Origin of the sequence: Klebsiella sp. CB_Kp196 (assembly GCF_040061575.1) — a bacterium.
Classification (GTDB): domain Bacteria; phylum Pseudomonadota; class Gammaproteobacteria; order Enterobacterales; family Enterobacteriaceae; genus Klebsiella; species Klebsiella michiganensis.
On record NZ_JBEAFH010000001.1, the window covers coordinates 113640 to 223091 of the forward strand.

At 52.5% G+C, this 109452-nt stretch carries 106 protein-coding genes, 7 tRNA genes and 1 pseudogene (1 of these 114 cut by a window edge); 60 read left to right on the plus strand and 54 right to left on the minus strand.

Going from position 1 to position 109452, the window contains the following annotated elements; translation table 11 throughout:
• The 3 genes in view from ABLU87_RS00535 to aspS are tightly spaced (at most 30 nt apart) and all read right to left on the minus strand, a layout consistent with a single transcriptional unit that may run on beyond the window.
• A protein-coding gene (locus ABLU87_RS00535; protein ID WP_004122063.1) for a YebC/PmpR family DNA-binding transcriptional regulator crosses the window boundary here: on the minus strand, window positions 1-667 show its 5' portion. Its footprint begins 74 nt before the window's first position; the window shows 667 of its 741 coding nt (coding positions 1-667); it begins with the start codon at window positions 665-667; its stop codon lies beyond the left edge, outside the window.
• A 30-nt stretch (window positions 668-697) separates the two neighbouring features.
• On the minus strand, window positions 698-1141 hold the full coding sequence (nudB, locus tag ABLU87_RS00540) for a dihydroneopterin triphosphate diphosphatase (protein ID WP_004852138.1): 444 nt from the start codon (window positions 1139-1141) through the stop codon (window positions 698-700).
• A gap of 1 nt (window position 1142) precedes the next feature.
• Window positions 1143-2930: an aspartate--tRNA ligase gene (gene aspS, locus ABLU87_RS00545; RefSeq protein ID WP_122117377.1), complete on the minus strand. Its 1788-nt coding sequence runs from the start codon at window positions 2928-2930 to the stop codon at window positions 1143-1145.
• 268 nt (window positions 2931-3198) lie between these two features.
• On the opposite strand from aspS, the gene ABLU87_RS00550 reads away from it, so the two are divergent.
• From ABLU87_RS00550 to cmoB, 5 genes are read left to right on the plus strand one after another with little or no spacing between them, the layout of a single operon-like run.
• Window positions 3199-3765, plus strand: coding sequence for a hydrolase (locus tag ABLU87_RS00550; protein ID WP_049082802.1), 567 nt, complete (start codon window positions 3199-3201; stop codon window positions 3763-3765).
• A complete protein-coding gene (locus tag ABLU87_RS00555) occupies window positions 3762-4580 on the plus strand; it encodes a DUF72 domain-containing protein (RefSeq protein WP_064375494.1) in 819 nt (272 codons plus the stop codon). Before ABLU87_RS00550 ends, ABLU87_RS00555 begins: the two co-directional genes overlap by 4 nt.
• Window positions 4581-4633: 53 nt before the next feature.
• A complete protein-coding gene (locus ABLU87_RS00560; RefSeq protein ID WP_025106117.1) occupies window positions 4634-5029 on the plus strand; it encodes an MAPEG family protein in 396 nt (131 codons plus the stop codon).
• 39 nt (window positions 5030-5068) lie between these two features.
• The gene (gene cmoA, locus ABLU87_RS00565; protein ID WP_009652021.1) at window positions 5069-5812 is read left to right on the plus strand and encodes a carboxy-S-adenosyl-L-methionine synthase CmoA; all 744 of its coding nucleotides are present in this window, start codon (window positions 5069-5071) and stop codon (window positions 5810-5812) included.
• Complete coding sequence (gene cmoB / locus ABLU87_RS00570) at window positions 5809-6831, plus strand: tRNA 5-methoxyuridine(34)/uridine 5-oxyacetic acid(34) synthase CmoB (RefSeq protein ID WP_004852151.1); 1023 nt, start codon at window positions 5809-5811, stop codon at window positions 6829-6831. Before cmoA ends, cmoB begins: the two co-directional genes overlap by 4 nt.
• A gap of 223 nt (window positions 6832-7054) precedes the next feature.
• Here cmoB and cutC read toward each other — a convergent pair whose 3' ends face one another.
• Together cutC and ABLU87_RS00580 are read right to left on the minus strand one after the other, a co-directional pair.
• Window positions 7055-7798 carry a copper homeostasis protein CutC gene (gene cutC / locus ABLU87_RS00575; RefSeq protein WP_049069085.1) on the minus strand — a complete coding sequence of 248 codons (744 nt, stop codon included), beginning with the start codon at window positions 7796-7798 and terminating at the stop codon, window positions 7055-7057.
• A gap of 76 nt (window positions 7799-7874) precedes the next feature.
• Window positions 7875-8444, minus strand: a complete 570-nt coding sequence (locus ABLU87_RS00580) for a VOC family protein (protein WP_049069086.1) — start codon at window positions 8442-8444, stop codon at window positions 7875-7877.
• Between the two features lie 229 nt (window positions 8445-8673).
• Here ABLU87_RS00580 and argS point away from each other — a divergent pair, with 229 nt between their 5' ends.
• On the plus strand, window positions 8674-10407 hold the full coding sequence (gene argS, locus ABLU87_RS00585) for an arginine--tRNA ligase (RefSeq protein WP_025106115.1): 1734 nt from the start codon (window positions 8674-8676) through the stop codon (window positions 10405-10407).
• Window positions 10408-10527: 120 nt separating this feature from the next.
• Here argS and ABLU87_RS00590 read toward each other — a convergent pair whose 3' ends face one another.
• Window positions 10528-11667, minus strand: a complete 1140-nt coding sequence (locus ABLU87_RS00590; RefSeq protein ID WP_064358181.1) for a glycoside hydrolase family 105 protein — start codon at window positions 11665-11667, stop codon at window positions 10528-10530.
• 4 nt (window positions 11668-11671) lie between these two features.
• Window positions 11672-13255: an MFS transporter gene (locus ABLU87_RS00595; protein ID WP_122117376.1), complete on the minus strand. Its 1584-nt coding sequence runs from the start codon at window positions 13253-13255 to the stop codon at window positions 11672-11674.
• Window positions 13256-13330: 75 nt separating this feature from the next.
• Here ABLU87_RS00595 and ABLU87_RS00600 point away from each other — a divergent pair, with 75 nt between their 5' ends.
• Both ABLU87_RS00600 and uspC read left to right on the plus strand, forming a co-directional pair.
• Window positions 13331-13489 (plus strand): hypothetical protein, encoded by a 159-nt coding sequence (locus ABLU87_RS00600; RefSeq protein ID WP_157835615.1) that lies wholly within the window; start codon window positions 13331-13333, stop codon window positions 13487-13489.
• Between the two features lie 129 nt (window positions 13490-13618).
• Window positions 13619-14047, plus strand: a complete 429-nt coding sequence (uspC, locus tag ABLU87_RS00605; RefSeq protein ID WP_004852164.1) for a universal stress protein UspC — start codon at window positions 13619-13621, stop codon at window positions 14045-14047.
• A 26-nt stretch (window positions 14048-14073) separates the two neighbouring features.
• Here the strand turns inward: uspC and otsA are convergent, their stop codons facing one another.
• From otsA to ABLU87_RS00635, 6 genes are all read right to left on the minus strand, one after another.
• Entirely contained in the window at window positions 14074-15498 is a 1425-nt protein-coding gene (gene otsA, locus ABLU87_RS00610; RefSeq protein WP_196941978.1) for an alpha,alpha-trehalose-phosphate synthase, read from the minus strand.
• On the minus strand, window positions 15473-16276 hold the full coding sequence (gene otsB, locus ABLU87_RS00615) for a trehalose-phosphatase (protein WP_196941979.1): 804 nt from the start codon (window positions 16274-16276) through the stop codon (window positions 15473-15475). Before otsB ends, otsA begins: the two co-directional genes overlap by 26 nt.
• Before the next feature lie 158 nt (window positions 16277-16434).
• Window positions 16435-17415 carry an L-arabinose ABC transporter permease AraH gene (gene araH, locus ABLU87_RS00620; protein WP_049082497.1) on the minus strand — a complete coding sequence of 327 codons (981 nt, stop codon included), beginning with the start codon at window positions 17413-17415 and terminating at the stop codon, window positions 16435-16437.
• Between the two features lie 14 nt (window positions 17416-17429).
• A complete protein-coding gene (gene araG, locus ABLU87_RS00625) occupies window positions 17430-18944 on the minus strand; it encodes an L-arabinose ABC transporter ATP-binding protein AraG (RefSeq protein WP_122117789.1) in 1515 nt (504 codons plus the stop codon).
• 62 nt (window positions 18945-19006) lie between these two features.
• Window positions 19007-19987: an arabinose ABC transporter substrate-binding protein gene (locus tag ABLU87_RS00630; RefSeq protein WP_048260984.1), complete on the minus strand. Its 981-nt coding sequence runs from the start codon at window positions 19985-19987 to the stop codon at window positions 19007-19009.
• A gap of 288 nt (window positions 19988-20275) precedes the next feature.
• The gene (locus tag ABLU87_RS00635; RefSeq protein ID WP_032693589.1) at window positions 20276-20833 is read right to left on the minus strand and encodes a DJ-1/PfpI family protein; all 558 of its coding nucleotides are present in this window, start codon (window positions 20831-20833) and stop codon (window positions 20276-20278) included.
• Between the two features lie 499 nt (window positions 20834-21332).
• Here ABLU87_RS00635 and ABLU87_RS00640 point away from each other — a divergent pair, with 499 nt between their 5' ends.
• Window positions 21333-21836 (plus strand): non-heme ferritin-like protein, encoded by a 504-nt coding sequence (locus ABLU87_RS00640; protein WP_048260981.1) that lies wholly within the window; start codon window positions 21333-21335, stop codon window positions 21834-21836.
• 324 nt (window positions 21837-22160) lie between these two features.
• A complete protein-coding gene (locus ABLU87_RS00645) occupies window positions 22161-23672 on the plus strand; it encodes an MFS transporter (protein WP_025106110.1) in 1512 nt (503 codons plus the stop codon).
• A 46-nt stretch (window positions 23673-23718) separates the two neighbouring features.
• On the opposite strand, the gene ABLU87_RS00650 is transcribed toward ABLU87_RS00645, so the two are convergent.
• A complete protein-coding gene (locus tag ABLU87_RS00650; protein WP_004103438.1) occupies window positions 23719-23970 on the minus strand; it encodes a DUF2766 family protein in 252 nt (83 codons plus the stop codon).
• Window positions 23971-24049: 79 nt separating this feature from the next.
• Window positions 24050-24133 (minus strand): stress response protein AzuC, encoded by an 84-nt coding sequence (gene azuC / locus ABLU87_RS00655; RefSeq protein ID WP_014229869.1) that lies wholly within the window; start codon window positions 24131-24133, stop codon window positions 24050-24052.
• A 207-nt stretch (window positions 24134-24340) separates the two neighbouring features.
• Between azuC and ABLU87_RS00660 the strand changes: the two genes are divergently transcribed.
• Window positions 24341-25762 (plus strand): MFS transporter, encoded by a 1422-nt coding sequence (locus ABLU87_RS00660; RefSeq protein WP_122117790.1) that lies wholly within the window; start codon window positions 24341-24343, stop codon window positions 25760-25762.
• A 52-nt stretch (window positions 25763-25814) separates the two neighbouring features.
• On the opposite strand, the gene ABLU87_RS00665 is transcribed toward ABLU87_RS00660, so the two are convergent.
• On the minus strand, window positions 25815-26453 hold the full coding sequence (locus tag ABLU87_RS00665; protein ID WP_014229871.1) for an RpiB/LacA/LacB family sugar-phosphate isomerase: 639 nt from the start codon (window positions 26451-26453) through the stop codon (window positions 25815-25817).
• Between the two features lie 424 nt (window positions 26454-26877).
• On the opposite strand from ABLU87_RS00665, the gene ftnA reads away from it, so the two are divergent.
• On the plus strand, window positions 26878-27375 hold the full coding sequence (gene ftnA / locus ABLU87_RS00670; protein WP_004852185.1) for a non-heme ferritin: 498 nt from the start codon (window positions 26878-26880) through the stop codon (window positions 27373-27375).
• A 42-nt stretch (window positions 27376-27417) separates the two neighbouring features.
• Here ftnA and ABLU87_RS00675 read toward each other — a convergent pair whose 3' ends face one another.
• On the minus strand, window positions 27418-27657 hold the full coding sequence (locus ABLU87_RS00675; protein ID WP_004852186.1) for a YecH family metal-binding protein: 240 nt from the start codon (window positions 27655-27657) through the stop codon (window positions 27418-27420).
• Between the two features lie 194 nt (window positions 27658-27851).
• Between ABLU87_RS00675 and tyrP the strand changes: the two genes are divergently transcribed.
• Entirely contained in the window at window positions 27852-29063 is a 1212-nt protein-coding gene (gene tyrP / locus ABLU87_RS00680) for a tyrosine transporter TyrP (protein ID WP_048260977.1), read from the plus strand.
• A 28-nt stretch (window positions 29064-29091) separates the two neighbouring features.
• Here tyrP and ABLU87_RS00685 read toward each other — a convergent pair whose 3' ends face one another.
• From ABLU87_RS00685 to uvrY, 8 genes are all read right to left on the minus strand, one after another.
• Complete coding sequence (locus ABLU87_RS00685) at window positions 29092-29760, minus strand: YecA family protein (RefSeq protein WP_014229873.1); 669 nt, start codon at window positions 29758-29760, stop codon at window positions 29092-29094.
• Window positions 29761-29826: 66 nt separating this feature from the next.
• On the minus strand, window positions 29827-30714 hold the full coding sequence (locus ABLU87_RS00690; protein WP_122117834.1) for a dihydrodipicolinate synthase family protein: 888 nt from the start codon (window positions 30712-30714) through the stop codon (window positions 29827-29829).
• A 196-nt stretch (window positions 30715-30910) separates the two neighbouring features.
• A tRNA-Leu gene (locus tag ABLU87_RS00695) sits at window positions 30911-30997 on the minus strand.
• 13 nt (window positions 30998-31010) lie between these two features.
• Window positions 31011-31084, minus strand: a tRNA-Cys gene (locus ABLU87_RS00700).
• Window positions 31085-31122: 38 nt separating this feature from the next.
• A tRNA-Gly gene (locus ABLU87_RS00705) sits at window positions 31123-31198 on the minus strand.
• A 151-nt stretch (window positions 31199-31349) separates the two neighbouring features.
• Window positions 31350-31898 (minus strand): CDP-diacylglycerol--glycerol-3-phosphate 3-phosphatidyltransferase, encoded by a 549-nt coding sequence (pgsA, locus tag ABLU87_RS00710; RefSeq protein ID WP_004122100.1) that lies wholly within the window; start codon window positions 31896-31898, stop codon window positions 31350-31352.
• 57 nt (window positions 31899-31955) lie between these two features.
• On the minus strand, window positions 31956-33788 hold the full coding sequence (gene uvrC / locus ABLU87_RS00715; protein ID WP_004852196.1) for an excinuclease ABC subunit UvrC: 1833 nt from the start codon (window positions 33786-33788) through the stop codon (window positions 31956-31958).
• Entirely contained in the window at window positions 33785-34441 is a 657-nt protein-coding gene (uvrY, locus tag ABLU87_RS00720; RefSeq protein WP_004122102.1) for a UvrY/SirA/GacA family response regulator transcription factor, read from the minus strand. The genes uvrC and uvrY overlap by 4 nt, the downstream gene beginning before the upstream one ends.
• A gap of 463 nt (window positions 34442-34904) precedes the next feature.
• Between uvrY and ABLU87_RS00725 the strand changes: the two genes are divergently transcribed.
• Window positions 34905-35129 (plus strand): DUF2594 family protein, encoded by a 225-nt coding sequence (locus ABLU87_RS00725; protein ID WP_004122104.1) that lies wholly within the window; start codon window positions 34905-34907, stop codon window positions 35127-35129.
• 67 nt (window positions 35130-35196) lie between these two features.
• On the opposite strand, the gene sdiA is transcribed toward ABLU87_RS00725, so the two are convergent.
• From sdiA to tcyJ, 5 genes are all read right to left on the minus strand, one after another.
• The gene (gene sdiA / locus ABLU87_RS00730) at window positions 35197-35919 is read right to left on the minus strand and encodes a transcriptional regulator SdiA (RefSeq protein ID WP_014229875.1); all 723 of its coding nucleotides are present in this window, start codon (window positions 35917-35919) and stop codon (window positions 35197-35199) included.
• A 301-nt stretch (window positions 35920-36220) separates the two neighbouring features.
• Window positions 36221-36973 carry an L-cystine ABC transporter ATP-binding protein TcyN gene (tcyN, locus tag ABLU87_RS00735; protein ID WP_004852203.1) on the minus strand — a complete coding sequence of 251 codons (753 nt, stop codon included), beginning with the start codon at window positions 36971-36973 and terminating at the stop codon, window positions 36221-36223.
• The gene (gene tcyL / locus ABLU87_RS00740; RefSeq protein ID WP_004103458.1) at window positions 36970-37638 is read right to left on the minus strand and encodes a cystine ABC transporter permease; all 669 of its coding nucleotides are present in this window, start codon (window positions 37636-37638) and stop codon (window positions 36970-36972) included. Before tcyL ends, tcyN begins: the two co-directional genes overlap by 4 nt.
• 15 nt (window positions 37639-37653) lie before the next feature.
• Complete coding sequence (gene dcyD, locus ABLU87_RS00745) at window positions 37654-38640, minus strand: D-cysteine desulfhydrase (RefSeq protein ID WP_025106106.1); 987 nt, start codon at window positions 38638-38640, stop codon at window positions 37654-37656.
• A 95-nt stretch (window positions 38641-38735) separates the two neighbouring features.
• Window positions 38736-39536, minus strand: coding sequence for a cystine ABC transporter substrate-binding protein (gene tcyJ, locus ABLU87_RS00750; protein ID WP_014229877.1), 801 nt, complete (start codon window positions 39534-39536; stop codon window positions 38736-38738).
• A 201-nt stretch (window positions 39537-39737) separates the two neighbouring features.
• Here tcyJ and amyA point away from each other — a divergent pair, with 201 nt between their 5' ends.
• Window positions 39738-41225, plus strand: coding sequence for an alpha-amylase (amyA, locus tag ABLU87_RS00755; RefSeq protein WP_122117926.1), 1488 nt, complete (start codon window positions 39738-39740; stop codon window positions 41223-41225).
• 49 nt (window positions 41226-41274) lie between these two features.
• On the opposite strand, the gene yedD is transcribed toward amyA, so the two are convergent.
• Window positions 41275-41691 (minus strand): lipoprotein YedD, encoded by a 417-nt coding sequence (gene yedD / locus ABLU87_RS00760; RefSeq protein WP_161505342.1) that lies wholly within the window; start codon window positions 41689-41691, stop codon window positions 41275-41277.
• A gap of 456 nt (window positions 41692-42147) precedes the next feature.
• Here yedD and rcsA point away from each other — a divergent pair, with 456 nt between their 5' ends.
• Window positions 42148-42771 (plus strand): transcriptional regulator RcsA, encoded by a 624-nt coding sequence (gene rcsA / locus ABLU87_RS00765; RefSeq protein ID WP_025106103.1) that lies wholly within the window; start codon window positions 42148-42150, stop codon window positions 42769-42771.
• A gap of 41 nt (window positions 42772-42812) precedes the next feature.
• Here the strand turns inward: rcsA and dsrB are convergent, their stop codons facing one another.
• Window positions 42813-43001, minus strand: coding sequence for a protein DsrB (dsrB, locus tag ABLU87_RS00770; protein ID WP_004136599.1), 189 nt, complete (start codon window positions 42999-43001; stop codon window positions 42813-42815).
• Between the two features lie 132 nt (window positions 43002-43133).
• Between dsrB and yodD the strand changes: the two genes are divergently transcribed.
• Window positions 43134-43349 (plus strand): YodD family peroxide/acid resistance protein, encoded by a 216-nt coding sequence (gene yodD, locus ABLU87_RS00775; protein WP_014229881.1) that lies wholly within the window; start codon window positions 43134-43136, stop codon window positions 43347-43349.
• 329 nt (window positions 43350-43678) lie between these two features.
• Here the strand turns inward: yodD and dgcQ are convergent, their stop codons facing one another.
• The 3 genes from dgcQ to ABLU87_RS00790 all read right to left on the minus strand — a co-directional run bounded on the left by dgcQ (window position 43679) and on the right by ABLU87_RS00790 (window position 46620).
• Window positions 43679-45346 carry a cellulose biosynthesis regulator diguanylate cyclase DgcQ gene (gene dgcQ, locus ABLU87_RS00780; protein WP_122117833.1) on the minus strand — a complete coding sequence of 556 codons (1668 nt, stop codon included), beginning with the start codon at window positions 45344-45346 and terminating at the stop codon, window positions 43679-43681.
• Window positions 45347-45453: 107 nt separating this feature from the next.
• On the minus strand, window positions 45454-45633 hold the full coding sequence (locus ABLU87_RS00785; protein ID WP_109241205.1) for a DUF2158 domain-containing protein: 180 nt from the start codon (window positions 45631-45633) through the stop codon (window positions 45454-45456).
• A gap of 75 nt (window positions 45634-45708) precedes the next feature.
• Window positions 45709-46620: a DUF808 domain-containing protein gene (locus tag ABLU87_RS00790; RefSeq protein ID WP_004852222.1), complete on the minus strand. Its 912-nt coding sequence runs from the start codon at window positions 46618-46620 to the stop codon at window positions 45709-45711.
• A 183-nt stretch (window positions 46621-46803) separates the two neighbouring features.
• On the opposite strand from ABLU87_RS00790, the gene yedA reads away from it, so the two are divergent.
• Window positions 46804-47715 carry a drug/metabolite exporter YedA gene (yedA, locus tag ABLU87_RS00795; RefSeq protein ID WP_009652574.1) on the plus strand — a complete coding sequence of 304 codons (912 nt, stop codon included), beginning with the start codon at window positions 46804-46806 and terminating at the stop codon, window positions 47713-47715.
• On the opposite strand, the gene ABLU87_RS00800 is transcribed toward yedA, so the two are convergent.
• The 4 genes from ABLU87_RS00800 to drpB are packed head-to-tail and all read right to left on the minus strand — an operon-like array spanning window position 47690 to window position 50674.
• Entirely contained in the window at window positions 47690-48184 is a 495-nt protein-coding gene (locus ABLU87_RS00800) for a very short patch repair endonuclease (protein WP_025106100.1), read from the minus strand. The genes yedA and ABLU87_RS00800 overlap by 26 nt on opposite strands.
• Window positions 48165-49598, minus strand: a complete 1434-nt coding sequence (locus tag ABLU87_RS00805) for a DNA cytosine methyltransferase (RefSeq protein WP_025106099.1) — start codon at window positions 49596-49598, stop codon at window positions 48165-48167. Before ABLU87_RS00805 ends, ABLU87_RS00800 begins: the two co-directional genes overlap by 20 nt.
• A 56-nt stretch (window positions 49599-49654) precedes the next feature.
• Entirely contained in the window at window positions 49655-50350 is a 696-nt protein-coding gene (locus tag ABLU87_RS00810; RefSeq protein ID WP_014229888.1) for a phosphohydrolase, read from the minus strand.
• Window positions 50351-50392: 42 nt separating this feature from the next.
• Window positions 50393-50674, minus strand: a complete 282-nt coding sequence (drpB, locus tag ABLU87_RS00815) for a cell division protein DrpB (protein ID WP_004852229.1) — start codon at window positions 50672-50674, stop codon at window positions 50393-50395.
• A gap of 627 nt (window positions 50675-51301) precedes the next feature.
• Here drpB and ABLU87_RS00820 point away from each other — a divergent pair.
• The 6 genes from ABLU87_RS00820 to ABLU87_RS00845 all read left to right on the plus strand — a co-directional run bounded on the left by ABLU87_RS00820 (window position 51302) and on the right by ABLU87_RS00845 (window position 57544).
• Window positions 51302-52372, plus strand: coding sequence for a porin (locus ABLU87_RS00820; RefSeq protein WP_025106098.1), 1071 nt, complete (start codon window positions 51302-51304; stop codon window positions 52370-52372).
• 645 nt (window positions 52373-53017) lie between these two features.
• Window positions 53018-53407: a GtrA family protein gene (locus ABLU87_RS00825; protein WP_049082128.1), complete on the plus strand. Its 390-nt coding sequence runs from the start codon at window positions 53018-53020 to the stop codon at window positions 53405-53407.
• Window positions 53404-54396 (plus strand): glycosyltransferase family 2 protein, encoded by a 993-nt coding sequence (locus ABLU87_RS00830; RefSeq protein WP_047723436.1) that lies wholly within the window; start codon window positions 53404-53406, stop codon window positions 54394-54396. The genes ABLU87_RS00825 and ABLU87_RS00830 overlap by 4 nt, the downstream gene beginning before the upstream one ends.
• Window positions 54393-55850 (plus strand): glucosyltransferase domain-containing protein, encoded by a 1458-nt coding sequence (locus ABLU87_RS00835; protein ID WP_348865897.1) that lies wholly within the window; start codon window positions 54393-54395, stop codon window positions 55848-55850. Before ABLU87_RS00830 ends, ABLU87_RS00835 begins: the two co-directional genes overlap by 4 nt.
• Window positions 55851-56064: 214 nt before the next feature.
• Window positions 56065-57164, plus strand: a protein-coding gene (locus ABLU87_RS00840) for an IS3 family transposase (RefSeq protein ID WP_128335078.1) whose coding sequence is annotated in 2 segments (ribosomal slippage) — window positions 56065-56320 and window positions 56320-57164 — 1101 coding nt in all. Because the reading frame shifts where the segments join, the coding sequence is not laid out codon by codon here.
• Window positions 57165-57217: 53 nt separating this feature from the next.
• Complete coding sequence (locus ABLU87_RS00845; protein WP_224294151.1) at window positions 57218-57544, plus strand: hypothetical protein; 327 nt, start codon at window positions 57218-57220, stop codon at window positions 57542-57544.
• A 39-nt stretch (window positions 57545-57583) separates the two neighbouring features.
• Here ABLU87_RS00845 and ABLU87_RS00850 read toward each other — a convergent pair whose 3' ends face one another.
• The 3 genes from ABLU87_RS00850 to ABLU87_RS00860 form a co-directional block, all read right to left on the minus strand.
• Window positions 57584-58117 carry a hypothetical protein gene (locus tag ABLU87_RS00850; RefSeq protein WP_348865898.1) on the minus strand — a complete coding sequence of 178 codons (534 nt, stop codon included), beginning with the start codon at window positions 58115-58117 and terminating at the stop codon, window positions 57584-57586.
• Window positions 58114-59388 carry an ATP-binding protein gene (locus ABLU87_RS00855; RefSeq protein WP_224266631.1) on the minus strand — a complete coding sequence of 425 codons (1275 nt, stop codon included), beginning with the start codon at window positions 59386-59388 and terminating at the stop codon, window positions 58114-58116. The genes ABLU87_RS00850 and ABLU87_RS00855 overlap by 4 nt, the downstream gene beginning before the upstream one ends.
• A 230-nt stretch (window positions 59389-59618) precedes the next feature.
• A tRNA-Ser gene (locus ABLU87_RS00860) sits at window positions 59619-59708 on the minus strand.
• A gap of 90 nt (window positions 59709-59798) precedes the next feature.
• Here ABLU87_RS00860 and mtfA point away from each other — a divergent pair.
• A complete protein-coding gene (gene mtfA, locus ABLU87_RS00865) occupies window positions 59799-60599 on the plus strand; it encodes a DgsA anti-repressor MtfA (RefSeq protein ID WP_161505340.1) in 801 nt (266 codons plus the stop codon).
• Between the two features lie 100 nt (window positions 60600-60699).
• A tRNA-Asn gene (locus tag ABLU87_RS00870) sits at window positions 60700-60775 on the plus strand.
• A 200-nt stretch (window positions 60776-60975) separates the two neighbouring features.
• On the opposite strand, the gene ABLU87_RS00875 is transcribed toward ABLU87_RS00870, so the two are convergent.
• A complete protein-coding gene (locus ABLU87_RS00875; RefSeq protein WP_048260954.1) occupies window positions 60976-61935 on the minus strand; it encodes a zinc-binding alcohol dehydrogenase family protein in 960 nt (319 codons plus the stop codon).
• Between the two features lie 42 nt (window positions 61936-61977).
• Window positions 61978-62373: a RidA family protein gene (locus tag ABLU87_RS00880; RefSeq protein WP_047723433.1), complete on the minus strand. Its 396-nt coding sequence runs from the start codon at window positions 62371-62373 to the stop codon at window positions 61978-61980.
• Between the two features lie 140 nt (window positions 62374-62513).
• Between ABLU87_RS00880 and ABLU87_RS00885 the strand changes: the two genes are divergently transcribed.
• Entirely contained in the window at window positions 62514-63434 is a 921-nt protein-coding gene (locus ABLU87_RS00885) for a LysR family transcriptional regulator (RefSeq protein ID WP_128335064.1), read from the plus strand.
• A gap of 59 nt (window positions 63435-63493) precedes the next feature.
• Here ABLU87_RS00885 and ABLU87_RS00890 read toward each other — a convergent pair whose 3' ends face one another.
• On the minus strand, window positions 63494-64396 hold the full coding sequence (locus ABLU87_RS00890; RefSeq protein ID WP_029946881.1) for a LysR family transcriptional regulator: 903 nt from the start codon (window positions 64394-64396) through the stop codon (window positions 63494-63496).
• A gap of 127 nt (window positions 64397-64523) precedes the next feature.
• On the opposite strand from ABLU87_RS00890, the gene ABLU87_RS00895 reads away from it, so the two are divergent.
• Entirely contained in the window at window positions 64524-64931 is a 408-nt protein-coding gene (locus ABLU87_RS00895; protein WP_049070312.1) for a cupin domain-containing protein, read from the plus strand.
• A 73-nt stretch (window positions 64932-65004) separates the two neighbouring features.
• Here the strand turns inward: ABLU87_RS00895 and ABLU87_RS00900 are convergent, their stop codons facing one another.
• From ABLU87_RS00900 to ABLU87_RS00910, 3 genes are all read right to left on the minus strand, one after another.
• A complete protein-coding gene (locus ABLU87_RS00900) occupies window positions 65005-65934 on the minus strand; it encodes an alpha/beta hydrolase-fold protein (RefSeq protein WP_128335063.1) in 930 nt (309 codons plus the stop codon).
• A 188-nt stretch (window positions 65935-66122) separates the two neighbouring features.
• Window positions 66123-68810 (minus strand): cation-transporting P-type ATPase, encoded by a 2688-nt coding sequence (locus tag ABLU87_RS00905; protein WP_014838863.1) that lies wholly within the window; start codon window positions 68808-68810, stop codon window positions 66123-66125.
• A gap of 50 nt (window positions 68811-68860) precedes the next feature.
• A complete protein-coding gene (locus ABLU87_RS00910) occupies window positions 68861-69292 on the minus strand; it encodes a universal stress protein (RefSeq protein WP_047723422.1) in 432 nt (143 codons plus the stop codon).
• A 533-nt stretch (window positions 69293-69825) separates the two neighbouring features.
• Between ABLU87_RS00910 and ABLU87_RS00915 the strand changes: the two genes are divergently transcribed.
• Genes ABLU87_RS00915 through ABLU87_RS00925 form a run of 3 tightly spaced genes read left to right on the plus strand, consistent with a single transcriptional unit; the run spans window position 69826 to window position 74935 of the window.
• Window positions 69826-70911 (plus strand): efflux RND transporter periplasmic adaptor subunit, encoded by a 1086-nt coding sequence (locus ABLU87_RS00915; protein ID WP_064375759.1) that lies wholly within the window; start codon window positions 69826-69828, stop codon window positions 70909-70911.
• A complete protein-coding gene (locus ABLU87_RS00920; RefSeq protein ID WP_049083413.1) occupies window positions 70911-73973 on the plus strand; it encodes an efflux RND transporter permease subunit in 3063 nt (1020 codons plus the stop codon). The genes ABLU87_RS00915 and ABLU87_RS00920 overlap by 1 nt, the downstream gene beginning before the upstream one ends.
• Before the next feature lie 38 nt (window positions 73974-74011).
• Window positions 74012-74935, plus strand: a complete 924-nt coding sequence (locus tag ABLU87_RS00925) for an acyltransferase family protein (RefSeq protein WP_160741211.1) — start codon at window positions 74012-74014, stop codon at window positions 74933-74935.
• A 34-nt stretch (window positions 74936-74969) separates the two neighbouring features.
• Here the strand turns inward: ABLU87_RS00925 and pagP are convergent, their stop codons facing one another.
• On the minus strand, window positions 74970-75545 hold the full coding sequence (pagP, locus tag ABLU87_RS00930) for a lipid IV(A) palmitoyltransferase PagP (RefSeq protein WP_025106074.1): 576 nt from the start codon (window positions 75543-75545) through the stop codon (window positions 74970-74972).
• Between the two features lie 226 nt (window positions 75546-75771).
• Between pagP and ABLU87_RS00935 the strand changes: the two genes are divergently transcribed.
• Window positions 75772-76704 (plus strand): nucleoside recognition domain-containing protein, encoded by a 933-nt coding sequence (locus ABLU87_RS00935; RefSeq protein ID WP_014229906.1) that lies wholly within the window; start codon window positions 75772-75774, stop codon window positions 76702-76704.
• On the opposite strand, the gene ABLU87_RS00940 is transcribed toward ABLU87_RS00935, so the two are convergent.
• Window positions 76696-78231 carry an alpha/beta fold hydrolase gene (locus ABLU87_RS00940; RefSeq protein ID WP_164879265.1) on the minus strand — a complete coding sequence of 512 codons (1536 nt, stop codon included), beginning with the start codon at window positions 78229-78231 and terminating at the stop codon, window positions 76696-76698. The genes ABLU87_RS00935 and ABLU87_RS00940 overlap by 9 nt on opposite strands.
• A 175-nt stretch (window positions 78232-78406) precedes the next feature.
• On the opposite strand from ABLU87_RS00940, the gene ABLU87_RS00945 reads away from it, so the two are divergent.
• Both ABLU87_RS00945 and ABLU87_RS00950 read left to right on the plus strand, forming a co-directional pair.
• Window positions 78407-78664: a histidine kinase gene (locus ABLU87_RS00945; protein WP_014229908.1), complete on the plus strand. Its 258-nt coding sequence runs from the start codon at window positions 78407-78409 to the stop codon at window positions 78662-78664.
• A gap of 132 nt (window positions 78665-78796) precedes the next feature.
• On the plus strand, window positions 78797-80251 hold the full coding sequence (locus ABLU87_RS00950) for an AMP nucleosidase (protein WP_014229909.1): 1455 nt from the start codon (window positions 78797-78799) through the stop codon (window positions 80249-80251).
• 760 nt (window positions 80252-81011) lie between these two features.
• Here ABLU87_RS00950 and ABLU87_RS00955 read toward each other — a convergent pair.
• Both ABLU87_RS00955 and ABLU87_RS00960 read right to left on the minus strand, forming a co-directional pair.
• A tRNA-Asn gene (locus ABLU87_RS00955) sits at window positions 81012-81087 on the minus strand.
• Between the two features lie 125 nt (window positions 81088-81212).
• The gene (locus tag ABLU87_RS00960; RefSeq protein WP_128334953.1) at window positions 81213-82670 is read right to left on the minus strand and encodes an EmmdR/YeeO family multidrug/toxin efflux MATE transporter; all 1458 of its coding nucleotides are present in this window, start codon (window positions 82668-82670) and stop codon (window positions 81213-81215) included.
• 194 nt (window positions 82671-82864) lie between these two features.
• On the opposite strand from ABLU87_RS00960, the gene ABLU87_RS00965 reads away from it, so the two are divergent.
• Both ABLU87_RS00965 and ABLU87_RS00970 read left to right on the plus strand, forming a co-directional pair.
• Window positions 82865-82940: transfer RNA gene (locus ABLU87_RS00965), tRNA-Asn, on the plus strand.
• Between the two features lie 161 nt (window positions 82941-83101).
• Window positions 83102-84355, plus strand: a complete 1254-nt coding sequence (locus ABLU87_RS00970; RefSeq protein ID WP_201158923.1) for an integrase arm-type DNA-binding domain-containing protein — start codon at window positions 83102-83104, stop codon at window positions 84353-84355.
• Between the two features lie 251 nt (window positions 84356-84606).
• On the opposite strand, the gene ABLU87_RS00975 is transcribed toward ABLU87_RS00970, so the two are convergent.
• Window positions 84607-85455, minus strand: coding sequence for a helix-turn-helix transcriptional regulator (locus ABLU87_RS00975; protein ID WP_201158922.1), 849 nt, complete (start codon window positions 85453-85455; stop codon window positions 84607-84609).
• 148 nt (window positions 85456-85603) lie between these two features.
• On the opposite strand from ABLU87_RS00975, the gene hemA reads away from it, so the two are divergent.
• From hemA to mobC, 24 genes are all read left to right on the plus strand, one after another.
• Complete coding sequence (gene hemA / locus ABLU87_RS00980) at window positions 85604-86836, plus strand: 5-aminolevulinate synthase (RefSeq protein ID WP_201158921.1); 1233 nt, start codon at window positions 85604-85606, stop codon at window positions 86834-86836.
• Window positions 86836-87345, plus strand: coding sequence for a GNAT family N-acetyltransferase (locus tag ABLU87_RS00985; RefSeq protein WP_227636491.1), 510 nt, complete (start codon window positions 86836-86838; stop codon window positions 87343-87345). The genes hemA and ABLU87_RS00985 overlap by 1 nt, the downstream gene beginning before the upstream one ends.
• The gene (locus ABLU87_RS00990; RefSeq protein WP_348865899.1) at window positions 87342-88412 is read left to right on the plus strand and encodes a Gfo/Idh/MocA family oxidoreductase; all 1071 of its coding nucleotides are present in this window, start codon (window positions 87342-87344) and stop codon (window positions 88410-88412) included. Before ABLU87_RS00985 ends, ABLU87_RS00990 begins: the two co-directional genes overlap by 4 nt.
• A 24-nt stretch (window positions 88413-88436) precedes the next feature.
• Window positions 88437-90290, plus strand: a complete 1854-nt coding sequence (asnB, locus tag ABLU87_RS00995; RefSeq protein WP_201158919.1) for an asparagine synthase (glutamine-hydrolyzing) — start codon at window positions 88437-88439, stop codon at window positions 90288-90290.
• Window positions 90291-90345: 55 nt separating this feature from the next.
• The gene (locus ABLU87_RS01000; RefSeq protein WP_201158918.1) at window positions 90346-91524 is read left to right on the plus strand and encodes an MFS transporter; all 1179 of its coding nucleotides are present in this window, start codon (window positions 90346-90348) and stop codon (window positions 91522-91524) included.
• 401 nt (window positions 91525-91925) lie between these two features.
• Complete coding sequence (locus ABLU87_RS01005) at window positions 91926-92843, plus strand: hypothetical protein (RefSeq protein ID WP_201158917.1); 918 nt, start codon at window positions 91926-91928, stop codon at window positions 92841-92843.
• Window positions 92844-92986: 143 nt separating this feature from the next.
• Window positions 92987-93172: an AlpA family transcriptional regulator gene (locus ABLU87_RS01010; RefSeq protein WP_201158916.1), complete on the plus strand. Its 186-nt coding sequence runs from the start codon at window positions 92987-92989 to the stop codon at window positions 93170-93172.
• Window positions 93173-93197: 25 nt separating this feature from the next.
• Window positions 93198-93785 (plus strand): DUF2857 domain-containing protein, encoded by a 588-nt coding sequence (locus tag ABLU87_RS01015; RefSeq protein ID WP_348865900.1) that lies wholly within the window; start codon window positions 93198-93200, stop codon window positions 93783-93785.
• Complete coding sequence (locus tag ABLU87_RS01020; protein WP_038807496.1) at window positions 93775-93984, plus strand: TraR/DksA family transcriptional regulator; 210 nt, start codon at window positions 93775-93777, stop codon at window positions 93982-93984. The genes ABLU87_RS01015 and ABLU87_RS01020 overlap by 11 nt, the downstream gene beginning before the upstream one ends.
• A 392-nt stretch (window positions 93985-94376) precedes the next feature.
• Window positions 94377-94595: a hypothetical protein gene (locus ABLU87_RS01025; protein ID WP_047727043.1), complete on the plus strand. Its 219-nt coding sequence runs from the start codon at window positions 94377-94379 to the stop codon at window positions 94593-94595.
• 72 nt (window positions 94596-94667) lie between these two features.
• Entirely contained in the window at window positions 94668-95312 is a 645-nt protein-coding gene (locus tag ABLU87_RS01030; protein ID WP_201158914.1) for a lytic transglycosylase domain-containing protein, read from the plus strand.
• Complete coding sequence (locus tag ABLU87_RS01035) at window positions 95309-95587, plus strand: TrbC/VirB2 family protein (RefSeq protein WP_201158913.1); 279 nt, start codon at window positions 95309-95311, stop codon at window positions 95585-95587. Before ABLU87_RS01030 ends, ABLU87_RS01035 begins: the two co-directional genes overlap by 4 nt.
• Window positions 95588-95598: 11 nt before the next feature.
• Complete coding sequence (locus ABLU87_RS01040) at window positions 95599-98346, plus strand: VirB3 family type IV secretion system protein (protein WP_201158912.1); 2748 nt, start codon at window positions 95599-95601, stop codon at window positions 98344-98346.
• Window positions 98347-98368: 22 nt separating this feature from the next.
• A complete protein-coding gene (locus ABLU87_RS01045; protein ID WP_201158911.1) occupies window positions 98369-99097 on the plus strand; it encodes a type IV secretion system protein in 729 nt (242 codons plus the stop codon).
• Window positions 99098-99108: 11 nt separating this feature from the next.
• Window positions 99109-99384 (plus strand): EexN family lipoprotein, encoded by a 276-nt coding sequence (locus tag ABLU87_RS01050; RefSeq protein WP_044173375.1) that lies wholly within the window; start codon window positions 99109-99111, stop codon window positions 99382-99384.
• Window positions 99385-99455: 71 nt separating this feature from the next.
• On the plus strand, window positions 99456-100490 hold the full coding sequence (locus tag ABLU87_RS01055; protein WP_201158910.1) for a type IV secretion system protein: 1035 nt from the start codon (window positions 99456-99458) through the stop codon (window positions 100488-100490).
• An 89-nt stretch (window positions 100491-100579) separates the two neighbouring features.
• Window positions 100580-100720, plus strand: coding sequence for a hypothetical protein (locus tag ABLU87_RS01060; protein WP_201158909.1), 141 nt, complete (start codon window positions 100580-100582; stop codon window positions 100718-100720).
• Window positions 100713-101396, plus strand: a complete 684-nt coding sequence (locus ABLU87_RS01065) for a type IV secretion system protein (protein ID WP_201158908.1) — start codon at window positions 100713-100715, stop codon at window positions 101394-101396. The genes ABLU87_RS01060 and ABLU87_RS01065 overlap by 8 nt, the downstream gene beginning before the upstream one ends.
• Window positions 101396-102283 carry a P-type conjugative transfer protein VirB9 gene (gene virB9 / locus ABLU87_RS01070; RefSeq protein WP_201158907.1) on the plus strand — a complete coding sequence of 296 codons (888 nt, stop codon included), beginning with the start codon at window positions 101396-101398 and terminating at the stop codon, window positions 102281-102283. The genes ABLU87_RS01065 and virB9 overlap by 1 nt, the downstream gene beginning before the upstream one ends.
• Window positions 102280-103587 carry a TrbI/VirB10 family protein gene (locus ABLU87_RS01075; RefSeq protein ID WP_201158906.1) on the plus strand — a complete coding sequence of 436 codons (1308 nt, stop codon included), beginning with the start codon at window positions 102280-102282 and terminating at the stop codon, window positions 103585-103587. The genes virB9 and ABLU87_RS01075 overlap by 4 nt, the downstream gene beginning before the upstream one ends.
• Window positions 103577-104596 (plus strand): P-type DNA transfer ATPase VirB11, encoded by a 1020-nt coding sequence (gene virB11 / locus ABLU87_RS01080; protein WP_201158905.1) that lies wholly within the window; start codon window positions 103577-103579, stop codon window positions 104594-104596. Before ABLU87_RS01075 ends, virB11 begins: the two co-directional genes overlap by 11 nt.
• A 61-nt stretch (window positions 104597-104657) precedes the next feature.
• The gene (locus ABLU87_RS01085) at window positions 104658-104960 is read left to right on the plus strand and encodes a TrbM/KikA/MpfK family conjugal transfer protein (RefSeq protein ID WP_201158904.1); all 303 of its coding nucleotides are present in this window, start codon (window positions 104658-104660) and stop codon (window positions 104958-104960) included.
• 698 nt (window positions 104961-105658) lie between these two features.
• Window positions 105659-107518 carry a TraM recognition domain-containing protein gene (locus ABLU87_RS01090; RefSeq protein ID WP_201158903.1) on the plus strand — a complete coding sequence of 620 codons (1860 nt, stop codon included), beginning with the start codon at window positions 105659-105661 and terminating at the stop codon, window positions 107516-107518.
• Between the two features lie 9 nt (window positions 107519-107527).
• Entirely contained in the window at window positions 107528-108274 is a 747-nt protein-coding gene (mobC, locus tag ABLU87_RS01095) for a MobC family replication-relaxation protein (protein WP_201158902.1), read from the plus strand.
• A 60-nt stretch (window positions 108275-108334) separates the two neighbouring features.
• On the opposite strand, the pseudogene ABLU87_RS01100 reads toward mobC, so the two are convergent.
• Window positions 108335-109452, minus strand: a pseudogene (locus ABLU87_RS01100) (DEAD/DEAH box helicase); the annotation flags it as partial.

Here is a 109452-nt window from a genome sequence, read left to right on the forward strand (position 1 = left end):
GCATATCGATCAGACGCAGCAGTTTCGGCGCAGTTTCCGCGTCCATATCCGCTTTGGTTGACGGGATCATCGAGACTTCAGCGGCGTCCGCTTTCAGGCCGGCGGCTTCCAGCGCATCGCGTACCGCGCCCATCTCTTCCCAGGCGGTATAAACGTCAATCGCGCCATCGTCATAGGTCACAACGTCTTCCGCGCCCGCTTCCAGCGCCGCTTCCATGATCGCATCTTCGTCGCCTTTCTCGAAGGAGATAACGCCTTTTTTGCTGAACAGGTAGGAAACGGAACCGTCGGTCCCCAGGTTACCGCCGGTTTTGGTGAAGGCATGACGTACTTCCGCCACGGTACGGTTGCGGTTGTCGGACAGACATTCAACCATTACCGCCGTGCCGCCAGGACCGTAACCTTCATAGATGATGGTTTCCATGTTCGCATCATCATCGCCGCCGACGCCGCGCGCGATAGCGCGGTTCAGGGTGTCGCGGGTCATGTTGTTGCTCAGCGCTTTGTCGATTGCCGCGCGCAGACGCGGGTTAGAGCCCGCATCGCCGCCGCCCAGACGCGCGGCGGTGACCAGCTCGCGAATAATTTTCGTAAAGATCTTACCGCGCTTGGCATCCTGTGCCGCTTTGCGGTGCTTGGTGTTGGCCCATTTACTATGACCTGCCATAAAAAACTCTCCAAAAAAAAGCGCGCCCTTTCAGGCGGCGTTAATTACAAATTCTTCAATCGCCTGCCGGTTGCTCCAGGACTTGGTCAACGTAGCGGCTTCCGCCGCGTCAACCCAGCGATAGTCCAGATGTTCTGTAAAGACAATCTGGCGTTCATGGGGGAGCGCAAGACGGAACCAAAACTCCGTATTGCGCTCAACGCCCGGCGCATAGCGATGACGTAAATGAGAAAATATCTCGAATTCTACCGTACGCTGACAATCAACCAAAGCCAGCTGCTCGCAGGCAACATCGATGGCGACCTCTTCCATAACTTCTCGCGCGGCAGCCTGCGGCGCGGTTTCTCCCTCTTCCAGGCTGCCGGTAACCGACTGCCAGAACGCGGGATCGTCGCGCCGCTGCAACATCAGCACCCGCTTCGTATCTTCGGCGTAAATTACCACCAGTACGGAAACGGGGAGCTTGAATGACATCTTACTTATTCTCCAGAGACTCTTTTGCCTCTTTCACCACCACCTGAATACCGAGTTCGCTCAGCGATGCCGGGTTAGCGAAGCTTGGCGCTTCGGTCATCAGGCAAGCGGCTGCGGTCGTTTTCGGGAAGGCGATAACGTCACGGATATTATCGGTACCGGTCAGCAGCATGGTCAAACGGTCGAGGCCAAAAGCCAGGCCCGCGTGCGGCGGGGTACCGTATTTCAGCGCGTCCAGCAGGAAGCCAAACTTCTCGCGCTGCTCCTGCTCGTTAATGCCCAGGATGCCGAACACGGTCTGCTGCATCTCACCGCTGTGAATACGCACGGAACCGCCGCCCACTTCATAGCCGTTGATGACCATATCGTAGGCGTTGGCCACCGCGTCTTCCGGCGCGGCTTTCAGCTCGGCGGCGGACATGTCTTTCGGCGAGGTGAACGGATGGTGCATCGCGGTCAGGCCGCCTTCGCCGTCGTCTTCAAACATCGGGAAGTCGATAACCCACAGCGGCGCCCATTTGTCTTCGTCGGTCAGGTTCAGGTCTTTGCCCAGCTTCAGACGCAGCGCGCCCAGCGCGTCGGCGACCACTTTTTTGTTATCCGCGCCGAAGAAGATCATATCGCCATCCTGCGCGCCGGTGCGCTCAAGGATCGCTTCAACGATGTCGGCGTTAAGGAATTTAGCCACCGGGCTGTTGATGCCTTCAAGGCCTTTCGCCCGCTCGGTTACTTTAATATAGGCCAGCCCTTTCGCGCCGTAGATCTGGACAAACTTACCGTATTCGTCGATTTGCTTACGGGTCAGCGCAGCGCCGCCCGGTACGCGCAGCGCGGCAACGCGCCCTTTGGCGTCGTTAGCCGGGCCGGCGAAGACGGCGAATTCCACCGCTTTCACCAGATCGGCGACGTCCACCAGCTCCATCGGGTTACGCAGGTCTGGTTTGTCAGAACCGTAGCGGCGCTCGGCTTCGGCGAAGGTCATGATCGGGAAATCGCCCAGATCCACGCCCTTCACTTCCTGCCACAGGTTGCGCACCAGCGCTTCCATGACTTCGCGCACCTGCCCGGCGGTCATGAAGGAGGTTTCCACATCGATCTGGGTAAATTCCGGCTGACGGTCGGCACGCAGGTCTTCGTCGCGGAAGCATTTAACGATCTGATAGTAGCGGTCAAAACCGGACATCATCAGCAGCTGCTTGAACAGCTGTGGAGACTGCGGCAGCGCGTAGAATTTCCCTTTATGCACGCGGGATGGGACCAGGTAGTCGCGCGCGCCTTCCGGCGTGGCTTTGGTCAGCATCGGCGTTTCGATGTCGAGGAAACCGTGGTCATCCATAAAGCGGCGCACCAGGCTGGTGATTTTCGCACGGGTCTTCAGGCGCTGCGCCATTTCCGGACGACGCAGGTCCAGGTAGCGATATTTCAGACGCGCTTCTTCGGTATTGACGTGGTTGGAGTCCAGCGGCAGCGCTTCAGCGCGGTTGATAATCGTCAGATCCGATGCCAGCACTTCGATGGCGCCGGTGGCCATATCGCTATTGATGTTTTTTTCGTCACGCGCGCGCACGGTACCGGTGACCTGGATGCAGAACTCATTACGCAGTTCAGAGGCCAGCTTTAATGCGTCGGCACGATCCGGATCGAAAAACACCTGTACGATGCCTTCGCGGTCACGCATATCGATAAAGATAAGGCTACCGAGATCACGACGACGGTTGACCCAACCACACAGAGTCACTTGCTGCCCTACGTGGGACAGACGAAGCTGCCCGCAATATTCTGTACGCATGAGATATCCCTTAACTTAGCCGCAGGCGGATTGTTGCCTGTCTTGCAGGCGACGAGGTCGCAGCTTTAGCTGATGTCACAACTGAATGAAAAAAGGCGGCTATTATACTGGAAATTATGGCGCACGATAAGCCCGGCGCAGCGCGCAGCGTTGCTTTGCTGCGCGCTTATTGCTTGTACTCACAAAAATTAACAAAATTTGTTACCCTCGGGCGAGATCGGCAACGGTATTGTAGCGACCTGACAACAGAAGAAGATACGGGGATATCATGTTAGAACTCAATGCAAAAAAAACCGCGCTGGTGGTTATAGACCTGCAGGAAGGCATTTTACCGTTTGCCGGCGGCCCGCATCGGGCTGACGACGTGGTTGAGCGCGCCGCGAGTCTGGCCAAAAAGTGCCGCCAGCAGGGTTCCCCGGTGGTCATGGTTCGCGTTGGCTGGTCGGCGGATTTCGCCGAAGCGCTGAAGCAGCCGGTCGATGCCCAGGCAGGCGCCCATACGCTACCGGAAAACTGGTGGTTCTATCCGCTGGCGCTGGGAAAACAGGAGAGCGACATCGAAGTCACCAAACGCCAGTGGGGAGCCTTTTACGGCACCGACCTGGAGCTGCAGCTTCGCCGTCGCGGTATCGATACGATTATCCTGTGCGGTATCTCAACCAATATCGGCGTCGAATCGACGGCGCGCAACGCCTGGGAGCTGGGCTTCAATCTGATTCTCGTTGAAGACGCCTGCAGCGCAGCAACGGCTGAACAGCATCAGGGCAGCATGACGCACATCTTCCCGCGTATTGCCCGCGTGCGCAGTACCGAGGAGGTACTTGCCGCGTTATGATCTATATTGGGCTTCCCCAATGGGCGCACCCGAAGTGGGTGCGCCTGGGTATCACCAGCCTTGAAGAGTATGCCCGCCATTTTAACTGCGTGGAGGGCAACACGACCCTGTACGCTTTACCAAAAGCTGAGATTGTCAGCCGCTGGTATGAACAAACCCACGATGATTTTCGCTTTTGCTTCAAGTTTCCGGCCACCATTTCGCACCAGGCATCGCTGCGCAACTGCGACGACTTAAGCCACGAGTTTTTCACCCGCCTGGCGCCGCTGTCATCGCGCATTGGCCAATACTGGCTGCAGCTGCCGGCCACGTTCGGCCCTCGGGATCTTCCCGCGCTCTGGCAGTTCCTTGACAGCCTGCCGCGCGAATTCAGCTACGGCGTTGAGGTAAGGCATCCGGAGTTTTTCGCCAAAGAGGAAGCGGAACAGCAGCTCAATCGCGGGCTGCATCAGCGAAACGTCAACCGCGTGATCCTGGATAGCCGTCCGGTTCATAGCGCCGTCGCCCGCAGCCCGGCGATGCTCGACGCGCAAAGAAAGAAGCCAAAAGTTCCCGTCCATGCGCTGGTGACGGCCCACCATCCGATGGTGCGTTTTATCGGCAGCGATGACATGGCGCAAAATCGTGAGCTGTTTAGCGTGTGGTTACGCACGCTGCCAAAATGGGCGCAGACAACCACGCCGTACCTGTTCCTCCATACCCCGGATATCGCCCAGACGCCGGAACTGGTCGACACCCTGTGGAGCGATCTGCGCGCCGCCCTACCGGAAATAGGGGCGGCACCTTCAATTCCGCAGCAAACCTCTCTTTTCTGATATCCTGCTATCCTCAATTGAGCCACCGGAAGCGATAAAAGGGAGTTTTGAGTATGGTCAGCGCGCTGTATGCGGTTTTAGGTGCGTTATTGCTTATTAAGTTTTCCTGGGACGTTGTACGACTGAGGACGCAATATCGCGTTGGCTACGGCGACGGCGGTTTTAGCGAACTGCAGGTTGCTATACGCGTGCACGGGAACGCGGTGGAATATATTCCCATTGGCCTGATTCTGCTGCTGTTTATGGAAATGAACGGCGCGCAGACCTGGATGGTCCACGTCTGCGGTATTTTACTGATCGCCGGGCGCCTGATGCACTCCTATGGCTTTCATCATCGTCTTTACCGCTGGCGTCGTTCCGGCATGAGCGCGACGTGGTGTTCGTTGTTGCTGATGGTGCTGGCGAACTTCTGGTATATGCCCTGGGAGTTGGTTTTCTCCGTCCGTTAGCGCACAATACGCCGTTTTCGATTTTTCGGGTTTAACGTTATGTCTCACCGCGATACGCTTTTTTCCGCGCCGATTGCCAGCCTCGGCGACTGGACCTTTGATGAACGGGTTGCTGAAGTCTTCCCGGATATGATCCAGCGCTCTGTTCCCGGCTATTCCAATATCATTTCCATGATCGGCATGCTGGCGGAACGTTTCGTTCAGCCGGATACCCAGGTTTACGATCTCGGCTGCTCGCTTGGCGCAGCCACGCTGTCCGTGCGCCGCAATATTGCGCATGCCGGCTGCAAAATCATCGCCGTTGATAATTCGCCGGCCATGGTCGAACGCTGCCGTCGCCATATTGACGCCTATAAGGCGCCGACGCCGGTCGAAGTGATTGAAGGCGATATTCGCCACGTCACGATAGAAAACGCATCGATGGTGGTGCTGAACTTCACCATCCAGTTTCTCGAACCGGGCGAACGCCAGGCCATTCTTGATAAGGTCTATCAGGGGCTCAATCCGGGCGGCGCGCTGGTGCTGTCGGAAAAATTCAGCTTCGAAGATGACAACGTCGGCGAACTGCTGTTCAACATGCATCACGATTTCAAACGCGCCAACGGCTATAGCGAGCTGGAAATCAGCCAAAAGCGCAGCATGCTGGAAAACGTGATGCTCACCGATTCCGTGGAAACCCACAAAGCGCGCCTGCGCAAGGCCGGTTTCGAACATGCCGAACTGTGGTTCCAGTGCTTTAACTTCGGATCGTTAATCGCCGTAAAATCCGGGGACCAGGCATGATTGATTTCAGCAACTTTTATCAGTTGATTGCCAAAAGCCCGCTGTCGCACTGGCTGGAGACGCTGCCCGCTCAGGTGGCGGCCTGGCAGCGTGACGCGCTGCACGGGAAATACCGGGAATGGGAGCGGGCCGTCGAGTTTCTGCCCGAGTTTTCGCCCTACCGACTGGATCTGCTGCATAGCGTCACCGCGGAGAGCGAAACGCCACTGGGCGACGGCCAGCGTCTGCGGATTGAAAACCTGCTGAAGAATCTGATGCCGTGGCGTAAAGGCCCCTGGTCGCTTTACGGCGTGAATATCGACACCGAATGGCGTTCCGACTGGAAGTGGGAACGCGTACTGCCGCACCTTTCCGACCTCACCGGACGTACCATCCTTGATGTCGGCTGCGGCAGCGGATACCACATGTGGCGTATGATTGGCGCCGGGGCTCGTCTGGCGGTGGGCATCGATCCCACCCAGCTGTTCCTTTGCCAGTTTGAAGCGGTGCGAAAACTGTTGGGCAACGATCAGCGCGCGCATCTGCTGCCGCTGGGCATTGAGCAGCTTCCGGCGCTGAACGCCTTTGATACCGTCTTTTCGATGGGCGTGCTGTACCACCGCCGCTCCCCGCTCGATCACCTGTGGCAGCTCAAAGATCAGCTGGTTCCCGGCGGCGAACTGGTGCTGGAGACGCTGGTCGTCGAGGGCGACGAAAATACCGTGCTGGTGCCGGGCGATCGCTATGCGCAGATGCGCAACGTCTACTTTATCCCTTCTGCCGCCGCGCTAAAGCAGTGGCTGGAGAAATGCGGATTTATCGATGTACGCATCGTCGACGCGTGCGTGACGTCCACCGAAGAGCAGCGCCGCACCGAGTGGATGACCACCGAGTCTCTGGCCGACTTCCTCGATCCGCAGGATAGCAGCAAAACCCGCGAAGGCTACCCTGCCCCGCTGCGCGCGGTGCTTATTGCCACCAAACCGGAAACAGAACAGTCGCTGGCGGCGAAAAAGCGGGCCGACAAGCAGCCTGGCTAACGCGTTTTCAGGATAAAAAAAGGCCCCTGTTTAATGGGCAGGGGCCTGGTACGGGCAATCATCATATTGGGCGACATGATGTGCAGCAAAAAACGGTTTATCCCCGTCATACTTCAAGTTGCATGTGCGTTGGCTTTCCTCGCTCACCCCAGTCACTTACTTGAGTAAGCTCCTGTGGATCCCCTGCGTCGCCGCCTTCTCGCAACTCGAATTATTTAGGGTCTTAATCTCTCTGTGCGGAAATAATCTTCTTCATTTCCGCTACCGCTTCGCCATTGACGGCGTAGCGTAAGTATTCATCTGCTTCGGCATCCGTAGACATCGACAGTCCTGGATTGCGAAAGCGCATCGGGGACGGTAACCACTGGCCTGCCGAGGTATGCACCTCTTTTACCCCTGCCTGCAAAAATAGCGGCAGGTTGGCGGCGCGGACGCCTGCACCGGCCATAATAATAGGAGTATCGCTTTGGGAAATAAGTTCCCTGATTAATGAAATTCCTTTTTCGGCTGAAGACTGCTGGCCCGAAGTCAGGATACGCTGAACGCCGAGTTCAGCCAGCTCAGCGCTGGCCTGGCGCGGGTCGGCGCACATATCAAAGGCCCGATGAAAGGTGACGGCCAGGGTTCCCGCCGCCGCCATTATTTTTTTCATTCGCGCCCTATCCACCCGACCGTCGGCGTCCAGAACGCCGATCACCATGCCGGGAAAACCGAGATCCTTCACCGCGGCCACATCATCAAGCATCGCGGCAAATTCGCCGGCGGTATAGCAAAAATCACCGCCGCGCGGGCGAATAATTGGATGAACGGGAATGGTCACCGCTTCACGCACCGATTTCAGTACCCCCAGCGAAGGCGTCAGCCCTCCCTCCTGCGGCGCGGCGCATAGCTCGATGCGATCGGCGCCCCGGCGCTGGGCCTCCAGCGCGCACTCCATGCTGTAACAACAGACTTCCAGTAAGGTCATTCTTCTCTCCGTCGATAGGGCAGGCACTACAGAATGTCACGATTTCTTCCGGCAGACGCCGCGTCGCTTCACACTGTTATCGTTCAGCGTGTTCGCTGGCGACAATTTGCTCAATCGACCACGGGTGAAATTTGATCGTCACTTTGCCATCCGTTACCGCAAGGGTCGGATTCGGTAAACGCTCACGCTCTCCTTTCGGCGCGCTGGTCTTCACAAAAATGCCCGGCTGGCCCAGCCCTTCATCGGAAAGCAGCGCCAGCGCGCGGGTATTGAGCGTTTCAGGATCGCCCGCCAGAACGATTTCAATATGCTCCCAGCCTTCATGCGGATAGCGTTTTTCGCCCGGCCACGGCAGTTCAACGATGCTAAAACGCCAGTGCGCCACGACCACCGGCTCATCCAGCCTGAACAAGCAGATGGGTCGACCGTTAATGACATTTTCCGACAGCAGAGTAGCGCATTGTTCAAAGCCGCGACGCCAGCGCTCCGCCGTAGCGTTCTGGTGACAGCGCAGGGAAATATGGTCGGCGTCATGGGGCGTAATATCGAGACCGAGCCGGTGAGCAAGCGCATTCAGCGCCTCGGTAAAGCGCGGCAGGTCCGCGGAAATATCGTTCAGTTCATCTATCTGCTGCCAGTTCGCCATCGTAAGCCTCGGTACTCGCTAAAAAGCGCTAATCTATCGCGTTTTCCGCGACCGACCAACCGGCAATCGCCGGCAGCGTCCCGCGAACGGTTATTCGTTGAGCGCGAGGCTCAGCAACCTCCGCGCGGTGCTGACGCGTGGGTGCAAATGCAGTATACTCCTGCCCTAATTTGTCCACATTCCCGCGCCGCCCCATCAGGGTGACGGCGTGTTAACGTAAGGTGTTTCGGTGAATATTCAGGCTCTTCTCTCAGAAAAAGTCAGTCAGGCCCTGATCGCGGCAGGCGCGTCTGCCGATTGCGAACCTCAGGTCCGCCAGTCAGCAAAAGTCCAGTTCGGCGACTATCAGGCCAACGGCGTGATGGCCGTTGCCAAAAAACTGGGCATGGCGCCGCGACAACTTGCAGAGCAGGTACTGTCTCATCTCGATCTGAGCGGGATTGCAAATAAGGTAGAGATCGCCGGCCCTGGCTTTATTAATATTTTCCTCGATCCGGCCTTCCTCGCGGAAAACGTCAGCAGCGCGCTGAAATCGGAACGTCTGGGCGTGGCTCAGCCGCAGGCGCAGACGGTGGTCGTTGATTACTCCGCGCCGAACGTGGCGAAAGAGATGCACGTAGGCCATCTGCGCTCCACCATTATTGGCGACGCCGCGGTGCGTACGCTGGAGTTTCTCGGCCATAAAGTGATCCGCGCTAACCACGTGGGCGACTGGGGCACCCAGTTCGGCATGCTCATCGCGTACCTGGAAAAACAGCAGCAGGAAAACGCCGGTGAAATGGCGCTGGCCGACCTCGAAGGTTTCTATCGCGAAGCGAAAAAACACTACGATGAAGATGAAGCCTTCGCCGAGCGCGCGCGCAGCTATGTCGTTAAGCTGCAGGGCGGCGACGAGTACTTCCGCGAAATGTGGCGCAAGCTGGTCGACATCACCATGTCGCAAAACCAGTTAACCTATAACCGCCTCAACGTTACCCTGACCCGCGACGACGTGATGGGTGAAAGCCTCTATAACCCGATGCTGCCGGGTATCGTTGCCGATCTGAAAGCCAAAGGTCTGGCGGTAGAAAGCGAAGGCGCGACCGTAGTGTTCCTTGATGAGTACAAAAACAAGGAAGGCGAACCGATGGGCGTTATCATCCAGAAGAAGGATGGCGGCTATCTCTACACCACCACCGATATCGCCTGCGCAAAATACCGCTACGAAAATTTGCATGCTGACCGCGTGCTTTACTACATCGACTCTCGCCAGCACCAGCACCTGATGCAGGCGTGGACCATCGTGCGTAAAGCCGGCTACGTGCCGGATTCCGTCCCGCTGGAGCACCACATGTTCGGCATGATGCTCGGCAAAGATGGCAAACCGTTTAAAACCCGCGCCGGCGGTACCGTGAAGCTCGCCGACCTGCTGGACGAAGCGCTGGAGCGCGCACGCCGTCTGGTGGCGGAGAAAAACCCGGAGATGCCCGCCGATGAGCTGGAAAAACTGGCGAACGCGGTCGGGATCGGCGCGGTGAAATATGCCGACTTGTCTAAAAACCGCACCACCGACTACATCTTTGACTGGGACAACATGCTGGCCTTTGAGGGCAATACCGCGCCTTATATGCAGTATGCCTATACCCGCGTGCTCTCCGTGTTCCGCAAAGCGGATATCGATGAAAGCGCGCTGGCGGCGGCGCCGGTGGTCATCACCGAAGAGCGCGAAGCCCAACTGGCGGCCCGTCTGCTGCAGTTTGAAGAAACCCTGACGGTCGTCGCGCGTGAAGGCACGCCGCACGTGATGTGTTCTTACCTGTACGATCTGGCGGGTCTGTTCTCCGGCTTCTACGAGCACTGCCCGATCCTGAGCGCCGAAAGCGAAGAGACGCGCAACAGCCGCCTGAAGCTGGCGCTGCTGACGGCGAAAACGCTGAAGCTGGGTCTGGATACCCTGGGTATCGAAACCGTAGAACGGATGTAAAACCAAACCCGGCGAAAGCCGGGTTTGTTTTATAACGCCTGATGGCGCCACGCTCATCAGACCTGCCGCATCATTGTAGCCCCGGTAAGCGTAAGCGCCACCGGGGAAATTCCGCCCTTCTCAGAAATACTTCCGCAGATACTCCGTCAGGCACAGGATCGCCATCGCCTGGCCATACGGCATCGACGTCAGCGGAATGTCGCGATAAAAATCCAGATCCGAACCCATGCCGGTACCGAACGACGTTTGCAGCAGCTCCCCTTGCGCTGAGATATTCTGTACGATGCCGCGAATCGCTTTTTCCGCAACCTCCGCATACGCCTGGCTCACGTAGCGCTTGCGCACCGCTTTGAGGATCCCATAAGCAAAACCGGCGGTCGCCGACGCTTCCAGATAGGAGTCAGGATCGTCAAGCAGCGTATGCCACAGGCCGCTATCGTCCTGACAGCGGGCCAGCGCCGCAATCTGCGCATTCAGCACCTGCACCAGATAACGCCGTACCGCGCTGTTCTCGGGTAAATCCACCAGCTCCAGGAAATCCGGAATAACGATAGTCAGCCAGCTATTGCCGCGCGCCCAGCGAGCGTGGGCGAAATTATGCCGCCCCTCATAGCTCCAGCCGTGAAACCACAGGCCGGTCTCACGGTCCATCAGATTCTGCACGTGCAGCAGAAACTGATATACCGCCTCCTCTACGTATTGCGGACGATTAAGCAGCTTGCCGATTTTCGCCAGCGGCAGAACCGTCATCATCAGCGTGTCGTCCCACATCTGCTGATGATTCTCTTCCGCCAGGGTGATGTGCTGCATGCCGCCAGACTCAGTGCGCGGCATTTCGTTCATCGCCCACTCCGCCCAGCTATCGAGCCAGGGCAGATACGCGGGGTTGCCCGTCTCTTCGTAGCGGTAAGCCAGGGTGAGAAACGGCGCCATGGTGTTGACGTTTTTGGTGGTCGCGCCTTCGGCAAAGCGGTCGGCAAACCAGCCATCAATAATGTCGCGCATCGCCGTATCGCCGGTCTGCTGGTAATACTGATAAATACCGTACAGGCCGACGCCGTGAGTCCACTCCCAGCCGTTCCACCCTTTGGTGTCGATAACGCGTCCGTCGTCCAGCCGCAGTAAAAATTGCCCGCTTTCGTCCTTAATGTTGACCAGATTGTGCGTCACCTTCTGAATCAGCGCCTGCAGTTCATTGCGGGCGATAAAACGCTCCGGCTGGCGCAGTAGTGGGCTATGTTTGACAGGCCAAACTTTCATATCCTTAACCTCTGTTATATGTCGAATTCATGGCTGAACGCGGCTTCAGCGCTGGCGCGGCGGGTTTATTCCGATTCAGATAACCAATATTGTTGTTTCCCCACAGGGCGTCGTACGGCATCCCGGCCAGCATCTCCACCACCTCACGATCCCCGGCGCTGGCCAGTTCTGGCTGAGCGCGACCGGATTCACGCATTTTCAGCGTTTCCGCGCGCAGGACGCTGTGGGTTTGCAGATTGAGCTTAAAGCGCAGGGAAACGAGGAAACCGCAGGCCAGCACCAGTAAGGTGCCCACGCTGAGGATCAGCAGAATGGTATGGCTCACTTCATAGGGCTGCGTTTTCTGTCCGGAGACAAAGCCCGACATCTGCATGATGATCCCCACCAGCATCACCGCTCCGGCCTGGGAAGCTTTACGCGTCAGGGTCATGATCCCGGCAAAGATGCCTTCGCGGCGCTGGCCGGTGATCACTTCGTCCACGTCGGCAATATAGGTGTAGGTGTTCCACGGAACGTAGTTGATGCCGCCGCGGCCCAGGCCCGCCACTGCGGATATCAGCAGCAGCAGCGAATAGACATCGCTGAGGCCAGCGTAGTACAGCACCGCGTAAGAGAGCGAACTCAGGCCGAACAGCACCACCACCATGCGATACGATGGCGCCGGCCCGAAGCGAATACACAGCGGGATCATGGCGATAACCGCAATAAACTGGAAGATCGCCATGGTTCCGAGCAGGTTAGAAGCCATTGAGGCTTCCTGCATCAGGACAAACACCACATAGTAGGTAAAGACCGCATTGAAGACATCCTGGGCGATATAGCCGCCCAGATACATCCCCAGATGCTGACGGAAAATTTTAATGCGCAGGGTCGAACTTAACTCAATGAACAGGCGGTTAAGACTCTGCGACAGGCTCAGGTTCTGTTTCTCCTCTTCGGCGCGCAGCGCGGCCTCCGTCCACTCTTCACGCGGGCGTTCCCAGGTAAAGAACCAGACGAATGTCAGCATCATGGCGCACAGCACCGAGAACACCAGGCTGGCATAAAAGAAAGAAACGGCGTTGTCCTTACCAAAGATATTCAGCAGAACGCCCGGCAGGAAGGAAGCCAGAATCGCCGACATCTGCGCCATAGAAATACGCGCGCCGGAAAATTTGGTTTTCTGTTTAAAATCATCGGTCATTTCCGGTACCAGCGTTTCATACGGCACCAGAATCATGGTGTAAACAATATCAAAAAGAAGATAGGTCAGCAGGTAGTACCAGAACCCCATATCCCCTACCCACATGATGGAGTAGCTAAACACGCAGGGGATGCCGAGCAGGATGAAGAACTTACGCCTGCCAAAACGTTTCCCCAGCCAGGTTGAGCCAAAGTTATCCGTCAGAAAGCCCATCAGCGGACTGATTACCGCATCCAGAACCCTGGCGGTGGCAAAAATAAGCGTCGCCTCGATAGGGGAAAGACCGCAAAAGGTGGTGTAGAAGTAGAGCAGCCATGCTGCTGTGAGTGCGGTCGTTCCCGCACCAAGGAAATCGCCCGATCCATAGGCAAGGTAGTTAACCAAACCGATTTTACGTGTTTTCATCGCCGTAAATCCTGTGTCTTTTTTTAGAGAACTCCGAACCGCGTTTTGGCCCATTCAGCCAAAAGGGGTTGATACATGGCTACATTAAGAACATGGGAACGGCGTTACCTTTTCATTTTTGCCAGCCAAAAGCGTTCAATGGCAAAAACACAAAGAGTCGATGAACGCGCCTCACTGATTTATAAAACAGCGTTTCTTTTAATACAAAAGATCGGACCAAAAGTTGCGAAGTGACCACCAAAATGGCGCGCGGCGGAGTGAAATCTGGGCGCGTTATTTCGCTGCGGATAAACCTTGCGAAAGCTAAGGAATGGGAGTAAAGACAATAGAAAAGGGTTGTTTCGCGTATCTCAAGGAGGCTTGATGCCCTACTCACATCTGCTGGTCGCCGTGGCGCCAACCCCGGAAAGCCGGGTCCTCATTCAGAAAGCCGTCTCCATCGCCCGTCCGGTCAATGCGAAGGTCAGCCTGATTACCCTGGCAACGGACCCGGAGCTGTATAACCAGTTTGCGGCGCCAATGATGGAAAATTTACGCGAAGTGATGCAGGAGGAGACGCGCGGCTTTCTGGCCGAGCTCGCCCGCCACGCCGACTACCCGATAGAGAAAATGACTATCGCCAGCGGCGGGATTGCCCACCATGTGAAGGATTTTTGCCAGCGGCATCGCGTTGACCTGGTGATTTGCGGCAACCACAACCAGAGCCTGTTCTCTCGCGCTACCTGTTCGGCGAAAGATATCGTGGGCAGCAGCGGCGTTGACGTGCTGCTGGTGTGTCTGGAAAAAGGTTAGCGCCGAAAGCGCTAACCGCGATCATCTCAGGCGAGCTTGGGGAAGGTCGCGACCTTGCGCGCTAAGTGGCTCTCCTCACTTCCTGGCTCAATCTCCTTTAGATCGGCAATAAACCGCTCCTGCCAGCGATGAATATCGTTATCTTTAATCACCGCCAGCATGGCCGAATGGCGGGCAATACGCTCGGCCAGCGGCATGGTTAACGCCTGGTCCAGCGCAGCCGCGACCTCGTCGCGATCGTAAGGATTGACGATTAAGGCCGTCGGCAGCTCGTTCGCCGCGCCGGCAAACTGCGACAGCACCAGCACGCCCGGATTTTGCGGGTCCTGCGCGGCCACATACTCTTTCGCCACCAGATTCATCCCATCGCGCAGCGGCGTAACCAGACCGACGTCCGAGTAGCGGAAGATTTTCATCAGCAGCTTGCGTTCAAAGTGCTGATTCAGGTAATAAAGCGGCGTCCAGCCCAGCTGGCCATATCGGCCATTAATGCGGCCGGCCGCGGTTTCAAGCTGATGACGAATATCCTGGTAGGCCTGAACATCGCCGCGCGACGTCGGCGCAATCTGGGTATAGCGAATCTTGCCATGATGCTGCGGATAGTTCTCCAGCAGCGCCTCGTAGGCCAGAAAACGCTCCGGCAGCCCCTTGGAATAGTCCAGCCGCTCAACGGAAAAGATATTCTGCACGCTTTTCAGTTCGCTCTTCAGCTGCGCCAGCTTCGGCGGCAGCGGCCCTTTTGCGCTCCGCGCAATCTCTTCCGGATCAATACCGATCGGATAGACTTCGGTGTGGAAAGGTTTCCCCCAGGCCACATGCTTTTTGCCGTCGCGCGTCGTCAGGCGAGTCTGCATCGATACGCAATCGAGAAACGCCAGGCGATCGCTCTCGGTCTGGAAACCCAGTAAATCGTAATCGCACAGCTGTTCAAGCAGCTCCGCGTGCGGCGGGAGCGCGTTAAAGACTTCCGGCGTCGGGAACGGAATATGTAAAAAGAAGCCGATGAGATTATTGACCCCGCGCTGGCGCAGTTCGCTGGCCAGCGGCAGCAGGTGGTAATCGTGGATCCAGACGATATCGTCAGGTTCGATCAGCGGCAGCAGTTTATCCGCCAGCGTTGCGTTGACGCGCTGATAGCCTTCCCAGGCTTCACGCTGAAAATCGACCAGATCGAGACGATAGTGGAATGCGGGCCATAAAACGGCATTGGAAAAGCGGTTGTAATATTCGTCGTGATCCTGCTCGCTAAGGTTAAAGGAAGCCCAGGTGATATTCCCCTGCTTCACTTTTTTTAACGGCTGCTGGTCGTCACCGATTTCCCCACTCCAGCCGAACCACAGTCCTCCGGCTGCTTTTAATGCCCCCATAATCCCCACGGCAAGGCCACCGGCGCTGGCCTTTTTGTCATCCGGCGGGGCAATACGATTAGATACTACGACTAAGCGACTCATAGCCATCTCTCCTGTCGGTTAGCGCATCTGGTTGTTGCCCATGATTCGCGATGTTACTAATCCAAAGATGAACAGCGGTGACATCCGGCAGGCGCCAGTGCGCCTGGGTCTCACCGCCGCCCACTTTGACCGATACGCCACTCAGTTGATTGACGACGCTAAAACCCGCTTCATCGGTTAAGTCATCACCGACAAACACCGGCCTGCGCCCGCTGAATGGAGCTTCCTGCATAAAAGCGGCTATCGCTTCACCTTTATTCACTCCGCGCGGTTTGATCTCCACCACGCACTTACCCGGCTGTAATGCCAGAATGGGATGGCGCTGCACGACGGCCTGCGCCAGCGCCAGCACCGCGTGCTGATGCTCCGGCGCCTGTCGGTAGTGCAGAGCAAAGGCCATCCCCTTACTTTCCAGTTCGCATCCCGGCAAGTCATCCAGCGCCGCGGTCAGTTCCGCAGAGAGCGCCTTCTGGAGAGAATCCGGTAAAGAGACAATATGCGTTTTACCATTGATATCACGGCGTTCAGCCCCGTGGACACCGGCAAGCGGCAGCCGGTAAGGACGGGTAAGCTCATCCAGCTCAACCATTGAGCGCCCTGAAATCAATGCCACCGCGCCGTTGTGCTGCTGCACGAGCTGGCGCAGCGACTGCAAAACATCGGCAGGAATGACCACCTGATCGGGATGGGGTTTGATACCGGCAAGGGTACCGTCGAGGTCAAAGAAAAAAGCGCAGTTTCCGGTTAACGCAGGCGGTACATAAATCTGGTCAGCCACCCTGTTTCCTCCTTATCATGGCCAGCAACATGCTGGGTGTTAAATAATTGTAGCCATGTAAGTATAGACAGTGTGACCAGCCTCGCCATTTTTGATAGTCATTGCCAGCGCAACGAGCGCTGGCAATGGATTAGGATTAAACTGAAAAGTTGGACGAATCAAACGGCTCGTTTCGCTTTCTGTTTGTAGCGGTCGAAGATCACCGCCGCCAGCAAAATCACGCCGCGTACGACATACTGCGAGAATGGCGAGATATTGAGCAGGTTCATCGCATTCTCTACCGTTCCCAGGATCAGGATCCCGGCCACCACGTAGGAGATCTTACCGATCCCGCCTTTCAACGATACGCCCCCCAGCACGCAGGCCGAGATGACAATCAGCTCATAGCCAATCGAGGTCATCGGCTGTCCGCTGGTCATTCGTGAAGCCAGGATAATGCCTGCCGCCGCGGAAACCAGGCCGGAAAGGACGAAAATGATGATCTTGGTCCGCACTACCGGCACGCCCGCCAGACGCGCCGCTTCTTCGTTACCGCCAATCGCCAGGGTATTGCGGCCAAAGGTGGTTTTATTCAACAACAGGCCGAAGACAATCAGGCAGGCAACGGTCAGCCAGATAGGCGCTGGCAGGCCAAACCAGTTGGCGTAGCCGAGGGTAAAGAAACGCTCGTCTTCAATCCCAACTGCTTTACCGTCAGAGATGATATAGGCCAGACCGCGGACGATCTGCATGGTGGCCAGGGTGGTGATCAGGGCGTTAATCTTCAGGCGGGCAATTACAAAACCATTGACCAGGCCGCTCAGCGCGCCGAGCAGCAGACCGGCGCCGATCCCCATCCACATGCTCTCCGTCAGGTTAATCACCACCGCCGTGGTCACACCGGCACAGGCGATAACCGAGGCGACCGACAGATCGAAATCCCCCGATGCCAGGCAAAACAGCATTCCGCAGGCCACCATTCCGGACATAGAAATAGCCAGCCCCAGGCCTTTCATATTAATAAACGAGGCAAAATTAGGCACAAAAATCACGCAGCCAATAAACAGCACCGCGAAAACAACCAGCATGCCGAACTGATCCCAAATGCGGGAGAAGCTAAAAGCCGACCGGGTAGTACCTGAAGTGGTAACTGATGACATCATAGACTCCTTACTCAGGCGACAGCCTGGCTCACTTTTGGCATGGCAAGGCTCAATGCCTGCTGTTCATTCGCATGTTCATGCAGCAGCTCTCCGGCGATCTCACCCTCGCGCATCACAACAATGCGATCGGCGACGCCGAGAACTTCCGGTAAATCGCTGGAGGTAAAGACCACCGCGACGCCCGATGCCGCTAATGCGTAGATAACGTTGTAGATTTCATGTTTAGCGCCCACGTCAATACCGCGCGTTGGCTCGTCAAGCAGGATGACTTTCATCTCTTCCGACAGCCAGCGGCCGAGGATCGCCTTCTGCTGATTGCCGCCGGAGAGGTTCATAATCAGCTGCTCGGCGCCGGGCGTTTTGATATTCAGCGATTTGATATGCTGGTCGGCGTTCTGCGTTTCCCAGGCGTTGTTGATAACGCAGCCGGCGAGAATATGCTTGCGGCGAGCGCTGATATTGATGTTGTCGCGCACCGAGTGGACCGGAATAATCCCCTCCGCTTTGCGGTCTTCCGGGCAGAGCATCATCCCGGCCTGAATCGCCTGAGCCGGCTTGCGAATATCAATGGCCTCCCCGTCGATATAAACCTGGCCGCCGGTTATTCTGCTGCCGCCGAATAAGCCTTTCATGAGCTCGCTGCGCCCGGCGCCAACCAGCCCAAACAGGCCGACGATTTCTCCGCTGCGCACCGAAAGGCTGACGGGCTGCCGCACGCCTGGCGCCTTCACCTGTTCAAGACGCAAACGCTCTTTGCCATATTCACGCGGCTGCCAGCCGTAGATATCGCCCAGCTCGCGCCCCACCATCGCCTGTACCAGCGCGTCGTGGTTAACCTCTTGCATATTGTCGAAGGTGCGCACGTAGCGACCATCTTTGAACACCGTAATCGCGTCGCTTAACGCGAAGATCTCTTCCATGCGGTGGGAAACGTAAATAATGACTCGTCCTTCCTGGCGCAGCTCGCGGATAACCCGAAACAGGTTTTCGATTTCCCGCGCAGACAGGGAGCTGGTCGGCTCATCAAAGGCGATAATTTTTGCGTTACGCGCCAGCGCCTTGGCGATCTCCACCATCTGCCACTGGCCGATAGAGAGATACTTGAGCGGCGTTTCCGGATCGATATCCAGCCCCAGATGCTTCAGCTGCAGGCCGGCTTCATAATTCAGCAGCGACCGGTTCACAATCCCGCCTTTATGCGGCAGCTGCCCGAGGTAGATATTTTCCGCCACGGTCATTTCCGGGATCAGATGCAGCTCCTGATAGATAATGGCCACCCCGGCGTTCAGCGCCTCGGTGGTGTGGGTAAACGTCATCTGCTGGCCGCGGATTTGCAGGCTGCCGGCGGTCGGTATGTAGTTGCCGCTGAGAATTTTCAGCAGCGTGGATTTCCCGGCGCCGTTTTCTCCCATCAGGGCGTGCACCTGTCCGGCATAGCAGCCAAAGCTAATATCGGACAGCGCTTTAACGCCCGGGAATGTCATGGTGATGCCGTGGAATGAGAGATAAGGGGTAGACTGTTGCATAACGACTCCGCTTTTCTGTACAGAGCCTCTCGCGCCAAGGCAAGAGGCCCGGTCAACTGGCCTTACAGCCCTTTTTTCGCCAGCTCTTCTTTAAAGTTGTCGCGGGTAATCAGCACCACGTCGGTTACCGCGGTGAATTTCGGCGGTTCAACGTCTTTTGTCACCCAGTTGTAAAGCATTTCGCTGGTTTTATAGCCGTGAATATCCGGGCTTGGCAGTAAAGAGCCATAGAAACCGGTGGCCTGCGCTTTAGAAAGTTCGTTCACCGCATCGACGCCGTTGATACCGATCCCGATAACGTCAGGCGCTTTAAAGCCCTGGCCTTCGGTGGCGCGCACGCCGCCCAGCACGGTGTTGTCGTTCATGCCGACGATCAGCCAGTGCTTAACATCAGGATGTTGAACCAGCATGGAGTTACCGGCGTCAAACGCGCCGGGGATGTCGTTAGATTTGGTTGGCACGCGATAGATTTGTTGCTCCGGGAAACCGGCGGCTTTCAGAGCGTCCATTGAGCCGGTAGTGCGGCGGCGGGCGGTATCCAGCTCGTCGGAAGTAATGGCCATAACCGCGGTATCCTTCACGTCCCAACCGCGTTTCTGCATCTCTTTATAGAGCTCCTGCCCCTGGCGCGCGCCGATTTCGCTGGCCGCCATCATCACCAGCGGTACGCTGTCCATCGGTTTGCCTTTGGCGTTGACGAACTGGTCATCAACGGTAATCACTTTCATATCATAGCCGCGCGCTTTGGCGACAATGGCCGCCCCGAGCTTCGGATCCGGGGTGCAAATGACGAAGCCTTTGGCTCCGCTAGCCGCCAGGCTATCTATCGCGTTCAGGGTTTTCTCGCCGTCGGGCACAGCAATTTTAATGACATCGAAACCTAAATCTTTACCGGCCTTATCGGCAAATTTCCACTCGGTTTGAAACCATGGCTCTTCAGGCTGTTTCACCAGAAAACCCAGCTTAAGCGTCTCAGCCATAGCTGATTGTGACATAACCGCGGCAAGACCCATTGCCGCCAGCGCTTTAGTAAATTTGTGCATGGTAAACTCCAGCTTTAATTCGCTTTTATGTAGGGAATAATAAGTCTTAAATTTTTAATCGGACAAAAAACAAGGCATTAGAAAAATCTCAACGCTGAGTGCCGTTGTTCAAATAGTATTAACCGGAAATTATTTCTCCATACGAGAGCCCAATCACATCGCGGAATTACAGTAATTGCGTGCATATAAACAGCGAAAAATGACATAAAAAAAGCGCTAATTGTCAGACAATTAGCGCAGGCCGTAGCAATATTCTCTATATCATCAGCAGAGTTATCCCTGTAGAGATTACCAGCGACAATAAATGTGCTCCGCATGATTGCGAACGGGCGCCTCATCCCCCAATAAACGGGCGGCTACGGTAAACGAAAAGTCAAAAACGTGTCCCAGGCCTTTACCGCTAATCAAATTACCGTCCTCCACTACCGCCTGGTCCACGTACTCTCCGTCCGTGACGTGCTGCCATAACTCTCCCGAACAGACGTAGCGTCGTCCCTTGAGCAGCCCGTTGCCGCCGAGCACTCTCGCCGCCGCCGAACAGATCGGACAGATCAGCTTTCCCGCGGTATCGTGGGCCGAAATAAACGCCACGACGTCCCGGCTGGCGGCAAGATTGACGCTTCCCTGCGGGCCGCCGGGCAGAACCACCGCGTCGTACAGTATCCCGGCGCGCTCTGTTAGCGTGCTGTCCGCCACCATGGGGATATCGTGATAGCTCACCACCGCGCGCGAATCGGCGCAGGAGAGCAGTTCGACATCGAGGTGTAAGCGGCGAAGAATATCAATCACCACAATCGCTTCACCTTCCTCAAAACCCGGTGCCAGCAGCACCGCAACTTTTTTCATTTCCGACTCCTTCAGATAGCCTGTTAGCAATAATGTGTTTACAAAAGCAGCATCTTTTTAAATTAACCTCATCATTTTCTCACTCGCAGGCTAACACAAAATAGAATTATTAATCATTATTTTTAAAACGCAATTTCAACAAAATCATTAGAACTGCTATCAATTAATGAGGCGCGGAAATAAAAACATTTAAAATCAGCAAAATAAGCTTATATGCGATCGTTAAACATCAGACTTTATTCTTACAAAAGACCCTCTTTTCAAGATAAATACGGATGTTGTAACGAAATGTAAATATCGCTCATTGAGAGTTTTCTTAATTCAAATATGGCGCTATTCTATATTTGTTGAGATAAGAAATTTAATTCAAACGGCTGTACAGAAATCCTGAATACTATTACTCAGGACTCTCTCTGTGCACCGTAATTTCTAAGGCGACCCTGATGTAGATGCGTCAAGATATGACGCCGCCCCCTCCAAAGTGAATAAGGATATTTGTATGGCCGTACCAGGAATGGTTCAAAAGCTGAATAACCAGATGAATCTTGAGTTCTATACCTCAAATTTGTATCTGCATTTGAGCGAATGGTGTACTCAGCAACGGTTGAACGGTACCGCCACTTTTCTCCGTAACCGAGCGCAAGCCAGTATCACGCAGATGATGCGGGTCTTTGATTTTATGAAAAAATCAGGCGCCTGGCCCGTTGTGAAAGCGGAAGGAACCTACGGCACTGAATGTTCGTCCCTGGAAGATCTCTTTAGCAAAACCGTCGAAGATTATCAGCAGCGCAGCACGATACTTTCCAGCCTGGCGGAAGAGGCGAAGGCGCAAAGCGATGAATCAACCCTGCGTTTTCTGACGCTGCTTGCTGAAGAGCAGGATCAGGATGGCATGCTGCTGGAGACCATTCTTGAAGAAATCCGTCATGCGAAAAATGCCGGAACCAGCGTACAACAAACCGATAGCCACCTGCTGGATCTGGTCAGTCAACAGCGCGTATAACGCCATGCCGGCGGATGCTCGCCGGCGATAAATCACCAGAACTCGCCTGTTCGGGCCAGCGCTCTCTTTAATCACAGGTTCCCTGTCCCCCTTCTTTTTCGGCGCTTCGGCGCCGTTTTTATTCCAGAAAAGCATTAAAAACTTTTAACCAGATCTCATTCCTGCTCCGCCGGAGGAATTAGCAGGGTATTGGTGATCTGGATCACGTTTAAAACTACGGGTTGAGAATATAAAAACACTGTTTCAAAAATTTAAAACACGGAGTTTACTTTAATGGCAAGATATACGGCTTCAGCCCCACAGGGGCTGCAGGGAAGACCGATTTTGTTACGCCATCAGTTAGCCTACGGCGGCGGGAATTTACTGGGAAGCGGCGCACTGGCGATCAGCGGCGCATGGCTACTCTATTTTTATACAACCTTCTGTGGGCTGACGCTGATCGAAGCCTCCTTTATTTTTTCCGTCGCCAGCATTATCGACGCAATTAGTAACCCGCTGATGGGCTATCTCACCGATAACTTTGGCAAAACGCGGCTGGGTAAACGCTTTGGTCGTCGCCGTTTCTTTTTGTTGATTGGCATTCCGCTGATGATGTTCTACCCGCTGCTGTGGGTAGAAGGCCTCGGCTTTTGGTACTACCTGTGCACCTACGTCGTCTTTGAAATCATTTATACCTCGATTATGGTCCCCTATGAAACATTGGCGACCGAAATGACCGACGATTTCTCACTGCGTTCAAAGCTTACCGGTTATAAAGCGATTTTCGGCAAACTGGCCAACTTTCTCGCGGCATTTATCCCCGGGCAGTTCATCCTGCTTTATGGTAAAGAATCCGCCACCCCGTTTTTTCTCACCGGGCTGACCTACGGCGTCATTCTTGTCGTGGCCATCTCCTGCCTGTGGTACTGCAGCTGGGAGCGTCCCCGCGAAGAGGAGATAAGCAAGGGAGAGAAAAAGGGACTGTTCAATACTCTGCTCATGCTGGCGAAAGATATGCGCTCAACGTTTTACCTGCGCGTATTCCGTAAACACCTGGGCATGTATCTCTGCGGCTTCGGCGCCGAGTGGCTTTTTGCCTCGATCTTCACCTACTTTGTTATATTCGTGCTGCAGCACGATCCGGCGATGGTGGCCGGGCTTAACAGTCTGAACTCCATCCTGCAGCTGGTATCAACGGCCCTGTTTATCGGCCTGTGCGTGAAGAAAGGTTTCAGTAAGCCGTATATTCTGGCGCTGGGCGTGGTTATCTTTGCCGTTCTGCTCTACACCTCGCTGTGGTTCTTCCATCTGCCGGCGCATCTGGCCACCGTCCTGATGTTTGGCATTACCGTACTCTTCGGCCTGGGCACCGGCGGCGTCTACTACATTCCCTGGACCGTATACACCTTTTTGGCGGATGTCGATGAAATCTATACCGGCCGTCGCCGCGAGGGGATCTATGCGGGAGCCATGACCTTCTCCGGTAAAATTTTGCGCTCGATTATCGTCTTTTCCATGGGGGCGATCCTCAGCTTCTACGGCTTTCAGTCGAAAGCGCATACGCAGCCAGAGAGCGCGGTCACCGCGATTGCGGTGGTGTTTTGTGCGGGCGTGATTCTGCTGGCGCTGGCAGCCATTGTGTTCAGTAAGCAGATGAAACTCGATCGCAAGGCGCATCTGGTAGTGCTGCAGGAAGTCGCGCGTATTAAAGCAGGCGGTAAGATCGCCGATATCGCACCGGACGTTCGCCTTGTCGTTGAAGATTTAGTTGGCCACCGGTACGAAGAGTGCTGGGGCAACAGCAGGCTGTTTAAAGATACGCAGGAAGGCGCCGTTCAAACCGCCGTCTCCCACTAACAGGTGATAACGCCCCGCTATCACAATGATGGCGGGGCTGACGCCGCTAGTGCGCTTCTTCCTGCGGGGTAAATTTCAGTTCAATCAGCGCGATGGCCTTTTGTACCGCCCGCAGGGTCACCGGGTCAGCCGATGCCGGGTGGCTGGCAAAATCGATGGCTTTCAGCTGGGTGGTCATTTTTTCGCGCACCTCAACGGGGGCGATGATATCAATGACGTCGAGGATCTGTTTGATAACTAACTGGCAGGCAACCACGTCAGAGACCAGCTCGTCGTGCTCGGTAAGATGTTGAGACATTTTTCACTCCTTTTTTCAGGAGCGTAATAGTACCCTAAATCCCGGGATATAAAAAAACCTGCCGCAGCAGGTTTTTTTATCAGAACATAGCGCCAGGCGGTACGTCTTTGAAGGTTTTGCAGTAGTTTTCGAACATGCTCTTCAGGATTTTGCGCAGTTTCATGGTTGACTCCATTTTTGTTATGCAGGTGTTAATGCCCTGATGGTTATAATATGACTTACATCACAAAAATCAATATAAACGTGCGCTAAATCACCTATTTTTTACCAAAATAATTTAATTTTTAAACAAAATGGGCAGAACCGGATAGTGAATAGCCGAACGCTCCGGACCAATCTGCGCTCTCTTTGCTATGGCAGCGACACAATAATGAGTACACACACCTCCTCCAGGGACGACCGTTCTTTTTCAGCACCTGCGCTACTGGTGGCTGGCGCCTTTTTTATGGAGTTTCTCGACGGCACGGTGATAGCCACCGCCCTGCCCGACATGGCGAAAGATTTTGGCGTGACGGCGGTCGACCTCAATATCGGGATTAGCGCTTATCTTATTACCCTTGCGGTTCTGATACCGGCCAGCGGCTGGATCGCCGATCGTTTTGGCGCGCGGAAAATCTTTACTCTCGCGCTGGCGATTTTTACCCTGGCGTCGGTATTTTGCGGGCTGTCGACCAACGTCGATGTGTTCGTCGCGATGCGTATTCTTCAGGGGATAGGCGGCGCGCTGATGGTGCCCGTTGGCCGGCTGGCGGTACTACGTACCACACCGAAGCACCAGTTGATTAAGGCGATTGCCACCCTGACCTGGCCGGCGCTGGTCGCGCCCATTATTGGCCCACCGCTGGGCGGATTTATCACCCGCTACGCCAGCTGGCACTGGATCTTCTTTATTAACGTGCCGCTCGGGCTTATCGCTATCGCCCTGTCGCTGCGTATCATTCCGAATATTCGCGAAGATGAGCAGCGCCCCTTCGACCTTTCCGGCTTTGTTGCCACCTCGGTGGCGATGGTTAGCCTGGTCGCCGCCATGGAGCTGCTCGGCGATCGCCAGCCTCTGGGCTGGCAGACGCTGGCGCTGCTGACGTTGGGCCTGGGCTGTATGCTCTTCGCGCTGCGGCACTTCCGCCGCACCAGGTGGCCGATGGTGCGCCTTGATGCGCTCAAGATCCCCACCTTCCGGGTCACCATGTACGGCGGTTCCCTGTTCCGCGGCTCCATTAGCGCCGTGCCGTTTCTGCTGCCGCTGCTTTTCCAGGTCGGATTTGGTATGGACCCCTTCCACTCGGGGCTGCTGGTGCTGGCCGTGTTCGTCGGCAACTTAACCATCAAGCCCCTCACAACGCCGCTGATCCGCTGGCTGGGCTTTCGCCGCCTGCTGCTGATTAACGGCGCATTAAACGTTTTGTCGCTGCTGGCCTGCGCTTTTTTAACGCCGCAAACGCCGGTTTGGCTGATCTTTGTGATTCTCTATCTTGGCGGGGTCTTCCGTTCTATCCAGTTTACCGGCATCAGCACGCTCGCGTTTGCCGATGTGCCTTCCGCGCAAATGAGCTACGCCAATACCCTGTTCAGCACCGCGTCACAGCTGGCCGTGGGGCTGGGCATCACGCTCGGCGCGATAGGTATTCGTCTTGGGGAAACGTTCAGCGAATGGTTTACGCTTTCTCACCTGCCGGGCATCAGCTTCCGCCTGTCGTTTATTTTTATCGCGGTGATTTGCCTGGTCGGCATGATTGATAGCCTGCATCTGGCCAAAGAGGCGGGTAGCAGCGTATCGAACAAAAAGAAGTAGCCAAAGAAAAGGCCAGCAGCGCTGGCCTTTAGCATCTCATCATGACGGGATATTAACCGACGATCTGGCGCACAAACGCTTCGATCTCTTTATCCTGGCAGTTCTCAAAGAAGCACTGCTGGAAACGAGGGCCAGAAACGGCGGTTTTCACCAGCTCCGGATCGATCGCGCGCAGCGTATCCAGATAGTTTTCCTTAACCACGGCCGCTTTAACCGCGTTCAGGATCCCGGCGTTACGCACCTGAGGCTCTTTACGCTCCGGCGGATAACCTTCGCCGTTGCGGCCGGTAAAAGCTTTTTCAAAGATAAAGCGTACGTTCAGCTCTGCGCCCCAGCCAAAACCCTTCGCAAACGGCAGAGAAAGCGCGTTACCGTTGTTGATCTGCGCAAACAGGAAGGCATCAGCAGGGTCGATACAGTAGCCGCATACCACGCCAGGGTGAATATTCAGCGACATCAGCGCGCCCTGCCCGGTACCGCAGCCGGTCACCACAAAGTCCACCGCTTTCGAATTCAGCAGGATACTGGCCATGATCCCCAGATGAATATAGGTCAGATGATGATCGTTTTCATCGCTCATACCGACGTTGTAAACCGGGAAGCCTTTTTCTTCAGCAACGGCGTTTAACTCATTGAGGATGATGGCGTTTTTGTTCGCCTGGCTGTTTTCCATCATCAGTGCGATTTTCATGCTTTACTCTCCTGAATGCTCTGCGGGCACTCCCGCGATAGTTCGTTAGCGTTGCTATGAACAATACTACCTTACGAACATACTTTCAAATTTTATGAAAAGTTGTTTTATAAATTGCATCTCGCCTCACACTTTTGACTTCCGCCCCCGGATGGTACGGCATCCCCCCCACCCTTACCCGCGTCAGGCTAATCCCGCCGCGGCCACCGGGCGGGTCTATTTTCATCGCTAAATTAGGCGCAACGATTTTTCGCATGGAATATTAAATTAAAACCATTCTCATTATTTTTAAATCGCCAATGCGTGTTATTCCCATTTGCATTATTAATAAATGATTTTATTAATTTACTTTTTGCAAATAAATTAATAACAAATTATAGTGTGCGCACAATAATCCTTAATTCTATTTTCCCGGAGCAGCCTGATGCTAAAAACTGAAATGATCGACAAGCTGAATGCGCAGATGAATCTCGAACTTTATTCCTCTCTGCTTTATCAGCAAATGAGCGCCTGGTGCAGCTACCACAGTTTTGAAGGCGCCGCCGCGTTTCTGCGTCGCCACGCGCAGGAAGAAATGACCCATATGCAGCGCCTGTTCGACTATCTGACCGATACCGGCAGCCTGCCCTGCATCACGGCTATCGCCTCACCTTTCGCCGAATATGCGTCCCTGGATGAGCTATTTCGCGTCACCTACGAACATGAACAGCTGATTACGCAGAAAATTAACGAACTGGCCCATGCGGCAATGACCAGCCAGGATTATCCAACATTTAATTTCCTGCAGTGGTACGTTGCTGAGCAGCACGAAGAAGAGAAACTGTTTAAATCCGTTATTGATAAATTGACCCTTGCCGGTAAAAGCGGTGAAGGCCTGTACTTTATTGATAAAGAGCTGGCAACGCTCGACACACAAAATTAATCATTACGGCAGCGACGCCCGGCGTTCGCTGCCGTATGAGTATTAATGGCGGCAAATTTTACTTTCGTGCGTATTAAATCCTTCCTCAGCGGCAATAAATTTGCCTTTTTTCTGCAAAAACGCCACCAGCTCCGCCGCGCTCAGATTTTCCGCCGAGCAGGTATGGAATCGAACCTCTTTCCCAAAACGGTCGATAATCGCCGCTTCCAGCGTAGCAACAGTGTAAGACTCGCCTGATGAAATCATCATTTGCAGCACTTCGTGACCATGAATCGATGGCATAACCCCTCCCGTAAAGGCCGAAGAATAAACCAGCCAGGGCGGCGGATTCTTGCGCCAGCGCAGCTTTCGCGCAAACCTCTGGCATCGTAAAGTTATCATTACACTCCCTGTAACCCTCATTTGACGAACTCACTGATTTCACATACTCTGCGCGGCATAATTAATTGTGTATTCCGTGATGGATAGAGAAAAGCGTGAAGAACCGCACTCTGGGTAGTATTTTAATCGTTGCCGGCACCACAATCGGCGCAGGGATGTTAGCGATGCCGCTGGCCTCGGCGGGCGTGGGTTTCGGCGTAACGTTTGGTTTGCTGATAACGCTGTGGGCGCTGATGTGTTATACCGCCTTATTGCTGCTGGAAGTGTATCAGCACGTGCCGGCTGATATGGGACTGGGGTCGCTGGCCGCGCGCTATCTCGGCCGCTACGGGCAGTGGGCTACCGGTTTTTGCATGCTGTTTCTGCTGTACGCTCTCACCGCCGCCTATATTAGCGGCGCCGGCGAGCTGCTGGCCTCCAGCCTCAACCAGTGGCTGGACTGGCGACTGCCTCCTGCGGCAGGCGTCCTGATTTTTACCGGGATCGGCGGGACGGTAGTGTGTATCGGAACCTCGCTGGTCGATCTTTTTAACCGCTTTCTGTTCAGCGCAAAAATTATCTTTCTCGCCATTATGCTGGCTCTGCTGCTGCCGCATATTCACCAGGTAAATTTATTGACGCTGCCGCTACAGCAGGGACTGGCTCTGTCAGCGATTCCGGTGATTTTTACTTCGTTTGGTTTTCACGGCAGCATACCCAGTATTGTGAGCTATCTGGGCGGGGATATTCGCAAGCTGCGTCGGGTATTTGTCATCGGGAGCTTTATTCCCCTGGTCGCCTATATTTTCTGGCAGCTGGCGACGCTCGGCAGCATTGACTCTCCCGTTTTTACCGCGCTGCTGGCAAAAAATGCCGGGCTTAACGGGCTGCTGGAAGCTATCCGCGAAGTGGTCGCCTCACCGCACGTTGAGCTGGCGGTGCATCTGTTTGCCGATCTGGCGCTGGCGACGTCATTTCTCGGCGTGGCGCTTGGGTTATTCGACTATCTGGCCGATCTGTTTCAACGCCAGAACAGCGCCGGTGGACGGATACAGAGCGGCCTGATTACCTTTTTGCCCCCGCTGGCGTTCGCGCTATTTTATCCGCGTGGCTTCGTGATGGCGTTAGGCTATGCGGGCGTCGCGCTGGCCGTGCTGGCGCTCATACTGCCTGCGCTGCTGGTCATGAAGAGCCGCAAACAGCACCCTGATGCAGCATGGCGGGTCGCGGGAGGCTCAGCGGCGCTGTGGCTCGTCCTGCTCTGCGGGATCGGCATCGTCGCGATCCAGTTCGCGATTGTCGCAGGCTTGCTGCCCGCGGTGGGGTAAAAAGAAGGGGCCATATTGGCCCCCTCTTTTATTTGGCTAAACAGCACTGCTTATATTTCTTACCGCTGCCGCACGGGCAAGGATCGTTGCGCCCCACCTTCGCCTCATTCCGGATGGGCTGCTGAACTTCCGCCGGTTGCGCGTGCTCAGTCCAGTAGTTATAAAGCGCCAGGGCGGCAGGGCGAATTCGCTCAACGCTGGCGACAAACTCTTCCGCGGATAATTCATCAAGCGCCTCAAATCGCTCCTCGGTACCGTGCAGGGCAATCACGTCCAGCTCCGCCTGCAGCTCAGCCGGCAACGCGGACCAGTCGCTCAGCCCCACCCCGCGCATATAGCCGAAGCACCACTCTTCAACAATCGTGAGTTCCTGCCCTTCCTCTTCGCGGCTGCCGAACATCGGTTCGAACTGTTCGGGATAATCGCTCAAGCGCTCGGCGATATCGCTCATTTGCTGCAGCGTCAGGTTCACAAAACGATCCCGCTCGCGATCGTTGGCCCAGCGCGGCACGTTATCCGCTCCGCCCCAGATAGCAAGCAGCCACTGCGCGGGTTCAATCTCCGTCGGCCCGGAGAGAATGGCCGTCAGCAGCCCATCAAGCTCGGCAACGTCCATGATGGTGCCTTCTACCGCGTATTTCGACAGGATATCGTCCAGCCATTCAACTTCGCTTTCGTTCAGGGGTCCAGTTTTCATAAACAGGCTCATCGTCGTAAAAAATGGCGCTTACAGTAGCGGAAATAGCGAGAAAAAACCACCCGGCTACTCAAGGTTCAGGCTGCGCAGCGTCTCAGCAATCTCACGAAAGGCATCCGGCGAAAGCGGTAGCAGGGGACGCGGCAAACAATCCTCACCGCACAGACCGAGGATCGTCGCCGCTGCGGCAGTGACCCGCAGGCTTCCGCCATACTTTCTGTAGAGCGTCCACAGCGGCTCCAGCCTGGCGCTTATTGCCTCCGCCCGCTGAGCCTCTCCGCGCGTCGCGGCCGCCGTCAGCTCTTTGGCGACGTGCGGGAACAGGCCGCCGCACACCGAATACCAGACTTCGCAGCCGGCGTTCAGGCCATCGGCCGCGCAGGCGTCTCCGCTAATCCCGATCGTCACCTCAGCCGGTAGCTGCCGCCGCAGGCTCTGAACGCGCCGTGTGACGTCATTTTTAGCGGGACCCGGTATTTTAATTGAGGCGATTCCCGGCAGCGCAGCGATCGCGCCTTTAAGCGCATCCGAGGTCGTCACATGCGTGGTAACGGGGTTGTCGTAAACGCAGACGGGCACGGAGACTTCGCGGGTGACGGTCTGGTAAAAAGCCAAAATCTCCTCTTCCGTCAGGGGCTGATAGGCGATTGCCGGCAGGAGCAGCGCGCTGGCCCCAGCCCGCTGCGCATCCTCTGCCAGACGAAGGACCCGATCGGTCCCCAGCGCCCCGATCCCTGCCATAAGCGGCACCGCTCCGGCATGCGATTTGGCCTGTCGGATAACCTGCATTCTCTGCTCGCGGCTGAGCCAGGCATAGCTTCCCGTGGAACCGAGCACGCCGAGAGCATCGACGGCAGAGTCGGCGAGGCGAGTGACAATCCGGGCAAAAGCGGTTTCATCAACGCCATGCTGATGTAACGGAGTCAGAGGAAAAGCGCAGAGGCCAGTAAACATTTCATCCCCACTTATTGAGATAATGATAGATTGCCGACACAGAGTAACAACAGAAGCGGGTTTTGTCCTATGACAAAAATGAATGAGGTGGGGCTGAGGTTCAAAAGCGAGGTTATGGCAATACAAAAACAAAAAAACCACCCGTAGGTGGTTTCACGACACTGCTTATTGCTTTGATTATTCTGCTTTATCCCAATGGTACCCGGAGCGGGACTTGAACCCGCACAGCGCGAACGCCGAGGGATTTTAAATCCCTTGTGTCTACCGATTCCACCATCCGGGCTCGGGATAGAAATTGGAGGCGCGTTCCGGAGTCGAACCGGACTAGACGGATTTGCAATCCGCTACATAACCGCTTTGCTAACGCGCCTTAATGCTTGAACACCCGCTGATGCCGATGTTGTAAACTGGAGCGGGAAACGAGACTCGAACTCGCGACCCCGACCTTGGCAAGGTCGTGCTCTACCAACTGAGCTATTCCCGCATCATCAAGCTAATTTGCTAATTACTTGATTTTGTTATCGTCTGTCAGACAGTGCTGCCGTTCGATGCGTTGCATTCTACTTACCTGGCGCAATGAGTCAACGATATTTTTTAAAACCTTGTGTTGTTTGCTGAAAATTGCGCCGAAACGATCACTGATCAAGCAAATCGCCGCGCGCCGCGTTCAAATACTGCAGCATGGACCACAGCGTCAGCACCGCCGCCACGAGGAACAGACCAATCCCCGCCCATTCAACCCAGATATTTGGGCGCCACAGCATCCACACCAGCGCGGCCATTTGCGCCGTGGTTTTGACTTTGCCTATCCATGACACCGCCACGCTGCTGCGCTTGCCCAGTTCGGCCATCCACTCGCGCAGCGCGGAGATAATAATTTCACGCGCGATCATGGTGGCGGCCGGTAACGTCACCCACCAGGTATGGTAATGCTCGGCAACCAGTACCATCGCAATAGCCACCATGACTTTATCCGCGACCGGATCGAGGAAAGCGCCGAAACGCGTGCTCTGATTCCAGCGACGCGCCAGATAACCATCAAACCAGTCGGTCACCGCTGCGACAAAGAAAATTAGCGCACAGGCAAAAGGGGCCCAGGTAAACGGCAGATAAAACGCCAGTACAAAGAACGGGATAAGAATGACGCGAAACAGAGTAAGCAACGTAGGGATATTAAATTGCATAGTAACGGGTAACTATCTGTTGTAAGTAAAAATTAGCCCTATGTTGCTACAGAGCCCCTAATGTTTCAACGAGTAGAAGATCTTTTCTGCCAGACCGTGAGATATACCCGGTACTTGCGCAATTTCTTCGACGCTGGCTTTCTGCAACCCCTGCAGACCGCCCATATATTTCAGCAGCATCTGTCGGCGTTTGGGTCCGACCCCCTCAATGGTTTCCAGCGTGCTGGTGCTTTTTACTTTTGCCCGTTTCTTACGGTGGCCGGTAATGGCGTGATCGTGCGACTCGTCGCGAATATGCTGAATCACATGCAGCGCGGGGGAGTCCGGCGGCAGACTAAAGCCCTCGCCTTCCGGTTCAAAGAATAGCGTCTCCAGGCCCGCTTTACGATCGCTGCCTTTTGCCACGCCCAATAACAGAGGGTGACTTTTATCCCACGGCACGTCCAGCTCGGCAAAAACCGTCTTCGCCTGCCCAAGCTGGCCTTTACCGCCGTCGATCAGGATAACATCGGGAATTTTACTCTCTTCTATTGCCTTACCGTAGCGACGACGCAGGACCTGATTCATCGCCGCGTAATCATCTCCCGGCGTGATACCGGTGATATTGTAACGGCGATACTCTGCGCGCAGCGGTCCGTTGCTATCAAAAACCACGCACGACGCCACCGTCTGTTCGCCCATCGTATGGCTGATGTCAAAGCATTCCATCCGATTGACGGCCGGAAGCTTGAGTAATGTCGCCAGCGCCCGCAAACGTTGCGTAATCGTTGAATGCTGGGAAAGCTTGGTGGTCAGCGCCGTCGCGGCGTTCGTGCGCGCCAGCTTCAGGTAACGGGCGCGATCGCCGCGGGGTTTGGTCTGTACGTTAACCCGGCGCCCGGCCAGCTCTGAGAGCGAATCCGCCAGCAGGGTTTTGTCGCCCAGGTTAAAATCCAGCAGGATCTCGCCCGGCAGCGTCCGCATCTGGCTGCCCTGCAAATAGAACTGTCCGACAAAGGTTTCCACCACTTCACCGAGTTCGGTGCCATTCGGCACTTTGGGGAAATAGCTGCGGCTACCAAGGACTTTACCCTGGCGGATAAACAGCACGTGGACGCACGCCATGCCGGCATCAAACGAGACGCCGATAACATCCAGATCGTCACCGGTATTGGAGACGAACTGTTTCTCCGTTACCCGACGTACGGCCTGAATCTGGTCGCGGATCCGCGCTGCCTCTTCAAATTCCAGCGCCTGGCTGGCCTTTTCCATGCGGGCAATCAGCTGAGTCAGTACCTGATCGTCTTTGCCCGCCAGAAACAGGCGCACGTAGTCGACCTGCTGGGCATACTCTTCCTCGCTCACCAGTCCGGCAACGCACGGCCCCAGACAGCGGCCAATTTGATACTGCAGGCAAGGCCGCGAACGGTTGCGATAGACGCTGTTCTCACACTGGCGGATAGGGAAGATTTTTTGCAGCAGCGCTAACGTCTCGCGAACCGCGTAGCCGTTGGGGAACGGGCCAAAATATTCGCCTTTCGCATGCTTCGCCCCACGATGCGTCGCCAGGCGAGGATGCGTATCGCCGCTAAGGAAAATAAAGGGATAGGATTTATCATCGCGCAGCAGCACGTTGTAACGCGGCTGGTATAGTTTGATGTAGTTATGCTCAAGCAGCAGCGCTTCCGTTTCGGTGTGGGTCACGGTAACGTCAATCTGGGCGATAAGCGCCACCAGCGCTTCGGTTTTACGCGAAGCCAGGTTGCTGCGAAAATAGCTGCTCAGCCGCTTTTTCAGGTCTTTCGCTTTGCCTACATAGATAACAGTACCGCCAGCGTCATACATACGATAGACGCCCGGCTGGCTGGTTACTGTTTTCAGGAAAGCTTTTGCATCAAAAACATCACTCACTGACTTGCTAACGACTCCGCATTGCACAGGCCATGGCGAATTGCCAGGTGCGTCAGCTCCACATCGCCGTGTATGTTCAGTTTACTGAACATACGATAGCGGTAGCTGTTCACGGTCTTGGGACTCAGATTCAACTGCTCTGAGATCTCGTTGACCTTCTGACCTTTAGTAATCATTAGCATAATCTGCAATTCTCGCTCAGACAAACTGGCAAACGGCGACTCCGCCTTCTCCGGTTCAATCTGGCTTAGCGCCATCTGCTGGGCGATATCAGAGGCGATATAACGCTGACCCGATGCCACGCAGCGAATCGCATTCACAACCTCCTGCGGCGCGGCGCCTTTACTGAGGTAGCCAGCAGCCCCGGCCTGCATGACTTTCGCCGGCAGCGGATTTTCCGTATGCACGGTCAGCATTATCACTTTGGCATCAGCAACGGAACGGGCAATTTTTCGCGTAGCCTCAAGGCCGCCGATACCCGGCATGTTCATATCCATCAGGACTACATCAACGGGATTCGCGCGGCACCATTTCACGGCATCCTCACCGCAGCAGGCCTCGCCGGCAACTTTAATCCCTTTTATATCTTCCAGAATGCGTCGTATCCCTGCGCGCACCAGTTCGTGGTCATCAACAAGAAGGACGTTGATCAAAGGAATATTCTCCAGAATTAGGGATAACGCTACTGATAGCTTATCTCCCACATATTACCGGGTTTTAACCTAATTTTGAAAGCCAAAAAATGTGCTGGGAAAGATTTCTTGCGCAATTATGGAAATTTGTCTGCACACCCGCTGGAAAGCCATACATAACATAGAGTTGTACAACAGTTATTTTTTAACATTCATCATACAGATTACGTAAAAACACAACACATTGCGTAGGCGATAAATATGTGCCTGAATATGTAACAATTATTAACACGAACACGGGGCGTACGAAAAAATTAACACGCTTAGATCTCATGAATACGTATTATTCAGTCAATTAAATCATTCACCACTCGGATGAAAGAACAGAAATCAAGCACTCCTTTTTTTTCCTTTGCTTGTGGTATACTGCGCCGCCTTCACTTTTAGTCATGCGCAATTGCGCAGAAAGCAATCGAGGATATAGATGAGCACTCCAGATTTTTCCACTGCGGAAAATAACCAAGAACTGGCACAGGAAGTTTCGTGTCTGAAAGCAATGATAACGCTGATGCTGCAGGCCATGGGTCAGGCTGATGCAGGCCGCGTGATTATTAAAATGGAAAAACAAATCGCGCAGATGGAAGATGAGGCTCAGGCTGCCGTATTCTCCAGCACCGTTAAGCAAATTAAGCAGGCATATCGTCAGTAATCAATTACCGGCTGAAGGTATTACTAACAGCCGGTCTTACGTCTGGCACGCAGAACAACACATGAGATCAAATTAGGCCCGTCGCTACGGCATAGCAGGCAATTTGGGTTTTGTTTGGCGCGTTGAATTTTCGCTGCATATTTTTCTGATGGAAATTGACGGTATTTTCTGAGATAGACAGAATCATTGCCACCTCAGCCGAGGTTTTCCCTTCCGCCGTCCATTTCAAAATCTCCAGTTCACGTCGACTAAATTTCATTTCCGGCGGCATAACCATCTCGTCCTCCAGGCGCAAAAGCGTCAGCAGGCTCAATTCGGTTAGCGTTCTTAAGCGCATCTCCAGTTCATCTTCCGCAAAGGGTCCCTGGCTATGGCTGGTTCCTGAAACGGATAAGAATCCCTGAGCATGGTTCGGCAGCGTCAGGCACTGCGTGACGCCCTTGCGTAATCCATGGTCGCGCGCGCCGTCCCATAATTCTGGTGTATCATGGAATAGCTTGTCGTTCCATGGCAGATGCCCACGAAGGAAATTCTCCTTGCGCAGCACCGGGTCGATCGCGAGATAATTCTCGGCTTGATAATGCGCCATCCAGGCCTGAGGATAGGTCGATTGCAGCGTCACCCTGGGCCGAGTAAAAGGCACGGGATGCCGTACGCAGAGTGCGAAGTAGTCATATTCCAGCCCTTTTGCTTCCTGCTGCAGAAGATGATAAACCCCCTCGCCTGCAGAAACGGACTGAAATTGTTGCAGCATTTCCCGCCGCCAGCTGAAAAAATCATTGTCCCTCATAACTAACCAAATAACTCCTGAGTGATAATCATTATTATAAATACATAAAACTAACACATAAATCCTGCTTATATGTATAAAAAATGGCAGCCACCGCATTTATTAGACTACGTCCGGCGAAAGTACCGGATACGTTAAAAAAATTATGCCAATTGATGTGGCACAAAACCTTGACAGATGTATCGTCGTTGCTTATGACCACCATCCGGACATGCTTTTTTTGCTGATAAACCGGTTATTCAGCGCTGCCCGGCCGCATCCGTCAGCACAAGCCTGAGCGAATGCGGCCGGCGCGGGGCGATTACTGCATCAGGAATTTTTCGAGGAACTGGCGGGTACGCGCGTGCTGAGGATTGGCAAACAGCGCTTTTGCTTCACCCTGTTCAACGATACGCCCCTGATCCATAAAAATAGCGCGGTCCGCTACGTCGCGGGCAAAGCTCATCTCATGGGTCACGATAACCATCGTGCGCCTCTCCTGCGCCAGCTGGCGAATGGTATTGAGTACCTCCCCTACCAGCTCAGGATCTAATGCCGACGTTGGCTCATCAAACAGAATGACATCCGGACGCATCGCCAGCGCGCGAGCAATCGCCACGCGCTGCTGCTGCCCGCCGGACAAACGACGCGGGTAGCTATTTTCTTTACCGGTAAGCCCAACTTTCGTCAGCAGTTCACGCGCCCGGGCGATGGATTCATTTTTATCCTCCCCTTTAACGATGACCGGCCCTTCGATAATGTTTTCCATCACCGTACGGTGGGGGAAAAGATTAAAATTCTGAAACACAAAGCCCACGTGCTGACGCAGGCGGCGAATGGCCGTTTTTTGCTGGTTGATGCTGCGCCCGGCATCGATCGTCACGTCGCCTACGCGAATCGTGCCGCTTTCCGGCTGCTCCAGGAGATTAATACTGCGCAGCAGCGTCGTTTTCCCCGAACCGCTGGGACCGATAATCGCCACAACTTCCCCTTGTTGAACCTCAAGGTCGATACCATGAAGCACCGTCTGGCCATGGAATTTTTTCACCAGGTTTTTGACTTCAATCGCACTCATTTTGGATCTCGCTCCTGGCGGTTCAGCTGATTTTCAAAATAGTTTTGCAGCGTGGAAAGCACCGTTGCCATTACCCAGTAGATAAGCGAAGCGGCCAGGTACATGGTGAATACCTCCAGCGTCCGGGAGGTGATCAGCTGAGCCTGACGGAACAGTTCTGGCACCTGGATAGTTGCCGCCAGCGAGGTATCTTTCACCAGGCTGATAAAACTGTTGGAAAGCGGCGGTAACGCCACGCGCGCGGCCTGAGGAAGAATCGCGCGGCGCATAGCCTGCCAGCGCGTCATACCAATACTCGCCGCGGCCTCCCACTGCCCTTTATCGATGGAGGCAATCGCTGCGCGCAGCGTTTCCGCCGCGTAGGCCGCCGTGTTTAAAGACAGGCCGATCATCGCCGCGGGAATAGGATCCAGCTCAATGCCGAACTGCGGCAAGCCGTAATAGATCATAAACAGCTGCGCAATCAGCGGCGTTCCGCGAAAGATGGAGATGTACATCCGCGCCAGCCATTTAATCGGCCAGACGGGCGACATGCGCATCAGCGCCAAAATAAACCCCAGCACGAGGCCAAAAAACATGCCGCCGATGCTGAGCTGTAGCGTAAATACCGCGCCCTTCAGCAGAAAAGGCGCGGAATCAATAACCAGTTGGATACTCTCTTGCATTCTATGTGTTCTGCATTAGATATGAGGATGATAGGCGAACAGCGCAGGCGCGCCGCCGGTGTGAACAAACAGTATTGGGCCTTCATCCTTAAAGCGCTTCTGGCTGATACCATCAATCAATCCGGCCATCGCCTTCCCGGTATACACCGGATCCAGCAGGATACCTTCCAGCTGCGCCAGCAGCTTCACCGCCGCCATCCCTTCGTCGTTCGGTATTCCGTAACCCGGCGCAAAGTACTCATCCCACAGCTGAATACCGGCCTTAGCCTCCAGTTCCAGGCTATTTGCCACCGCCTGCTGCAGCGCAGCCACTTTTGGCAGCTGGTCAGCCACGCTGCGCGATACGGTCACGCCGATAAGCTCGGCATTGGGCATCAGCTGCTCCAGTCCCACGGCGAGGCCGGCATGCGTACCGGCGCTGCCGGAGGCGACGACCACGGAGGAGAGCTCGACCGCCCCTTCGCACTGCTGGGCAATTTCCAGCGCGCTCTCCACATAGCCCAGCGCGCCCAGCGCGTTCGAACCGCCAACCGGAATCACGTACGGACGATAGCCCTGAGCTTCAATGCGGGTCGCCAGCGCTTCCAGCTGAGCATTAGGATCGGTCAGCGCGTCGCACATTTCGACCTGAGTATTAAACAGGTCAAGCAGCAGTCGGTTACCGTTGGTCAGGTAGTTCTCAGCCCGGGTTCCCATTGGATTCTCCAGCAGCGCCACGCAGTGCAGGCCCAGCTTAGCCGCCACCGCCGCCGTCTGGCGCACATGGTTGGACTGGATAGCTCCTGCGGTAATCAGGGTATCCGCCCCTTCTCGCAGCGCATCGGCAGCCAGAAATTCAAGCTTACGTAGCTTGTTGCCCCCCATCGCAAGCGGGGTCACATCATCGCGCTTGATAAAAATTTCGCGGCCAAGGTAATCGGACAAGCGCGGCAGATATTCCAGCGGCGTCGGCGCGCCAATCAGTTCCAGACGCGGGAATAGGGTTAAATTTTGCAGTGACATAAGACCTCCTGACTGAATTATCCTTGATTATGCACGCTGTGACGCGCGAAATAAAAAAAGGCGCTATCAGGAGCGCCTTTTTTCACCGCTGGCCGTTACTTCGTGACGTCAGCGCCAAACCATTTTTCCGACAGCGCCTTCAGGCTGCCGTCTTTTTGCATATCCGCAATGGCGCCATCAACCGCTTTCAGCAGGTCTTCATTACCTTTGCGCAGCGCGACGCCGGACTCCTGGCGAGAGAAGGCTTCACCGGTGACGGCAAGGGTGTTACCGGTTTTCTTCACCAGATCCAGCGCTGCCAGACGGTCAACCAGGATGGCGTCAATTCGCCCTACGCGCAGATCCTGGTATTTCGTCGGGTCATCATCATAAGTCCGAATGTCGACGCCCTGTACGTTCTGGCGCAGCCACTCTTCGTAGTTGGTCCCCAGGCCGACGCCAACTTTCTTACCTTTCAGGTCGGCTGCAGTTTTAATCACGCCTTCGTTACCTTTTTTCACCAGCGCCTGGATCCCGGAAACGGTGTACGGCGTCGAGAAGTCATATTTTTGCTTACGCTGATCGGAAATAGTGACCTGGTTTATCACCACATCGATACGTTTAGAGTCCAGCGAAGCCAGCATGCCGTCCCATTTCGTGGGTTTAAGGTCAGCCTTCACGCCCAGATGTTTCGCCAGTTCATTAGCAAAATCCACCTCGAAGCCGGTCAGCTTACCGTCATCTCCCTGATAGCTGAATGGCGGATATGTCCCTTCCAGACCCACGCGTAGCGTGCCGCGTTCTTTAACCTGATTAAGCAGATTTTCAGCAGCAAAGGTTTTTACGCTGACGCCGGTCATTAATACGACGGCCATTGCGCCCATCAGCGCCTGACGACCCAGAAGTGCTAATTTCATAGATACCCCTAAAAGAGTGATATTTTGCTGTAGTGTAAGGCGTTTAACCTTAGTCACCAACATCGATACGCTACATCTTATTCCAAATTATTATATATGATGCCTTTTAGGGCATAGTGAAAACGTATCGAAAACATCTCCATTTTGCTGGATATCTCTCATACTGCAATGGTCAGCTTGATGACGTATGGAGCATGGAAGATGAAAAACCCCACGTTACTGCAGTGCTTTCACTGGTACTACCCCACCGGCGGCGAGTTATGGCGTGAAGTCGAAGCCCTGGCGCCAAACCTCAACGAAATCGGCATTAACATGATTTGGTTGCCTCCTGCCTACAAAGGCGCCTCCGGCGGCTACTCTGTCGGTTATGATTGCTACGATCTGTTTGACCTCGGCGAATTCGACCAGAAGGGGTCTGTCGCCACAAAATATGGCGATAAAGCCCAGCTTCTGGCCGCCATATCCGCCCTGCGCCAGCACGATATCGCCGTACTCCTTGACGTCGTGGTCAACCATAAAATGGGCGCGGATGAAAAAGAGCCGGTACGTATTCAGCGTGTTGATCAAAACGACCGCACGCAAATCGCCGAGGAGATTGTGGAATGTGAAGCCTGGACGCGCTACACCTTCCCGGTACGCGCCGGCAAATACTCTGAATTCATCTGGGATTATAAGTGCTTCAGCGGCATCGACCATATTGAGAATCCTGATGAAGATGGCGTGTTTAAAATCGTCAACGACTATACCGGAGAGGGATGGAACGATCAGGTTGATGATGAAATGGGTAACTTCGACTACCTGATGGGTGAAAATATCGATTTTCGCAATCGGGCGGTAACCGAGGAGATTAAGTACTGGGCCCGCTGGGTGATGGAACAGACCAGCTGCGATGGCTTCCGCCTCGATGCGGTTAAACATATCCCCGCCTGGTTTTATAAAGAGTGGATTGACCACGTCCAGGAGGTGGCGACAAAGCCGCTGTTTATCGTGGCGGAATACTGGTCGCATGAAGTCGATAAGCTCCAGCAGTATATCGACATGGTTGACGGTAAGACGATGCTCTTTGACGCGCCGCTGCAGATGAAATTCCATGAAGCCTCGCGGCAGGGACGCGACTATGACATGAGCCAGATTTTTAGCGGCACCCTGGTGGAAGCCGACCCGTTCCACGCCGTAACCCTGGTGACCAACCATGATACCCAGCCGCTGCAGGCGCTGGAGGCGCCGGTTGAGGCCTGGTTCAAACCGCTGGCTTATGCGCTCATTTTGTTACGTGAAAACGGCGTTCCGTCCGTCTTTTATGCCGACCTGTTCGGCGCCAGCTACGAAGATACCGGCGGCGACGGCGAGACCTACGCCGTTGAGATGCCGGTTATTGAGCAATTACACGAACTGATCGATGCCCGTCAGCGTTTTGCTCACGGCGTACAAACTTTGTGGTTCGATCATCCGAACTGTATCGCTTTCAGCCGCAGCGGTACCGAAGAGGATCCGGGCTGCGTGGTGGTGCTTTCCAACGGTGACGACGGAGAAAAAACGCTTCCTCTGGGGGAAAACTACCGTAATAAACGCTGGCGTGATTTTCTCGGCAACCGCGAGGAAGTGATTGAAACCGACGATGAAGGAAACGGGGTTTTTACCTGTAACGGCGGCAGCGTCAGCGTCTGGGTTATCGAAGAGGCGCTATAAAATACAGAGAAACGCCGCGGGCTGAGAAGGGTTTCAGCCCGCAAAAAGCTTATTGCCCGCTTTTATCAGCCGAGGCCTTTTTCCATGCCTGTTCACACTCAGGGGTGAGACGATCCACCCGCTTGAGCGTCATCCGGTCGTAGCTCAGGGTATCGCCTTCGCGCTCAATCGGATAAACATCCAACGCGGAGGTGACGTTATAAACCGCATCATCACGCTTCATTAATTTACCCGGCAGGACGATAACCCGCTGCCACTGGCGACAGTCAAGGGTATTGCCCTCTTTGGTGACGATCAGGCTCGCAATCGCATCCGGGCTCATCATTTCACTCTGCGGGCCGGCCGATTGCCAGTATCCTTCCAGCCCAGCCGGCGCTGGCGCTTTAACAACCTCGCTGTAGCTATCAACCTGAACACAGCCGGCCAGGGCCAGCAGAGCGCCAGCAAACACTATCTTTTTCATCATCCATCCCACACACCGATAAAAAAACATTGTGGCATTAAAGCGTTAAGCTCGCCACCCTTCGCGATTCGGCAACAGCGCAGCAGGGCGAACGTCGGGCACACCCAATATGGTAAAAAATAGCCTTCAAATGTTAAGTTATTCTAACCCATCGAATAAAACCCATAAATCAGCAGGTGTTATTTTAACCATTCAATATAAGGATAATCCTATTTTAAAAAGCCGCTAAAATGGCAAACTTATATATGACGGGTATTTATTGTTTTTATTTCCTCCACATAGCGATTTGTAGCCTTTACTTTGAGAATATTCCTGGCAAATTATGGGGCTTATTACGGAATAGTTCAGGCTGCCTAATGGTTCCACGGCAGCAGTCGTTTTTTATTGCTAACAAAATGGACTTCATCGCGCTTGTCAGCGAGGAATAAATTATCGTTACGTGTTGATTGAGGATGGGTCATGTCAACGATTATCATGGATTTGTGCAGCTTCACCCGGCTGGGATTAACCGGGTACCTGACGGGCAGAGGGGTAAGGAAGCGCGATATCACTGAAGTACACAGTGCACCGAGCCTGAAGGCTCTCTGCGAGACTAGCCGCCCTACGGTGGTATTTATCAACGAAGACTGCTTTATTCATCATGAAGAGAGCAACCAGCTTATCCGGCAAATCATTAGCCAGTATCCTGCGACGCTATTTGTTATCTTTATGTCGCTGGCGAATATACATTTCGATCACTACCTGCTGGTGCGCAAAAACTTACTTATCTGCTCTAAATCACTGACCGAAAAAGACCTGGACGACATCCTTGCCATCCGCCTGAAATATGAGAACTATCGTCCCACCCGGATTAATATCCCCACGCTGTCCTTAAGCCAGACCGAATCAAATATGCTGCAGATGTGGATGGCCGGGCACGGAACCTCGCACATATCAGCGCAGATGAACATTAAGGCCAAAACCGTCTCATCGCATAAGGGCAATATTAAAAAGAAAATTCATACCCACAACAAACAGGTGATTTATCATATCGTACGACTGGCTGAAAACATCACCTCCGGAATTCACGTCAACCTGCGTTGAAAGACGCTGGCGGCCGCTGCCGCCAGTTCACTTGAGGCAAATCACTCGTCCCGCTCAACGAAAATACCGTCGGGATGACCGTTCTCATTAAAAAACCAGATCCCGAGCGGGTAATCTTCCAGCGAAACCAGGTACATTACGCCTTCGCTAAACGACTCTATCGCCAGTACAACACCCGATCGACGTGGGCCACCATCGGTCTTCACCGTGACACGATCGTTTACCTGCATAACTCATCTCCTCTATTTTTGAGCCAGTGTAGAACAAAACTGCCGATCGCGCAGTGTCCTGCCCGGTAACTGCTGTTTTTGTAGACCGACTATACTTAAATAGCCCTGTCTGAGTTAAGCGAGGTACCCGCAATGAAAACCGCCAAAGAAAATCAAGGCGCAGGAAGCGTAGACGTTGACGCCCTGCTGGCGGCGATTAATGAAATCAGCGAAAGTGAAGTTCAGCGTACGCAAGACGATCCCCACCACGTCAGTATTGATGGCCGGGGTTACCACACCTGGCGCGAGCTGGCTGAGGCCTTTGAGCTCGATATCCATGATTTCAGCATCACGGAAGCCAACCGCTGAATTCTGAGCGAAAAAAATCCCGACTCGCAGGAGTCGGGATGAAGCTTGCTAATGCAAGAAGCACTTGAAAATTCGTTACACCAGGATATCCGATGCGCTACAAACATTACCCTCAATTATTTTGCATGACAACAAACATTCATGAAGCAAATTATTGAAAAATGTGGCTTACCTTCCCCCTCACGCTGGCAACGCTCGCCAGGCAAGGACTACAGACATTTGTTCTTCCACGAACGTCCGATCGCCGCCAAACGTTTTTTAAGAATAATCTCACTAAAATAACCGTAGTGGATGATTTCAATTCAATTTATTTACATGAGGAATTAATTTTACCCTTCGGCGCAGACCCGATCGCGCCCGTTCTGCTTGGCCAGATACAGGCGATGATCGGCAACAGACTGCAAATTTTCAAAGTTATACTCACCCGAATCCTCGCTACAGCTCACCCCAAACGAAGCGGTAATACGCAAAGACGTGCTGTTACCCAGCAAAATTTCGCGGCTATTGATCCGGATACGGATCCGTTCAGCAATCGCCTTCGCTTCTTTTAACGCGGTATTCGGCAGCACAATACAGAACTCCTCCCCGCCAACTCTCCCCGCAAGATCGCCTTGCCGAATATGGCTGGCGATAGTACTCGCCACCAGCGACAGCACGCGATCGCCCGCGTGATGGCCGTACCGGTCGTTAACGCTTTTGAAATAATCCAGATCGAGCTGAATCACCGCAACGGGCCGCTTTAAACGCTCGCTCAGGCGAGTTTCTGCAGTGGCGCGTTCAAACAGCGCGCCGCGGTTTAATAGGCGGGTTAACGCATCGTGCCAGGCCTGCCACTCCAGGGAGGTCTGCAGCACGCTCATATTGCGCACCATTCGGCGGATCACCAGCCAGGAGATCATCAACATCAGCGTGAACATGAGCCACATCAGCATTAAAGCAATGGTGATGCTGCCAAAGTCACCGCGGACGCCTTCCCGGATCGTATGGATACGGATCAGTACCCCATCAAAATTGCGTAAGTTTTCCCAGCTGATATAACGCGTGACCAGGCGAATCCCTCCCTGATTCTCATGAGAAGACGCGCGGCTCATCATCTCCTGTTCCCGCGGCGACAGCAGCGTTAGTACGTTGCCCGGCGCGGAAGAGGCAATCAAATTGAGCTGATTATCGTAAAGCTGGTACTCGCCCTCTTCGCCCGTTTTAATCGCATTGACCAGAAACGTTTTCATCTCTTGTACCGAGAAATCCATTGCCAGTACGCCGAGCCAATAGCGCTGGAAATCAAGCGGAATAGACGCCGTCACCACCTGCATTTCGCGCTGCGACGCCTCATCGGGAAAGGTTTGCCACACGATGCCGCGCGCAGGATTATTCCTCTGCGTTTGCCGGGTAAACCAGGGGGCGCTTGTCGCCCGCGAATACAGCGCCAGCGCCTGTGTCGAATTTTCCAGCGGTTCGGTCGTGGTAAAAAACCCGCTGCGCGATACGTACAGCATGCGTTTCGCAAAACCACGGTTGTTATTAGCCAGACGCAGCATATAGCCCAGCTCAAGAGTGGCCATGAGCTCATTGCCGGAAAAGGAATTATCGCGAGAGAGAAGCGCGTCGCCGTCGACAAACGCATCGGCAACGCCATAGACCGGCAGCGTCCGCCGGTTATGAATCTCAACGGACCAGAGGGGATCATGCCGCTTCTTTAAATAATCCTCTTCCGCCTTGCGCAATACGACAAAATCCAGCGGCGTTCCCAGCGCCGATTGCATCCCGTTACGAAAAAAAATCATTCTGTCGATATTAAACTGCAGCAGGCTGTCGAACTCATGGGAAACGTTTTCAAGATTATTGCGCTGATTTGCGACGTAGGCTTCTTCCAGGACCTTGATCTCACGCCATATCAATAACGTGGAAAAGCAGAAGACGATAAAAAAACAGAGGTTAACCACATATCCGGGGCTTAAAATCTGGCGCAATTTTTTCACCCACATCAGCTTATCCATCGTTTTCTCGCAGCACGGTTAAAGAAGCAAACGTCATCCACGCTCCCTGTTCGTAAAACAACCATTAATATGAAAGCGCCCGACGAATGCCGGGCGCTGATAACGGGTCAGGGGCGGTTCAGCTTCCCTCCCCCTCCGCGAATAAGTTCATCTTCACGAAACGCCTCGCGCTTAACGCCGTAACCGTCATACCAGCGACATTCAACCATGCCGTTGGCGAACCCGGTAACGACCATTCGGGGGCCACCGCTTTTACGCCTGACTTCATCACTGACCAACAAGACCATTTTTGCCTCCGGTATCAGGAAGAAACAGATTTAACATAGACGAAGCTGAACCACTTTGCATGACCAGGAGCACATTTACTTTGCCGGACGACGCAGAGCGGCAATCGCTTTCACTCCAGCCAGCACGATGGCGCCAATGATGAATCCCAGCACCAGGTTGGCGCCCGTTGGCAGCAGCGAGGCAATGACCCCGTTCTGCCCATGGGCCAGATTTTCAATAGCGTGGTGCAGCGGTGCAATACCGTGGACCACAATACCGCCGCCCACCAGGAACATCGCCAGAGTGCCAACGATGGACAACACTTTCATCAGACGGGGCGCGATCGCCAACAACGCCTTGCCTGTCCACTGCGCCAGCGAGCTGGTTTTCTCCACCAGCCAGTAGCCCATATCATCCAGCTTGACGATGATCCCCACCAGACCGTAGACCCCCACCGTCACCAGAAGCGCGATGCCGGATAAAATCAGGATCTGATTCAATAACGGCGCTTCCGCCACAATCCCAAGCGTGATGGCGACAATTTCAGCCGACAAAATAAAATCGGTGCGTATCGCCCCTTTCACTTTATCCCGTTCAAAAGCCATAGGGTCCTGGTTCGCCAGGGCCTCAAGCCGCCGCTGGCGAACCTGCGGATCCTCCTTGTGTTTGCGCGCCTGCAGGCTGTGCAGCACCTTCTCGACGCCTTCAAAGCACAGAAACGCGCCCCCCAGCATCAGCAGCGGCGTAATCGCCCACGGAATAAAAGCGCTGATCAACAACGCCAGCGGCACCAGGATGACTTTATTGATCAATGAGCCTTTGGCTACGCCCCAAACGACCGGCAGTTCGCGGTTAGCCCGCACGCCGGTGACCTGTTGAGCATTAAGCGAGAGATCGTCTCCCAATACGCCTGCCGTTTTTTTTGCTGCCAGTTTCCCCATGACCGAAATATCATCGAGTAACGTGGCAATATCATCCAATAAGGTTAATAGACTACTTCCCGCCAAAATTGCATTCCTTCATTTATGATTGTTCCTCCTGAAGTATGAAGCAAAAGCGCTTTTTCGCCCACCGGTGTCCATAGTCAACAAAAATTTAACCATAGCAGGCGAATTAAAGCACTCGCCAGCACGATAGTTTTCACGTTTACTATACGTCCCCTTTCTATCTCTGCACCGTCGTGAGGAAGTATGTCTACCCGTCAGCTGTTACCGCTCATCGGGGCGCTGTTTGCGCTGTATATCATCTGGGGTTCCACCTATTTCGCTATCGCCGTCGGCGTCGCCAGCTGGCCTCCGCTGATGATGGCTGGCGTGCGTTTTCTTTCCGCGGGCGCAGTGCTGACTGCCTGGCTACTGGCAACCGGTCATAAGCTGCCTGCGCGAAAGCCGCTGCTTAACGCGGCGCTGATTGGTGTGCTGCTGCTGGCGGTAGGTAATGGCTTTGTGACGCTCGCCGAACATCAGCACGTGCCTTCAGGCATTGCGGCGGTCATGGTCGCGACGGTGCCGCTGTTCACCCTGTGTTTTAGCCGCTTTTTTGGTATTGCGACCCGTAAGCTTGAGTGGTTGGGTATCGCTATTGGCCTCGCGGGGATCGTACTGCTCAACAGCGGCGGCAACCTGAACGGTAATCCCTGGGGCGCGCTGCTGATACTTATCGGTTCAATGAGCTGGGCTTTTGGTTCCGTCTACGGCTCGCGAATCGAGCTACCAACGGGGATGATGGCGGGCGCCATTGAGATGCTGGCGGCAGGCGTCGTGCTGATGATTGCTTCCACGCTAACCGGAGAAAAATTAACCCAGATGCCGTCGTGGTCCGGTATTTTTGCCGTCGCCTATCTGGCTATCTTCGGTTCGCTTATCGCCATTAACGCATATATGTATTTGATTCGTAACGTAACACCGGCGGTAGCGACCAGCTATGCCTACGTAAACCCGGTGGTCGCCGTACTGCTGGGAACCGGCTTTGCCGGAGAAAGCTTATCTGCCGTAGAGTGGCTGGCGCTCGGGATTATCATCTTCGCGGTCATTCTGGTGACGCTCGGCAAATACCTGCTCCCGGCGCGTCGTGAAATTACATCCTGTAAGGCGGAGAAGTAGCGTCCAGCACACCTATGCCCTGAGTATCGATCTGCGCGCACTGACCGCCGCCGCAGATCCACTCTTCCAGCCGTTCTCCCAGCGCGTCGTCATTGAGCTTCTTTCGCCCGCGCAGCGCGCACTCCCAGACCACCAGCACCCGCCATCCCTGCTCCGCCAGTCGCCCGATATCCCGGCGATCGCGCGCCACGTTTTTGGCTATTTTATCCAGCCAGAATGCAGTTCTTGTGGCGGGAACCTTGAACAGATAGCAATCATGATGATGCCAGAAGCAGCCGTGGGTAAAGATAACGCACTGATAGTCCGCCACGACAAAATCCGGGCGGCCGGGCAGCGCGGCATCCTGTACGGTAAAAGAGAATCCGGCGCCCGCCAGTAGCCCAGCCAGCCGTTTCTCTATTGCCGTATCGCGGGTGCCTATCGCGCGCATGTTTTTACTGCGGGTGGCTTTATCGTGAACGTCGGCCATGGTTAATCTCTTGCTCACGCCTGGCAACCGCTTGTTCAATACGCGGCGCCAGCAGCTTCGCCACCGCCGCAAATACCGGCACGACGACGGAATTGCCAAACTGGCGATAGGCCTGGGTATCCGAGACCGGAATACGGAAGCGATATCCCTGCGGCGTCTCAAAACCCATAAGCCTCGCGCACTCGCGGGGCGTCAGCCTGCGCGGACGACGAAGCTGGTTTTCAGGGTCATCAAAATGCTTTTCGCCCAGAGGCCGATCCCAGCCCCGGTCAATGAGGATTTCCGCGCCATCTTTGTAATAGCGCGCAGAGAGCGTTCGCGCCACGCTGTGCGGATTCGTTGGGTCGACGAGCCCGTAGCCAAAACCGTTCCCCCGCTCCTGGTGCTTACGCGCGTAGCGATAGAGATACTTCCACAGCACCCTGGTGAGAATAAATTTGTCGTCAACCGCGGGCTCCAGCAGCTCGCCAAAGGTCGGCCGGCGAGTGGGATAGAGAGCGGCGATATCGCGCAGGGTAAATCCCTCATGCAGCTGGAGATCGCGCCGGAAACCCACCAGCACAATACGCTCCCTGTGCTGGGGTAAAAAATAGCGCCCGTCGATGACTTTAGGGTCATCCGCCCCGGTATGCGCCGCGTCGGCAACCTCGTACCCCAGCTCATCCAGCGTCTGCATAATGATACGAAACGTCCGCCCCCGATCGTGACTCTTCAGGTTTTTGACGTTCTCCAGAACAAAAATCGGCGGCTGACGGGCGGCGATAATCCTGACCACGTCAAAAAACAGCGTCCCCTGCGTTTCGCAGGCAAAGCCGTGAGCGCGACCCAGGGCATTCTTCTTCGACACGCCGGCGAGAGAAAACGGCTGGCAGGGGAAGCCGGCCAGTAAAACGTCATGCTGCGGGATAGTCTGGCGTATATGCTGCGCGGCTTCTTCCTCGCTCACCTCAGGGAGATGACTCAAAGTCACATCGCGGATATCTTCATTGAAACGATGCTGCTCAGGATCGCAGTACCAGTTGGCTTTATAGGTGCGCACCGCATGTTTATTCCATTCGCTGGTAAACACGCATTGCCCGCCAATCGCTTCAAAACCGTGGCGAATACCGCCGATACCGGCAAACAGATCGACGAAGCGGAACCCATAATGCGGATGATGCGCCGGCGGCTCCGGCAGGAGCGTGCGCAGGTGGGCCTGCTCCTGGCGGGTGATACGACCTGCCGCGCGCGCTACCGTCGCAACGCGCTTGAGGATAGCCGGGCTCCAGTGCTGCTCGCCGACGGCAATTAACTGCGCGACCAGCGTTTTGACATCGTATATCGCCATTAGCTGACGCAATAGCGCCTGCGCGTCTTCTCCGGTATGTTCAACCTTCAAAGACGGGGGATTTTCCTTGGATAAATTTTGCGCCATAACCTCAACCAGCCCGACTATTTTTGCAGAGGTTACCATAAATAGCGCGGTCAGTTTTATGCTAGTGGATCAAAGCGCTGCAAAACCTCAGCATCAAGCGCCATCGGCTCTCCGCGAAGCTCTGCGCTCAGCTTGGCCATAAACTGCACCAGAAAACGCGCATTGTGCACCGCCATTGCCCTGCCCTTTTCTGTCTGCATCGTTTTCGGTAAACGCAGCAGCTTGCACTGGAAGTGATCCAGCGCATACGTTTTGTCATCCAGTTCCCGCCGGTCAGCAAAGGGATCGCGGGCATCAAACAAGCTATTGTTCAGCGCGCCGGACACCGCAAATACGCGCGCCAGCCCTATCGCCCCCAGCGCCTCAAGGCGATCGGCATCCTGGACGATTTTCGCTTCTTCACTTTGCGGTGCAATTGCCGCGCTAAAACTGTGGGCTTCAATCGCGTGTAAAACCGCCGCGTAGCGTTCCGGGGGGAAATCAGGAAAAGCGGACTGAAGGATAGCCAGCGTTTTTTCCGCCGCCATCGCGGAAGAACGGCTTCGCTCAGGATGGTTTTTCGCCAGGCTGACAATGTCATGAAAGTAGCAGGCAGTGAGGATCACCAGACGGTCGGCAGCGGTCTCTTCGGCCAACTGCTGCGCGGTAGCCCATACCCGGCGGAAGTGTGAAATATCGTGAGCAGCATCCTCTTGCCCGTGATGTTGGCTTAGCCAGGCTTCAAATCGTTGCTGCCAGTGATAAAGGTCCATGCGCGTTCCTTTGATATAAGGCCAGCAACGAGCATAGCAATTTTAATCGTGATGTTCATACATCTGCGGATTAGGACGCGTGTACCAGGCGATCGCCCCGAGAAGGGTCCCGACAATACCCAACACAAGAAAACCCAGCAGCGCGCCAATCCATTTTCCTGCCGTTGAGCCGAGCTCGCCGTCAATCGTCGCTCCGGGCACGCTTTCAATCTTCCCGACAACCCACCAGTAACGCGCCATCGCCCACAGGAAATAGCCGCAAAAGGCGTAAAATGCCCACAGCGCCAGTTTCCCGCCAGGACTTCTTTTCGCTTTATCTTCCATTCATTTGTTCTCCATCTACTTCACAACCCCTATCACCCACCGGTAAAAATGTGATATTGGTCACATTATATAGCGAAAACGCCTGCAAAACAGCAGATCCCTCTCTCACGGGTTCGATTTTGCGCACTGGTAGGGAGCACGACCCTATCGCCTGCTACATATAGTCAATGAATTCATTTCGTTTTTAAATAATACAAATTAATGAATATAACTGAATTTCTGAGACCATATTCACCCCCACCTTCCCTGCCTCAAATATCATATTTGCTTGCTCGCCCTTCGCTTTATCTTTACAGAAAAGCGGCGGCAATCAGAGATTGAGAAATAAACATATAACATATAAATATAACCCCGCAATTCATAGAGCACATGAAGCTTATGGACAACAAAAATCATACAAAACCAATCATAAACCAATGTTATTAAAAGACATAAATACAATAAATAAATTTTCAAACACCAATCCAATTTAAATATAATGAATAGAACAGAAACATTTTGTAATATTAGATATAATTTAGTTACATTTTTAATTTAAAGAAAAATGAACTTCGTCGTTAGTATTTAATAGTCACCCCGGAAGGAATGACACAATTCATATTAATTATAATCAAAAGGGAATATATAATGAAAAGAAAAGTACTGGCAATTCTGGTTCCAGCTTTATTAGTTGCTGGCGCGGCTAATGCAGCAGAGATCTATAATAAGAACGGCAACAAACTGGATTTCTACGGCAAAATGGTTGGCGAACACATCATGACCCATGATGGCGGCAACAACAACTCTGACGATACCTCCTATGCGCGTTTCGGCGTCAAAGGCGAGACCCAGATTAGCAATGAACTGACCGGCTATGGCCAGTTTGAATACAACATCAAAGCGGACAAACCGGAAGGTCAACAGGGCAGCGCTACTCGTTTAGCATTCGCCGGTCTGAAATTCAGCGACTACGGTTCATTCGATTATGGTCGTAACTACGGCGTGGTTTATGACGCGGCGGGTTACACTGATATGCTCGTTGAGTGGGGTGGTGACGGTCTGGTTTACACCGATAACTTCATGACCGGCCGTACCAACGGCGTAGCAACCTACCGTAACACCGACTTCTTCGGCATGGTGGATGGCCTGAACTTTGCTCTGCAGTATCAGGGTAAAAACAACGATACCACCGCGAAAAAATCAAACGGCGACGGTTTTGGTTTCTCCGTTAACTACAACTTTGACGGCTTCGGTTTCGTTGGCGCCTACAGCAACTCTGACCGTACTGATGAACAAGCTGCGGACCGCAGAGGCGAAAAAGCTGAAGTCTGGAACCTGGCGGCTAAATACGATGCAAATAGTCTGTATGCATCAGTCATGTACGGTGAATCCCGTAACATGACTCCGCTGGAGAAAACGACTTTTGGCAGCTTTGCCAATCACACCCAGAACATCGAAGCCGTTGTTCAGTATCAGTTTGATTTTGGCCTGCGTCCATCCCTGGGCTATGTCTACGCGAAAGGTAAAGACCTGGGCGCCAAAGAAGACACTAATGCGGATATCATGAACTACGTTGAATTGGGTGCCTGGTACTATTTCAACAAAAACTTCAACGTTTACACCGCATACAAATTCAATCTGATCGATGATGAAGACGCGGCGGTAAGTGGCGCAGCCACCGACGATCAGTTCGCCGTGGGTATCACCTACCAGTTCTAAGACTGCCTGGTTAATCTAAAGCCCGCCTCGTGCGGGTTTTTTCGTTTTTACCAACGACTCCTCGTCCTGCATCGCGAATATCGCTACACGGCAGAAAGATGAGGCGTTACGATCTATCAACGATTGCTCCGCAGTAAATCATGAAGATGATAATTATAGCCCCTTCGAGGCGTGATATCCTTTGTGACGGGAGACGTTGGAAGAAAATTACGTCATCATGCAAATGATATAATTAACAATAAAAAAACAAAAAACTCACAATATTTTCACTCCCCGCCCTCAGCCCTATCCGGGAGATTTAAACTGTTTTTTCTTCTTGAGCGCAGCAACGTCCGCGCATAAATACCGTAACAGTAGACAAGTTAATACCGCAGCTCTGCCTGATATGACCGCACCAGAGCTCACGCCTCCGATTGCTTTCCGGCTTTTATATCGCCGCCATTCGGCATTATCATATCCATACAAGCTCGGCCAGAGAAACGTAAAACAATACCCGACGTGGAATATGTCCACGGTAATAAAAACCCAGGTTGACACCGACCACGAGTTGGCGTCAAATACTTATATTCCAGGGGCTCATTGCTTATATCGACCGTGCATTCAGTCTCTTAACCGCCCCTTTGCAAAATTGATGTAAATCAATAAATGATTAATTACACCTTGAAAAAAAATATATCCAGAGAAGCGGTCAGGTACATTATCGTTGGCCTGGCAAATACAGCCATTACGGCAGTTGTTATATTTGGCCTGATGCATGTCGGCGTGGGAGTCTACCTTTCAAATGCAACAGGTTATGTCGTTGGCATTATTTTCAGTTTTGTTATGAATGCGAAGTTCACTTTCTCAACGACATTAAGCCCCCTGAGATTTATCAAATTCCTGTCCACATGCGCTTTTTGTTACATTTTAAATTTAATAGCAATGAAAGTTTTTTTCATCGTCATACCTAATGCTATTTATACAGCGCAAGTTGTAGGCATGGTGATTTACACAACAGCTGGTTTTATTCTAAACAAATACTGGTCAATGAAATGAAAGAAATTAATATAAACCACACGAGGAGCAAAATACCTTCGTTAGCAATCGTTGTTCCTTGTTATAATGAAAAAGAGGCCTTTCCATACTGCCTGGAGGGGCTTACCACGGTATTACAAAACCTCCTCGAAAAAGAAAAAATCGCTCGAAATAGTTATATCCTCTTTGTCGATGATGGCAGTAAAGACAACACCTGGGAACAAATTAAATCCACATCACAGGAAAAGTCATTCGTCCGCGGTCTGAAATTATCAAGGAACCGGGGCCATCAGATCGCCCTGCTGGCGGGGTTGGCAAACGCGGATACGGACGTTACCGTAAGTATTGATGCAGACTTACAGGATGATATAGGTTGCATTGAGGAAATGATAGACAAATATAATGAAGGGTTTGAGATTGTTTATGGCGTACGCGACAACAGGAGTAGTGACTCAGTATTCAAAAGGGCAACAGCCAATAAATTCTATTCTCTGATGTCAGGGCTGGGTGTCAATCAGGTTCCTAACCATGCGGACTTCCGGCTTCTTAGCCGTACAGCGTTGACAGCATTAAAAGATTTTAAAGAACAAAATTTATATTTAAGGGGGCTAATTCCGCTGTTGGGTTATAAGTCCAGCAGCGTTTATTATAGCAGAGATGAAAGGGTTGCAGGCGAATCAAAATACCCCTTAAAAAAGATGGTAGCACTGGCGTTAGAAGGAATAACGTCTCTGACAATTACCCCATTACGTATGATCGCTGCCGCTGGGGTTGCCACATGCCTTCTATCTTCACTAGCTGCAATCTATGCCTTCATTGAGAAGCTCCTGGGAAATACCGTTGCGGGTTGGACATCGGTAATGATTGCGATTTTCTTCCTTGGCGGTGTCCAGATGCTTTCTTTGGGGATAATTGGCGAATACGTTGGGAAAATATATATGGAATCCAAAAATCGGCCCAAATATTTTATCGAAGAGGTAGCAAAACACGAAATGAGAGGCGAGCAATGAACACTGAGGACGAACGGATGACGTCTTACTCTAAAAAAATTATTGCAATGCTTTACCTCGCGGCAATTTTCTTAGTTTATAGCCCAACGATTATATTTAGTTACGCATTTTCAGATGACTGGTCGACACTTTCCGATGTTTTTTCAGGGAAAGGTTCTCCGTTTCAATGGGATATGCAATCCGGCAGACCCTTGTATGCCGTTGCCAGACGGCTTGCCTTTACGCTAGTTCACAATATCGATGACCTTGCCTATCTTAGATTTTTTACCGTAATATCGGTATTTATGTTTTGCTTTTTTCTTTTTTCATTTATAGAAAAAAGAAACATATTCGAGCGTAAAATAACAACGATCGCATTCCCTTTATTAATATGCCTGACGCCCGCAGTACAGGTTTATAATTCCTGGGCGACATGTTTCCCTTTTGTACTCTCCATACTCCTTGCCGGAATAAGTTATGCGACATTAAAACCGATCAATAAGAAAACGACAATTATAAGATTTGCAGCATCCGTCATTATTTTATGGTTTGCATTTGCCATATATCAACCAACGGCGATGGCATTTTTATTTTTCGTCATGCTTGATAACTGTCTGAAAAAAGACAAACCCTTTTCCATCCACATTGTTTTAATCAGTGGCGCAGCTTTATTTATCGGCATGCTTGGCAGCCTGCTATTTTCAAAATTTATACCTGTATGGTTATATGGCAGTTCAATTGCACGTGCCGAGTTAACTAATAATCCACTTGAGAAATTACGATGGTTTATAAAAGAACCGTTGATTAACGCTATCAACAACTTTAATATAACTCCAGGCACCTTTTTCACAACGCTCTCATTAATAATTTGCGCAATAGGTTTACTTTCAATAATAAAAGGCAAATCAGGCCCGATTAAGGTTCTTATGTTTATTATCATGGGGATTGGCGCCTACTCTCCAAACTTATTAGTCAAGGAAAACTGGGCTGCATATAGGTCACTGATAGCACTGGAATTCTTCACATGCGCTCTTATTATTATTGGGTTAGATGCCTTGACAAGCAAACTCAACATAGCAAAAAAAGCGCTACCCATATTGACAGTATTCGCGATGATCGCTGCATCATACAATATCTTTAATGGTTTCATTATCCCACAAAAATCGGAGTTAAACGCATTAGCCAGCGCGCTTTCCTACAAGGTGGGGAAAACATTTACAGGGGATGTTCTTTTTGACATTCAAGATCCTGCCTATAACGCCTTTACTAAAACACAACGTTATGACGAGTTTGGCAATATTTCCCTTGCGGCTCCCTGGGCTATCAAGGGGATGGCGGAGCAAATCTTAATTAGCAAGTCAATGCATTTCAGGCTTCCCGATAATGTTATTCTGACGGCAAAGGAGCAATGCGCCACTGATTGCATCATTATAAAAACGGGCGATGCGATGAGGAGTTCAACCTCCAACTACTGAAACTTTTCGCCACCACGCATACCGGTATATGATCCCGCGCCAGATCCGCGCGGGATAGTTTTTATCCCGGCAGCTCGCGCCTGGGTCATAAGTCTCTCTATCACCTCACAGCGCTCGACAGTCAACCATGCTTCCTGATCTCCTCCCTGAAAACAGTGCCAGACTAAACTGAAGTCTCCGGTCTTTCTTCCATCTCACAGAGAGGCACATCGCCATGAAAAAGACCCGCTATACCGAAGAACAGATCGCGTTTGCGCTGAAACAGGCCGAAACCGGCACCCGTGTCGGGGAAGTCTGCCGAAAGATGGGGATTTCTGAAGCCGCTTTTTATAACTGGAAGAAGAAATTCGCCGGTCTGGGCGTGACCGAACTGCGGCGTCTGCGGCAACTGGAGGATGAAAATCAACGGCTGAAGAAACTGGTGGCTGACCTGAGTCTGGACAAGGAGATGCTGCAGGAGGTACTGAAACAAAAGTTCTGAGGCCGGCTCAGAAGCGTCAGGCGGTGCATTTTCTGCGGGAGGCTTACCGTATCAGTGTCCGACGGGGATGCGGACTGCTGATGCAGAGCAGAACCGTTTACCACTGGCAGAGCCGGCGGGATGATCGGGCGATAACCCTGCGTATCCGGGAAATAGCGGAAACCCGGATCCGCTACGGTTGCCCGCGTATTCATATTCAGCTGCGGCGGGAAGGCTGGCCTGTTAACCACAAGAAAACACACCGGATTTACTGTCTGGAAGGCCTCAACCTGCGCAGAAAACGCCCGCGCAGGCATGTCAGTGCAGCACATCGTCAGCAACGTCCGGTCCTGACCGGTGTCGATCAGTGCTGGAGTATGGATTTCGTGTCGGATAACCTGTTTAACGGACGACGTTTCCGGGCGCTGACTGTAGTGGATAATTTTAGTCGGGAGTGTGTGGCGATCCATGCCGGAAAGTCGCTGAAAGGTGAGGATGTGGTCGGTGTGATGGAAGGGTTGCGGGTGCTGGGCAAGCGCCTGCCGGTACGTATTCAGACAGATAACGGCAGCGAGTTTATTTCGAAAATTCTGGATAAATGGGCGTATGAGCACGGTGTCACAATGGACTTCTCCCGCCCCGGAAAACCAACGGATAACCCGTTTATTGAGTCATTTAATGGCAGTCTGCGGGATGAATGCCTGAACATTCACTGGTTCCTGTCGCTGGAAGATGCGCAGGACAAACTCGACAACTGGCGCAGGGAATATAATCATGAGAGAACGCATTCATCATTAAATGACATGACTCCGGCTGAATTCATCCGAAGTCTCCGGAAAGACGAGGATCTCTGATTTAGCACTGCACTGAATTTGGGCCAGGGTCAATTTGGCCGGGATCTCAAAAAATGCCTGGAACTAAAACGGGTCTATTTACAGAACGGCTTCATAACGCTATCGAACTTGCAAAAACTCTGGGTGGGCGGGAAACGGTTATCTGTAGCAGCAAAAAAACCAAATACTCGAAAAGCGGATTTAACGATCTGTGGGAAACCGCAAGGGAAGCAGCAGGAAAAAAACCAGATAGAAAACTGTCGTGTACTTTTCATGATCTCAAAGTCAAGGGGATATCAGTTTATGAAGAGTCAAGTAGAGACAAAAATTATTTTCAGGACATAAAACAGAAAGTCAAGTTTTGGTTTATGTTAGAAATATCAAAAAATCGCCGACATTAGATCTAGCACCATTTGATCAAACTGCCCGCTAGAGCAGTTTTAAAACACAGTGAATACATTGCATAAGTCATTTAGTACCTCTCGGCAAATATGTCGATCGTCTCTAATCACAGAGTTTATGCGTTGAAGTGTTATATACTCTTCATACCATTCTTGAGTTACAACATTCCTCAAATTATAAAACCTATGAAATGAATCTTTCGCTTCCTGAGAATTGATGAATTGTTGATTATGGCCCATTAATCTCATTAAAAACCCCTCCAAACATAGTGGTGAGGATTGAATGATTTTTATGTCCCTATTCCTAGCCGCAGCTAATGCGTCATTGGGAATTGCAAGATCTGAATCAATAAAGACAACTCTTTTATCAAAACCACCAGCATGATTTATAGCTGCCATTATCGCGGATTTAGGCCCGCCTCCACCAGCATCATCTAGTCTAACACTAAATCCTGCAGCCCTAGTTGTTAAAAGGCGTTTTAAACTATCAGCAAATCTTTTATCAGTTACTCCTTCACACATCAATAACTTAGTTCGTTCAACTCCACGTCTTGCACGTCTAGGCTTGGTCATAAATCTGGTACTCCACCAAATGCACCCGCCAAATATTTAGCTGCAATATTATCATCGACCCGCGCTTCACTGGATGGGAAATCATCAAGCCGATAACATTCACTTTTATTGAACTTTTTCTCGGTAATCAATACTCTATATTTACCTAAGTAATTGATAAGTTCAGGTTTATGGCAAGTAAAAATCAACTGTGCATGTAAAGGATTTGTTTCTTTACTGATGAATAATTCCAATATGGGTTTGACCATATGTGGGTGTAAGTCATCACCAAGTTCATCAATAAAACATGCCGTCCCCTTTTTCAGACATTGCATTATATTGTGCAACCTGATAAATGCACTCTGTGTTCCAGCAGATTCAAAAGCAAATGGCAACTCAAATTTAGTACCATCTTCTTTTTCATGAACACCATTCAAAAGGTAATAAACATCCTTCTCACCATTTATATCAACCTTCTCTTCTTTCTCTATAGTTATATCATCCAAGCCTAAATCCCATTTGCGTAGAATATTTTTAACGCTTTTGAACGCTATAGGATTTTCATATAACTCCTCTGCTGTTGTACCTAAATCTTCATAATCATAGCTATACCTTCCCATTGCATTTACGTTGGTGGTATTGCTCATTTTTTCAGCTATATTGATAGCTAAGGGAACTCCTACTCGCCTAGCAGCAGAAATTATACTTGTATTAGCTGGTGTTCTTTTACCCTCTTCTATACCTAAAGGGAAAAGTTCAGCTTTTTCAATATAATCATATTTTATTGTTTTTAATAGCTCTTCAACCTCTTTAGTGCTGAATTCATCACTGCTTTTATCTAATTGTTTTTTATAATTCTTTTTGTCTAATTTCCTCTTGAAAACATATATATTTTTGTTATTTTCATTCTTTACATATAGTTCTTCTTTTATTACAAAATGATCGCAGGCAGTGACTATATATGTGTATACTTTACCATCTAAAACAAAACATATTTTAATCATCCCTGGATTAACATATGGTCGATTGATATTTAGATACAAATAATCAGTTACTTTTGCTGGTATAGACCAAAAAAACCAACTCAAAAAAGACATAGGCTTAAGGAGTGTTGTCTTACCAGAGGCATTCGCCCCCATGATAGCAGTGATCAAATTGACCTTGTGTCCATCAACATCGACCCACAGTTCTTTTTTCTTATCCTTAGCTGTAGTAGTAAGGTCAACGAACCCTCCTTCATCTTCAAAGCTACCGATATTCTTAATCTCATACCAAAGTATCGCGTTCGTCATAACCCCTCTTTTCATACAAAAAAATGTTCAAAAACATTAGATATTGAGTTTATAGCAGGAGACGTATATGGCAAGAAAAAAAACAAAGACCGCATTTTATGACAAAATGCTATCGCTTGATTTGTAGTAACGGAGTGATATGTATGAAGTAATATACCAAGAAAGTATACCAACACCATGCCAAGTGTGACACGCGTCGTTGAATGGAATTGAGCTAAGTGTTTGAATAGTGGCGGAGAGAGGGGGATTTGAACCCCCGGTAGAGTTGCCCCTACTCCGGTTTTCGAGACCGGTCCGTTCAGCCGCTCCGGCATCTCTCCGCTGTTGAGGTTGCTATAATGCCAGGTTCTTTGGCATTTTAATAGTTCCTGTCTCTTTAATTCAGTTCAAGTGACGACTTTGCGAGCAATATGATGTTTAAATGGCCCTGGAAAGTAGATGAAGAGTCCGGCAACGCGGAAATCCCCTGGGAAAAGGCGCTTGCCATCCCTGTATTAGCCAACCTCTCCGACCATGAGCAGCAGCAGCTGGCGCAAATGGCATCCCGCTTTTTGCAACAGAAGCGTCTGGTTGCATTACAGGGGCTGGAGCTCACTCCCCTACAGAGCGCACGTATCGCGCTCCTGTTTTGCCTGCCGGTTCTCGAACTGGGCATCGAGTGGTTAGATGGTTTTCACGAAGTGCTTATCTACCCTGCCCCGTTCGTTGTCGACGACGAATGGGAAGATGATATCGGCCTGGTGCATAGCCAGCGAATCGTGCAATCAGGGCAAAGCTGGCAGCAAGGGCCCATTGTTCTAAACTGGCTGGATATTCAGGACTCCTTTGACGCTTCCGGTTTCAATCTGATTATTCATGAAGTGGCGCATAAGCTGGATACCCGCAATGGCGATCGCGCGAGCGGCGTGCCGTTTATCCCCCTGCGCGAGGTGGCAGGCTGGGAACACGATCTCCATGCTGCCATGAACAATATTCAGGATGAGATCGATCTGGTCGGTGAAAGCGCCGCCAGTATTGACGCCTACGCGGCCACCGATCCTGGCGAATGTTTCGCCGTGCTCTCTGAATACTTCTTTAGCGCGCCAGAGCTGTTCGCCCCGCGTTTTCCCGCGCTTTGGCAGCGTTTTTGCCTTTTCTATCGCCAGGATCCGCTGGAGAGATTACGTGAGAATACTCCACCGGATGACGGCAATAGCCCGGCAGTACACTAAAACAACGACCTGCACTAAATTTAGCCATTTGAATCAGCAAGTTAAATTTATGGTTGACACAAAAATCCGAGACCAGTAGTATTCGCCCCGTTCACACGATTCCTCTGTAGTTCAGTCGGTAGAACGGCGGACTGTTAATCCGTATGTCACTGGTTCGAGTCCAGTCAGAGGAGCCAAATTTGAAAAGCCTGCTTTTGAAGCAGGCTTTTTTATTTTCATTTTCTCCTCCACATCGGAAGAATTTTGAGGTCAAGCGGATTCGAGGACGGCGTGCCCCCAATTTCCCTTAACGCCTCAAAATCAGAAAGTTAGTACCATCCGAAAAGCGCTTCTAATAGCATCCTGCCGCCACGCACTCATCCTGGTCAAACGCGCGTCATGGCTTCATCACGATCCGGCCAAGCGGTTTCGCTGTCTCAGCAAATTCGTGGGCCGCGGCAGCGTTAGCCAGGGGGAAGATGCGGTCAATGACAACCGTGACGCGCCCTGCTGCTACAGCCTGCAGCATCTCGTCCACGCTTGTTCGAACTCCATGCCTTGCAAAAAGAGGTCCCATGAATACCCCCATGAGCGTCTGGTTAGACTGCATTGCCGGCCATAAGTCGACAGTCAGACTGTTGCCGCCGGCATTACCGACGAAGACCAGACGTCCTTCCGGAGCGAGTGCAGAAAGCGAAACAGGCAACGTCGTTCCCACCGGATCGATGACGAGATCAACACCGGTGCCATGGGTGTACTGTCGGACACTGTCCACGATGTTATCCTTTGTACGATCCACAACATGATCGGCACCAAGTTCACGCAACCGACCTCGTCGCTGCGTTCCGCTTACCACGGCGATGACCGTTGCGCCTGCTTGTGAGGCAAGCTGAACGGCCGCGAGCCCCACGCCACCCGCTGCGGCCTGAATAAGAACGGTTTCTCCCTGCCGGAGCATGCCTCGCGTGAAAAGGCAATGATGCGCGGTTCCAAATGAAATCGGCAATGCCGCCGCTTCTGCCATTCCCACCCCATCGGGTATAAGCCAGGTGCGTTCCGCGGGCACAGCCCAACGTTCCGCATGCGATCCCTGCATGTGAAAAGCAGCGACTCTGTCCCCAACCGTACGGCTTCGGACTTTCGATCCGACGGCAACAACTGTGCCCGCGGCCGCGTAGCCAACGATCCATGAAGGAAGCGGCGGCGGCGTTGAACGGCGGTTGATCAAATCGCCACCCTCAATCGAGATAGCCTCGACAGAAATCAGAATGTCGTCGGGCCCTGTGACCGGCTCCGGGACATCGACATATTTCAGGACGCCGGGAGCGCCTTCCACGTCATAGACCGCTGCTTTCATAAATTTTCCTCTGTCTTATCTTTTGACTGGCGGAAAGCCCCGTCACGCGCAGGGCAGCCTGGCAATCACCTTAATCTCAAACTGGAATCCATAAAGCCACGTCACGCCGATCCCGGTCAACGTAGGGTAAGGCGCTTCCCCCCAATATTCTGGCAGGATACTCCAGATAGCGTCGAGATTTGACTCGGGGTCGACAACAAAGAGAGTCACGTCAACCACGTCACCGAACGTGCAGCCCGCAGCCGCGAGAACAGCATTCAGATTATTGAATGCCAGCCTGACCTGCGCTTTTAGTTCGGGCTCAGGCGAACCATCCTCGCGGCTACCAACCTGCCCGGAAACGAACAAGAAACCATTGGATTTGATGGCCGGTGAATAGCGATTGCGCTCATAGAGCGCCTGCCGACCGAGGGGAAAAACGGCTTCGCGTGCTGTCATGTTTGTACCTCTGCAATGGGGCAAAATCAGCCCGGTGAACGTAAAGACACTTTACAGGTGCGGGATCGGGCGGATAAACAAGCGACTTTGTCCATCATTGTTTGTAAAATCCAAACAATCGGTGAAAAGGGGGATAAGGAATGGATCGTTTCGATGCGATGCGCGCCTTTGCTCGCGTGGTGGAAGCAGGGAGCTTCACAAAGGCTGCCCAAACGCTTCATATGAGTAAAACCACGGTGACGCAGTTCATTCAGCAGCTGGAAGCGCGCCTGCGCGTCAAGTTGCTCCATCGCACCACCCGCAGGCTCGGCGTGACTGCCGATGGCGCGGTCTACTACGAGCGCGTCATCCGCCTGCTGGCGGACATGGAGGATGCTGAAAACAGCCTGTCCAGTGCGGCGATGACCCCCAGAGGACGGCTACGGGTGGATGTGCCCAGTCCGCTGGCCCGCCTCGTCCTGGTACCGGCGCTACCGGCTTTCCACGCGCGCTACCCTGACATCCAGTTCGACATGGGCGTCAGCGACCGGGTGGTGGACCTGATCGGCGACAACGTGGATTGCGTCCTGCGCGGTGGCGACATCAACGACCAGTCCCTGATCGCGCGCCATGTCGGCGATTTGCAAATCGGCGTCTACGCCGCCCCTGGCTATGCGGAACGCCTTGGCGCCCCTGCGCACCCGCGAGAGCTGGAAAACACCGACCATCGCATAGTGGGATTCTTGTCCTCGCGCACCGGTAAGATTGAGCCTCTGGTCCTGCGCAGTGGGAGTGAACATATTGAAATCACAGGCCGCTATGTACTTGCCGTGGATGATGGCAATGCTTACCTCGAAGCGGGGCTCGCTGGCTTAGGCGTGATTGCGCTGCCAACCTATATGGCGGCAAAACATCGGGCCAGTGGCGCTTTAATTCCGTTATTTGAACAATGGCGTATCAGTCCAATGCCATTGTACCTGGCGTTTCCGCCAAACCGCCATGTCAACGCCAAACTGCGTGTTTTTATTGATTGGATCGTTGAATTGATGCAGCAGCATGTTCCCAATTCCAATAATAAGTAACGCCATCCCGGTCAGAGGCTCCCTGTTTAAGAAGCCCGGCAGCCATCGCGCAGCCGGGATCACCCCCTGCGGTGCCAGCGCAGCGCGTCGACCACCAGCGTAAACGCCGCCGGAAGATGCTGTCGGCCCGGGTAGTAAAGATAGTATCCCGGGAAATGAGGGCACCAGTCGGCAAGTAGCGGTACCAGTTCCCCCGTGGCGATATATTTCGCCGCTAAGTCGTGAGGAACATAGGCAATCCCTGCTCCGTCCAGCGCGGCCTGAATCATCAGAAAGGTATTGTTAAAAACGGTTTGCCCATCAACGCGAACGCTGGTCTTTTGACTTCCCTTTTCAAACTCCCAGGCGTAAAGCCCGCCATGGGTGGGCAAACGCAAATTAACGCAGTTATGCGCCATCAGATCCTCAGGACGTCTTACTGCCGCCCTGCCGGCAAGATAAGCGGGGGCGGCAACCACCGCCATCTGCACATCGGGCGTGATGCGCACCGCAATCATGTCCTTATCTACCTGATCGCCCATCCGTACGCCGGCATCAAAACGCTGGGCGGCAATGTCGGTCAGCTCGTATCCGACGCTGAACTCAATATGAATATCCGGGTATTGCGTTAATAAAGGCCGCAGACGCGGCCACAGCACGGTGACGATGGCATGATCGTTGGCGGTAATGCGTACCGTTCCGGCGGGTTTATCTCGTGAAGCGCGCAGAGAAGCCAGTTCAGCTTCGATTTCATTCAGCCGCGGCGCCAGAACGGCCAGCAGGCGGTTCCCGGCATCGGTTGGCGAAACGCTGCGCGTGGTGCGGATTAACAGCCTTACCCCGAGACGCGCTTCCAGAGCCAGCAGCGTATGGCTCAGCGCTGACCGGGAAACACCCAGAATCGCGGCCGCCCGGGTAAAGCTGCGCTCGTGAGCCACCGTGGCAAAAGCCTGCAGGTCGTTGAGTTTTTCTTTGCTCATTATTGGTGAATTTTGTGCACTAGTGTATTCACATTTGCGCATCTTATCATTTAATCAAACCTTCTCTACACTTTGTTCAACGAGTCGTAAGGGGCCGCTTAAAAGCCCGAAACTGAAATGTGGAGACATCATGAACCAACAATTTGACGGTAACGGTATCTTCCCCAAGGGGGAGAAAAACGAGGCCTATGCGCAGTATTTTCAGGGTACCAGCTACCTGAATATGCTCTCCACGGAAGGGGTCAATATCGGTAACGTGGTCTTCGAGCCCGGCTGCCGTAACCACTGGCATATCCACCATAAAGGCGGGCAAATTTTACTGGTGACCGGCGGTCGCGGCTGGTATCAGGAGTGGAATCAACCGGCGCGCGAGCTTACCGCTGGGGACGTCGTGAATATTCCCGCCGGCGTCAAGCACTGGCACGGCGCGGCCGCCGATAGCTGGTTTGCCCATATCGCCGTTGCCGTCCCTGCCGAAGGTGCGTCTAACGAATGGCTGGAGCCGGTCGCCGACGACGCCTATCGTCAGCTGCCTTAAGCATCGGAACAGCAGGGCTCGCCAGTTAATGCGCCCTGCTCTCATTCGGCGGTATGCGAAAATGCATCTTCGACTAATTGCCCGAGCCCCGGGGAAAACCGCTCATCGCCAGCAGCGCGCTTTGCAGCGAGGCGCTAAACATCTCCCCGTGAGACAGCCCGGGATAGGGCCACCAGTTGACCGCCACGCCATTTTTCTTGAGCAGGGAAACCGTCTGCAGAACGTTGCTCCGGATCTCTTCTGCCCCTGTGGAAGAGGCCCGCTGGGTCGCAACCGCCCCCTCCATCAGGTACAGGGTCTTCCGGTTAAACGCATCCGCCTTCGCCGCGGCCATTTTTGCTAACAGCGAGGCGTTACCCCGTCCCAGAGAAGGACTGGCAGAAAAATAGATTTGGAAGCGGGATGACGCCAGCCAGGCGTCAATGATGAATAATCCGCCATAGGAGTGCCCCCAGATAGCCCGCTGCTGAGGGTTGATCGCGATCCCGCGCTCAACTTTTTCCACGATGGTATTTTCTAATAGCTGGCGAAATGCCTCGCTGCCGCCGCTCTTCCGTCGGTCCCATCCGGCGTCGGCAGGATTCTCCTCGACTTTCGGCCGGTAGTCATAGGCTCGGGCGGGCTGAGCGAAGGGCAAATTCGTTTGATAGCCGATGGCCACAATAACGGGCGGCGTTTTTTGCGTAAACGTCTCAAGCAGCGAGTCGGACAACCGGTCCATCACCGCGTTGCCGTCCAGGGCGTACAGAATCGGATACCCCTGCGCGGGCGGCGCCGCGTTCGGTATCGCCGTCCAGACCTTATAATGCCGTTCGCCATCAAGGGAATCGAAATAAGCAACGTTGAAGTGATAATACGCGGAACCGCGGTCGGCGATATTCGGCCCCAGCGGGCGCATATCCGGCCTGGCGTAAGCGTTAATGCCATAAAGCGTGGAGACCAGCGCGGCGATAAAAATCCGCCCTTTCGGCGGAGAAGCAAAACAAAACTTGCGAAGCGACATCGGTTAATTGTTTCCAGCACACTCTTGGTAGTGATAATGATTGCTAATATCAATCTCAATTGCAAGCAACGAGGTTATCCCGGGAACGGCGCGTTGCGCCTGCCCGGGGAACCCATCATCACATCACGGGTAGCCCGGCTCGCGCTGCGCTTAGCCGGGCTACCGGGAATGCCGCGTTCTGCTCAATATCAGGCCGTACGCCATCTCCGGGTCAGTGGCTTCTCGACTTCCACAATCAGGAACATCACAAAACCGATAATAAAGGTGATAACCCAGTAGCGGAACGGCAGCGCTTCGGTACCAAACAGCATCTGCATAAACGGCGCGTAGATAATCAGCAGCTGCAGCACCAGCAGCACCCCGCTGACAATCCAGATCCCCCGGTTCGCCAGCAGCCCTTTACTCAGCGAGAAGCCGTCCGCCACCCGGCAGTTGAGCATATAGAACCACTGGGCGGTGACCAGCGTCTGCAGCAGCACCGTGCGGATAAACTCAGGCGAATAGCCGCGCGGCTGTAGCCAGGCTTCAAGCACAAAGGCGCTGACGGCAATCATCGAACCGACAAAAATCACCCGCCAGATAGCAAAGCCGTCCATTACGTGCAGTTTGGGATCGCGCGGCGGACGCCGCATGATGTTCTTTTCGCCCGCTTCGAACGCCAGGCCGAACGACAGCGTGGCGGAGGTCGCCATGTTCATCCACAGGATCAGCACCGGCGTCAGCGGAATTAAATTCCCCGCCAGCAGCGCAATAATGATCAACAGCCCCTGCGCCAGGTTGGTCGGCATAATGAAGAGAATGGTTTTCTTCAGGTTGTCGTATACCCGACGCCCTTCCCTGACGGCGCTGGCGATGGTGGCGAAATTATCGTCGGTCAGCACCATATCCGCGGCCTCTTTGGTCACTTCGGTGCCCTTAATCCCCATCGCGATACCGACATCGGCCTGCTTCAGCGCCGGGGCGTCGTTCACGCCGTCGCCGGTCATCCCGACCACCTCTTTCCTGCTTTGCAGCGCCTGCACCAGGCGGAATTTATCTTCCGGGCTGGTACGCGCGAAAATATCGAATTTCTGCGCCGCTTCGCTGAGCTGGGTATCGTCCATCACCTCCAGTTCTCTGCCGGTGATGGCGTTTTCCGCATTGCCGATCCCCAGCATCTTGCCGATGCTCATCGCGGTTTGCGGGTGGTCGCCGGTGATCATCTTCACGCGGATCCCGGCCTGCAGGCAGTCGCCGATCGCCGTAATCGCCTCCGGTCGCGGCGGATCCATCATCCCGGCAACCCCCAGCAGAATGACGCCCTGCTGCAAATCCTCATGGCTAAGCTCCGTTTGCCCGTCGGCTGCCGGTTTCCACGCCGCCGCCACCATCCGCAGCCCTTCCCGCGCGTACTCTTCGATTTTCGCTTCCCAGTAAGGCTGATCGAGCGGCGCCAGGCCATGGTCGGTTTGCTGATGCTGACACAGACGGAACAGGACATCGGGCGCGCCGGTAATCAAAATCATCTCTTCATCGCCGATGCGGTACAGCGTCGACATATATTTATACTGTGAATCAAAGGGGATTTTGCTGCGCAGCTCGGTGTTGACCGTCGGGAGCGGGACTTTCGCCGCCAGCACCTTCAGCGCCCCTTCGGTCGGGCCGCCGGTAATTTTCCACAGCCCGCTTTCGTCTTTGATAAGCTGACTGTCGTTACACAGATCGATGGTGCGCAGATAGCGTTCCAGCAGCGTGCCGGGGGCAACGGTTATCGGATCGGGCTCATCGATCGGATGAATATTCCCTACCGGTTCGTAGCTGTCGCCCTCTACGCGATAAACGTTATCGGCGGTAATAACGGCCTTCACCGTCATCTCGTTCATGGTCAGCGTTCCGGTTTTATCCGAGCAGATCACCGTCATCGCCCCAAGGGTTTCCACTGTGGGCAGCTTGCGGATAATCGCCTTCTGACGGGCCATGGTTTGCACGCCGAGCGAGAGGATTATCGAGATAATCGCCGGTAAACCTTCCGGCACCGACGCCACCGCGAGGCTAATCAACGACAGCATCAGCTCAGAAACCGGCATATCGCGGAACAGCAGGCTGAAGACAAACAGCGCGGCCATCATCACCAGAATGATGATAAAAATGGCTTTGCCGAGCTTATCCATTTGCACCAGCAGCGGCGTACGGTGTTTTTCGATATCCGACATCATCTGGTTAATATGGCCCAGCTCGGTATCGCCGCCGGTGGCGACCACCAGGCCTTTTCCGCCGCCCGAACTCACCGTGGTGCCGGAAAACAGCAGATTGGTACGATCGCCTAGCGGCAGTTCGCCGCTGAGCGCCTCGGTGCTTTTCTCCACCACCGTCGATTCGCCGGTCAGAATCGCCTCTTCCACCCGCAGGTTATGCGCTTCGATCACCCGCAGGTCGGCGGGAATGCGATCGCCTGCGCGGATGACGACGATATCGCCGGGGACCAGAGCGGTTGTCGGGATCGTTTCATGGTTGCCCTGACGAATAACCACCGCCTCGCTGGAAAGCATGTTGCGAATGCTCTGAAGCGATTTTTCCGCATTGCTCTCCTGGATATGGCCGATCAGGGCGTTAATCACCGCCACGCCGAGGATCACCAGGGTATCCACCCAGTGCCCCATGACCGCCGTCAGCAGCGCCGCCGCCAGCAGCACATAGATCAGCACATCGTTAAAATGCGCCAGAAAGCGCAGCCACGCCGGCTTTCCCGCTTTTTGCGGCAGCGCATTTTCGCCATACTGCTGCAAACGCGTCGCCGCCTCGGCGCCGCTGATGCCCTCCGGAGTGCTGTTGGTGCTGGTCAGGGTTTCTTCTACGGAGAGCTGATAGAACGGGCCGCCCGGTTTTTCTGTATTCATAGTTATCTCCTCACTCCTGTAACGGAAATCAGGACAGCCACAGGCCGCCCTTAACGCACCACAAAAACCGGAACATGGGCATAGCGAACGATTCCTGCCGCCTCCGACCCCAGCAGATGCGTCTGAATATTCGGGTTACGCGAACCGATGATCACCACATCCGCTTTCAGTTCATCGGCCAGTTTGGTCACCTCATCGCGAATGTTGCCGCTGCGAATGTGAATCTGAATATCCTTTTCCGTCAGCGCGAGTTTCTTGATCAGCTCTGCCAGCTTTTCCTTAGCAGTATTAATCAGATAGTCTTCCATTTTTCGTGCATCGGAAATAAAACCGCGCGTCAGCACCGGAGAAAAAGAGGGAATGACGTGTACCAGATGAATCTGTCCCGAAGAGCTTTGCGCAAGGAATTGGGCGTGGGACAAGGCCTTGTCCGCCAGACCGATTTCAAACACATCAACCGGCACGAGGATATTTTTATACATAGAGACAATCCTTTTATTACCTATAAAAAAAGGTGGTGAAAACAGCCCGGGCAATGGCGCTGAGGAAAAGATCTCAAGAACAAAATCTGCAAGACGTGTAGGTATAATTAAACGTAGCACACCACGATAAACATTATTAAGTCGCCAATTAATATATTGAAAAATATCACAGAGTCAGGCGCAGCCAGACAATTCGACTACAAACCCCGTAAAATCGTCGCCATCGCCGTAATTTTTGCTCTTTTTAACATTTCCGTTTTACTACGACTATCCTCATTATCAGTGGCTTGTTCACTTTCTGTCGCCCCACAATAATTATTACGATAAGAATTTACTTAGCTAAGCGTTAGCGCTAAAGGAGGAACGATGTTCGGTTACAGTCTGTTTCGCCTGAGCCTGTTTATTGCCCTGGCAATAATCGCCTGTACGGCTACCGGTTTAATTACCTATTTCGTTGTCTCGGCCCTCGCTGAATAAATACAGCGATTGTGAATAATATGTAAAACATAGCCTTTTACTTCGAGGGGAATACAGTGAACCGTTATTTTTCTCTCATTCCGCTTGTTATTTTAATAACAACGGCTTGCGATCGGAAAGCGCCTGAAATTACGCCGTTACCGCGGATGGTCAAAGTCGCCGAGGTGGTGGCTATCGGTGATGCGCAGCAGCGCGTATTTCCCGCCCGCATTGAGTCCGGGGACTCCACCGATTTATCTTTCAAACGCGGCGGGCAGATTGAATCTCTTGATGTCCGTCAGGGAGCCAATATTACTCAGGGGCAGCCCCTTGCCAGGCTCAACGCCCGGGAAGCGCAGCAGCGCGTGAATGAACGGCAAACCGCCGCCACCCTCGCCCAGCGGCAGTTCGATCGCTTCCAGACGCTGGCCGGGCGTCAGGCGATTTCAAAGGCGGAAATGGATATCCAGCGGGCCAACCGCGACGCCGCTAACGCCGCGCTGAAAATCGCCCGCGAAGAGCTGTCGCAAATGACGTTGACCGCCCCGTTCAGCGGCGTTGCCGCTTACGTGCCGGTACGTAACCATCAGGTGGTTGCCGCCGGGCAGCCAATTGTGACTCTGACGCGAAACGATCTGCTCGACGTGGTGTTTAGCGTTCCGGAAAATCTCTTTACCGCGCTCGATATTCGCAACGCGCAGTATCGTCCTGTCGTCAAAATTAACGCCATGCCGGACCGCCAGTTTACCGCTGAATATAAAGAGCACACTGGCAGCAGCGACAGCAGCACGCTCACCTGGCAAATCATACTGACTATGCCGCGGCCGGCCGACTTTCCCTCGGTGGGCGGCGTAAGCGGAACGGTGACGGTCAATCTGGCAAACCTGCCCGCCAGCGCCGGTCAAAACGCGGTGGTGGTGCCGGTTGAAGCGGTGTTTAACCCGGATAATCGCCCGCGCAATGAGCCCCACGTCTGGGTGGTACAGGGAAGCGGCGACCAGCTCAAGCTGGAAGAGAGAAAAGTCGGCGTGGGCCCGGTGACCTCTCAGGGCGTGGTGATTACCGAAGGGCTCAGCGTCGGCGAGCGTGTCGTGGCGGCAGGCGTCAGCGAATTACATGCGCAACAGCCGGTTCGTATCTGGACGCGTGAACGAGGTTTGTAATGGATATTTCCCGCCAGTTTATTAACAACCCGGTCCGCGTCTGGCTGACCATTTTGCTGCTGGGCATCGGCGGGATCTTCGCTCTGCTGAATATTGGCCGCCTGGAAGATCCGGCGTTTACCATCAAAACCGCGGTGGTGGTCACCCACTATCCCGGCGCGTCGGCGCAGCAGGTGGAAGAAGAAGTCACCCTGCCGCTGGAAAACGCGCTGCAGCAGCTGCCGTATCTCGACAACGTCAGCTCAATTTCCTCCAACGGTCTGTCGCAAATTACCGTCAATATCGCCTCGCGCTACCACTCCCGCGAGCTGCCGCAAATCTGGGATGAACTGCGCCGCCGGGTGGGCGACGCCGCCCGCCAGTTCCCTCCCGGCGTCGCCGCTCCGTTTGTGAACGACGATTTTGGCGATGTCTTTGGCTTCTTCTTTGCCCTCTCCGGCGAGAGCTTTACCAACCCTGAGCTGGTTCGCTATGCCGAGCAGCTGCGTCGTGAACTGGTGCTGGTCCCCGGCGTCGGCAAAGTCGCCATCGGCGGGGCGATCCCCCAGCAGATCAACATCGATATCTCGCTGGCGAAAATGGCCGCCCGCGGAATCACGCTCAACCAGCTGGCGGCGATACTGAGCAGGTTGAACGTGGTGTCTAACGCCGGTGAGATTAAATCCGGCAGCGAATCGATTCGCCTGCATCCCACGGGCGAGTTTGCCAACCTCGACGAGCTTGGCGACCTGTTAATCAGCCCGCACGGCTCGGCAACGGCGACGCGGCTGCGCGATATTGCCACCCTCTCGCGCGGGCTGAGCGAATCGCCTTCCAGCATTTACCACGCCAACGGCCGACAGGCGGTCACTATGGGGGTGTCGTTTATACCCGGGGTTAACGTGATTGACGTTGGCCGCGCGCTGGAAAGCAAGCTGGAGCAGATGTCGGCGGAAAAACCGGCCGGGATCAACATTGACCTGTTCTACGATCAGGCGGCGGAAGTCGCCCATTCGGTCAACGGCTTTATCACCAACTTCCTGATGGCGCTGGCGATTGTGGTTGGCGTGCTGCTGATCTTTATGGGCGTACGCAGCGGCATTATTATCGCCCTGTCGCTGGCGCTCAACGTGCTCGGTACGCTGCTGATCATGTACCTGTGGGGTATCGAGCTGCAGCGTATCTCGCTGGGGGCGTTGATTATCGCCCTGAGCATGCTGGTCGATAACGCGATCGTCATCGTCGAAGGCGTGCTGATCGCCCGCCAGCAGGGGTCAACGCTGCTCATGGCGATTAACTACGTGATCCGCCGTTCGGCGCTGCCGCTGCTGGGGGCCACGGTGATTGCCATTCTCGCCTTTGCGCCGATTGGCCTGTCACAGGACTCAACCGGGGAATACTGTAAATCGCTGTTCCAGGTGCTGCTGATTTCGCTCATGCTGAGCTGGTTCTCGGCGCTGACCATTACCCCGGTGCTGATTAAATGGTGGCTGTTTAAAAATCAATCACAGCCGGTAGCGCGGGCCGACGCCAACCCGTACGGCGGGCGCTTTTACCGTCTGTACCAGCAGGCTCTGCGTGCTCTTCTGCTGCGCAAAACCATTACGCTGACCGTCATGGCGGCGCTGCTGGCCGCCGCTATCTGGGGATTCGGCTCGGTGCGGCAAAACTTTTTCCCCTCGTCAAACACGCCCATTTTCTTTGTCGATCTCTGGCTACCCTACGGTACCGATATCGCGACCACCGAAAAGATGACCAGCGATATTGAGACCACCATTAACGGCCAGCCGGGCGTGGTCACCACCGTGGCCACCGTAGGTCAGGGCAGCATGCGGTTTATCCTCACCTACAGCGGGCAACGGCAGTACAGCAACTATGCGCAGATCATGGTGCGCATGGACGACCAGCGCAGCATTGCCGCCCTGACGCAGCATGTGGATCGCTATATTGCGCGCAACTACCCGCAGGTAAACGCCAGCACGAAGCGCGTGATGTTCGGTCCCTCTGGCGACAGCGCCATCGAGGTGCGGATTAAAGGTCCGGACCCCGACCGTCTGCGCCTGCTCGCCAGCCAGGTTGGCGATATCCTCTCCGCAGACCCGGCCACCGACGGCGTTCGCAACGACTGGCAAAACCGTAGCAAAGTTATTCGTCCGCAGTACTCCCCCGCGCTTGGGCGCGAGCTGGGCGTTGATAAACAGGATATTGATAACGCCCTGGAGATGAACTTCTCCGGCAGCCGCGTTGGATTGTACCGTGAGGGAGCCGACCTGCTGCCGACGATCGTCCGCCCGCCCGCCGCCGAGCGCCAGGACGCGAATCACCTGAATAACGTGCTGGTCTGGAGCCAGAGCCGCCAGCAGTATATTCCGCTCAGTAACGTGGTCAGCGGCTTTCACCTTGAATGGGAAGATCCGCTAATCCTGCGCCGCGATCGCAGCCGGGTGCTGACGGTACAGACCGATCCCGACCCGCTCAGCCACCAGACGTCGGGGGATATCCTGTCCCGCGTGAAGCCGCAGATTGATGCGCTCGCTCTGCCGCACGGTTACAGCATTGAGTGGGGTGGCGATGCGGAGAACTCCAGCGAGGCGCAGCAGGGGCTGTTTACTACCCTGCCGCTGGGTTACCTGGTGATGTTTGTCATCACCGTCCTGATGTTCAGTTCGCTGAAAAATGCGATCGCCATCTGGCTGACCGTGCCGCTGGCGCTGATTGGCGTAACGCCGGGCTTTTTAATCACCGGGATCCCTTTTGGGTTTATGGCGTTAATCGGTCTGCTGAGCCTGAGCGGAATGCTGATCCGTAACGGCATCGTGCTGGTAGAAGAGATTGAACAGCAGAAACAGGAAAAAGCGCAGCAGGAGGCGATTATTGATGCCGCCACTTCGCGTCTGCGCCCTATCCTGCTGACGGCGTTTACCACCGTGCTCGGCCTGGCGCCTTTATTACTCGACGTTTTCTTCCAGAGCATGGCGGTCGTTATCATGTTTGGTCTGGGTTTTGCTACTATTCTGACGCTGCTGGTTCTGCCGGTAATCTACGCCTGTTTCCACAATCAGAATATGAAGCGACAACCATGAACAGTACCGGATTAAATATTATTAAAACGCTGGGATGCATGACGGCGGTGACCTTCTTCACCATTTACAACACCTGGGATAGCTATGATTATGACTATCACTGGATCCTCGGGTTTTTGACGTTTATTTCCACTATCGCCACGCCGCTGTTTTTTGTGGTGGCGGGCTATCTGGATTCACAGTCTCGCCACGATTCACAATGGCAGTTGGGCAAAATCAAAAGCGTGGTGATCGTCTTTCTGTTCTGGATGACGGTGTACTATCTCTGGGAGCCCTACCAGCGCGGCTATCTTATCCAGCCGTGGTTTGTATTTGCGTTTATCGTCATTTACACCTTTCACCCGGTTATCGAGTGGCTCAGCCAAAGACGCACAGCGTTCTTTGCCGCGGTGTTCACGCTGCTGCTGCTCTCGTATGGTTACGATCTTTTGTCCGCGCTGTACCCGGATGTTCATGCGCTGAGCCTGGCGCCGCAGTACCGCCTGTGGACCTGGCTGCTGTTTTATCTGACCGGTCAGCTGTTCAGCGACCCGCTGGTCGCCGACTGGCTCAGGCGAGAAAAAGTGGTCAAAGGCGCGATGATCGCCATTCCGTTTATTTACCTTTTTACCTGGTTTTACGAGCGGCATTTCTTTTTCGCCCTGTTTAAGGCCGACAGAAATGCGTTCATTCTGACCGGTTCACAAATCTATATTCTGGTGGTTGCGCTGGTTATTGCCGCCAACGGCGTGCGGTTTCGCAAAAACAGCGAGTTTAAAGAGACCCTTCTCGCCACCATTAGCAAAACGATGACCGGCGTCTATATTCTCCACTACTCCGTTTTTCACCTGCTCACCGCGTTTATCCCGATTAACTCGCTGGGGACAAAATTAATGCTGATTGTCCTTACGTTTATCACTTCGGTACTGATTTCGATGCTCGCGCTGTCCAATTCGGTGGTCAAAAAAGTGATTACGATTTGACGCTCGCCGGTTCAGGTCATGGCCGCCTGCGCATTTAAAAACCGTAGCGCAGCCAGGCAAACAGTACGTTGCCGTTATTATAGGTGCCGGGAATATAGGTGAACTGCACGCTCAGACGGCGGTAGCTGGCGGAGAAGAGCGGCAAAATAATCGGCAGAGGTACGTAGTTGGCAAAGTCATCGCGGGCGGTGATCCCTGCGGTGACGCCAAGACCCAGGCGAAAGTCACGACGGCTATCAAGATACCAGCCCTTTTCCCAGCCGTAGCCGACAATCGGCTGCCACTCGTTGTGCGAATCTTTGAACATCATGGCGTAGAGCGAGCTCCAGTTACCCTCCGCGTTATATCTGGAAACGCCGAAACCTCCGCCCCACGGCATTTCATTATAGTTATCCGTTTTCTCTTTATCGTACATAAAGCGGTTGTGCCAGCTGAGAAACGGCAGATATAAATCGTAGTTTTGCGGCTCATTCCAGGTCTGCGAGACATCGTTTTTCAACCAGCTCCACCAGCCGCTGATGCGCTGCTCGCCATAGACCTTCGTTTCAGCCTGTACCGACAAGGCGAAAATAAACGCTATTCCCCACGCTAGCCGCAGACAACGTCGCATCGTTTTATCCTTAAAGAAAGTCGCCCGGTGTTCATTCAGTTTGGGAACAAAAAACGGGCTTTGCAAATATCAACCAACAAATTTTCTGCACCGTCCCGGGCTAATTGCAAGTCCAGTTAAACGCCCGTTTCAGGACAGAGAGCGCCGCCGCGGTGATTTCATTTCCTTGCCGCTGGGATTATGATGGCGCTAATTATCCTTTCTGCCCGCAGTGATTGAGAAATAGATGGACTTCATCAGCATTATTATGTCGGCGGGGAAAACCTCCGTCGATGTGGCGCTTTATACGCTGTTGCCAATCATGGTCGTCATGCTCATCGTGATGAAATATCTGGAGGTCCGCGGGGTACTGGACGCCATCGTTCGCTGGCTCGCCCCGCTGCTTAAGCCGTTCGGCTTAACCGGGATGAGCGCTTTTGCTCTGATTCAGATGAATTTTGTCAGCTTCGCCGCCCCGCTGGCGACCCTCGCGATTATGGATAAACGCGGCGCTTCGGACCGGCATATGGCCGCCACGCTGGCGATGCTTTTCGCCATGGGTCAAGGCAACGTTTTCTACCCGTTAACGCCCTTCGGCCTGCACTGGCTGGCCTCAATCATCATTTCGATTGTCGGCGGGCTGTGCGCCGCCGCGGTCACCTGGCATATCGCCGGCCGCAGGCTATCGATGGTTGAAAACGTGCGGGCCGACGCGCTGCCTGAGGCGGAGCAAAATAGCCAGGGGATTATCGCCGTTATCAACAGCGCCGGTGCCGACGCCATCCGCCTGGCCCTCGGCGCGGTGCCCATGCTGATCCTGTCGCTGGCCATCGTCGGATTTATGCAGGCGGCAGGCCTGATTGAGATGCTTCAGCGCCTGCTGCTGCCGCTGCTGCTGTGGCTGAATATTCCGGTTAACTTCGTGCTGCCGGCGCTGGTCAAATGCGTTGCCGGCGGTACGGCCTATTTCGGCGTGGTCTCCGAGCTCGTCCAGCAGGGTAAAGCGACCGTAAGCCAGATCAACGCCTCGGCGGGCCTGCTAGTGCAAACGTTCGATCTTCCCGGCATCGGCATCTTTCTGGGCGTCAGCTCGCGCTTCGTACGCCTGTTCCGCTTCGCCGCGATTGGCGCTATCGCCGGGATCGCCATCCGCACCGTGATGCACCTCACGCTATTCTGAGGCCGCCTCCTGCGAACGGAGACAGGCAGCGATATCCGCCTGCTCGCTACAGGCGATATGATGGTTAATGCGCGCCATCATCCACGGGAAAAACGGGTTGGACGTGACGCGCATCAGCGTATCCAGCCCGACGCTCAGGGTTGAGGTTTCCCCGCGTAACGAGATCGTGCCGATGCTGATCCCGTAGCGATTTTTCTCCGCCGGTTCGCGGCCATAGAGCGAGTCGGTCAGCGGAAACGGCACCGCCACGTGCGATAGCGAATACATATCCTGCGGCCAGGCGATATTCAGCGGCGTCACGGTTTCGCTTCGCATCCCGGCAAGCGTGGTGCGGGCCACCGTCTCGTAGGTGTCGGGCGCGGCGTTGGTAATCACCGTGGTGCCGTAGGGCCGAGGCGCCGGCGGCAATAACGTATTCACCGCCGAATAGAGCGAGGGACGAAATAGCGCGCGCAAATTCGCCGCCTGGTTAATATCGAAAATCACCAGTTCGCTACCGTTATCCGGCAGATAACGGTAGAGCGAATCCACCACCGCCCGGGTGCTCACCGTTGAATCCATCACCGACTGAAAAGTTAACACCGGCGCTAGTTCAGAAAGCCGCTGACGCTGCGCTTCCTGCACGATTTGCTGCTGCAGCGCCTGCGACAACAGCCATGACTGCCTTGCCGCCTTCACCGGGAACGAATTATATTTATAGGGATTAAACTCCGGGACGACGTTCAGCCACGCCGCGCGGGCGAAAGCCGGGAATACAGAAGGCAAACCGGCCAGCCCGGCAAAACGCGCAAAGGCGGTAACGCCAATCATCGGCGACAGCAGAATGACCTGCTGCGGCCGCCGCAGCGACTTATCTTCCAGGCTATCGAGGGCGTATTTTAGCGCCAGCGCCCCGCCGTTGGAGTAGCCAACCACGTGCAGCGGCGCGTCATTCCCCGCCAACCGCGTCGCTTCGCGCACCGCAAGCCGGGTTGTCGCTATCCACTCTTCGCGGTCCACCGCGGTGAGCGCGCCGGGGGCGGTACCGTGTCCAGGCAGCCGCGGCGCGACGGCAACAAATCCCAGCTGCTGATAGCGCTGCGCCAGATAATGTACGCTATAGGGCGAATCCGTCAGGCCGTGCAGCAGCACCGCCGCGCCGCGCGGTTTGCCCTGCGGCAGCAGAATAAAGGAGCGGTTCCAGTCGGGATGAAACTTATCCGGATAGACCAGACTTTGCGCGTAAAAGCGGTTAATGGCCGTTTTTTCATCGTCGCTCAGCGTGTCGGTAATGCTGCTTTTCATATCGCGGAAAATCGCCGCTTCCCGCGTCTGGTATTCGGCAAAAGTGGCGCGGTCAATCTCGCTGGCGCTCATTTCATTCGCCGTCCAGGTATGCCAGCGGTGCAGCGCCGGACCGCGCTGCGATTCGTAAATACGGCCAATAAAAAAGACGATCACGACCACCAGCAGCCCAATGATGGCTTTTTTCGCCACCGAGACTAATCTTAATCCCGACTTATTCAGCAGCCGGGTAAAACGCATCATTGCCATATTTCTGTCCGAATTATCTCTTTAGCTGCCAGGGCGGGCTATTATGCAGAAGGAATCCGATCCTGCGATTCACTTATTAAACATAGACTAAACCAACCGCCTGTTCTTATTGTCAGATGAGGAGCAAACATGAATTATCGCCGGAGTGTAACAGGTCAGGAATAAACAAATGGAATGGTGGATTAAGAAACTACGCGAGGCCTCGACGTCTACACATACCCACGCGGTTCTGCAAAGCGGCCAGCTAACCATCATTGCGGAACTCACTTCCTGCGGCCGGCGTCTACAGGAGGGCGATAAGCTGACGCCGTTGGCTAACGCCCTGTACTGCATTAACGACAATAAGTCGATCACCCTAAAAGTGCTCAACGCCACGCATTTCAGCGCTGAACGCTGGGGCGCCATCGCGAATATCACCGCGCATTAATCGACATCCCCCAGCATCAACTGGTTCTAATCTCAGTACTTTCTCAACTAAGCGGGTTAAATTGTCCTGCGCCTTTTTCAGTCTGTGACATACTAAGCAAAACGTCAGCAGAGCAGAAACAAGGAGTACGTCATGAATCAGAAAGCCGCCAGGCTGACCCCAGAACAGGCGCTTACGCAGCTCGAAGCGCTCTATGAAAAATCGGTCAATGCGCTGCGTAAAGCCCTCGGCGATTATATTCACCATAATATCCTCCCCGAGAATAGCGCCCGTGCGGAAGGACTGTTCGTATACCCGCAGCTGTCGGTGTCGTGGGACGGAGCGGAACATAAAGCGTTAAAAACCCGGGCCTGGGGTCGCTTCACCCATAGCGGTTGCTATACCACCACCATCACCAACCCTAAACTGTTTCGCGCCTATCTGCTGGAGCAGCTCACCATGCTGTATCAGGATTACGATGCCGCGATTACCGTCGGGCTGTCGCAGCATGAGATCCCCTATCCGTACGTTATTGATGGCTCTGAACTCACGCTCGATCGCTCAATGAGCGCCGGCCTGACGCGTTTTTTCCCCACCACCGAGCTGTCGCAAATTGGCGATGAAACCGCCGATGGCCTGTTTCATTCGACGGAATACTATCCACTTTCCCACTTCGACGCCCGCCGCGTCGATTTCTCGCTGGCGCGCCTGCGCCACTATACCGGCACGCCGGTTGACCATTTCCAGCCGTATATGCTGTTTACCAACTACACCCGCTACGTCGATGAGTTCGTGCGCTGGGGCTGTAGCCAAATTCTCGATCCCGAGAGTCCCTATATCGCCCTCTCCTGCGCGGGCGGGATCTGGATAACGGCGGACACGGAGGCACCGGAGGAAGCGATTTCCGATCTGGCGTGGAAAAAGCACCAGATGCCCGCCTGGCACCTGATAACCAAAGACGGACAGGGGATCACGCTGATTAATATTGGCGTCGGCCCGGCAAATGCCAAAAATATCTGCGACCATCTGGCGGTGCTGCGTCCGGACGTCTGGCTGATGATTGGCCACTGCGGCGGCCTGCGTGAAAGCCAGAATATCGGCGACTACGTGCTGGCCCATGCCTATCTGCGCGACGACCACGTGCTGGATGCGGTGCTGCCGCCGGATATCCCTATTCCGAGCATCGCCGAAGTTCAGCGCGCGCTCTACGACGCCACAAAGCAGGTCAGCGGCATGCCGGGCGAAGAGGTAAAACAGCGGCTGCGTACCGGAACGGTGGTCACTACCGACGATCGCAACTGGGAGCTGCGCTACTCGGCCTCAGCGCTGCGCTTTAACCTCAGCCGCGCGGTGGCTATCGATATGGAAAGCGCAACCATTGCCGCTCAGGGCTATCGCTTCCGCGTTCCTTACGGCACCCTGCTGTGCGTCTCTGACAAACCGCTGCACGGCGAGATTAAGCTGCCGGGACAGGCTAACCGATTCTATGAAGGGGCCATTTCCGAACATTTGCAGATTGGTATTCGGGCGATTGACCTGCTGCGCGCCGAAGGCGACCACATGCATTCGCGCAAGCTGAGAACCTTCAACGAACCGCCGTTCCGCTAAGCGCTGATATCATACGAGCAGAATACACTCAGTCCGGATCGCGTAAAATATTTACGCGGCCACCAGCCGGACTGAGCGTTATAAAATAAAGCGTTTATTTTTGTTAGGGGTAAAAATTTCTCAGAACACATCCATATGGTATATCCGCGCAATATTATTATTGCTATGCCAATTAAAAAATAAACATTTTATTAACATATAAGCATCATTTGCCCCGTGGTCATAAAACGCTCAACCGGGGTCTGATTAACACTTGAATTGAGTCTCGTAACCTATTAAATTAATTAGATAAATTCACATGTCACAAAAAAGCGGTACAAAATAGCCAGCGCCAGGGAGAGATTAAAATAATCAAAGAGTTACCTATGGGCGCTACTCTACTCTGGAATCATCCTTTAATAGCGACAGGTTGTTTGCAACAAATACCTTGTTACTAAATTACCAGAGATAAAATTGCGCATGTCGACAGTAAGCAACCATGGATATGCTTATCTATCGCGACCGGCAATGTACTATTTTCGTAAAAGTATGGACGACAGCTTTATGAAATTAACCGTAGGGAATATCCGCCTGTTTATTTTATTAGCAACTCTTTTTTTCTGGACTGCCGCGATCGGGCTAATTTCCCTTATTGTATCCTGGTTTTAAGACCCTGATGGTGCGCAGGGAATGTTCTTGTGCCCCGGCGTTGCCATCATCGTGGCTATGGAATAGAAAGCAAAAAGCCCGCTTAAGTTTCCTTAAGCGGGCTTCTTAAATATGGCTCCTCTGACTGGACTCGAACCAGTGACATACGGATTAACAGTCCGCCGTTCTACCGACTGAACTACAGAGGAATCGTTTGAACGAGGCGCATATTATCGATGGCGCCCCACCTTGTCAAAGGCTGTTTTCACATTTCAAACCGTTTGCCGAATAATTCTCCACTTTGGGCGAAAAGTCCCGTTTCGCCCACCGCATGTTACGTTTCTTCAACCTGCGCGCGGGTCTCGTCGGCCTGCGCTTTCGTTCGCGGATACTTCCACAGCCAGCGCCCGCTGACCATCCGGCAGTAAAACAAAACGCCGCGCACCGCCCAGTCAAGCACCATACCCAGCCAGACGCCGATCACCCCCATGCCCAGCACAATCCCCAGCGTGTAGCCCGCCACCACGCGACAGCCCCACATGCCGAGCATTGAGACCCACATGGTGTAACGCACGTCACGCGCCCCTTTAAAGGCGCACGGCAGCGTCCAGGCCATCGCCCAGATCGGCATAAAGAAGGCGTTCAGCCACAGCAGCTCTTTCACCACCACTTTGACGTCCTCTTCGCTGGTATAGAACGAGGCGATCAGGCCGGCAAGCGGCGCGGTTCCCCAGGCGATCGCCGTCAAAATGATGGTCGACAGCCAGAAGACGTGCCACGCCTGACGCTCCGCCTGAGCGATCTGCCCTTTTCCGAGGCGTCGGCCGGTGATAATAGTCGATGCTGAACCGAGCGCGTTCCCCGGCAGGTTGATCAGCGCGGCCACGGAGAAAGCGATAAAGTTACCGGCAATCACGTTGGTCCCCATCCCGGCAACAAACATCTGCGTCAGCAGCTTACCGCCGTTGAACAAAACCGATTCAATGCTGGCGGGGATCCCGATGCCCATCACTTCCCAGATAATGGCGAAGTTAAACCGCTTAAAATAGCTCTTCAGCGAAATGCGCAGCGCCGGGTTAAAACCGATCATTAGCACCCAAATGGTGGCCACCGCGCCAATGTAGCGGGCAATCGTTAATCCCAGCCCCGCCCCGACAAACCCCATGCCGGGCCACGAGAAAATGCCGTAAATCAGGATGCTGCTGATAATAATATTGAGGATATTCATCCCGCCGTTGATCAGCAGCGGAATTTTGGTGGTCCCGGCGCCGCGCAGCGCGCCGCTGCCGATCAGGGCAATTGCCGCCGCCGGATAGCTCAGCACCGTCAGCTCCAGATAGGTCAGCGCCAGACCTTTTACTTCTTCTGTCGCATCCCCGGCGACAAAATTAATGATTTCCGCGCCGAAGGCATGGATGACCGCCGCGAGAATAATCGAGAACAGGGTCATTATCGCCAGCGACTGGCGCGCTGCCGCTCTTGCCCGCCGCCGGTCCCGTTTGCCCAGGCTAAACGCCACCACCACGGTCGTACCGAGGTCGATGGCGGCAAAAAAGGACATGATCACCATATTGAAGCTGTCGGCCAGGCCTACGCCCGCCATGGCCTCTTTACCGAGCCAGCTGACCAAAAAAGTACTCAACACGCCCATCAGCAATACGCAGGCGTTTTCCAGCAAAATGGGGACCGCAAGCGGGCTGATTTCACGCCAGTAGAGGACGCGATAGCTCTTGCGTTTTTTAAACCAGGACGTGCGTTCGACGGACTGGCGTAATGCGGCGGTGACGTTCAAGGGAGACCTTAGTGAGAAAAGTTGAAACTACATTTCAAATGATGATAGAGAAAAGCTAATCCTGCAAAGCATTTTTCCCGATAAATTGTCGATAATGGCGACAATTTGTTGATGGATGCGCCAGTTGAGCCTCGGACGGCGAATAGATGTTTGACAAAAGTTTTTTCGCCGCTAAGATACGACTCCACAACGATTCCTCTGTAGTTCAGTCGGTAGAACGGCGGACTGTTAATCCGTATGTCACTGGTTCGAGTCCAGTCAGAGGAGCCAATTTCCTGCTTTTATGCATCCTTGCGAATTCTTATTTTACTTTGATTCAACAGGTTAGCGTGAAAACTCTTCCCGATGTATTTTGATTTTACCCTCCGCATCGGGGAAAATTGGTGGTCAAATCTGGGGTCAGGTTAGTTCGATAATGGAGTGACCCCCATATGTCCCTTACCGACGCGAAAATCCGTAGTCTCAAGCCTTCTGATAAACCCTTTAAAGTCTCCGATTCCCACGGTCTGTATCTGCTGGTCAAGCCGGGTGGCTCCCGTCACTGGTATCTCAAGTATCGTATTAACGGTAAAGAATCCCGAATTGCGTTGGGTGCCTATCCTGCCATCTCCCTGTCTGATGCGCGACAGCAGCGTGAAGGAGTCCGTAAAATGCTGGCGCTGAATATCAATCCGGTACAGCATCGGGCTGCTGAACGTGGCTCACTAACAGCGGAGAAAGTGTTTAAAAACGTGGCGCTGGCGTGGCATAAAAGTAACAGGAGATGGTCGCAGAACACCGCTGACCGTCTGCTTGCCAGCCTGAACAATCACATCTTTCCAGTAATCGGGAACCTGCCTGTATCAGAACTTAAACCTCGTCATTTCATTGACCTGCTGAAAGGGATCGAGGAAAAAGGTCTGCTGGAAGTTGCGTCCCGCACGCGGCAGCACCTGAGTAACATAATGCGCCATGCGGTCCATCACGGGTTAATCGACACCAACCCGGCAGCAAACCTTGGCGGCGTGACCACACCTCCTGTCAGACGGCACTATCCTGCCCTGCCACTGGAGCGGCTGCCAGAACTGCTTGATCGTATTGAGGCATATCATCAGGGCCGTGAACTGACGCGATTGGCCGTCCTGCTAATGCTGCATGTGTTCATTCGCTCCAGTGAACTGCGTTTCGCCCGCTGGTCAGAGATTGATTTCACAAACAGAGTATGGACGATACCCGCGACGCGAGAACCCATTATTGGCGTGCGTTATTCCGGGCGCGGGGCCAAAATGCAAATGCCGCATATCGTCCCCCTCTCAGAACAGTCCATCGCCATTCTGAAACAGATTAAGGATATCACCGGTAATAATGAACTGGTCTTCCCCGGCGACCATAACCCGTATAAGCCAATGTGTGAAAACACGGTCAATAAGGCACTGCGGGTGATGGGCTACGACACGAAAAAGGATATCTGCGGCCACGGCTTCCGGGCGATGGCATGCAGTGCGCTGATGGAATCGGGTTTATGGGTGAAGGACTCAGTTGAACGCCAGATGAGTCATCAGGAGCGCAATACCGTGCGCATGGCTTATATTCACAAGGCAGAACATCTGGAAGCCCGCAAGGCGATGATGCAGTGGTGGTCCGATTATCTAGACATGAATCGTGAAAGCTATGTCGCACCCTATCTTTATATTCAACAAAATTAGATAATAACAGGCTGTTAATCGATAACATATAGCAAGCAATCAAATCCTCAATCGATAAATTTTTTTTTGGATTTATAATAGGCCCTCTTGGGCCTATTATTATATGTTCGATTCTATAGAATTAAATAATGACTGCGAGAAGTTGTTCCTTGCCATCACCTCAAAAAAAATTACTTTTAAAAAATAACTACTACGAGAAGGATTTCTTTATTACAAAATTAACTTTGCTAAGAAATATTATTTCTAACATTTTAATTAGGGTCTGAGCATATCCATTCCTCAAACTTCAAGCCAGCGTCGCTGCCCTCGGTGATAGCGTAATATACCAGCCTTAAATGTCTATCTTGGTCAATCGTAAGCATCGTATGCTCAAAAGAAACAACTCCTATTTCTTCGACATTCAACTGACGTTTACCATAGTATGGACCATGAATATCCTGCTCGTGCCACCACATCTTGAAGTCCGGATCAATATTTTCAAGATCCTTGATTAGTTCACAAATATCAGGAGCTTGGGTTGCTCTTACAAAGTCCCTTCGAAAGTGTGAAATCAGCTGATGGGCTTGTTCTTCCCATGGTTCAAACAACATGCGGGTAGCCTGATCAGCAAAGATCATCCAGAGAAGATTCCTGCGCTCAGGCGCATATTGTGAAAAGTGAAAGACCCGATCAGCAGCTTTATTCCATGCTATTACATCCCAACGTAAATTTATTACGTAGGCTGGACTTGTCTTTAAATTTCCCATTAATCGATGGATAAGTGGTGGAACAATGCACCAAGTTTTACCTGGCTCAACTGGGGGTCGCTGCTGTGTCAAAAGATAGAGATGGCGGCGTTCAGTTGCATCGAGTTTCAAAACACGTGAAAGATTGTCAAGAAATGCTGCAGAAACGCTAATGTCTCTGCCTTGTTCCAGCCATGTGTACCAAGTCAGCCCTACCCCCGCAAGCGCAGCAACTTCCTCTCTTCGTAAGCCCGGTGTGCGTCTCCTTCCCGTAGATGTCAAACCCACATCGGCAGGCTCCAAACGTTCCCTACGGCTTCGTAAAAACTCAGATAGCTCTTTTCGAGTCCGCTGCATGTTGCGAACTGTTTTCATCGCATCACTCCTAGTAATAGTATAAACAGTTAGATTGTAACCGTAAAAAATCCAGGACACAATGCGCCATAAAGACGCTTAGGCTCCTAATTGTTAAGAGCGCGGCGACTTTGCATCCATGGTGTTTGTAAAATTACAGGGGTGAAAAATGTACCAGAATTTATTGAATGAAAAGCTGAACGACCTTAAATCATCAGGTCAGTATCGTACTTTTGTTACTTTAAATCGTATATGTGGTAGCTACCCCCTGGCTCGTCTTGAAGGAGACGAAACCAGACCTGTCGTAGTATGGTGCAGTAATGATTATCTCGGAATGTCACAACATCCTGTTGTTCGTCAAGCCATGCATGAGGCTATCGATTCCTATGGTGCAGGGTCAGGTGGATCGCGGAATATTGGCGGTACACACGGATTATTTGGAAAACTGGAAAGCAGTCTCGCCGAATGGCATAGTAAAGAAGCAGCTTTAGTTTTTCCTACCGGCTTTAGCTCTAATGACGCAACGTTACAATGCTTGTTGCGACAAATACCTGAGTGCGTTGTGATAAGTGATGAACAGAATCACGCCTCAATAATTAACGGTATACGTTCAACTCAAACAGAACGGCAGATATTTAGACATAATGATGTTGACCATCTAACACAAATTCTTGCTCAGTATCCATTAACACGCCCAAAAGTAGTAATTTTTGAGTCGGTTTACTCAATGGATGGCGACGTCGCGCCTATTGAATCTATTGTCGCAGCAGCTAAAAAATACAATGCTTTAACTTACCTAGATGAAGTACATGCTATAGGCATGTATGGGCCCAATGGTGAGGGTATTGCTGCTGAGGTCGGTGTGGCAGATAAAATCGATATCATACAGGGCACAATGGCCAAAGCAATAGGCGTAATTGGAGGGTATATTACCGGCCAGAAATGGATGATAGATTCTATAAGATCGTTTGCGACAGGATTTATTTTTACTACTTCACTACCACCTGCAATAGCTGCTGGTTGCTTAGCTAGCATTAATTATCTAAAAAAACATCCTAAAGAGCGAGAATTACTCCAGGAACGCACCAAGCTTCTACGTTCAGAACTTGAACGGATGAATATACCGGTTATGTCTTGTTCTACGACTCATATATTACCTGTCCTAGTAGGCGATGCGGTCAAATGTAAATCAGCAGCCGAGCGTTTATTGAAAGTACATGGTATTTATTTACAGCCTATAAACTATCCATCTGTTTCTGTTGGAACTGAGCGTTTTAGAGTTAATGCCACACCTAATCATAGCGAAGAGCAAATTAAGGATCTTGCTGAATCATTATCAGAAGTGTTCCAGTATTTTGACATTCCTCTTAAACAGAAAAAATCCTCAGGACAGGCAGCATAATGATGAACATAATTCAAGCTAAAATTAAAGTTCGTGCGGCGCAAGATAAGGATACTAATAACCTTGTAGATCTGCGTTCGATGTTGCTTGATGGGAAGCATAACACAAGCTACACAAGTCGCAACATTCATGAAAGTAATATTTGGAAAAAATCTTATATTAAATGGATAAATGAACAACATGGAAGTAATGGAAACATAAAAATATTCGTCGCTGAGTGTGAGGGTATGCTTGCTGGTTGTGCCACAGGTATCATTGACAACCGCCCTCCTGCTCCAGATTGTATTAATGGAATATGCGGTTGGGTGCAATCTGTAGTTGTTCTTCCTCAATGGAGAAGACAAGGCGTCGCCTTATGTATTATGAAGAACCTATTAAGTTGGTTTGAAGAAAAAACAGTTTCTAAAGTCGTACTTGAATCAACTTATGAAGCCGAAGGCCTTTATGAAAAGCTAGGGTTCACCGTTAGCCCTGAAAATGTCTTCATCTATGAAGGAAACAGATTATGAAAATACTAATTATTGGTCTCGGTTATGCTGGCCAACGTTTTCTTCGTTCTTTAAGTCACTTAGGCAAAGAACTTGGTATTCCTATGCACTTCTCATATGTCAGTAGGCATAAGAGAGATGTAGAGTTGCCATATTTTGAAAAAGTATCTGAAGCAATGAAAATATTCAGCCCAGATATAATCGTTGTGAGTGTAAATGATCATAGTCATGTTAAAATCCTCAGAGAATTAGAGGGCTTTAATGGGTTCATTATTTGCGAAAAACCTTTAGCTATACCCAATGAAAAGTGGTGCGATTTAACAAAACCGCTTAAAAATATCAAAGGATTTGCACTTGATCTTGTTGAGCGTTATTCAGAAACAACTCAGAAACTGCGTGATGAAGTAAAAAATAGAGAATGGGCGCTAGTTAGAGCATCATTCCATTGGGGAAAAGATCGTATTAATGATTATCGACCTACTTGTGGTGTAACCAGTGAAATAATTCATGCACTAGATCTTATAAATCATATATATCCAAAAGACTCTCCCTTGAAATTAGAAACAGCATTGGGTATAAAATCTGATTTTTCAATTTCAGGAGTAGATATACTTGATACAGTTTTACTCACTGCGAAATTGGGTAATGCGCCAGTTGCTGGCTATAGCAGCTTTGTCAATATAGAACGACAACGGAACGTAGACTTTACTTTTATTGACTCTAAGGGAAAGTTATATAATTCACGAATCGTTTACGACACTCCTGAATGGGATAGCGACCACCTCAAAATTTGGACACGGGATGTGTCCGGTAAAAATATCACTGTACTGGATTTAAAAACTGAACCACGTATACCCGGCTTAGAAACTGTAGAAAAATTGTCTCAATTCTGCAAAGACGTAGTTTTATACGTTTCAAATAACATTCAACCTCTTCAGCCATTTGCAGATCTTAACACAACATTCGGTTTGCAAGAATTGCTAGATGAAATTAGTCAGAAAGTTTTAGCAACATCACCAGCACGTTATATACGAGGGCAAACACGAGTTCTGTTACCACATGATGCTGACTTAGAAAGTCTTGGATAAAAATTTCCTTACTGGAGTAAAATTATGTGTGGAATGACTGGATGGCTTTCCTATAGCCAAAATTTGGAATCTCAGCGGGAAACGCTGCAAAGAATGACAGATACAATGGCTTTACGGGGTCCAGATGCTGAGGGTCTATGGATAGACGGGCCTGTTGGATTAGGGCATCGTCGGCTATCTGTTATAGATCTTGATGGAGGACGCCAGCCGATGATGGCCAATTATAGTGGATATCGTGCTGCGGCTGTTATCACATACACTGGTGAAGTATATAATTTTCAAGAAATAAGAGCAGAACTTCAAAGTTTAGGTCACCGTTTTGAAACACGAAGTGACACGGAAGTAGTCTTACATGCTTACCTTCAGTGGGGTAATGACTTTCCTGAAAAGTTAAATGGTATGTACGCCTTCGCTATATGGGATCGCCTAAAACAGGAACTTTTCCTTGTTCGCGACAGGATGGGGGTAAAGCCTCTTTATTATTTTCAAACAGAAGACGGTATAATTTTTGGCTCAGAGCCAAAGGCTCTTTTAGCTAACTCTCTTGTCCCTCGTAAAGTGGATGCTGATGGTATGAGGGAAATATTAGAGATGGTAAAAACGCCAGGACAGGCGATATTTTCAGGAATGCGCGAAGTTTTACCTGGGGAGTGTATAAAAGTTTCTCATAGTGGGCTTTCTAAAAGGCGATACTGGAAACTTGAAGCACGTGAACATCGGGATTCCCTTGAGCAGACAATAAAGCATACTCGTGACCTGCTTGAAGACATCGTCGACCGACACATCGTTGCTGATGTGCCATTATGTAGTCTTTTATCAGGTGGGCTTGACTCATCCATAATTACCGCTCTGGCTTCGAAAAAACTCCTTGCTGGTGGAAAGGAAAATATTCGTTCGTTCTCAGTCGATTTTGCCAAACATGGTACAGAATTCGCCGGGGATGGAGTCCGTGGCACTCCAGATGCTCCTTTTGTGCGAGATTTAGTTGAGCAAATCAATTCAAAGCATGGAGAAATTATAATCGATAGTAGTTCTATGGCTGATCCAGACTTGCGCTCAAGGATAGTACATGCTTTGGATTTACCACCCGCGTTTTGGGGCGATATGTGGCCTTCTCTTTATCAACTGTTTCAACGTATAAGACAGCATTCAACTGTCGCGCTCTCTGGCGAATCGGCAGATGAAGTATTTGGTGGGTACCGATGGTTCCATGATCCTGAGGCTATAGCGGCTAAAACCTTCCCATGGTTGACCTCCGTCACTGGAAAATATTTTGACGGGAAGACGCTTTTTTCACATAGCTTATTGAATAAGCTTGAAATGGATGTTTTTTTGCAAGATAGCTATAGACAGGCTCTGGCAGAAACCCCAGTGCTGCCAGGAGAAAATGAAACCAACTATCGGATGAGGCAAATGAGCTATGTCAATTTGACCCGATTTGTTCAAACCCTACTGGACCGCAAAGACAGAATGAGTATGGCTGTTGGTCTCGAAGTACGTGTACCTTTTTGCGATCACCGACTGGTTGAGTATGCTTTTAATATTCCCTGGGAAATGAAGGCGTTTGATGGACGTGAAAAAAGTATTCTAAGGGCTGCGACTAAAGACATCCTGCCGGAAAGTATTTCAAATCGTGTTAAGAGTCCATATCCCTCAACACAGGATCCTGCATATGAAAGAGCTTTACGTCTGTCATTAACCACTATTTTAGAGGACTCAAATTCGCCGGTTCTACCCTTATTAGATCATAAACGTGTTCAACAGACATTAGAGAAGCCAATCGGCGATCTGTCTCCCATGTATGATCGGATGGGCATTGAGCTTGCCATTGGTTTAAATACATGGCTTAAGGATTATAACGTTTCGCTCTCTTTTTGATTTTCATCGGGGGTAATTATTTACCCCCTATTTAAATTCGAGATTAGGAATTTTTATGGCTCTAAATACTCGATCTGCCGTATATCTTATAGCCTTAGGAGCTTTTGCTCTGGGCATGGCTTCATATGTTACTGCCGGGCTGATACCAATGATACAAACATCATTTTCAGTTTCGGCTGCGATAGCAGCCCAACTCGTCACTGCTTTTACTCTTGCTTATGGTCTCGGTTCACCTGTCTTTGTTGCATTATTACCTGCTAATCGACAACGCAGCGGTTTATTATTTTCCCTGGGACTGTTTGTGATAGCTAATGCTGCCAGTGCGTTATCAACTGATTTCACCATATTGCTTATATTTCGTGCAATCGCGGGAGTAGGAGCTGGTATTTATCTAGCTATGGGGATTGCCGCAGCAGCGGCGCTCTCAGAGCCAGATCAAAGAGGAAAGGCCATTTCTGTTATTATGGGAGGTATGGCAAGTGGAACAGTGCTTGGAGTTCCGCTCAGCCTCCTATTAGCAGAACGTTTTGGGTGGGCAATTGCTCTGTGGTTAGTTGCGTTATTAGGAGCCATTGCTTTTATTGGACTAATTACGAAACTCCCGATGCTGCCTATAGCTCAGACGATATCCCTTAAGCAAAAATTGATGCTTCTTAATGATATGCATGTTGTCACAATCCTTTTTGTATCTTTATTAGCCGCAATTGCAAGTCTTGGTATGTATACTTTTATAGCCCCTCTGCTCTCTGATGCAGATTATGGGGCTGTGCATTCTATAACGCCTTACCTTTGGGTTTGGGGAATTGGGGGGGTGATAGGCAGTTTTTTAATTGGTCCTCTGGTCGATCGCTTTCAAGGGCCCGTACTAAGTTTTAGTATTATGATTATTTTAGCTATTTCGTTATTTCTATTATCGCCCACTGCATCCATAGGCTCATGGTTCGTAATGATACCAATTGCAGTCTGGGGGGCAGTAGGATGGGCATTGCAAGTGCCCCAGAATAACGAATTAATTAAAGCTCGTGAGCTACAGGGCGATGGTAACTTAGCGGTAGCTCTCAATGAGTCAGCCCTATACCTGGGTAGTGCTATTGGTGCCGCAATGGGCGGCATTCTTCTCTTACAGAATTTATCCCCATGGTTGCTTGCCGCCATTGCAGGTGTTGTTGCAGGTCTAGGCGCTTTCATACAGTTTGTAAATATCAAAAAGCATTCAAAACTCAGGCAATACTGACTTAACGTAATTATACCTATTGATCTTATATAAACACCTGTATGTTATTTTGATCAACGCCCATGATTTTATATATAAGAAAACCGGCCATAGTGCCGGTTTATAATTCCCCTTTGAGCGCCCTATTAAATATTCAACATTCTAGGTCGTTTGAATAAGTGTGATAACTTATATCATTAACCTAACTCTCGAGGCTAGAATCGATATAGACTTAACAAATCTATAATTCTGTGAATGAATTGTCAAAATGAGGGCATTGCTGATAATTAAATAACAAAAGCATAAGGATATCGATCTTATTTCATTTTATTACTTTCACCGTTGCAACATATACAAGGCCCTACAGATAACACTATCCATTTTGATTTTTCAAAGATATTGTTATATAAAGGAGCTTCTTTATGTCATTAAATAACACTACTTTAAAATCTCCAAATAAAATGCTGGAATGGCTAACCATTCAAGAAGCAGCGGCAATAGCTTGTCAAATTACAGATAAGAATTTAACAGTCAGTGATCTTTATCGTCATGCTCTATGTGGAAATATTCACTTATCAATTTATTTCCAATCTCCTATTATTTTAAGAAGAGTTCAAAAAAATAATAATAAAATAAAACTATGCCCAGCCACGGATTCATTTTTAATGAAACTTTGCTTACTAGACGGGATAAACTTCACTAACGGAATAAATTTAATTATTAGCACTAGTGGTAAACATTTTTTCCCAAGGCAAAGAGTTATTGACACAACTTTGATTGGGTACGAATATGTAATCGTCCAGTCATTATTAGCCCAATCTCTCAACATACCTTTGCCAATAACAGGAGCTAATAGTATAAACTATGGCTTATCAGTTTCCATATCTGGAGAAATATTTCAGCTATTCGAAAAAACAACATGGGCGTCCAGAATGAAACAGCAAATCAAGAGGTTACCTGATAGTATTAAGTTAAACTCTTATGAGGACTTTTTACCACAAAAGGCAGATAGTCACGGATATTTTCCAATTTATAACCTACCTAAGGATGCCTGCTTAGTAATACGGCACTCAGAACTTGAAAAGCTAATAAAAATATATATTAGAAACAAAAATGTGTCATCATCTTCAACGCGAATATCAACGCCATTATCTCGTATGTTCTGGCTTGCCTGTAAACATAATGAGGCTATAAGCCCCTTAATCCGACATCCCTATAAACTCCTGTCCATTTTTGAGCAGTGGGCCTCAGATGACGGTATTACTGATCGTCTGAGTGGCGATACGCTGAAAAATGCGCTGGAGCGGGGCTCCCCTTCTTCTGTATCCTTACCCTTCTGACTGGATATTTTTCTTTCCCAATATATAACCCGTATTAAGGGGTTACCCGCCCTTAATACGGGTTCATCTGCTTTTCCTGCACCTTCCGCCGTGTTTTTTTATCTACGGACATACCCGGTTTATTTCCATGACAGGAGGAAACGATGACAAAACATCAGTTATTACGTTTAAAACAGGTCGAAGAAAAAACTGGCCTGAAACGCTCTCAGATTTACCTGTATATGAAAAATGGCGATTTTCCTCGTTCCATTAAAATCGGCCCTGCCAGTGTGGCGTGGCTGGAATCTGAAATTGATGAATGGATCAACCTTAAATTAACCAGCCGCTGAAAATATTTAAGGGAGGCACAGAATTATGATCCCGTCACTGAATTATTACGTATTAACCGACGTCCTTCATGCTCTGAAAGAAGGCAATATTCGTTACTGCGAGTCCCTCGGATTCACTTTCGACGAAATGAATGCTCTTAATGAGTTATCACTCGATGAACTGTTTGCTGTCAGCCGGGCGGCGGCTCCCTTTGTTTCGGTCAGTGTCCGCCATGATGTTCTGCATCATTTACTGGCGCAGGCCCGACAGGAATACCGACAACAGCAGCAGATTAACCGGGCTATCCGGCTGGGCGGTTCTATCGCGTTGCTCAACCACTACTTTGGCCTGACGTCTAATGATGTCTGCCTTCGCCGACGGTTGCTGGGTGTCAGCGTGCCATATGGACGTACACCTGAGCCGGATGAAGAGACAGATGCCGAGATCTGGCGGCAATGGCAGAAGTGCCGGATGGAAAACCTTGAATCCCCCGACGCGCTGATGGCCATTATGCAGGTTACTGAACTCTTGCTACCAAGGTTCCTGGGACTGTCACTCACCATGGTATGGAGACGTATCACGCTTTGTGAAAAGGAAGTTGCCGCTAACAGGAGGGCACCACATGCCGGATGAGATCGATCGCGATCAGGAATTTAATGAGCAGCGCCTGGAGGAGATGATTGAACATAGTCGTTTTAAGCCGGGGTCGACACCATCATTATTTCACTGTCGTGTATGTGGTAAACCCATTCCAGAAAAGCGACGGCAAGCACTGCCGGGTGTAACCACCTGTACGGAATGTCAGGAAAAACTTGAACGTAGCAGTCGCTGACAGGATAAAAAGGACGTGTAGAGATGTTATATCTTTGCACGTCTTTATTATTCACGGTGAATGTTAATACCACTCTCTCGTGTTTTTTAAATCCTCATTACTCTCACTGCATCTTAAATACCCCACTATTTTCTCTCTTCTTTTTGTTTTGAGTTTCTCATTTATATCCCTCGCCAGATATTCGATTCTGAAAACGCCATTACAGTATGGTTGCCCTGATGGAAGTTAATTCATCCGGGCATGGTATTGCTCTTTAACAAAATGGTTCGGGCTGTCACGTAACCACAATTCAGGGTGCCGCTGAATGTTCTCGCTGACCCGTTAAAACCGGAATGCAGAACCGGGATGTGATTGGTTTATTTCATTTACTGTTTATGATCAAAGGAAATTCCATGAGAAAACCCGTTTATCACGTCTTTGTTACCCAGGAAAGCCAGCCCGATGCTCAGGGCGAAAAAAACACGTACTGGACAAAAGTTGGCGTGGCCTTCGCACATAACGGCAAGCCCGGTCTGAATATCGTTTTGATACCCGGTATTGCCGTCTCCGGCAGACTGGTGCTACTTGAACCCAGGGAAGATAGTGACATTTCACAGAATGCGGCCGCTTAATCCATTTTCTCTTCTTCTCCCCCGGCGGCGTATTTTTCTATAAGCCGTCGGTCTCTCTGTTACGAGGCCAGCATGCTTTCCACCACTGCCTTTCTGGCACTGGCGGTGCAGTGCGCCGCCAGTATTCACCCGTCCACGGCACTTGACGTCGCGCGGGTCGAATCCGGTTTCCACCCTTACGCCATTGCTGAAATCCTGCCAGACAGTCGGGGCGTGATTTCTCATTTTCCCACGAGCCTGTCGGAGGCGGTCCGCCTCACCGGACAGCTGACTGCACAGGGCCGACGCTATTCGGTCGGCCTGATGCAAATCACCAGCACCAACTTCCGTCATTATGGCGTCACGGCCAGCGACCTGCTTAACCCTTGTATCAATCTGTCGGTATTTGAGCGCATTCTCGCCGACTGTTACCGGCGCGGCGGCACCCTGAAACGGGCGCTCAGTTGTTACTACTCCGGCAACGTTGAAACCGGCCAGCGACCGGAATCCGCCTTTAACCAGACCAGCTACGTGCAGCGCATTGGCTATGTCGTCCCGTCCACCCGGGAAGACCGGCAGCGTGACCCTGACCGGAACGCGCAATCGCCTGTCCGCTATCCCGCCGTTGTGCTGCGTGGCGAGCCTGCCGGTGCCACTGCGCCGGTCCTGCCTTCCCTGCATTATCCCGGTTCCGTCATTCGCGGCGCTATCCCTGTTATCCCTGATGAGGAGAAATGATCATGCGTAAACGCCATTACTCTGGTGTCGCTCCCGTCCTGCTGTCCGCCCCGGCGCTGGCGGCGGACAGTGGTTTTAACAAGGCCAGTGAGACACTGAGCAATACCTCGACCGGCCTGCTGGGACTGGCCGCCGTCACCATCACGCTGGCGACCATGTGGGTGGGCTACAAAGTGCTGTTCGACGGCAAGAGCCTGCACGACATGCGTAACGTCATCATCGGCGCGATCCTGATTGTCGGTGCATCCGGCTTTGGTGCCTACTGGGCGTCATAAGGGAGGCAACGATGGCTACGCTGAATAAAGCGCTTACGCGGCCTGCCGCCATTATGGGGATTCCTCTGGTGCCGTTCGTTCTTGTCAGCGGGGCCATCGTCCTGCTGGCAGTCTATGTCAGCTATTACCTGGCGGTTCTGCTCATTCCTGCCTGGGCGGAAATGAAAAATAAAACCCGAAAGGACATTCATTATTTCAGTCTGCTCTGGCTGGCGTTTAAAACCCGTGGACGACTTTTCACCAATACCCATTTTGGCGCGAATGCCCTTCTGGCAAACCAGTACGATAACGTTGATGTCTCGGAGTTTATTCAGAAAATGAAATTAAACGAGCGTATTACGCTGGATAAATATATTCCGTATTCCTCCCATATTCACCCTCACATCATCAGAAACCGTCACCGTGATTTTATTGCCACCTGGGAGCTGGGCGGCACAGTCTTTGAATGTGAAGACGAACATCACCTGACCCTGATGGCCACGCATCTGAACAATATTATCCGCTCGTATGAAGGTCTGCCGGTAACATTTTATATTCACCGGCTCCGTGAAAAATACCATGATGCTTTTGAAGCCTGTTCGGGTATTCCCTTTTCCGATGACGTGACCCGGAGGTATTACCGGCCGGTAAAAGAAAAACCGTTCTGGCGGCACCGGCTGTTTTTCACCGTCTGCTACGCACCGTTCTCTAAGATTGAGAAGAAAACCATGAAAGCGCAGTCGCACGGTAAACGCCAGCCAGCTCTGGATGATGCGCTCAAAATCATGCTGGAATACCGCGAAGCACTGGAATCTTCATTATCCCGCTATATGGCAACGCCGCTGGGGATATATGAAGAAAACGGGCGGGTATATTCCTCGCAACTGGCGTTCTTCCACCGCCTGATCACCGGCCAGTGGCAGAAAGTGGCCGTAACGCGCTCGCCGTTTTATGAAACACTCAGTACGCCAGATGTCTTTTTCACCACCGACACCGGTGAATGCCAGACGGTCATCGGTTCCCGCTTCTTTCGCAGTCTGGAGATTAAAGATTATTCCCCGGAAACCCATACCGGTATGCTGGATGCGCTGCTGTACGCTGAAAGCGAGTATGTTCTGACGCAGTCCTTTACCTGTATGGCACGGGATGAGGCGCAGAATCATATCCGGCTGGCGGAAAAACGGCTTAACTCCACGGACGACGACGCGACTTCCCAGCGCGAAGAGCTGATTGTCCTGCGCGATCTGCTTCAGTCCGGACATGTGTCATGTGGTAAATTCCACTTTTCCCTGCTGATCTCCTCAGACAGTGCCGGACAGGTGGCGAAGGACACTAACGTTCTGGCCCAGCCCTTCGCCGATCTGGGTATTATGACAACGCTCTCCACCCTGTCACTGCCCGCCGCATATCTGGCGCAACTGCCGGGCGTCTATACGCTGCGTCCCCGACTGGTGGCCGTCAGCAGCCAGAATTTTGCCGATATGGCCTGCCTGCATAACTTCCATCCCCACAAACGCAGCGGTAATCCGTGGGGGGAAGCCGTTGCCATCCTCACATCTCCCGGCGGTGGCGGGTATTACCTGAACCTGCACGACAGCCAGGCCGCACGAGATGACACCGATGAGAAAACGCCGGGGAATACGGCGATTATCGGGAAAACCGGCTCCGGCAAAACCCTGCTGATGACCGTCATGCAACAACTGATGCAGAAGTACCGCAACCCGGCGACGTTTGCGCCTTCTGCCACCCTAAAACGGCTGACCACGGTGTATTTCGATAAGGATCGGGCGGCGGAGATGGCGATCCGCCAGGCCGACGGGCGTTATTTCCGCATCCGTACCGGCGAGCCCACCGGCTTCAACCCGTTTGCGCTGGAGCCAACCCGCCGGAACATCAGTTTCATCAAACGGCTGGTGCGCATGTTGTGCCGTCGCAACGGTAAGCCGCTCGATCCGCGTGATGAGGAGCGGATCAGTGCCGCCGTGGACACCATCATGCTGGACTATCCACCGGAGTACCGCCGGTTCGGGATCACCCGACTGCTGGAGGTGCTGCCGGAGCCGCCGACCACAGACGCGCGCACCAACGGGCTGCGTATTCGCATGAAACAGTGGGCGCAGGGGGGCGAGTTCGGCTGGGTTTTTGATAACGAGGCCGATACTTTCACCATCAGCGATGTCGATAACGTTGGTATCGACGGCACCGAATTTCTGGATGATGACGATATTCGCGGCCCCGTGACCTTTTACCTGCTGTACCGTGTGACCAGTCTGCTGGATGGTCGCCGCCTGGTGATGTTTATGGATGAGTTCTGGCGCTGGCTGGCCGATGTCGAATTTTCCCGCTTCTCGCTCAATATGCTGAAAGTCATCCGCAAGCTGAACGGTATCTTCGTTCCGGCAACACAGTCACCGGATGAAATCGTCAGACACCCCATCGCCCCGGCGATTATTGAGCAGTGCGGTACCCAGATTTTCCTCGCCAATCCCAAAGCCAGCTATGCGGATTACGTGGAGAAAATGAAAGTGCCGGACAGCGTTTATGAGACGATCAGAAACCTTGATCCGGGCGAGCATTATATGGTCATCCTGAAAACACCGTTGCAGGCCGGAGAAACCCGCCCGTTTGTGGCAATGGCGAAAATGGATCTGTCCGGACTGGGTGAACTCACCCGGCTTCTCAGCGGCAGTGAGGACAACCTGAAAATATTCGATGCCATTTATCAGGACGGTATGCGACCTGATGAATGGAAAGACGCTTTCCTTGAGCGGGCCATCTGACAGTAGACCGGAGGTAATATTAATGCGTACCCGGGATCACCTTCTGGCATTATCGTTATTTTTCTCGACGCAGGCGTTCAGCGCCGGAATACCGGTTTTCGACGCTGTGCAGAATACCGAATCCATTAATCAGTGGATGCAGAAACTACAGCAATGGGAGGATACGGTTACCCATTATAAAAGTGAACTCGATGCATATAAGAAGCAACTGGCTACCGCAACCGGCGTGCGGGATATTCAGGGTTTTCTCAGTGATGCCCGAAGCCTGAAAACCGATATTGATAATCTCCGTAAGAGCGGTATTTCACTGGATGATCTGCTGACCACGCAGAACAGTTCATATTCTTCTGAACTGCAAAACCTTTACAGTAAATACAAATCGTTCAGCGTATGCAGTGATGAACAGGTCGGAATAAAATCTCAGGCCCTGGCCGACAGTTGTAAACAGATGATCCTCAATCAGGCAATGGCGATTGAGAATACCACTGGCGTTGAAAACAGGATCAACAGCACACTCAGCGATATATCAGACTTATCTGACCGTATATCGAATGCGCAGGACTCGAAAGAGTCTCAGGATCTGGCTAACGCCATCGCGGCGAAAAGCGTACAGTTAAATGCGCTGACGAATCAGTGGGAGATGTCTGTCAGACAGGCTGAACAGCGAACGACATTGCTGGAACAGCAAAGACAGAAAGCCTTTGAACAGCAGCAACTGACGGCACCTGTTGCTGACCTTAATAATTTATAAGGAGGTTATCCGTGCTCAGATCTTTATTCACCTTATGCACACTCTCAGGCGTGATATTACTGTCCGGCTGCAAGGAAACCAAATCCGAAGCCTGGTATAAGCAGCATCCTGACGAAACATATGCGGTTTATACGCAATGCCTTAAGGATGGCGAGGCAAGCGATAACTGCGAATTTGCCCACCGGGCAGCACTTATGTTTGCACAGGAAGGCCAGCCCGGGGTTAAGGAGAAATTTGAGGCGATATTTCAGCAGGAAGCTGAAAAAAGAAATGCTGTGACACAGTAATTTTTCCTCCAGCAAAACAGGGAATTCTCCCTGTTTTTTATTCCCTTTCTTTATATATCAGGTGAGGCACCATGTCCGGTGGTATTTTTGTTGGTATGGACAAAAACATCATGGATGGACTGAATACCGTACTGGAAGGTCAGTCTTCCACTTACGGCACGATGACCAGCGTCATCATCGTCAGCTCTTTTACCCTGTTTATACTGTTTCGCGGTTATCAGACGCTGGCTGGCAAACTCCGGACCCCGGTTGAAGATGTCGCCTGGGATGTGGGGCGAATGTTGCTGATCACCACCTTTGCGTTAAACCTTGATGGCTGGCTGGATATGGCGGTAGCGGCTATCCAGGGACTCAAAGACGGTATCAGCGGCGATGATAACGTCTGGGCGCTGCTCGATACCGTCTGGGAAAAGGCACAGGCGCTGGGGCAAAAGTTATTTAATATGGACACCTCAACTTACGTCAAACTGAATGGTGGCCTTGCCGAAGTCCTGGTATGGGGCGGCTCTGTTGTCCTGCTGATGGCAGCCACCTTTGTGAACCTGCTCGCCGAAATCACCCTCCTGTTAATGACGACCACCGCGCCGCTCTTTATTTTCTGCCTGTTGTACGGTTTTCTTAAACCGATGTTTGATAACTGGCTGAAAACGATTTTCGCGGCAATATTAACGATCATGTTTTCTGCTTTATCCATCCGTATCGCCATTAATTACCTGAATAAAATACTGGATGCAGCAACAAAAACATCTGCTGAAACTAATATGGTCACGCTGGCGGCGCAGTGCCTGCTGGCCGGGGTCGCGGCGGGTGTGGTGGTCTGGTTTTCCGCGAAGCTCGCCAGCGCACTCAGCGGGGCCGCCGTACAGGCGGTACTGCAGGGTGCCGCCATGAGTGGTCTGAGCGGACTGGCGAATAAATCCGCCGACCTCGCCGGGCCGGGCGCCAGGGACGGTGCCCGCCTGGCTGCGAAAGGCGGCATGGCCGTCGTCGCTGCGGCGACCGGCAGGCTCACCGGCGCAGGCGCGGGTAAAACCGTGAGCGCCTGGCAGAAACGCGCCGCCGCCATCGAAAGCATGAAACGCCTGAACCGGCAGCGTCACCGTTAACCCTTCCTGCCGTTAATTTCCTTTCCCCGTCACGCCGTGACCTGCGCCACCGGTGCGGCATTCCTGCATCCATACGATAAGGGGCTTCCATGAAATTCAGCATCATCCTTCTGATGCTGTGCGCGCTCACGGGCTGCGCACGGCATCAGGGCGGCCTCCCGCCGGTATCCGGCGAACCCGAGCCGGTAAATTCCCCCGCCATCATTCAGGAGCTGACTCACCATGTCTGATATTCAGAACATTGTTAATGTTTCCCGCTCTTTTGAATCCATCCTGCTGGAAAAGGAAGAGCGTTCCCGAAAAAACGCCTGGCGGGTGGCCGCTGCCGGACTGATTCTGGCCGCAATGGCGATTGCGGCCATTATTATTCTGCTGCCGCTGAAAACCACCGACACTGAATTATGGTCAGTGGATAAACAGACCGGACGCTATGAATATATGACCCGCGTGAAGGAGCGGGATATTTCGTCTGAAAAAGCACTGGCGCATTCACTGGCAGCACACTATGTCAGACTCCGCGAGGGATATAATTATTTCTCCCTCCAGCGTGATTACGACGACGTACAGTTATTTAACAGCGACAGCGTGAACCGGGATTATCTTGACGGGTTTAACGGCGATCAGGCACCGGACGTGATTTTTAACAAGGCGGAATATGTTGTCTATATCGACATTATTTCCAATGTGCATGCGCCCGCCACCGGACCGGATAATCTGGCAACACTGCGTATCAAGCGCACAATTCGTCGTATTGCTGATAATTCCGTGAAAACGGATGTCTGGAATATTCGCCTCACATACCGCTACGTCCCGCACCGGCAACTGACCGACAGCCAGCGTGAAGTGAACCCGCTGGGCTTTATCGTCACCAGCTACCAGCGCGATAAAGAGCTGAGGGGGGAATAATGCTGAAACATATCCTGCTCCTCTCTGGCTTAATAGTGTCATGCGTGGCATGGAGCGCGGCGACACCGCGCGGCAGCGCGTATGACAGCCGGATGCAGAACGTCACGTACAACAGCCAGAACGCCACGGTCGTCCGTACCCGCCCCGGCTACGTCACCATGCTGGTGTTTGACGATGATGAAACCGTTATCGATGCGCAGGCGGGTTTTCCCAGAGGCTGGACCGTGACAAAAAATGACAACCGGGTGGGCATCAGCCCCAACCCGATTACCCAGCCGGTCACGGATGCCAGCGGCAACAACGTCAGCCAGGTGTTTCTGCCGACGGCAAAAGACTGGAAAACCAACCTGTTCGTGGTGACCTCGAAGCGTGATTACAGCCTGGAGCTGAACGTGCTGGACCGCGACTCGCCCGCTCAGGCATTTGTTATCCGCTACCACTATCCCGATGAGCTGCGGAAAAAATCAGCTGCCGCCAGCGCCGCCCGTCAGCAACATCAGCAGGAAGCACTGGACCGGCAGCGGATAGCGGCATCATTCGGGCAGGCAACCACGCCGCGCAACTGGCGCTATACAAAACGGGTGGCCGCCGGTTCCGCCGCCATCGCCCCGGACTTTACCTGGGATGACGGTCGTTTTGCGTATATCGGTTTTTCCCCCACGAAAACCCTGCCCTCCGTTTTCCGGGTGGTGAACGGCCAGGAGCAGGCGGTCACGCCCCGGACGGGTAAACGGGGCAACTACACCGTGATGGTGATTCCGACATCGCCGCAACTGGTTCTGCGTTACGGCACCTCGGTGGTGGGGATCGAAAACGACGGATTCGGGCGTATCCCGCTGACCAACAGTGACACCGTTTCGCCGTCCGTTACGCTGGAGGCAAAATGACCGACAAATATTCCCCGGACGAACCTGAAAAAACCACCGCAGAACGGGAAGCGGAAGCCCGTGAACGCGCCCGCGCGGCAATGGCATATCAGGAGCCGGAGCAGAAAACGCCGCCTGGTCAGCCGGAAGTGACCCGTTTCCGTAAAGCTTCCGGTCGCCGCACGCTGATCGTCAGCCTGCTGAGTCTGGTCCTGGTCATCGCGCTGGCATCCGGTGGCGATCGTCTTCTCAGCGCCCTGAAAAGGGGTGATGAGAAAGAATCTGACGCCGCGCCACCGCCCGCCTCCGGGGCGGTGCAGCAGGAGCGTAAGAATCTGGGCATGGACAGTAACCCGTTTGGCCTGTTCGGGCCAGGGAGGCAGGAAAGCGCAGGCCCAGCCAGTCAGAGCACCCCGGCCACTCCAGCTCTGCCGCCAGGGCCACACGCCCTGAACAAGGCGGCAGCACTGGCAGACGGGCTGAACAGCGGCAGTACAGGGTCAGGCGACGATACACGCGCGTACCGAAGCGGATTGCGCAGTAACGCGGAAACGTCGGGCAGCCCGTCTGCCCCCACGGCGTACACATCCTGTCAGTCGGTACTGGTCAGTGGCGAAGATGGACGCCTGCGCTGCCCGGATACGACAGCACCGGCAGGCAGCAATAACAAGGAGAATCCGCGCGTTGCCCGCGTCACCGGTGTCAGGCGGCTGGGCCTTGATCCCGATCTCTATATTCCGGTGGATCGCTATATTCCGTGTTCGATGATGCGGCGCTTCGTGTCCGATGTTGGCGGTCATATCTCCTGCCTGATCGGTGAGAATGTCTGGAGCGCCAGTAACCATGTGAAGCTGATCCCGGCAGGAACGGTCGCCCGTGGTGTCTACCGCACCGGCGCACTGCAACACGGGCGCAGCCGGATGTTTGTGCTGTGGACGGAGCTGCGCACGCCGGAGCCCGGCAGCCTGCAAATCCCGCTCACCGATACGCAGGCCACCGGCCCGCTCGGTGAGGCGGGGATCGCTGGCTGGATCGACAGCCATTTCTGGGAGCGTTTCGGCAACGCCCTGATGCTCAGTACCGTGCAGGACGTGGCGGCAGCGGCATCAGATGCAGCGCCGGGTAAAGACCGCAATACCGACTATACCGAAAACACCCGCGCTGCAACGGCGGAAATGGCGAAAATGACGCTGGAAAACAGCATCAGTATCCCGCCCACGATGTACCTGAACCAGGGCGATGTGATCGGCATCATGACCGGCACGGATATTGATTTTTCCTCTATTTATCAACTACGGCTGAAAAAGAAATGGTATGAGCGCTGAAAACCTGTCACTGGATTTTATGAAAAACCGGCTGTTTGGTGATTTTCTTGCTCAGGATGGCCTGACGGAGATTGCCATTAACCGTCCGGGTGAGCTGCATACAAAAATTCGGGGAAAATGGCAAAAACGGGCATCCCCCATCACGTTGCGTCAGTGTCATGCTTTTGCCAGAGCGCTGGCGTCCTGGCAGGGCGATAATATTGACGATACGTCACCGATACTGTCGGCCACGCTCGAATCTGGCGAGCGTATTCAGGCGATTATTCCCCCGGCCTGCGGGCGTAATACGGTGTCCATTACGCTGCGCAAACCCTCGTTTGAGCAGAAAACACATCAGTCATGGATTGATGCAGGATTTTATCAGCGCGTGGCCGGTCAGGAAAAAACGGAAAGTCAGGATAATTCACTGATCCGGTTATATCATAGCGGGAATATTCCCCGCTTTATGGAAAAGGCGGTGGAATACGGCAAAACGATTTTTATTGTGGGTGAAACCGGCTCCGGCAAAACCACCTATATGAAAACGCTGCTGCATTATATTCCGCTGCATCTCCGGTTGATAACGATTGAGGACAATCCCGAAATCCGTTTTTATCACCATGCCAATTATGTGCATCTTTTTTACCCGGCGGATGCCGGGGATAACGCCATTGTCACGCCCGGCAGACTGATCCGTGCCAATTATCGTATGAATCCTGACCGGATATTACTGGCGGAAATTCGTGGGCGGGAAGCGTGGGACGCGCTGAAAATTGTCGGCTCCGGGCATGAGGGGTTAATCACCTCCCTGCATGCGGGCAGCCCGGAAGAATGCATTGAAGGGATCATTGACCGCTGCTATGAAAACCCGGACTGCCGGAACATTCCTTTTGATGTGCTGTTACGCAAGGTACTTAAAAGCATCGATGTCATCGTCAGCATTGATATACACGGCGATGTGCGACGGATGCGTGATATTTACTTTAAGCCAGTCCATTTAAATAGTATGAAAGAGGCTCTCAGAAAATAACTCCGGCAAACAATCTCACCCCAAAATACGTAACCTTTCATTAATCATAACGGTGGCTGAAATGAAAAAAACAATATTCTCCGTATTATTACTCGGCGTTATGGCGTCATGTCCAACATCTGTACTGGCTGCTGATGCCTGCGAAGTGGTGTTATGTATGTACGGTAAAGCAACCGGGAATGGCGGCAGCAGTGAATGTCACACCGCTGAACGGGTATTTTTTAATATCGTAAAAAAGAACAGGCATGGTTTTCTGCCTGACCATACGGCTGATGCCAGAAAATTTTTTTTACTTGAATGTGATTCGGCAGACCCGGCGGCTATCCGTCAGATCATCAGTAAATATGGCCGCGTTCGTGGTTAATACTGGCGAGACGGCACAGAGCATGACGGTTTTCAGGTTTTTACGGCTTCTGTTTTTCGCGGATTAAGGAGCGAAGAAACAGGGGCCGTAAAAATGAGGCAGCGGACAGAAATATTTTCGCGGGTTAAGGAGCGAAAATAATTCAGGCACCGCGCCTCACCTGCAAACAGCCGCGCCCACGCGGATTTTGCAGGCCGGGGGGAGCCGGATAAATTTCGCCGCCCCGGCGAGCGAAAAGCTGTCGCCCACGACAGCGGTTTACCCGGGGGGCACAGCCCCGCACACCGTCGCGGCTAAGTCTCCGGCCAAAAGCCGGTAGCGTGGCGCGACCACCCTCTTTAAAGGTCAGCTTCCCTTTTATTCCCGCTGCGAGGAACGAGCAAAGGGAAGAAAAAGGCGAAAGCGACCGTCTTAAAGGGGGTGGTCGCGCGTAGCGGACGACGGTGTGCCGCCTTTGACCCTGGGGGTTTTGGCGTGGCGTCCAGCCGCGACATTACCCCCATGCACCGGGCAATAAGGGCGTCCAGCCCGCATGTACCGGCGCACGCCGTTTCGTGCAGGGAAGCATGCTTTCCTGCACATGGCCGCACAGCGGCCACCTTCTTTACCCCATACGCTCGCCCCGTCTTTTCGCCCGACACCGTGGGGCGAATTGATGGGGCGATGTCATGGGGCGAATCGCTGACGAAGGAGGCATCATGATTTTAAATAAGCTTACCGCTTCACTGTCCCCGATAGTGAACGGGATGCTGGCGGTGCTGGCTTTTGTGCAACAGAAACAACTGGTGCTGGCATTATTAGCGGGGCTGACGATGCCGTTTTTTGCATCAATGAAAAGCGATGAACGGCAGAAAGCCCCGTTATGGAAAAGGTTGATTATCGCTTTTTCCCTGCTGTGTTTTCTCTCTGGCACACTGGCCCCGATAGTTATCGGATCCTTCCAGTGGCTGTATAAGACCAGACTCACCAGTGATAATACGGTACTGGCCTGGTCAGTAAGGATTGCTTTCACTGTAACCGGAATTATTTTTCATATTATGCTTCGCCGGGTATTCACGCCGGAACTGGACAAAATAAAGAAACATCTTGTTAAAAAAACTACCCTTGAACGCGAATTGCGCACCGATGTCCGCACCGTAAAGTCCCTGCTGCCGGAAACACTGCATTATGATCCGCTGGATTATATTGACCTGAATAAAGGCATTTTTACTGGCATGGACAGGGAGAACGAACCAATGTATCTCCCGTTAAAAGACTGGCAGAAACAACACGCGGATATTATTGGCACCACTGGAGCTGGGAAAGGGGTTGCCACCGGCATATTGCTTTATCAAAGTATTCTGGCCGGTGAAGGTGTGTTTGTTATGGACCCCAAGGATGATGAATGGGCTCCACACCTTTATCGGAAAGCCTGCGAGGATGCAGGAAAACCCTTTGCCTTAATTGACCTGCGAAAACAGCAATACCAGCTAAACCTGATTGAAGATATTACTCCAGATGAACTGGAAGAATTGTTCGTTGCAGGTTTCAGTCTGGCGGAAAAAGGTCAGGAATCTGACTTTTATCGGATCGACGACCGGAAAGCCGCCCGTATGGCCGCACAATTTGTCAGCGATAATCCATCGACAACAATCCGGGATGTTTATAACGGTGATTACGTTCAGGGTATTGCCGAAAAAATCAAAGCATTTTTTGGCAAGATTGAGGAGCTGGCATTACTCAATGCCATTAATTCACCGAAGGGTTTTTCACTCAAAAAAATATTTGATGAAGGTGGCTGCTGTTATGTTATCGGCTCCATGCGAAACAGCAAAATCATTACCGCTCAGCGTATGCTGCTGGTTCGCCTTTACCAGTTAGCAGAAAGGCGCGAACGTGTAACAGACGTACCCCGCCCCATTGCTATTTATCTTTCCGAACTGAAATACCATTTATCCAGGCCAGCGCTGGAAGGTTTAGGCGCGGCTCGGGATAAAGGCGTGCATATTATTATGGATCACCAGTCCATTGCCGATTTAAAAGACTGCCCGGCAGATTTGAAAGGCGACGCCGTTGTCGGTGCGGTCGTTGAAAATGCCAAATTCAAACTGGTTTACCGGGTTATGGATCCGGATACAGCAGACTGGATAGCGAGAATGTCAGGAACGATTCTGGTGGATGACGAACTCCGTAAGGCTAAGACGGATAATATGCTCACTGAAACCATCGACAGTGAGCGCACAATCCGCCAGGGCGAGCGTTTTTTTATTGACAGCAATATGATCCTGAACCTGCCTGATTTTGTCAGTTTTATCTTTACGACAACAACGCTACCTTCTGCCTCCCTGATTTCACCGATAAAGGTCAGAAAGCGCCGGTTAAAAACCTTTTCTGTTTCCCCTGATATTGCCGCAGCGGCGGCACCGGTGAAGATCGAACTGGATTTTGGCGACGATGATAAACCAACCGCGCTGGATGTGATGACATCGCACCCGGCTCTTTTCTTCGACAAAAGCGAAGTAAAACCGACAAAGCCAAAACCTGATGATGAAAAAGACCTGTCCCCGCTGGATTTTTAAGGAGCGGTTATGCTGATTTCGACATATCAAGAGCGCCAGACACGCAATAGAGAAAAAATAAAACAACTGCTGAACTTCCTGAAAGAAGAAACCTACAGCGATTTTAAAACGCTGATACTGCTATTTGGTTTCCGGGATCATAAATCGCTTTATACCCTTCTTTCAAAAGTCGAGAAAATGGGGTTAATACAAAAGTATGTCCTAGTATCACGCACGATAAAAATTTCATTGTGGGGCATAACCAGTGACGGATTGGCCGTTGTGTTAACCCCCGACGATGCGCTTTTCCCCGCACGATTTGAGCCTTCAAAGATTACCGGCTGGACGCTGGAACATCACCTTGATAATCAGGCGGCACGGATCATCCTTGAGCAAAAAGGCGCGTCCGGCTGGATAAACGGCGATCGCACGACCTTCCTCAGCCGTTATCAGGTCAATCACCGGCCAGACGGGCTGATCACTCTCCCCTGCGGAACCGTGATCGCCATTGAGACCGAGCGCCGTCTGAAAACCAGAGCTCGCTACCAGTCAATCATCGCAAGCCATTTACTGGCCCGGACCCGGAAAGACTGGATTTACGTTTTTTATATCGTGCCGGACCCGCAGAAAAAGCGCGGCCTTGAACGGCTGTTTGACAGCATCAGACACGTTATCGTTAACCATCAACACATCCCGCTGGAAACCCGCCACCGGAATGTCTTCCGCGTCTACACGCTCGACGAGTTGCAACGGCTCAATTTGGATAACAATATATAGCTACGGTCTCACCGATTACGCCAGATGCATGCACCAATCATAAGTCGCTCGAATCAGAAATCAGGTAGAAATAAAGTCGTCCGGTCCTAAATAGTCGAACATGGCACGACCATTCTCATCATCCACCTCAACTCTAAGAAGACCTCTTCTGTTTGTGTTAATTCTGCCATTTATACTTCCCAGAGGAGTGCCATCATCAGCCAGTACGTGATGAATACCATCAACAGTGTAAAGCTGCAATGGTGTGCCGATCACTGCCGGAGTAGCTCTCCAGTCAACCATTCCGTTATAACGATGACGACTCCAAACCTGGCTGCCTTTGGGGCTGAGACTACCCAAGAATTCCAGCCACATCACTCTGGTTTCAGGTGTAGGCCAGTCATGATTATCCGTGTGGCTTATCACTTCTTCAGAGTTCAGCCACCTTCTAAGCTCTTGGCCGGATTGAAAATCGGCAGTAGTGTCTGTAACCACTTTTATGGCTGCAAGCCTGGAGCTAAAACCCGCCTGAATAAGCAGTGAAGACGAACGGCTCAAGGTACCTGTTTCAACGGCAGCAACCGCAAAACCTAACTCATAATCGTCTAGCGTGGTATCTGTATCACCTATGAGGTCTCCATTAGCTGTTGCACGTACCCTAATAGCCTCCATTGCCCACGGAAGTCGATACACCAGCCCATTCTCGACGAATTGAAGCGTTTCAGACGTCTGCGTATTCGCGACGTTAGTCATGGGTTCACCCAATAGCCAGGAACGTAAAATACCTCTCCAGTCGCCAGGCAATGGATCAGGTATAAACGGATAGAAGGTAAAGACCTCTTCAGCGAGCGCAGTGATAGCAGCAATTGCCTCTTCGGCATCACCGCCCATTATAGCCGCATTCGCATCAATCAATAGTTGGTTGGCCTTAGCGGCAATAGCATCAAGTCGTAGCCCGGTTGTAAGTCCTACCCCCGACAGGAAATACCCCCGGCGCCCTGCTGCCGTTGAGCGCTGCCAGATGTATCGGCTGCGGGACAGGAGTCCCGATTTCAGCAAAATCCGTTCATTCTCATCCCTATAACGCTGCAAACTGCGTTGCCAAAGTGAAGACTGAAGAATGTCATCAAGAGCAGTTTCAATCGGCTTTGTTGAATAAATCGAACTTTTGCTGAGTTGAAGGATCAGATCACGTATCT

Excerpts from the sequence above, each read along its gene's own strand:
- nudB (WP_004852138.1), bottom strand. The coding sequence starts at position 1,141 with ATGTCATTCAAGCTCCCCGTTTCCGTACTGGTGGTAATTTACGCCGAA.
- aspS (WP_122117377.1), bottom strand. The coding sequence starts at position 2,930 with ATGCGTACAGAATATTGCGGGCAGCTTCGTCTGTCCCACGTAGGGCAG.
- ABLU87_RS00550 (WP_049082802.1), top strand. The coding sequence starts at position 3,199 with ATGTTAGAACTCAATGCAAAAAAAACCGCGCTGGTGGTTATAGACCTG.
- ABLU87_RS00555 (WP_064375494.1), top strand. The coding sequence starts at position 3,762 with ATGATCTATATTGGGCTTCCCCAATGGGCGCACCCGAAGTGGGTGCGC.
- ABLU87_RS00560 (WP_025106117.1), top strand. The coding sequence starts at position 4,634 with ATGGTCAGCGCGCTGTATGCGGTTTTAGGTGCGTTATTGCTTATTAAG.
- cmoA (WP_009652021.1), top strand. The coding sequence starts at position 5,069 with ATGTCTCACCGCGATACGCTTTTTTCCGCGCCGATTGCCAGCCTCGGC.
- cmoB (WP_004852151.1), top strand. The coding sequence starts at position 5,809 with ATGATTGATTTCAGCAACTTTTATCAGTTGATTGCCAAAAGCCCGCTG.
- cutC (WP_049069085.1), bottom strand. The coding sequence starts at position 7,798 with ATGACCTTACTGGAAGTCTGTTGTTACAGCATGGAGTGCGCGCTGGAG.
- ABLU87_RS00580 (WP_049069086.1), bottom strand. The coding sequence starts at position 8,444 with ATGGCGAACTGGCAGCAGATAGATGAACTGAACGATATTTCCGCGGAC.
- ABLU87_RS00590 (WP_064358181.1), bottom strand. The coding sequence starts at position 11,667 with ATGAAAGTTTGGCCTGTCAAACATAGCCCACTACTGCGCCAGCCGGAG.
- ABLU87_RS00595 (WP_122117376.1), bottom strand. The coding sequence starts at position 13,255 with ATGAAAACACGTAAAATCGGTTTGGTTAACTACCTTGCCTATGGATCG.
- ABLU87_RS00600 (WP_157835615.1), top strand. The coding sequence starts at position 13,331 with ATGGCTACATTAAGAACATGGGAACGGCGTTACCTTTTCATTTTTGCC.
- uspC (WP_004852164.1), top strand. The coding sequence starts at position 13,619 with ATGCCCTACTCACATCTGCTGGTCGCCGTGGCGCCAACCCCGGAAAGC.
- otsA (WP_196941978.1), bottom strand. The coding sequence starts at position 15,498 with ATGAGTCGCTTAGTCGTAGTATCTAATCGTATTGCCCCGCCGGATGAC.
- araH (WP_049082497.1), bottom strand. The coding sequence starts at position 17,415 with ATGTCATCAGTTACCACTTCAGGTACTACCCGGTCGGCTTTTAGCTTC.
- araG (WP_122117789.1), bottom strand. The coding sequence starts at position 18,944 with ATGCAACAGTCTACCCCTTATCTCTCATTCCACGGCATCACCATGACA.
- ABLU87_RS00630 (WP_048260984.1), bottom strand. The coding sequence starts at position 19,987 with ATGCACAAATTTACTAAAGCGCTGGCGGCAATGGGTCTTGCCGCGGTT.
- ABLU87_RS00635 (WP_032693589.1), bottom strand. The coding sequence starts at position 20,833 with ATGAAAAAAGTTGCGGTGCTGCTGGCACCGGGTTTTGAGGAAGGTGAA.
- ABLU87_RS00640 (WP_048260981.1), top strand. The coding sequence starts at position 21,333 with ATGGCCGTACCAGGAATGGTTCAAAAGCTGAATAACCAGATGAATCTT.
- ABLU87_RS00650 (WP_004103438.1), bottom strand. The coding sequence starts at position 23,970 with ATGTCTCAACATCTTACCGAGCACGACGAGCTGGTCTCTGACGTGGTT.
- azuC (WP_014229869.1), bottom strand. The coding sequence starts at position 24,133 with ATGAAACTGCGCAAAATCCTGAAGAGCATGTTCGAAAACTACTGCAAA.
- ABLU87_RS00660 (WP_122117790.1), top strand. The coding sequence starts at position 24,341 with ATGAGTACACACACCTCCTCCAGGGACGACCGTTCTTTTTCAGCACCT.
- ABLU87_RS00665 (WP_014229871.1), bottom strand. The coding sequence starts at position 26,453 with ATGAAAATCGCACTGATGATGGAAAACAGCCAGGCGAACAAAAACGCC.
- ftnA (WP_004852185.1), top strand. The coding sequence starts at position 26,878 with ATGCTAAAAACTGAAATGATCGACAAGCTGAATGCGCAGATGAATCTC.
- ABLU87_RS00675 (WP_004852186.1), bottom strand. The coding sequence starts at position 27,657 with ATGCCATCGATTCATGGTCACGAAGTGCTGCAAATGATGATTTCATCA.
- ABLU87_RS00685 (WP_014229873.1), bottom strand. The coding sequence starts at position 29,760 with ATGAAAACTGGACCCCTGAACGAAAGCGAAGTTGAATGGCTGGACGAT.
- ABLU87_RS00690 (WP_122117834.1), bottom strand. The coding sequence starts at position 30,714 with ATGTTTACTGGCCTCTGCGCTTTTCCTCTGACTCCGTTACATCAGCAT.
- pgsA (WP_004122100.1), bottom strand. The coding sequence starts at position 31,898 with ATGCAATTTAATATCCCTACGTTGCTTACTCTGTTTCGCGTCATTCTT.
- ABLU87_RS00725 (WP_004122104.1), top strand. The coding sequence starts at position 34,905 with ATGAGCACTCCAGATTTTTCCACTGCGGAAAATAACCAAGAACTGGCA.
- sdiA (WP_014229875.1), bottom strand. The coding sequence starts at position 35,919 with ATGAGGGACAATGATTTTTTCAGCTGGCGGCGGGAAATGCTGCAACAA.
- tcyN (WP_004852203.1), bottom strand. The coding sequence starts at position 36,973 with ATGAGTGCGATTGAAGTCAAAAACCTGGTGAAAAAATTCCATGGCCAG.
- tcyL (WP_004103458.1), bottom strand. The coding sequence starts at position 37,638 with ATGCAAGAGAGTATCCAACTGGTTATTGATTCCGCGCCTTTTCTGCTG.
- dcyD (WP_025106106.1), bottom strand. The coding sequence starts at position 38,640 with ATGTCACTGCAAAATTTAACCCTATTCCCGCGTCTGGAACTGATTGGC.
- tcyJ (WP_014229877.1), bottom strand. The coding sequence starts at position 39,536 with ATGAAATTAGCACTTCTGGGTCGTCAGGCGCTGATGGGCGCAATGGCC.
- amyA (WP_122117926.1), top strand. The coding sequence starts at position 39,738 with ATGAAAAACCCCACGTTACTGCAGTGCTTTCACTGGTACTACCCCACC.
- yedD (WP_161505342.1), bottom strand. The coding sequence starts at position 41,691 with ATGATGAAAAAGATAGTGTTTGCTGGCGCTCTGCTGGCCCTGGCCGGC.
- rcsA (WP_025106103.1), top strand. The coding sequence starts at position 42,148 with ATGTCAACGATTATCATGGATTTGTGCAGCTTCACCCGGCTGGGATTA.
- dsrB (WP_004136599.1), bottom strand. The coding sequence starts at position 43,001 with ATGCAGGTAAACGATCGTGTCACGGTGAAGACCGATGGTGGCCCACGT.
- yodD (WP_014229881.1), top strand. The coding sequence starts at position 43,134 with ATGAAAACCGCCAAAGAAAATCAAGGCGCAGGAAGCGTAGACGTTGAC.
- dgcQ (WP_122117833.1), bottom strand. The coding sequence starts at position 45,346 with ATGGATAAGCTGATGTGGGTGAAAAAATTGCGCCAGATTTTAAGCCCC.
- ABLU87_RS00785 (WP_109241205.1), bottom strand. The coding sequence starts at position 45,633 with ATGGTCTTGTTGGTCAGTGATGAAGTCAGGCGTAAAAGCGGTGGCCCC.
- yedA (WP_009652574.1), top strand. The coding sequence starts at position 46,804 with ATGTCTACCCGTCAGCTGTTACCGCTCATCGGGGCGCTGTTTGCGCTG.
- ABLU87_RS00800 (WP_025106100.1), bottom strand. The coding sequence starts at position 48,184 with ATGGCCGACGTTCACGATAAAGCCACCCGCAGTAAAAACATGCGCGCG.
- ABLU87_RS00805 (WP_025106099.1), bottom strand. The coding sequence starts at position 49,598 with ATGGCGCAAAATTTATCCAAGGAAAATCCCCCGTCTTTGAAGGTTGAA.
- ABLU87_RS00810 (WP_014229888.1), bottom strand. The coding sequence starts at position 50,350 with ATGGACCTTTATCACTGGCAGCAACGATTTGAAGCCTGGCTAAGCCAA.
- drpB (WP_004852229.1), bottom strand. The coding sequence starts at position 50,674 with ATGGAAGATAAAGCGAAAAGAAGTCCTGGCGGGAAACTGGCGCTGTGG.
- ABLU87_RS00820 (WP_025106098.1), top strand. The coding sequence starts at position 51,302 with ATGAAAAGAAAAGTACTGGCAATTCTGGTTCCAGCTTTATTAGTTGCT.
- ABLU87_RS00825 (WP_049082128.1), top strand. The coding sequence starts at position 53,018 with ATGATTAATTACACCTTGAAAAAAAATATATCCAGAGAAGCGGTCAGG.
- ABLU87_RS00830 (WP_047723436.1), top strand. The coding sequence starts at position 53,404 with ATGAAAGAAATTAATATAAACCACACGAGGAGCAAAATACCTTCGTTA.
- ABLU87_RS00835 (WP_348865897.1), top strand. The coding sequence starts at position 54,393 with ATGAACACTGAGGACGAACGGATGACGTCTTACTCTAAAAAAATTATT.
- ABLU87_RS00845 (WP_224294151.1), top strand. The coding sequence starts at position 57,218 with ATGCCTGGAACTAAAACGGGTCTATTTACAGAACGGCTTCATAACGCT.
- ABLU87_RS00850 (WP_348865898.1), bottom strand. The coding sequence starts at position 58,117 with ATGACCAAGCCTAGACGTGCAAGACGTGGAGTTGAACGAACTAAGTTA.
- ABLU87_RS00855 (WP_224266631.1), bottom strand. The coding sequence starts at position 59,388 with ATGACGAACGCGATACTTTGGTATGAGATTAAGAATATCGGTAGCTTT.
- mtfA (WP_161505340.1), top strand. The coding sequence starts at position 59,799 with ATGATGTTTAAATGGCCCTGGAAAGTAGATGAAGAGTCCGGCAACGCG.
- ABLU87_RS00875 (WP_048260954.1), bottom strand. The coding sequence starts at position 61,935 with ATGAAAGCAGCGGTCTATGACGTGGAAGGCGCTCCCGGCGTCCTGAAA.
- ABLU87_RS00880 (WP_047723433.1), bottom strand. The coding sequence starts at position 62,373 with ATGACAGCACGCGAAGCCGTTTTTCCCCTCGGTCGGCAGGCGCTCTAT.
- ABLU87_RS00885 (WP_128335064.1), top strand. The coding sequence starts at position 62,514 with ATGGATCGTTTCGATGCGATGCGCGCCTTTGCTCGCGTGGTGGAAGCA.
- ABLU87_RS00895 (WP_049070312.1), top strand. The coding sequence starts at position 64,524 with ATGAACCAACAATTTGACGGTAACGGTATCTTCCCCAAGGGGGAGAAA.
- ABLU87_RS00900 (WP_128335063.1), bottom strand. The coding sequence starts at position 65,934 with ATGTCGCTTCGCAAGTTTTGTTTTGCTTCTCCGCCGAAAGGGCGGATT.
- ABLU87_RS00905 (WP_014838863.1), bottom strand. The coding sequence starts at position 68,810 with ATGAATACAGAAAAACCGGGCGGCCCGTTCTATCAGCTCTCCGTAGAA.
- ABLU87_RS00910 (WP_047723422.1), bottom strand. The coding sequence starts at position 69,292 with ATGTATAAAAATATCCTCGTGCCGGTTGATGTGTTTGAAATCGGTCTG.
- ABLU87_RS00920 (WP_049083413.1), top strand. The coding sequence starts at position 70,911 with ATGGATATTTCCCGCCAGTTTATTAACAACCCGGTCCGCGTCTGGCTG.
- ABLU87_RS00925 (WP_160741211.1), top strand. The coding sequence starts at position 74,012 with ATGACGGCGGTGACCTTCTTCACCATTTACAACACCTGGGATAGCTAT.
- pagP (WP_025106074.1), bottom strand. The coding sequence starts at position 75,545 with ATGCGACGTTGTCTGCGGCTAGCGTGGGGAATAGCGTTTATTTTCGCC.
- ABLU87_RS00935 (WP_014229906.1), top strand. The coding sequence starts at position 75,772 with ATGGACTTCATCAGCATTATTATGTCGGCGGGGAAAACCTCCGTCGAT.
- ABLU87_RS00940 (WP_164879265.1), bottom strand. The coding sequence starts at position 78,231 with ATGATGCGTTTTACCCGGCTGCTGAATAAGTCGGGATTAAGATTAGTC.
- ABLU87_RS00945 (WP_014229908.1), top strand. The coding sequence starts at position 78,407 with ATGGAATGGTGGATTAAGAAACTACGCGAGGCCTCGACGTCTACACAT.
- ABLU87_RS00950 (WP_014229909.1), top strand. The coding sequence starts at position 78,797 with ATGAATCAGAAAGCCGCCAGGCTGACCCCAGAACAGGCGCTTACGCAG.
- ABLU87_RS00970 (WP_201158923.1), top strand. The coding sequence starts at position 83,102 with ATGTCCCTTACCGACGCGAAAATCCGTAGTCTCAAGCCTTCTGATAAA.
- ABLU87_RS00975 (WP_201158922.1), bottom strand. The coding sequence starts at position 85,455 with ATGAAAACAGTTCGCAACATGCAGCGGACTCGAAAAGAGCTATCTGAG.
- hemA (WP_201158921.1), top strand. The coding sequence starts at position 85,604 with ATGTACCAGAATTTATTGAATGAAAAGCTGAACGACCTTAAATCATCA.
- ABLU87_RS00985 (WP_227636491.1), top strand. The coding sequence starts at position 86,836 with ATGATGAACATAATTCAAGCTAAAATTAAAGTTCGTGCGGCGCAAGAT.
- ABLU87_RS00990 (WP_348865899.1), top strand. The coding sequence starts at position 87,342 with ATGAAAATACTAATTATTGGTCTCGGTTATGCTGGCCAACGTTTTCTT.
- asnB (WP_201158919.1), top strand. The coding sequence starts at position 88,437 with ATGTGTGGAATGACTGGATGGCTTTCCTATAGCCAAAATTTGGAATCT.
- ABLU87_RS01000 (WP_201158918.1), top strand. The coding sequence starts at position 90,346 with ATGGCTCTAAATACTCGATCTGCCGTATATCTTATAGCCTTAGGAGCT.
- ABLU87_RS01005 (WP_201158917.1), top strand. The coding sequence starts at position 91,926 with ATGTCATTAAATAACACTACTTTAAAATCTCCAAATAAAATGCTGGAA.
- ABLU87_RS01010 (WP_201158916.1), top strand. The coding sequence starts at position 92,987 with ATGACAAAACATCAGTTATTACGTTTAAAACAGGTCGAAGAAAAAACT.
- ABLU87_RS01015 (WP_348865900.1), top strand. The coding sequence starts at position 93,198 with ATGATCCCGTCACTGAATTATTACGTATTAACCGACGTCCTTCATGCT.
- ABLU87_RS01020 (WP_038807496.1), top strand. The coding sequence starts at position 93,775 with ATGCCGGATGAGATCGATCGCGATCAGGAATTTAATGAGCAGCGCCTG.
- ABLU87_RS01025 (WP_047727043.1), top strand. The coding sequence starts at position 94,377 with ATGAGAAAACCCGTTTATCACGTCTTTGTTACCCAGGAAAGCCAGCCC.
- ABLU87_RS01030 (WP_201158914.1), top strand. The coding sequence starts at position 94,668 with ATGCTTTCCACCACTGCCTTTCTGGCACTGGCGGTGCAGTGCGCCGCC.
- ABLU87_RS01035 (WP_201158913.1), top strand. The coding sequence starts at position 95,309 with ATGATCATGCGTAAACGCCATTACTCTGGTGTCGCTCCCGTCCTGCTG.
- ABLU87_RS01040 (WP_201158912.1), top strand. The coding sequence starts at position 95,599 with ATGGCTACGCTGAATAAAGCGCTTACGCGGCCTGCCGCCATTATGGGG.
- ABLU87_RS01045 (WP_201158911.1), top strand. The coding sequence starts at position 98,369 with ATGCGTACCCGGGATCACCTTCTGGCATTATCGTTATTTTTCTCGACG.
- ABLU87_RS01055 (WP_201158910.1), top strand. The coding sequence starts at position 99,456 with ATGTCCGGTGGTATTTTTGTTGGTATGGACAAAAACATCATGGATGGA.
- ABLU87_RS01060 (WP_201158909.1), top strand. The coding sequence starts at position 100,580 with ATGAAATTCAGCATCATCCTTCTGATGCTGTGCGCGCTCACGGGCTGC.
- ABLU87_RS01065 (WP_201158908.1), top strand. The coding sequence starts at position 100,713 with ATGTCTGATATTCAGAACATTGTTAATGTTTCCCGCTCTTTTGAATCC.
- virB9 (WP_201158907.1), top strand. The coding sequence starts at position 101,396 with ATGCTGAAACATATCCTGCTCCTCTCTGGCTTAATAGTGTCATGCGTG.
- ABLU87_RS01075 (WP_201158906.1), top strand. The coding sequence starts at position 102,280 with ATGACCGACAAATATTCCCCGGACGAACCTGAAAAAACCACCGCAGAA.
- virB11 (WP_201158905.1), top strand. The coding sequence starts at position 103,577 with ATGAGCGCTGAAAACCTGTCACTGGATTTTATGAAAAACCGGCTGTTT.
- ABLU87_RS01085 (WP_201158904.1), top strand. The coding sequence starts at position 104,658 with ATGAAAAAAACAATATTCTCCGTATTATTACTCGGCGTTATGGCGTCA.
- ABLU87_RS01090 (WP_201158903.1), top strand. The coding sequence starts at position 105,659 with ATGATTTTAAATAAGCTTACCGCTTCACTGTCCCCGATAGTGAACGGG.
- mobC (WP_201158902.1), top strand. The coding sequence starts at position 107,528 with ATGCTGATTTCGACATATCAAGAGCGCCAGACACGCAATAGAGAAAAA.